This window comes from Vibrio sp. SG41-7 (assembly GCF_014164465.1).
GTDB lineage: Bacteria > Pseudomonadota > Gammaproteobacteria > Enterobacterales > Vibrionaceae > Vibrio > Vibrio splendidus.
Genome location: NZ_JACJFF010000004.1, coordinates 1 through 97,011 on the forward strand (window position 1 = coordinate 1; position 97,011 = coordinate 97,011).

Genomic DNA, 97,011 nt, shown 5'->3' on the forward strand with positions numbered 1-97,011 from the left:
GAGAGGTTCGAAATCATCGGCGATATCAAATTAATGAATCCCAATATCAATGGGGAATGTTCGAATATCAAAGGCTCACACACAACGCAGGACTAGGGAAATTATGAGGGGATCCGTCAGCGCCCAGTGACCACTGCGAGATTTTTGCATGTGTTGCTGTCGAAGCCAGTAACGCAACACTGATAGCCACTATTTTTAACCCATAATTCTTCACTACATCTACCTATTTATTGAGCAATTTTTGATAACGCTGCGCATTATATGGTACTTCATTCCAATAAATCAATAGAGCTCAGTTATACATCTAATACACATAAATCCAGTGTGAGTATTATTAAGCGACCTAAAATCACAAAACAAACGGCTAGATCCCCTCGAATGTAAAATAATTGGATTCTACACGCCTCAAGTTGCCTATTGCGCTCGCTAGGTTTTTCACACGCAAAATTGTAAATAAATACATAATTGTTAAGCAAAATTGTGCAAGCGGGTCTAACCTTAAAATGTAGGGAGAGCCTATTTTTCAATCGCTCATCAGTTTTGACTGGTTAACAAGGGGAATGTGACTATGAGTATTTTTGACCACTATCAATCACGTTATGAAGCAGCCAAGGAAGAAGAGCTCACATTGCAAGAGTTCTTAGGGCTGTGTAAAGACGATAAAAGTGCTTACGCTAACGCTGCTGAGCGCTTACTACTGGCCATCGGCGAACCGGAGGTTATAGACACCGCTCAAGACCCCCATCTAAGTCGTATTTTCTCGAACCGTGTCATCTCACGCTACAGCGAATTTAAAGATTTCTACGGCATGGAAGATGCGATTGAACAGATTGTTTCTTACCTAAAACACGCTGCACAAGGCTTAGAGGAACGGAAGCAAATCCTTTACCTGCTTGGCCCTGTGGGCGGTGGTAAATCTTCCCTTGCTGAAAAACTCAAAGCACTGATGCAAAAGCTACCAATCTATGTGCTGTCTGCAGATGGTGAACGAAGCCCTGTGAATGATCACCCCTTCTGTCTATTCGACGTAAACGAAGATGGCGACCTTTTGAAACAAGAGTACGGAATAGAGAAACGTTACATACGCTCTATCATGTCTCCTTGGGCAGCGAAACGCCTCCATGATTTCGGTGGTGATATCTCTAGATTCAAAGTCATCAAACTACGCCCTTCGATTCTCGACCAAGTTGCGATCGCGAAGACAGAACCTGGTGATGAAAACAACCAAGATATCTCTTCACTTGTAGGTAAAGTCGATATTCGTAAACTTGAGCACTTTTCTCAAGATGACCCTGATGCCTACAGTTACTCTGGTGCACTGTGTAAAGCAAACCAAGGTGTGATGGAATTCGTAGAGATGTTCAAGGCGCCAATCAAAGTCTTGCACCCACTCCTAACGGCAACACAAGAAGGTAACTTCAACGGTACTGAAGGACTTTCTGCACTGCCATTTGACGGTATGATTCTAGCTCACTCAAACGAATCCGAGTGGCAGACCTTCCGTAACAACAAAAACAACGAAGCCTTCCTCGACCGTGTGTACATTGTAAAAGTCCCTTACTGTCTGCGCGTCTCTGAAGAAGTTAAGATCTACCAAAAACTGCTTGAGCACAGTGAGCTGTCCAAAGCCCCTTGTTCACCAAGCACACTCGATCTGCTATCGCAATTCAGCATCCTATCGAGACTGAAAGAGCCTGAAAACTCTTCTCTGTTCTCAAAAATGCGTGTTTACGATGGTGAAACTCTAAAAGACACCGATCCAAAAGCGAAGAGCTACCAAGAGTACCGAGATTATGCTGGCGTTGACGAAGGCATGTCTGGGCTATCAACGCGTTTCGCCTTTAAGATCCTGTCTCGTGTGTTTAACTTCGACCAAGCCGAAGTGGCTGCGAACCCTGTGCACTTGTTCTACGTTATTGAGCAGCAAATCGAACGTGAGCAATTCCCTCAAGAGACCGCCGAGAAGTATCTAGAGTTTTTGAAAGGATACCTAGTGCCACGCTACGTTGAGTTCATCGGTAAAGAGATTCAAACCGCTTACCTAGAGTCTTACTCTGAGTACGGTCAGAATATCTTCGACCGCTATGTCACCTACGCTGACTTCTGGATTCAAGACCAAGAGTACCGCGATCCAGAGACAGGCCAGCTATTTGACCGTGCTTCTCTGAATGGTGAACTAGAGAAAATAGAGAAAACAGCCGGTATCAGTAATCCTAAGGACTTCCGAAATGAGATTGTGAACTTTGTGCTTCGTGCCAAAGCCAACAATAACGGTCAAAACCCAGTTTGGACAAGCTACGAGAAACTGCGCACTGTAATTGAGAAGAAAATGTTCTCTAACACTGAAGAGCTGCTTCCTGTTATTTCGTTCAATGCTAAGACCTCAACGGATGATCAGAAAAAACACGACGACTTCGTTGCTCGTATGATGGAAAAAGGCTACACCGAGAAACAAGTGAGACTGCTATCCGAGTGGTACCTAAGAGTTCGTAAATCCTCATAACCAAACCGTACTGAGCTGCTCAAGTGAGCAGCTCGTACAAACCAATAACTTTATACCCTAATAAACGAATAGATCTAATAAACCAATAACTCTTACAACCTATAAAAAGTAGGATCGCGACATCAGCTGAGAGGGAGTTCTTATGGCACAATTTATCGATCGGAGGCTCAATGGCAAGAATAAGAGTGCTGTGAATAGACAGCGTTTCTTACGACGCCATAAAGAGCAAATCAAAGAATCTGTGGCCGATGCAGTCAACCGACGCTCAATCACCAATACTGAAACCGGTGAAGACGTCACTATTCCCCATAAAGACATCAAAGAGCCAAGCTTTCACCAAGGTCAAGGCGGCGTAAGAGAACGCGTTCACCCAGGTAATGACCAGTTCATCACGGGCGATAAAATTGAACGTCCTAAAAGTGGCGGTCAAGGTGGTGGCGCAGGCCAGGGTGACGCAAGCCCTGATGGCGAAGGCCAAGATGAATTTACATTCCAAATTTCAAAAGATGAATATCTTGATATTCTCTTTGAAGATTTAGCTCTTCCTAATCTAGAGAAGAATCAGGTCAACAAAATTACCGAATGGAAGACACATCGCTCTGGTTATCAAAGCGCGGGGATCCCTTCCAACATCGCGATCGTTCGTTCACTGCAGCAATCTCTGGCTCGTCGAACCGCGATGACAGCAGGTAAAAAGCGCGAGCTTAACCTACTGATGGAGCAGCTTGACCAAGTTAAAATGACGGAACCAGCACAACCCTTTGAAGAAAGTCGTTTAAAAGAAGAGATTGCCGAGTTACGTAAAAAAATTGAAAGCGTGCCATTTATTGACACCTTCGACCTGCGTTTTAAAAACTACGAGAAGCGCCCTATTCCATCTAGCCAAGCCGTCATGTTCTGCCTAATGGATGTATCTGGCTCAATGGATCAAGCCACGAAAGACATTGCGAAGCGCTTTTATGTCCTTCTGTATCTGTTCCTAAATCGCACCTACGAAAACGTCGATGTTGTGTTTATTCGTCACCATACTCAGGCTAAAGAAGTCGACGAACACGAGTTTTTCTATTCACAAGAAACCGGTGGCACCATCGTTTCCAGTGCACTGAAACTGATGAAGGAAATTGTCGCAGATCGCTATCCTGCAAATGAGTGGAACATCTATGCAGCACAAGCCTCTGATGGCGATAACTGGGCTGATGACTCGCCTCGTTGTAAAGAGCTATTAGTCAATACACTTCTGCCAACTTGCCAATATTACTCTTACATCGAAATAACACGCCGCTCTCATCAAACACTTTGGCACGAATACGAAAAACTCGAGAGTAGCTTTGACAACTTCGCCATGAAAAATATTAAAACGGTGGATGATATTTTTCCTGTGTTTAGAGAACTGTTCCAGAAAGAGACAGCGTAAGGGGGCTTGCCATGACAGCGAAATCAAACATTGCAGATAGAGATAAAGCGACACAGAAGAGAAACGACAAGATGCTGCCTGATGGTCCAGATTGGACATTCAACCTCTTGGAACAATATCACGTAGAAATCAAACGTGTGGCGCAGCATTACCGTTTAGATACTTACCAGAACCAAATTGAAGTGATCACTTCTGAGCAGATGATGGATGCTTACTCGAGCATCGGTATGCCGATCAATTACAATCATTGGTCATTTGGCAAAAAATTCATTCAAACCGAGCAAAACTACAAGCATGGTCAGATGGGATTAGCGTACGAAATCGTGATCAATTCAGATCCTTGTATCGCATATCTGATGGAAGAGAACACGGTCACGATGCAGGCGCTCGTAATGGCTCATGCTTGTTACGGCCATAACTCTTTCTTTAAGGGCAACTACCTATTCCAAACCTGGACCGATGCCAGTTCCATCATCGACTACCTATTATTCGCTAAAAAATACATTACCGATTGTGAAGAAAAATACGGTGTTGCCGAAGTCGAACAACTTCTCGATTCTTGTCATGCCCTCATGAATTACGGCGTAGACAGATACAAACGCCCTGAGAAGATTTCCATAGCTGAAGAGACAGCAAGGCAAGAAGAACGTGAAGCGTATCTGCAATCTCAAGTCAATGAGCTGTGGAGAACTGTGCCTAAAAATCAAGACAAGGAAAAAGAGACAAAAATCCGCTTTCCTAGCGAACCTCAAGAAAACATTCTCTACTTTATCGAGAAGAACGCACCACTACTTGAACCTTGGCAGCGTGAGTGTGTTCGCATTGTTCGAAAGGTGAGCCAATACTTCTACCCTCAAAAGCAAACTCAAGTAATGAACGAAGGCTGGGCAACTTTCTGGCATTACACCATTCTTAACCACCTTTACGACGAAGGCTTGGTGAGTGACAAGTTCATATTAGAATTCCTACACAGCCACACCAGCGTGGTCGCACAACCCGCCTACAATAGCCCTTATTTCAGCGGGATAAACCCTTATGCGCTTGGCTTTGCGATGTTTAGAGACATCCGACGCATCTGTGAAGAACCAACCGATGAAGACAAAGAGTGGTTCCCTGAGTTAGCCGGAAGTGATTGGTTAGAAGCGGTGCACTTTGCCATGCACAATTTCAAAGATGAAAGCTTCATCAGCCAATACCTCTCACCAAAGATCATTCGAGACTTTAAACTATTTTCTGTGCTCGACGACGACCGAAAAAACACCATTGAGATAAGTGCTATTCACGATGACCCAGGCTATCGCTTGATTCGTGAAAAGCTTGCGGCGCAATACAACCTAAGTAACCTTGAGCCGAATATTCAGGTGTTTAACGTCGATGTTCGTGGTGATCGCTCGATGACACTGCAGTATGTGCCTCACGGCCGTATACCGCTTGATAAAGGCTACGACGAAGTGATGAAACATCTCTATCGCTTATGGGGCTTTGATGTGATTTTGGAAGAGCTCAAAGATACGGGCCATAGAGAGATTCTGACTACTTGTCCAAAACGTAATGATTATGGAGCCAAGATTTAATATCAATCACAGTAAGTAAGTGCTTGGTATAAAACTCCGCTCCCCCTACAACATAGTGGTCACCCACTCGGAAGTGGAGCAATAAAAAAGCGCATAAGTCTGATGACTTATGCGCTTTCTTTTTAAGGCTCAAACGTCTTCAATAGACGCAAGGCACTAAACCTAGATACTAGAGCTAAAGCTAAATAAGCTTAAACAATCGGCTTTTGGCCGCGTTCAATCAGCTTCATCAGCACGCTGTCTGCAGATTTACCTGCCACGCCCGCTAGTTTGTCTGACAGCTTTTTCTTCTGTACGTAGTGAATCGCTAGAACCGTTTTGTCCTTACATGCCGCTACGACTAAATCATCAGAAGTGCTGATCTCATCCACCAGCCCAAGCTCATGTGCTTGTGTACCAAACCAGTGCTCACCCGTTGCTACTTTTTCAAGATCGAGAGCTGGACGATGGTCACGGATGAAGTCTTTGAATAGGCCATGTGTCTCTTCGAGCTCTTCTTTAAACTTCTCGCGTGCTTTATCGCTGTTCTCACCAAACATAGTAAGTGTGCGTTTGTACTCACCCGCCGTTAGCTGTTCGAACTCAATGTCATGCTTTTTAAGTAATTTATTGAAGTTTGGCAGTTGAGCAATAACACCAATAGAGCCAACAATAGCAAAAGGTGCAGATACAATTTTGTCCGCGATACATGCCATCATGTAACCACCACTCGCGGCTACTTTGTCTACCGAGATAGTCAGAGGCAGGCCTGCTGCTTTGATACGGTCGAGTTGAGAAGACGCCAAACCATAGCCGTGAACCATGCCACCGCCAGACTCAAGCTTAAGCAAGACTTCATCACCTTCACGAGCCACAGCTAGAACCGCCGTTACCTCTTCACGTAGCGAAGCCACTTCTTTCGCATCAATGCTGCCGTTAAAATCGAGAACGAATAGATGTGGTTCACGCTTGCTATCAAGCTCACCCTCTTTCGCTGCTTTTTTCACTTCTTTGCCACGTGATTTTACTTTTTCTTTTTCCGCTTTCTTTTCTGCTTTATCACGGGCTTTGATGAAAGCATCATCGTGTAGATGGTGCTCTAATTGTTCAATCGTCTGTTTATGGTGCTCAGATAGGTTCGTGATTTCCAGCTCACCTTTAATCGCGCTTGATTTTCCACCCACCGATTTAGCAATCACTAAAATTGCAATGATGGCGATTACAACGGTCGCAATCTTGGCTAAAAACAAGCCGTAGTCCAACAAAAATTCCAATGTCATATCCCCTAATGTATGAATTAGTGTATTGTAACCATCTTGTCACGATTACCAAGAATTTCTCATCATTCCTGCGTTTATCTGTGTGATTAAACACCAATGGAATGACGAACATAATAAAAGAAAGAAGGATAAGCACAGTGGATTACCCAATCTCTACAGATGCCCTCAAAGATAAAGTAATTTTGGTTACAGGTGCCGGTGCTGGCATTGGTCGCCAAGCCGCACTAAGCTTCGCTCAACATGGTGCAACTGTCATTCTGTTAGGCCGCAATGTTAAAAACCTTGAATTCATTTACGATGAAATCGAAAGTGCTGGTTACCCTCAGGCTGCGATCATTCCGCTAGACCTCAAAGGAGCAACAAAGCAGAACTACATTGATATGGCTGAAACCATTGAATCACAATTCGGTCGTTTAGACGGCCTACTGCATAACGCAGGTGTGCTTGGCACGTTAAGTCCATTTGATCAAATCGATGAAGAGACGTTTGATGGCGTTATGCAAATCAACGTTAAAGCTGAATTTCTAATGACTCAAGCATTGCTGCCTGTCATTAAAAAAGCTGAAGCAGGCCGTATCGTATTCACCTCTTCTACAGTTGGTCACTCTGGCCGTGCATTCTGGGGCACTTATGCGATTTCTAAGTTTGCTACCGAAGGCATGATGCAAATCCTAGCGGACGAACTTGAAGACACCAACATCCGTGTAAACGCGATCAACCCTGGCGGCACTCAAACACGCATGCGTGCAAAAGCGTACCCAGGTGAAGATGCGAACAAGCTGAAAACGCCACTCGACATCATCCCGCTTTACCTACACTTAATGAACCCAAGTGTGACAGATATTAATGGCCAATGTATCGATGCTCAACCTAAGTAACTGATATCATTAACCAATAGTAAAAAGTCGCTTCCATAGCGGCTTTTTTTGTATCTAAATCAATCAACTAACACTTACTTCCGCTAATTTTCATCATTTCTCTTTGCATCTTTTTCATTGTTAAATATACTGTATAAATATACAGGTATTTAATTATGCATGAACTAATAAAAAACTTACAAGACCGCCAGCTAATCTGGACAGGGTTACAACCAACAGCGCAAGGAAGTACTACTTCAACAGGCTATCCTCAACTGGATAAACAGCTTGATGGTGGCTTTCCGACGCATGGTGTTATTGAGGTTGAATCGCAACAAGGGATCGGTGAACTTCGCCTGCTTACACCTTATTTAGCTCAACAAAACTCACAAAAATTGGCCATCTTCATTAACCCACCGGGGAAGATCTGTGCCGAGTTTTTTAGCAGCCAAGGTATTGAACTAGAGAACATCCTCGTTATCCAACCTCAGCGCGATCTCGATGCATTGTGGGCAGCAGAGCAGTGCCTTAAAAGCGGCGCCTGTCACTCGGTATTGCTATGGGGAGCCGATCTAGAAATACATCAAACCAAGCGCCTGCAAGCAGCAAGCGAAACCGGTAAGTGTCTGCAATTTCACTTTAAGGCCACCAGCCATAATCAGTTATCTCTACCCGTTTCTCTAAGCATGAAGCTATCTTCTCACGCCCAAGGGTTAAAGGTTGAGGTAACAAAAAGGAAAGGCAGTTGGTCATATGGCAGCTTTATTCTAGACATGAGCCAAAATTGGCCGTTACTCACTGAAAAAATTACCCTTCAAGACAGTTCACATAGTGCTTTATCAAATAACACCGTGCTGGCTTTTCCTATTGCGAAACAAGGCTAGCGTATGTTGTGGCTTTATCTGCACTTTCCATCTCTGCAGTTGGATACCTTGTTCAATTCTGAGCTATCTAACTCCGAGAAAGTTCACTCTAATGAAGAGTCACACGAGCAACCTATTATCATCGTGGATGAAAAAGATCACCGTGTGCTGCAAGCTAACCAAGCTGCGCTGCAATCGGGAATTTCACTTGGTATGGGGCTAGGGTCTGCGGCGGCGCTTTGCCATAACTTACACGTCCACCCTTACAGTATTGAGCTAGAAAAAAGTAAGCTCAAAGAGATCGCTCAATGGGCGTATTTGGTCACTTCTGACATGGCTTTACTACCACCGAATGGTTTGTTGATTAAAGCATCTAATATGCTGTCACTTTACGATGGGCTAGATAACTACTGGCATGAGCTCAAAAGCCACTTAGAAACGCTCAATATCCAGTTCAGCTTCGCGACGGGTTACTCGCCACTTTCTGCGATCCTTTTGGGCAAGCAATCCATCAACCAAGTCACTAATAATGTTGAGCAAATGAAAGCATGGGTCAATCAACAAGCATTAAGTTCCAGCGAGCTGCCAACTAAGCAAGTGGAGCGTCTGAACCGTGTCGGCATTAACTTAGTGGATGACCTATTGAAACTGCCTTTGCAAGATGTCGCACGTCGCTTTGATATCGATTTGGTGAACTATGTGGGTCGCCTTAACGGCCAATTCAAGCACCCGATCGATTTCTACCATCCACCGGAGAATTTTCAGCAATATCTCGAGCTATTGTTTGATATTGAAAACATCCTGTTTATCGAAAAGCCGTTACTGAAATTATTAAATCAACTCGAGTGTTTTTTGAAGCTACGCGACCGAGTTGCTTTCGAGTTAACGCTGACTTTGCATCTGAGAGATAAAGACGACCACCCTGTCTCTTTCTATTCAGCACAAGGCGATTACCTTGCTGCAAAGTGGGCGAACCTGACTCATCTAACCTTAGAATCACTGAAAACCACGGCACCGATTCAGGGGCTGACCCTTTCCGTAATTCGTCATGGAGAACCGCAAATGGCCTACCGTGATCTTTTTGATGGCAATACAGGAACACTTGCCGCGTTAGATTTGCTCTCATTACTGCAAGCTAAGTTAGGGCAAGCCTGCATTCAAACACCGAAAATACAGCACGATCCAAGGCCAGAAAAAGCCAATCAGTACTCGCTTCCAACACTGAGTAAGTCTGTGGCAAAGAAGCAAACACCCCCAGAGTTCGAACAACAAACCACTGCTTTCAATATCAACCAACAGCGACTCAGGCCCAGTATTTTACTGCCAGAGCCCGAAGCCTTAACCGAAAGCGTCACCCTGTCTCAAGGTCCTGAGCGCATTGTTTCTGGCTGGTGGGATGGCGAGAAAATCATTCGTGACTACTTTATTGCTCACAGCGAAAACGGTCGGTGGCTATGGATCTTTAGAACGCCAGATAAACAGTGGTTTTTGCACGGCTTATTTAGCTAGCTTGTAGGAAAGTAAGTCAGTAAGAAACTTCGTTAGCTCGTCCGTTCCACTTACTCAATTTCAACATCCCTTTTCAATCATGTTCACTCGCAATGGTTAAGTGATATTACGTTATGTCTCAGCAATACTCAGAGCTATTTTGCCAAAGTAATTACTCCTTCCTTGAGGGAGCTTCACACGCAGAAGAGCTTGTTTTACAGGCCGACTTCTTACGTTACAGAGCACTCGCTGTCACTGATGAGTGCTCAGTGGCGGGCATCGTTAAGGTTCACTCTGCAATCAAGCAACATAAACTGTCGCTCAAGCAAATTGTCGGAAGTATGTTTTGGTTAAATGAAGAGTGCCAAGTGATCTTGATATGCCCAAACAGACAAGCCTACGCCGAACTGTGCCGTATTATTACCAACGCGAGACGCCGTAGCAGTAAAGGACATTATCAACTCTCTGAGTGGGATATCATGTCGGCTAAGCACTGCTTCATTCTTTGGCTTCCTCAACAGAAAAATGAAGACGCACACTGGGGGCAATGGCTCTCCCAGCATCATTCAGGCCGGTTGTGGATCGGCTTACAACGACACCTAAAACAAACCGACCAGCAGTACATCGATTACTGTGTCGAGCTGTCACAACATCATCACCTGCCGATAACGGCTTGCGGCGGTGTATTGATGCACAATGCTAACCGCTTACCCTTGCAGCACTCACTCACTGCGATCAAGTACCAAAAACCCATTACTGAAGTGGGTAGTCACTTACTGGCCAATGCCGAGCGCTGTTTACGAAGCATCAATAAGCTCTCACGTATTTTCAAAACTGAGTGGCTAGAAGAGAGCAACCGCATCGCTGAGCTGTGTGAATTTGATTTGGATAGCTTGCGCTACGAATATCCCAGTGAACTGATTCCTCAAGGTGAGACGCCCATGAGTTATCTACGCATGTTGGTCGAGAGAGGGAAACAAGCTCGCTTCCCACAAGGTGTGCCTAGCAATATTCAACAAATCATAGATAAAGAACTCGGATTGATTGGTGAGCTCAACTACCCTTTCTTTTTCCTCACCATTCATGACATCGTCATGTTTGCCAAAAGCCAAGGGATTCTTTACCAAGGTCGAGGTTCTGCGGCCAATTCCGTGGTCTGTTACTGCCTAGAAATCACCTCTGTCGATCCAAGACAGATCTCAGTGCTGTTTGAACGTTTCATCAGTAAAGAGCGCGATGAGCCGCCTGATATTGATGTCGATTTTGAGCACGAACGACGTGAAGATGTCATCCAATACATCTATCAAAAATACGGTAGAGAACGCGCTGCGCTTGCCGCAACTGTGATTTCATATCGCTTCAAAAGTGCAGTAAGAGATGTCGGTAAGGCGTTAGGACTACAAGAAACCCAGCTCGACTACTTCATCAAGAACACCAACCGTAGGGACAAAAGCCTAGGTTGGCAGGCTCAGTTAACTCAATTGGGGCTGCAACCTGATTCTTTGAAGGGGCAACAATTTATCCACTTGGTGAATGAGATCATCGGCTTTCCACGTCACCTATCTCAACACGTTGGTGGCTTTGTCATATCTTCAGGGCCTTTGTATGAACTGGCTCCTGTCGAGAATGCCGCAATGCACGAACGAACCATAATTCAATGGGATAAGGATGATCTAGAAACCTTGGGACTGCTTAAAGTCGATGTGCTTGCTCTGGGTATGCTCTCTGCGATTCGTAAATGTTTCGACCTAATCAAACGCATTCATGGTCGCTCGCTAACGATCGCAGAGATCACACGCCTCAAGGACGATCCTCAGGTTTACAGTATGATTCAGCGAGCAGACACGGTCGGGATATTCCAAATTGAGTCACGAGCGCAAATGAGCATGCTGCCAAGGCTTAAACCGAGGACTTATTACGACTTGGTGATTCAAATCGCTATCGTACGTCCAGGGCCTATTCAGGGTGATATGGTACATCCGTTTCTAAAACGTCGAGATGGTATTGAGCCCATTAGTTATCCATCTAAAGATGTGGAATCGGTACTGTCACGCACCTTGGGTGTACCTATCTTTCAAGAGCAAGTGATTAAGCTCGCGATGGTCGCGGCAGGGTTTACGGGGGGAGAAGCAGATCAGCTCAGACGCGCGATGGCCGCTTGGAAAAAAAATGGCAACGTCTTTAAGTTTAAAAACAAGCTCATCGAGGGGATGCAAAAGCGTGGCTATGAGACAGAGTTTGCCGAACAGATCTTTAAACAGATATGCGGCTTTGGTGAGTACGGCTTTCCTGAAAGCCACTCGGCTTCGTTTGCGGTGTTAGCGTATTGCTCCGCTTGGTTGAAATGCTACTACCCAGAGTGCTTCTACGCTTCTTTACTGAACAGCCAACCCATGGGCTTTTACAGCCCTTCACAGTTGGTACAAGACGCACAACGACACAATGTGGCGATTCTTCCAGTATGTGTGAACGCCTCACAAGACAACCACATAGTCGTTGAACATCAGAACGGCTTAGCGATTCGCTTAGGGCTGCGACAAATCAAAGGATTCAGCGAGCATGGGATTCAAAGCGTGCTCGCCAATCGCCCGCAATCCGGTTATCGCCACCCTAGTCAGGTTAAACAGTTATCGATGAATAAGAAAGATATCGAACTACTGGCCTCCGCAAATGCACTGAATAATGTCTCCGGAGATCGTTTTCAGACGCGTTGGGCAATGATGGACTTAGCCTCTGATCTACCTTTGTTTAACCAAGTCGATGACTATACAGAAGATGATAATGGCGAGCTCTCATTGCACCAACCCAGTGAGATGCAAGATCTACTCGAAGACTTCACCAGTGTCGGAATTTCATTGAACAAACACCCAATCACTTTGCTCGAAGAAGCGGGACGATTAGGTCGATTCACACACATGAAAGATTTAATACAACAGAGACACAAATCCATGGTCACCGTTGTCGGATTGGTCACTGGTAAGCAATCACCTGGCACCGCAGCTGGGGTCACCTTTGTCACTTTGGAAGATAACACAGGTAATATTAATGTTGTGGTCTGGGGAGCAACCGCGCGCGCGCAACAGCAAGCTTATCTCACAGCCAAGGCTTTAAAGGTACAAGGGATATTAGAAAAAGAAGGGGAAGTCGTGCATGTTATCGCGGGTAAGCTCATCGATATTACCGAGGAGATTGTTGGCTTGAACACCAAGTCTCGGGATTTTCATTAGCGATGTACCAACTGTTTTTCTATCGTTCATTGACTAAGAAACGATAGACAGAGAAACGAAAAAGGGAAGCATCAGCTTCCCTTCAATTCAATTTGTTGAGTTATGACTCAACTTCAGCTTCCGTACGTCTTTTCTTAAATTCCCTATACAGTAATAAGCTCAAAGTCATTACGACCTTAGAAGTCAACCATATCATTAAGAAGAACTACCTTAGATTGTGTGTGAAAAGTTACGCTAGTAGTTGAGCATATTTCGTTAAGAAAAATATGCTGCATGAATATTAGCAAACGTTTTCCATAAGATCACTCAAAATAACCGTACAGCAGTCTTAATTATAAAATCTGACGCATTCGCTCTTGAGTCACTTCAACCAGAAGGTCCGGTTGGAACTTAGAAATAAAGCGATTACACCCTACTTTCTCAACCATAGCTTCATTAAAACTTCCACTTAATGAAGTATTTAGCGTGATGAACAGGTCATGCATTCTTGGATCCGTACGCACTTCATGCGTCAGTTTATAGCCGTCCATTTCAGGCATTTCGGCATCAGTGATCATCAACAATATTTCTTGATTGATGTCTTTGCCTTCATCACACCAGCCCTTAAGTAAGGTCAGTGCTTCTAAACCATCACAACATTCAATAATGTTCAAACCCAGTTGCGATAAGGTACCTTTAATCTGGTTACGCGCGGTTGAAGAGTCATCAACGATAAGTACATTGCGTCCAACCATTTCATTGGCAAGTTGCTCATCTAATACACCGTCAGAAATCGAAACATCATAATCGATGATTTCAGCGAGTACCTTTTCAACATCAATAATCTCAACGATCTTGTGCTGCTCTTCTTCTTGAATATGCGTGATAGCCGTCAGGTAATTGGCACGACCCGTTGTCTTTGGCGGTGGCTGAATTTCAGTCCACGTCGTATTCACGATATTACGCACTTGCCCAACCAAGAAACCTTGTACAGTTCGGTTGTATTCCGTGATGATCAAGTTATTTTCTTGAGTCTCATCTCGTGACGGTGGGAAGCCAATCGCGCTGCGCAAATCGATAACAGGCACCGATTCACCACGTAGAGACGCAACACCCGTAATATGATGGTGAGAGCCCGGCAAGCGAGTGAGTACTGGCACTTTTAGGACTTCTTTCACTTTAAATACGTTAATCGCAAAAAGTTGACGACTATTTAAGCTGAATAACAAGAGCTCCAGACGGTTTTCACCGACCAGTTTGGTTCTCTGATCAACCGAATTTAAAACGCCAGACATACAACACCTTAGTGACAAATAATAACTGTGGCTACAATAGCCTACTTCAATAGGTTAAAGCAAAGCGCCAATGCACAGAATGCTTAAACTAAGTACAACAAATGATGTTATACAAAGCTTAAGTACATGGAAAGGTTTCGGGTGAGGCTAAAAGACGAGTATAAGGAGTTAACCTTCAACAACTTTCATTAACAGTTGGCCATCATATAAGGCTTGTTTAACAAGCGCAGCACCAGGCATGGTTGCTTGTTTATAGAATCGAGATTCCACCAGCTCTAAATCTTGATGGTAAACCGATAAACTCTGCTCTTCGATACACTTTTGAATCGCAGGGTACAACACGCTTTTAGCCTGGTTGATAACACCACCCACCAAGATTTTCTCAGGGTTGAAAAGGTTAATCACAATCGCTATCGCGGCACCTAAGTAACGACCTAGCTGTTCAATAACTTCAACAGCCAATGGATCGCCATCAGCAGCGGCAGCACAGATCTGTTCAATAGTGACATCTTCAAACACAGTTAATGACGATGCTTCACCATTAGCCAGTCGCTCTTTTACTTGATCACGGATCGCCTGAGAACTCGCGACTGTTTCTAAGCAGCCTCGGTTACCACAATGACAAAGTTTGCCCTGCTTATCGATCTTAATATGCCCAAGTTCACCGATATTACCGTGGCGACCTTGCAACACTCGGCCGTCAAGGATGATCCCAGCACCGACACCATGGTGAATCGAGATGAGAACTGAATTATCGTTGTCTTGTGAGTGACCAAACAGCTTCTCTGCTAATGCCCAAGCTCGGGTATCATTGGCAATAAAGACAGGCAGACCTGTTTCTTTGTAAATCTCAGGACCCAACGCTAAATTTTTAACGTTGTAGTGCGGCATCTGCAACACAATACCTTGCTCAGAATTCACAAGACCCGGTAGCGTAACCGCAATGCTTGTTACCCTATCGAGTTGCTCAGCATAGGTTTGGAAAAATTCATCAATTTCATGTAGAAGACGCGCAAGCACATCATCTTGGTCACGTTCATGAATATCAATCTTGGTATCGATAAGCACGTCGCCGCCCAATTCATGGAGCGCGATCGTCAAATATCCGCGACCAAGACGCATCGACAGAAACTGCCAACCTTCGTTATTGGTTTGCAGACCGACAGCAGGACGCCCACGAGTCGTGGCTTCTTGAACCGTCGTTTCGTGAATAAGGTGAGCTTCAATGAGTTCACGGGTAATTTTAGTAATACTCGCCGGAGCCAACTCACTTTGCTTGGACAGATCGATACGAGAAATAGGACCTTTAAGGTCAATTAGTTTATATACACGACCAGCATTGACCTGTTTGATATGATCAATATGGCCCGGTTGAGCCATGTACATTTTACGCTCCAGAAATCATCAACGAGTTAATTTTTTTACTTTGCGAAGTAATTGTGAAGTCACTTGGTATATCGCCGTGACCAGTATCACGTATATACATGAATCTTTGTGTATCGAGTCAAATAGTTCGAGGAAAATTAACACCAAAATCGATAAATTGAGACTTAATTTTCATAATAAAACATCGTTATTGAGCCCTGAATTCAATAATTAGAGACAAATAATGAAATATCTCCCTAGCTCCCAATAAATAATCAATTAATGCATATACTTAATTCAGTCTTTTAAAAGATTACTTGGCCTCACTCTAGGAGTATTCATGACAGCCGAATTAAGAAAAACGAAAATCGTCACAACGCTAGGCCCTTCTACTGATAAAGGTAACGTGCTTGAAGAGATCATCAAAGCCGGTGCCAATGTCGTCCGTATGAACTTCTCTCACGGCACCAGCGACGACCATATACAACGCGCAGAAAACGTCAGAGCAATTGCAAAAAGACTTGGCACTCAAATCGCTATTCTCGGTGACTTACAAGGCCCCAAGATTCGAGTATCGACATTCAAAGATGGCAAAATCCAACTTGCTGTGGGTGACAAATTCACTCTCGACAGTAGCCTAGGTTTAGGTGTAGGCAACCAACAAGCAGTCGGTCTTGATTATAAAGAATTACCTAACGACGTTTCAGCTAACGACATCCTGTTACTCGACGATGGTCGTGTTCAGCTGAAAGTGACCGAAGTGGAAGGCTGTCGCGTTCATACAGAAGTCATCATTGGCGGCCCACTGTCAAATAACAAAGGCATCAATAAAAAAGGCGGTGGTCTTTCCGCAGAAGCGCTGACAGAAAAAGATAAGCGCGACATCGTCACCGCAGCCCAAATCAAAGTGGATTACCTCGCAGTGTCTTTCCCACGCAACGGCGCAGACATGCACTACGCTCGTCAGCTTGCACGAGAAGCAGGCTTAGAAGCTCACCTTGTAGCAAAAGTAGAGCGAGCAGAGACGGTAGCCACTGTTGAGAACATGGATGACATCATAATGGCCTCAGATGTGGTCATGGTAGCTCGTGGTGACCTCGGAGTAGAGATTGGCGACCCTGAATTGGTCGGAGTACAAAAACAGCTTATACGCCGTGCTAGAGCGCTTAACAGAACCGTCATCACCGCAACTCAGATGATGGAATCAATGATCTCAGCACCAATGCCAACCCGTGCCGAAGTGATGGACGTTGCCAATGCGGTACTTGATGGAACAGATGCTGTCATGCTTTCAGGTGAAACCGCTGCCGGTGATTACCCGGTTGAAACCGTAAAATCGATGGCAGAAGTCTGCATTGGCGCAGAGAAAATGGCGGGCATTAATAACCAATCTAATTACCGTATTGACCGTACTTTTGTCACCGCCGAAGAAACTGTCTCAATGGCAACCATCTATTCTGCAAACCATATGGAAGGCATTAAGGGCGTAGTCACTCTCACCGAGTCAGGCCGTACTGCACTGATGATGTCTCGTCTAAGTGCTGATATGCCTATCTACGCGCTGTCTCGTAACGAAGGAACACTTAATCGCTGCACCTTATACCGCGGTGTGACACCTATCTACTTCGAGACAGAAGCCGAAGATAGCTTTGACATTGCCCTATCTACGCTCACTTGCCTAAAAGAGAAAGAGCATCTTAAGTTTGGCGATCTCGTGATCGTCACTCAAGGCGACATTATGGATGTAGCGGGCTCAACCAACTGCATGAGAATCTTACCTGTCACTTAATCAGTTGGTGTTTTAGGTCAGTTCGTTGATCAGCGACCCAGCCAAGAGCAAAAAAGGGTTATTGAACTAAGTTCAGTAACCCTTTTTCACTTCAGAACCTTGTTAGCTCATTGCGTACTAACTTTCAAATTCGAGTATTACTTATCAATTTCGAATATTATTTAGCAATTTCGAATATTATTTATCAGCAGCGCAAGTCGCCAACTGTGGCATATGTGAGCTGCGAGCGTTTTCCGTTGAAGTATAGGTTTCTACAAATCGGTAACCCGCCTCTAAACCTAAGTCGTAATCGTACAGCAAATCTTCCTTGTCACTCATCAAAGAGCTCGACTTAAGCGGTTTGCTGGGTGCAATTTGAACAACAAACGCATCGTCCGGTGGAGAGTTCAAAAAGTTCTGAGTTAATGAGTAGGTCTGATAATGAACCATCAACATGTCAGCTAAGCCAGAATCAAACTTATCGCCAATCAAATGACTTAAACGATAAATATCATCAGCACCAAATAGCCATCGTCCACCATTGAGCAGATCAAGGTGCCCTCTATCGCGCTTTTGCTCCTTTGAACGGAGAATTTGCTGCTGAAAGAATGACGTCCAATCGGTTTTCCATTGTTCTACTTTTTGTTGCCAATGATCTTGCACACTATCAAACGACTCACGGAACCATTCCAACTCCTCAGCCGATATAGGCTTAGGTGCTTTCATTAAGGCATGTTTACCTTGAATCTCCTTGGATAGCTCGGCTCCCTCTTCCAATACAGGCTCAGTACGTATCACGACTATCGATCGAGCTTGCCTACGCCATGCTTCTTGCACAGGAATAGACGCAGACACGCCACCGTCAACATAAGCACTGTCACCAATGAAGATTTCATCATTGTACAGGCGAGGGATGGCACAGGTCGCAATCATCACTTTGTACCAGTCTTCTCCCATCAGAGGAAAATAATGGTCTCGTAAGTCTTTAGAATCGGTTACTGCCGCCGAGAAATGTCGATCACCTAAGGTTTGTCGTCCCAAATCAAGATCTAGCTTGTATGGGTAAGCCATGATTTGTTCTAAGGCCCACTCTAAACCTAAGTTCTGACGGTTTCGTATATAAGAGAACAGATTGAAGAATTCAGGAGCCGTCGTTAGATCAAGAACAAAAGAACGACCCAACCCTTTATCACGGCACAGATAGGCACATAAATTAAGCGCACCCGCGGAGGTGCCAAAGAATTCGTCGAAAGGGTCAAAATTAGAAAGAAGAAAGGCATCCAGCACACCAGCCGTAAAAATACTTCGCTGTCCGCCGCCTTGGGCAACCAGTGCTGTTTTTCCAGCAATAAACTTAGCGTAGTAATCTAAGTCTATTGCCGAATCAATATTGGTTATAATCCCACTATTCATTATTCCCTGAGTATAAAAACTCAGCCTCGCAATAGATGGTATTAGCTACCAATCGCAATAAAGCCAAACGAAAGAATGATGGTGTAGATTACTACTGTTATTTGTAGCGCATTTTTCAGATTATGGTCCATAAACACCTCTGGCTTATTATTAATTTGTCGAGTCTCTATTTAAGTATTATCAGGTGTGTGAAGTATCTTCAAGAATCGTCGAAATTAGTCGCACAATATTGATGTAACCATCACAATTAGTAAGTGTATGGATAAGGGTATACTCATGAATAACAAAGCAAATATGATTGCGCTTGTTGCGCTCATTTCCGCTTCAAACTTGTATGCAGCACCGGAAATTATTATCACTCCGATGATTGGTTATACAGGTGGTGGTAGCGTCGAAGACCAGGATGGTAATACTTATGATATGGAAGGTTCAGAAAACTTCACCTTCGCCATTGAAACTCCGCTTGAGAAAGGCCGTATCGGCTTTTTCTATTCCAATCAGAGCTCTGAGTTAGAAACGCTCAATCTAAGCTCCTCAATTCAATACCTGCACTTTCAAAGCAGTATCTACTACCCTGCTTCATCTGCGTTGTCAGGCTATCTAGGGTTAGGTCTTGGTGCTTCTTACGTTGATGTAGATTGGGCGAAAGATAAATATGGATTCTCAACTTCTATCTTTGGTGGCTTAGAGTACAAATTCAGTGACCGCTTAGCGTTAAATACACAATTACGTTGGCTAGGTACTGTGGTCGACAACGACACCTCTGGTGTTTGTAACATACCGAGCAATGGCCAAGACTGTATCATCCGCTTTGATACTGACTGGATGAACCAATTCCAAGCCAATGTCGGATTGAGTTTTACCTTCTAGGTTGAGTCCCCATATTGGATCAATCAGTCTTTAGACTAGAAGTATTCTAAGGAAATGAAAAAACCAGCTTGATGCTGGCTTTTTCATTATAAAAACGGTTTTCAGTTCAACTTAGAACTTGTAGGTCACACCTAGTGCGCCGCCTACTTGTAACTCAACACCTTTGTACATGTCGAGCTCAGGGTGAACTTGTGCGTAAGTATTCCAACCTTCATAGAAATTCACTTTCACGCCTAACGGCAAACGCAAACCAAAGTCGTCATTCCATTCAGCCCAAGCACCTGCACCAACATACCAAGTTAAAGGCGCTTCAGTTTCAAACTGACCACGCTTAAAAATATAGTCAAATGCAGCGCCGTCATTGCCAATCGTAGCACGGTATTTCTGATCAAATTCCACAACGACACTCAGGTCTTGGTCGATGGCGAGTCCAACTTCCAAAGCTGGAGCTTCAGAAGCGTGAGCAAACGAGGCTCCGCTGCAGCACATAAGGCCGATCAAGTAACGATGTTTTATAATATTCTCAGACTGTTTTGAAAAAACGGTAGGTTACTTGAATCATAGCTAAAGATGTCATCACTTGGTTAAAGATCGCAGCCATTGAACGATCAAGAACGAGTAACAACACATCGAGTTAAGTGGTAATTCACTGATTTAGAAAAGATGAAACGTAGAAAGGTCTTTATGTTGCAGAAAACAAAAAAGGAGGCCTTTCGGCCTCCTTTCAATTTATTGAATCAGTGAATTAACCGTTGTTACGAATCCACTCATCCATGTCTGTCTTAAGGTTGTCAGACTTAGTACCGAAGATAGCTTGTACGCCACCAGCAACTACAACAACACCTGCAGCACCTAGTTTCTTCAGTTTGTCTTGGTCAACAGCTTCTGTATCAGCTACTGCAACACGTAGACGAGTAATACAAGCGTCAAGACCAGTGATGTTCGCTTTGCCACCGAATGCAGCAACTAACTCACCAGCAAGCTCAGTACCAGTTGCAACGATGTCGTCTTCTGACTCGTCTTCGCGACCTGGAGTTTTAAGGTCAAGTGCTTTAATCACAGTGCGGAATACAATGTAGTAAATTGCAGCATAACCAATACCACATACAACCATTAGGCCCATCTTAGACGCGTTGCCAGATAGAACTAGGAAGTCGATTAGACCGTGTGAGAAAGATGTACCGTGTACAAAACCTAGAGTGTTCGCAAGAACGTATGCAGAACCAGCTAGTAGAGCGTGGATTGCGTACAATACTGGAGCAACGAATAGGAATGAGAATTCGATTGGTTCAGTGATACCCGTTAGGAATGAAGTCAACGCAGCAGAAGCCATGATGCCCATTACTTTAGCGCGGTTTTCAGGCTTAGCTGAGTGTGCAATTGCGATTGCAGCAGCAGGTAGACCGAACATCTTGAACATGTAACCACCAGCTAGCTGACCGAAGCCATTGCCCGCTGCACGAGATGCGTCATCAGCAACTAGGTAACAAGTAAGAACACCGTTTTGAGTTTCGCCAGCAGCGTTTACACAAGTACCAGCTTCAAAGAAGAAAGGTACGTTCCAAACGTGGTGAAGACCAAATGGAATTAGAGAACGCTCAACGATACCGTAGATACCAAACGCCACTTGTGGGTTTTGGTGAGCAGCCCAATCAGAGAACGCAGAGATAGCGCCGCCAACTGGTGGCCATACTACAGATAGTAGGATTGCTAGACCAATCGCAGAGAAACCTGTGATGATTGGCACGGCACGCTTACCAGCGAAGAAGCCTAGGTACTCTGGTAGTTGAATACGGAAGAAACGGTTGAATGCCCAAGCAGCAACACCACCGACTAGGATACCACCTAGTACACCAGTATCGATTTTATCAACGCCCATTACACCAGCCATTACGCCAAGTGTAGCAGTCATGATGCCGTAACCAACGATAGCAGCTAGACCAGCTACACCGTCGTTATTAGTAAAGCCAAGTGCTACACCTACTGCGAACAGTAGTGCCATTTGACCGAATACTGAACCACCCGCTTGTTCCATTAAGTTTGAAACAATTTCTGGAATGAAAGGAAGGTCTGCTGCACCGACACCTAGCAAAATACCCGCAACTGGTAAAACTGATACTGGTAGCATCAGAGACTTACCAACTTTCTGCAGGTTAGCAAAAAGGTTCTTAAACATGTTTATGCTCCTGATAAAGATAAAATAATTATATGGGTTCTAACGGCACACCCCCGTAGCCTATATGTTAGCACCCAGTGAAAATGTAACCATGTATTGCATTATATTTTCTGCCGCTAAATATATATTGATGCGGAACTAACTTTCTAGTCACTTACGAAATTTAGTTTCAAAACACGTCTTGGATCACATGTCAAATCTAGAAATGCAATGCTTTACAAGTAATTAAATCATTGAAATATATCTATATTTTTTGTTAGGTGTATTATTTTACTGGGTAAATAAAATAGGAGCTAATGTTATTTTTAGTAACAAAATTACAAATGATGTAAATAGTGCTCTCAAGTTCAACATAATTAGTAAACATTAAAAAAAAACGTACTTTTGGTGATCAAAAACACAAAAAGGGAGCTTTCGCTCCCTTTTATTTGTTTAGTTAGTTTTTTATCGCAAAAAAAGTTTTCGGTAATTTTTGGTTGTTTGTTCAGCAACCTCTTTCATTGACAGCCCTTTCAGCTGCGCGATATAAGCCGCTACTTCCACCACATATGCAGGCTGATTCTGGTTACCACGATATGGAACTGGGGCAAGATATGGAGAATCCGTCTCGATCAACAGTCGATCAAGCGGCAAATTCTTTACGACTTCTTTAAGTTCCGTCGCTTGCCTAAAAGTAACGATCCCTGAGATCGAGATATAAAAACCTAACTCCATTGCCGCTTCGGCGAACGCTTGATCTTCAGTAAAGCAATGAATCACACCACCGCACTTCTCTGCTCCACCATCGCGTAAAATAGCTAACGTATCTTCACGCGCGTTACGCGTGTGGATGATCAAAGGTTTATTAAGCTCAACAGCCAACTCAACGTGCTGCTTGAACCTGAGCTGTTGTAGTTCTGCCGTCTCTGGTTGGTAGTGATAATCTAAGCCTGTCTCACCTATCGCCACAACCTTTGGATTGCTCGCATACTCACGCATTCTTTCTAGACAGAAATCGCTCTCTACATCGAGAGGATGAACACCACAAGAAGCTTTAACGTTATCGAACGGCAAGATCATCTCAAGCATGTTTTCAAACGAGTCTAATGTCACACCGACAGAAAGCAGTTGGTCTACGTTTGCTGCCTTCGCCTTATTAACCACGTCTTCTACACTAGTGTGTAAATCTTGGTAATCCAGTTTGTCTAAGTGACAGTGGGAATCTACGAACATGTTTCCTCGCAAGTGGCAATCAGCCAGTTCATTATGAGTAGCTCCGTATTGAGCCCGGGGTGTTGCTTTAACTGCTCAATCAATATCAAGAGTTTATTCGATGCTGCGTAAGCACTTTGATAAGACATTACCTCAAACAAAGCTTTCGCACTCGGAGTCATCGCCTGATTCGCCAAACCAAAATGCAGCTTTTGCACGTCAGACATTAAGTGCCATAGCCAACCTAGTTGAACCAAAGGATCTTTACTAAGCTCAGTGGAGAACTTCAGCATGTCAGGTTGAGTGCCTTTGATAACATTGACAAAACCATCGAGCACTTTTGTTGAGGCTTCAACGCCGCCTTGCTCAAACATGGCTTTCGCTTTCAAAGGCGCGTTGTCATTGAGCGCTAGAATATACTGCGGAACCGCTTTACCTACTTCCCCATCTAGCCAAGTCGATCCAGTATCCAACTGTGGGCTAACCACATTGAATTGCTGACAGCGGCTAATAATAGTCGGCATTAAGCGATTACTGTTACGAGTAGAAAGAATGAAGATGCACTTACTTGATGGCTCTTCTAGAGTTTTCAGCAATGCGTTCGACGCCGATTCGTTCATCGCCTCGGCAGGGTTAAGCAAGATAACGCGCAAACCACCTAACTGGGACGATTGCTGAGCCCAGCGGTTACTCGCACGTACTTGGTCAACGGTAATCGATTTACCTTCTTTCTCAGGTTCAATCACATGGAAATCAGGATGACTCCCCGACTTCATCAATTCACAACTGTGGCAAAATCCACACGACTCGCTTTCGTAATTAGTACACATCAATGCATCGGTAAGTTGGCTAATCAGCGCATCAACGCCGAGCCCTTCCGGTGCATTAACAATAACAGAGTTAGGAAAACGTTCTGCATCGAGACTTTTTTTCCACTCACTCCATACCGGTGTGAGCCAAGAATACACTTCAGCCATGACTACCTACTGTTTATTGAGCCAAGCACTTAGCGCGACTTTAATATCAGCGGCTACTTGCTCAATTTCTTGCTGCGCATTAATCACGAGTACAGAATCGTCTTGCCCTGCGATTTCTAGATAGCGCTCACGCGTTCGGTCAAAAAATGAGATATCCATCTTTTCAATTCTATCAAGCTCACCACGGCCTCTGGCACGCTCTAGTCCTACTCTAGGGTCTAGGTCCAAATATAGCGTTAGATCTGGCTTAAAGCCGCCTAGCGTGGTTGCTTTCAGTGATTCCATCGTAGTGCGTGCTATCTGACGACCACCACCTTGATAAGCTTGAGATGACATATCATGGCGATCACCCAACACCCATTTACCGCTGTCTAATGCGGGTTTGATGACGTTCTCGACTAATTGAACACGTGCCGCGTACATCAGCAATAGTTCCGTCATATCTTGAAGCTTCTCACCTTCGTGCTCTTCTTTAACCAATGAACGCATCTTTTCAGCTAAGACAGTGCCACCCGGCTCACGAGTATTGACGATATCTTCAACACCCGATGCTTTTAATGTCTCAACGATGGCATTGATTGCTGTACTTTTGCCAGCGCCTTCAAGGCCTTCAACTACGATAAATTTCGACTGATTCATAATTATTTCTTTATTTGTTTTTTCTTAATTGCTTTAAGTAAGCTCGTACTGCACGGTTATGCTCAGTCAAACTCTTTGAAAATACGTGACCGCCCGTTCCACTCGCAACAAAATACAGGTAGTTGCTCTTTTCTGGATTCAGCGCAGCATTGATAGACGCTTTACCCGCCATTGCAATCGGCGTCGGTGGTAAACCACTCATTGTATAGGTGTTGTATGGCGTTGGAGTACGTAAGTCTTTCTTACGTATATTGCCTTTGTAACTGTCGCCCATGCCGTAGATAACCGTTGGGTCAGTTTGCAGACGCATACGCTTGTTCAAGCGATTAACGAACACAGAAGATACACGTTCACGCTCTGACGCTACTGCAGTCTCTTTCTCAATGATAGACGCAAGAATTAGCGCTTCATATGGCGATTTAAGAGGCAGTTTATCGGCTCTATTTTCCCACTCATCATTGACCACGTTCATCAGATCTCGGTGGGCACGTTTCAACAAATCTAAATCCGTTGTGCCATAGGTGTAGTGGTATGTTTCCGCTAAGAAAAGGCCTTCTAGCTTTTCATTTTCGATACCAAGCTTTTGTGCGATCTCTTTTTCAGAGACATCATTCAACGTCTGCTGAATGAATTCGTTGTCTTTTAACTGAACAAGCCACTCGTCAAAACGACTGCCTTCTACGAAGGTAATGGTAAATTGGTGCTCTTTCCCTTCGACAAGCACTTGTAGCGCCTGCTCTAGGGTTAAACCGGGTTCAAGCAGGAATGTACCCGCTTTTACGTCTACAAGCTCAGGATGTAACTTACGGATTAATTTCTCGTAAGGAGAAGCCTCAAAAAGCCCCTCGTTAATCAACTGTGCTAGAACACGGTTAAAGCTGCTACCTGAAGCAACGGTAACCACCTGCGGTTTTTCTAATTGAATAACTTGTTTCAGGTTATCTTGCGCTTGGTTGTAAACATAAAAACCAGCAGCAGCGGCTGCAATTAAGCACAAGGTAATAAAAATAAATAACTTTTTGATCACGAGTTTAGTTGTCCTTGAAGGCTACGAGTAACGGTTCCAATGTTGAATTGGGTATCACTAATACGGGTAACTGGGGCAACCCCTAAGATGGAGTTGGTCATGAAAATCTCATCAGCTTGCATGAGTTGAGATAAGCAGTAGTCACTAATTGTAACGGAAAGTTCAGCTTGATTCAGCGCGGTTAACACTTGCTTACGCATAACCCCCGCCACACCACTTTGCGTGAGTTGAGGTGTATATATCATCTGACCTTTGCGCCAAAACAGATTAGCCATGGTGGTTTCAATCACATTGCCCGAGATATCAAGAACTACACCATCAGCTTCATCGGCCTGATCCATTTCATCTTTCATCAAGATCTGCTCAAGACGATTATTGTGCTTATGACCTGCGAGCAATGGGCTCAAACCTAGTGCTTGTTGGCAGATACCGAGTTCTACACCAGAATCTTGCCACGCTGAATAATGACTAGGGAAATCAAATGTACTGATGGTTATCGTTGGCTTGGCGATATTCTTGGTACTGTAGCCACGACCGCCGGCCCCACGGCTAACGTGTAGCTTTATCCCAGCTTTTTGATTATGAGGCTTGTTTGTATCATGGAGGATCTTTGAACCATAAAGGCTCTTTGTTCCATGAAGATCGTTATCTTGGATATGTTGAAGTGCATTATCGATCCAAAGGCTAACAACATCCCAATCAAGTGTTGGAATACGTAACGCTTTAAGGCATTCGTCGACACGACATTGATGATCATAAAAATGCTGAACCTGACCCTCTTGGACAAGCATGGTGGTAAAACAACCATCCCCGTACTGGAACGAACGATCCAAGATATCGACAGTTTGCTGGCTTTCTCCATCAACCCAAAACATGTTTTTCCCCATAAAAAGAAACGGCTCAATGCTAAAGCATCAAGCCGTTTAAAAACAAGTCTAATTATGACTATCTACGAATGTTTACATCTTTAATAAGATGATTAAATCTTTTTGAAGATCAAACAGCCGTTTGTACCACCGAAACCGAATGAGTTACATGCAGCATATTCCATACCGCTAACTTTACGCGCAGTGTGGGGTACTAAGTCAATATCTAAGCCTTCTTCAGGATCATCTAAATTGATTGTTGGTGGAACAATTTGATCAATTAGAGACATCGCTGTGATGATCGCTTCAGCAGAACCTGCAGCACCTAGAAGGTGGCCTGTCATTGATTTCGTAGAAGAAACCAAGACTTGCTTGCTGCCTGCTTCGCCAAGAGCACGCTTGATGCCCTTAACTTCCGCTACGTCACCTGCAGGAGTCGAGGTACCGTGCGCGTTAACATAACCGATTTGTTCACCAGTAATGCCAGCATCACGCATAGCCGCTTCCATTGCTAGTGCACCACCAGAGCCATCTTCACTTGGAGATGTCATGTGGTAAGCGTCACCCGACATACCGAAGCCAACTAGCTCACAGTAAATCTTAGCGCCACGAGCTTTAGCATGCTCATACTCTTCAAGAACCATCATGCCTGCACCGTCACCAAGAACGAAGCCGTCACGGCCTTTGTCCCATGGACGAGAAGCTTTTTGAGGCTCATCGTTACGAGTAGACAATGCTTTAGCCGCACCAAAACCGCCCATACCTAGTGGTGTAGATGCTTTTTCAGCACCACCCGCTAGCATTGCGTCAGCATCGCCGTATGCAATCATACGAGCCGCGTGGCCAATGTTATGTAGGCCAGTCGTACATGCTGTAGAGATCGCGATGTTTGGACCGCGTAGGCCACGCATGATAGACATGTGACCCGCAATCATATTCACGATCGTCGACGGTACGAAGAACGGGCTGATTTTACGAGGGCCTTTTTCAGTTAGAGCCTTGTGACCGGCTTCGATCAAACCAAGACCACCAATACCAGAACCGATAGCAACGCCTACACGAGGAGCGTTTTCTTCAGTAATAGTTAGGGCTGAATCATCTAAAGCTTGAATACCTGCTGCGACGCCGTACTGGATGAACAAGTCCATCTTACGAGCATCTTTTTTAGTCATATACTCTTCGCAGTTAAAGTCTTTAACTAGACCTGCAAAACGAGTTGAGAAATTGGTTGCATCAAAATGGTCGATATTAACGATACCACTTTGACCAGCTAGCAGGGCTTTCCAAGAAGATTCTACAGTGTTGCCTACCGGCGACAACATACCCATGCCAGTGACAACTACACGACGCTTGGACACGATATTACACTCCGGGGATTGAGGTGATTTAAGATGAGGATAGATGAGTTAGATAAAACACAGGCGGTCAAGGTGACCGCCTGGGAGAGATTATTACTGAGCGCTAGTTACGTAATCGATAGCAGCTTGAACAGTAGTAATTTTCTCAGCTTCGTCATCTGGGATTTCAGTGTCGAATTCTTCTTCTAGAGCCATTACTAGCTCAACTGTGTCTAGAGAATCTGCACCTAGGTCATCAACGAAAGAAGCTTCGTTTTTAACTTCAGCTTCGTCTACACCTAGCTGTTCAACAATGATTTTCTTTACGCGTTCTTCGAGGTTGCTCATTTTTTCTTTTCCTTTACAGAGTTCGCTTTATGCGATGTTTTCCGTAGTTTATTCAATCTATTGAAAGTTGCAAGGTCAACTTTTCTGGTCAAACCACAATTTTCACGATTTTAACCGAAATTACGTATGATCTTGACTTAAATCATGCACAAATGTTGCACATAATTTACACCATGTACATACCGCCATTGACGTGAAGTGTTTCACCTGTGATATAAGCTGCCGCAGGTGACGCCAAAAATACCACAGCTTCAGCGATTTCGCGAGGGTCACCTAGTCGACCTGCTGGTACATTCGCCAAAGTTGCTGCACGTTGGTCATCATTTAGCGCTTTAGTCATGTCTGTTTCGATGAAACCTGGCGCTACAGTGTTCACTGTAATACCACGAGACGCAACTTCACGAGCCATTGATTTAGTGAAACCAATCACACCAGCTTTTGCTGCTGCGTAGTTAGCTTGACCAGCGTTACCCATAGTACCTACTACAGAACCAACGTTTACGATACGGCCTTGACGCTTCTTCATCATGCCACGCAATACAGCTTTAGACATGCGGAAGATAGGCGTTAGGTTAGTATCAATGATGTCATTCCATTCATCGTCTTTCATACGCATGAGAAGGTTATCACGAGTGATACCTGCGTTGTTAACCAGAATGTCAATCGCACCGAATTCATCGTTGATGGTTTTCAGTGTAGCAGCAATTGAGTCAACATCAGTGACATTAAGAGCAAGACCCTTACCGTTCTCACCAAGGTACTCGCTGATTGCAGCAGCGCCGCCTTCAGACGTAGCAGTACCGATAACTTTAGCACCACGCTCAACTAAAAGCTCAGCGATTGCACGACCGATGCCACGGCTTGCGCCTGTAACTAGTGCAACTTTGCCTTCTAAATTCATCATAACTTCTCTATTAATTGGTTATTTACTTAGCAGCGTCTAGTGATGCAGTGTCATTAACTGCAGCAGCTGTCATAGTTTTAACAATACGTTTTGTTAGACCAGTAAGAACCTTACCTGGGCCTAATTCTAGTAGCTTTTCAACGCCTTGCTCATTCATCGCTTGTACACCTTCAGTCCAACGAACTGGGCTGTATAGCTGACGAACAAGTGCACTTTTGATTTTTGCAGGGTCTGTTTCAGCAATAACATCGACGTTATTGATAACAGGCAGTGCCGGTGTGTTGAACTCTAGAGCTTCTAGAGCAACCGCTAGCTTGTCTGCTGCAGGCTTCATAAGGGCACAGTGAGACGGCACAGATACAGGTAAAGGAAGGGCACGTTTAGCGCCTGCTTCTTTACATAGTGCACCAGCGCGCTCTACTGCCGCTTTGTTACCCGCGATAACAACTTGGCCAGGTGAATTGAAGTTAACTGGAGACACAACTTCGTCTTGTGCCGCTTCTTCACACGCTTTAGCAATCGCTTCATCATCTAGACCGATGATTGCGTACATTGCACCAACGCCAGCAGGAACCGCTTCTTGCATCAGTTGACCACGTAGCTCAACCAGCTTGATCGCTTCTTTAAAGTCGATAACACCCGCACACACGAGTGCAGAGTATTCACCTAGGCTGTGGCCTGCTAGGTTTGCAGGTTGCTCTAGACCAAGCTCTTGCCATACACGCCAGATTGCAACAGACGCAGTGAGTAGAGCTGGTTGAGTACGGAAAGTTTCATTTAGATTTTCTACTGGACCATCTTGAACCAATGCCCATAGATCGTAACCAAGTGCTTCTGAAGCTTCAGCAAATGTCTTTTTAACAACATCATACTGTTCGCCTAGGTCAGCAAGCATACCGATAGCTTGAGAGCCTTGGCCTGGGAATACGATAGCAAATTTGCTCATTGTAATTTTCCTTTAAGCAAAGCAAAAAATTGAATAAGGCACATAAGTTATGTGCCTTGTTTGTTGATTATCGCTTGGGGTTAGAATTTAACTAACGCAGAACCCCAAGTGAAGCCGCCGCCAAATGCTTCAAGTAGAAGCGTTTGACCACGTTTAATTCGCCCGTCGCGAACAGCCTCATCAAGGGCCGTTGGTACGGTTGCTGCCGACGTATTGCCGTGCTTATCAAGAGTAATCACAACTTGATCAAGCGACATAGTCAGCTTTTTAGCGGTTGCCGAGATAATACGGTAGTTCGCTTGGTGTGGGACTAACCAATCAAGCTCTGACTTATCCATATTGTTCGCAGCTAATGTGTCTTTAACTAGCTTAGAAAGCTGAGTTACCGCCACTTTAAATACTTCGTTGCCCGCCATGTGCAGCCATTTGTCTGCATCACCGCCACGCTCTGGAACTTCTAGGCTTAGAAGCTCACCATATTTACCATCAGAGTAAATGTGGGTAGACAAAATACCTGGCTCTTCGCTTGCGCCTACAACCACCGCGCCTGCAGCATCACCAAATAAGATGATAGTAGAGCGGTCAGTCGGATCACAGGTTTTTGACAGTGCATCCGCACCGATTACCAAAACGTTTTTACACATACCAGTCTTGATATGTTGATCAGCAACAGACAGTGCATAGACAAAGCCAGAACACGCCGCAGCTAAATCAAACGCAGGGCAGCCTTTGATACCAAGCTTACCTTGTACCTGACATGCCGAAGACGGGAATGTATGGCTACTGCTGGTTGTCGCAACGATGATTAAATCAATATCTTCTTTGTCGATACCTGCCATCTCAATGGCATTCTCAGCAGCGTAAAACGCCATATCCGCAACGGTTTCGTTTTCCGCTGAAATACGACGCTCTTTAATACCTGTTCTAGCAACGATCCACTCATCGCTAGTCTCTACCATTTTCTCTAAGTCTGCGTTAGTACGCACCTGAGATGGCAAGTAGCTGCCAGTACCTAAAATTTTGCTATACATGAAGACTAATAATGCCTCTCGAGTAAAACCGCTTCCAAACGATCGCTAATGCGGCTGGGGACTTGTCGTTTGACCTCGTGTACTGCTTCACCAATCGCGTTGACGACTGCAGACACATCAGCACTTCCATGACTTTTAATGACAATGCCGCGCAATCCTAACAAACTTGCGCCGTTATACTGGTCGGGGTTCAAGGTTTTTAATTCAGTAAATAGCTCAGAAAACAACATTCTGGCGATCCAACCCTTTATTGTTGAAGCCATCATGCGCGTTTTTAGCTTATCAATAAAGAGCTGAGCTGTACCTTCGCACGTTTTTAAGCAGACATTGCCCACAAAACCATCACATACGACGACATCAGCGGCATCTTGAAGTAATTGATTACCTTCAATATAGCCTATGAAGTTCACAGACTGAGTATTAGACAACATTTCCGCGCATCGTTTCACAAGGTCATTGCCTTTGATTTCTTCTGCACCGATATTCAAGATAGCGACACGTGGAGCGCGACCTAAATGTTGTTCCGCTAATGCACTGCCCATTACAGCAAACTGAAACAGTGAATCTGCGTCACTAGAAACGTTCGCTCCTAAATCAAGCATCCATGTACGGTTGCCAGAAGCAGTAGGCAAAGCTGAAACCAATGCAGGCCTATCAATACCGGGAAGGAGTTTGAGTCTGAAACGAGATAACGCCATCAGTGCGCCAGTGTTACCACCACTCACACAAGCATCAGCCTGTGATTCGGCAACCAAATCGATAGCAGCACGCATAGAACTACCCTGACTATTACGTAAAGCTAGTGAAGGTTTTTCAGAATTGGAAATGACTCGATCACAATGCTGGATACTCAAACGAGAATCAGGCATTCGACCTAATGAAGATAATTGAGATGTGATCGCATTTCGATCACCTATGAGAATGACTTTTAGCTCTGGGAAATACGACAGTGCCTGCACGGCGGCAGGCACTGTTACACGAGGACCGAAGTCCCCGCCCATTGCATCAAGCGCAACGGTTAGATTTTGCAAAGGTCAACCTTACTTGTTGATAACCTTTTTGCCGCGGTAGAAACCTTCGGCAGTCACGTTGTGACGTAGGTGAGTTTCACCTGAAGTTGCGTCTACAGAAAGTGCAGCTGTAGTTAGCGCATCGTGTGAACGACGCATGCCACGCATTGAACGTGATTTCTTGCTCTTTTGTACGGCCATTGACCCTACTCCTATGTAAATTCTTAAAGATACTTACTAATAAGTTACTTCTTTAAGTTTTTTAAAACATCAAATGGATTCGGCTTTTTATCTTCCTCAATTTCTTCAGGAAGTTCACCAAACACCAAGTTATTTGAGTTAACGCTACATTTCGCATCGTCGTGCATTGCTATTTGTGGCAATCCAAGGATGAACTCGTCTTCAACTAATTGAATCAGGTCTAACTCACCGTACTCGTTCAGATCTACCAAATCGTACTCTTCCGGTGCTTCCTCTTCACTTTTCTCGCTGTAAACAGGAGTATAAGTAAATTGGACATCGCACTCATGTGCGAAAACCTCATTACAACGTTGACACTCTAAATCGACTTCGACGTTAGCTTTACCAGAGATAACGACTAATCGTTGTTCATCAAGCCCAAATGACATTGAGACTTGCGCGTCACGTTTTACGCCTTCAGTTGTTTCGGTTAAACGCTTTAAAAGACTGACTTGAATGATACCATCCATATCGAGTCGTTTTTGAGCCGTTCTTGCCGGATCAACTGTACGCGGTATTTTTTCCTTTTGCATAGGGCGCGAATCTTATCTTCCAAATCGTGTTTAGTCAAAGGAAATGGCAAAAAAAATGTACTTTCCTACCTTTCCTGTTCAGAGCATTATGAATAGCAGGATAAGTTACGTTATCCTGAACTAAATGCTTACACGAATTGTAAATTAAAATGAGAAATTACCAACTAGTTTTAGCTTCTACATCTCCATTTAGGCAAGAGATCCTCAAAAAACTACAGTTAGACTTTGTCACAGCGAAGCCTGACTGCGATGAAACGCCACTTCCAGAAGAGACACCTCAACAGTTAGTGATGCGTCTTGCCGAGACAAAAGCCAAGTCTTGTACTATCGAACAACCAAGCCTAGTGATTGGTTCCGATCAAGTGTGTGTGATTGATGGAGAAGTCATTGGTAAACCACACACTCGTGAAAAAGCGATTGAGCAGCTATCTCGCCAAAGCGGCAAAAGCATCACTTTCTATACTGGGGTAACCGTATGGAACAGCGAGACCAATAAAGCCGACACTCGCTTAGATACCTTCATCGTGCATTTCCGTGATTTAACACAGCAGCAAATCATTTCTTATGTTGAGAAAGAACAGCCTTATTACTGCGCGGGCAGTTTTATGTGTGAAGGGTTAGGTATCGCGCTATTTAAACAGATGGAAGGTAAGGACCCGAATACCTTGATCGGTCTACCTCTGATCGATCTGGTTGATATGTTAGAAGCGCAAGGAATGAGCGTACTATAACTGATACCCTCTCTTTGTTAGAGATTCCCTACTCCTTCCTTCGTCAGTCTAGGGAAGGACGAAGATAGCTACATTATCCAATCAGCTCATGATGTAGAACCTGACTTTAAAAAGTCGTCATCCTCATGAGCGAGGAACGAGCGAGTTGGGGATCTTCTACAACAGATGAAAACAAAAAAGGTTGACGAATTTCGTCAACCTTTTTGTTAGTAGATAGGTAAGGCTAGAAACAGCTAACCCTTTCGTATCTCGTATCTCGTATCTTCTTAAAGCTTACGTAGACCAGTGAGTGCTCTCTCTAGCCTTTTTTCCATTGGAGCCGAGATATCCATCTTCTCTTCGCTACCTGGGTGGGTAAACTTAATATTGGCGGCATGTAAGAACAAACGATTCAATCCTACTTTACCCGTGTAAGCATCAAAACGACGATCACCGTAACGGTCATCCCAAGCAATTGGGTGGCCAGTATACTGAGCGTGTACTCGAATTTGGTGCGTACGGCCGGTAATTGGGCTTGCCTGAACTAACGTCGCATCTTGGAATTTTTCCAAAACCTTAAAACGAGTTTCAGAAGCCTTACCATTCGGGTTAACGCGAACAATGCTGTTTACTTCATTTTTCAATAAAGGGGCATTAACCACTTTACAGCTGTTCTTCCATTCGCCCATCACTAAAGCGAAGTAGTATTTTTGAACCGTTTTTTCACGGAACTGTGCTTGAAGGTGTCTTAGCGCAGAGCGCTTCTTAGCAACAAGCAAAATGCCAGACGTATCTCTATCAATACGGTGCACTAATTCAAGAAAACGAGCATCAGGGCGAAGTGCACGCAATGCTTCAATCGCGCCAAACTTTAGCCCACTACCACCATGAACCGCAGTGCCAGACGGTTTATTAAGAATCAGCATGTGATCATCTTCATAAATGATGCACTGTTCTAATTCAGAAACCTTATTGAGTTTCGTGCTTGGCACGTTCTCTTCTGTTTTCTCTTCAATAGTGACTGGCGGGATACGAACTAAATCACCTGCTTTTAGTTTGTATTCAGCCTTGATGCGTTTTTTGTTTACGCGGACTTCGCCTTTACGCACGATTCGGTAAATCATGCTTTTCGGGATGTTTTTTAATTGGTTGCGTAAGAAGTTATCAATACGCTGACCAGCCATATCTTCGTCAATGTCGACAAATTGGACTTGGGTTCTAATTTCGCTCATTGGGCCATTGTATCACTGTCACTTTTGATAATTGAGATTTTCTTAACCCTATTCTGAACTTATTTATCTATAATCCCTGCCGTTCTATCCCTAAAAGGTCATTGAAGTTCTATATTTCTTTGATTCTTCGAACAAAAAAGCACCAAGCTTCCTGCAAATTAAAATATCAATTGATAAATTATTTATAGACAGTGAGTTAGAGCTATCAAAACCCAAACAAAAACTGTTTTTTTTACCGCATTACGACAAAGCAGATTGCTGTGTTTACCGACCACTGCTATAGTTCACAGCTGCTATCAATGGATTGACTAATATTTAAACAGCTAACCATTCATAAGCAAGTAAATGAGTAGATGACTCAGATTAGACAGTGCTGCAATCGGCGTAAGACACGGTCAACTGAGTTCCTTATCGCTCTACTCACGTACACTCATGTTGAGTATTCACCGCCACATCGCGGATCATAGGCTAACTCCCTATGATGACTGACGTGCCCCAGAGCATCCCTACTCCAGCCGGGAGGCTGCACCGATAAAGCCATGGGATCTGGCACCATGAGAAACGAATAAAGCGATAAGACCAATGATGAAAATAAGAAAAGACAATGAGAATTTCTAAATGAAAAGAATGTTAATTAACGCAACTCAAAAAGAAGAGTTGCGTGTCGCTTTGGTTGATGGCCAGCGACTGTTCGATCTAGATATCGAAAGTCCAGGTCACGAGTCAAAGAAAGCGAATATCTACAAAGGACGTATTACCCGTATTGAACCAAGCCTAGAAGCGGCATTTGTTGATTACGGCGCAGAACGTCACGGTTTCCTCCCTCTTAAAGAAATTGCCCGCGAATACTTCCCTGAAGGTTATACATACCAAGGCCGTCCTAGCATTAAAGAAGTGCTAAGAGAAGGACAAGAAGTAATCGTACAAGTTGAGAAAGAAGAACGTGGTAGCAAAGGCGCTGCACTGACAACTTTCATCTCTTTGGCTGGTAGTTACTTAGTTCTTATGCCTAATAACCCTCGTGCTGGCGGTATTTCTCGTCGTATCGAAGGTGATGAACGCACTCAACTGAAAGCAGCATTAAGCACTCTTGAGCTTCCTCAAGGCATGGGCTTAATCGTGCGTACAGCAGGTGTTGGTAAAAGTGCAGAAGAGCTAGAGTGGGACTTGAACGTTCTATTGAATCACTGGGGCGCTATTAAGCAAGCTTCTGATTCAAATGCAGCTCCTTTCCTTATTCACCAAGAAAGTAACGTTATCGTTCGTGCGATTCGTGACTATCTACGTCGTGATATTGGCGAGATTCTAATCGACAGCAATACTATTTTTGAACGTGCACAAGCGCACATTCAATTAATACGCCCAGATTTCATGAATCGCGTTAAGAAATACGATGGTGAAGTGCCACTATTCAGCCATTACCAGATTGAAAGCCAGATCGAATCAGCTTTCCAACGTGAAGTTCGTCTTCCGTCTGGTGGTTCTATCGTGATCGACCCAACAGAAGCTCTAACTTCTATCGATATCAACTCTGCTCGTGCAACAAAGGGCAGCGATATTGAAGAAACAGCGCTAAACACTAACCTAGAAGCAGCCGATGAAATTGCACGTCAATTACGTCTACGTGACCTAGGTGGTCTTGTTGTTATCGACTTCATCGATATGACTCCGGTTCGCCACCAACGCGAAGTTGAAAGCCGTCTACGTGATGCCGTTCGTTTAGATCGTGCACGTGTTCAGATTGGTCGTATTTCTCGCTTTGGTCTTCTAGAGATGTCTCGTCAACGTTTGAGCCCATCACTAGCAGAAGCAAGCCACCACATTTGTCCTCGTTGTACAGGTACTGGTGTTGTTCGTGATAACGAATCTCTAGCACTTTCTGTTCTACGTTTGATTGAAGAAGAAGCTCTGAAAGACAACACAGCACAAGTACTTGCTGTTGTGCCTGTTCCAATCGCCTCTTACCTTCTGAACGAAAAACGTCGCTCAGTAAACCACATCGAGAAGAACCAAGAAGTTAAGATCACTGTTGTTCCTAACTCTGACATGGAAACACCACACTTTGAGGTTATCCGTGTTCGTGAAGGTGAAGAGTTCGATCTACTCTCTTACTTGCTGCCTACCAAGCTAGAAGCTTTAAAAGAAGCAGAAAGCAAAGAACCAGTAGAACAGACTATTCGTCCTAAGAAGATCGAAGAGCCTGCTCTGAAAGGTTTCGCGGCTCCAGCTCAATCAGCACCTACTCCTGCACCAGCTCCTAAAGCTGTTGAAGAGAAGAAAGTTGAACCAGCTGCAACGCAAGAACCTAGCCTAATTGGTCGTTTCTTCAAAGCTATCGGTAGCTTCTTATTTGGCTCTTCAACTCAAGAAGAGAAAAAAGAAGAAGAGAAGCAAGAAGAAAAACCTAAGAACAATCGCAACAACGGTAACCGTCAACGCCGTGATCGTAACGACAACCGCCGTCGTAACCAACGTGGTGACAATCGCAACGAAAACCGTGACAACAAACGCCGTCGTAAACCTGTACGTGATGAGAAAACTGAAGAGCAAAAAGAAGCAGCTCCACAGCAAACTCGTCAGCCTCGTAAGCCTAAGCAAGATCGTCGCAATAAGCCACGTGATGAGCAGAAGCAACAGGAAGAGCAAGTACCATCTAAATTAGCAGAAGAAGGTCTACAGCTAGCGGCAGAAGCTCAAGCTGATAAACCAGAAGCGCCAAAGGCGAAGCCTGAAGCAAAAGCTGTGAAAATTAAAGAGCGTCGTCAACGTCGTAAGCTGAACAAACTGGTTCGAGTTAAAGACCAGCAAGCTCAAGCAGAAGCTGACAACAATGCCGATAACGCTTCAAAAGAGCAAAAGGCACAAACAGCAAATCACGAACAAGCTGTGGCTCAAGAGCAAAAAGTTGTGGAACAAGTAGAAGCAACTCAAGTAAATGCTGAGCAAACAGAACAGGAAGAGCCGAAGCAACGTCGTAACCGTCGTTCTCCACGTCACCTACGTGCAAGTGGTCAACGTCGTCGTCGCGGTCGTGATCGTCGCCCTAACCCATTCCGCCTACGTAAAGGTGGTGTAGCTTCTCCTGAGATGGCTATGGGTAAAGTGATGCCTCGCTTCATTCCAAAACCTCACCACAATCAGACAAAACCTGAAGTGGCTGAAATGGACGTTGCTGTTGAAGCTCAAGTTGCTGTTCAAGCTCCAGAGCAAAATACAGCTCAAGAGAATGCACCTCAAAGCAACGTAGTGATGGCTGGCGGTTTTGCTTGTCCTGAATTAGCTATGGGTAAAGTAATCATCTCTCGTGAAGACGCAGTTGTTGCTAAAGAAACTCGCTCTGAAGCTCAGGTAACTGAAGCTCCTGTTGTCGTTGAAGAAGCACCAGTGGTTGTTGAAACTGAGAAAGTTGAAGCTCCAGTGATTGTTGAAGCGACGAAAGTCGAAGCGCCTGTTGCAGTAGAAGAGACAACACCAGTTGTTGAAGCTGAAGCACCTAAAGCTGAAAGTGCAAAAGTTGAAGAAGCGCCTGTTGTAAAAGCAGAAGCTCCTCAAGCTGCACCAAAAGCAACGGTTGCTAAGAAGCAAGCAGGCTCTCCAATGACTAAAGCTCCTGGTCCACAAGAGATCAAAGAGATTGAAGTTGTTGCAGCTCCGTTCCGCACTGAGCGTTTTGTACCGAAAGGTGCAGGTAGTCAGGCAGCGTCGAACCAAGCTGGCGCAGGTATGACTAAGCCAAACTACTAACGATTACTGATAGATAATCACAAGTAAATAGAATCAAAGGCTGCTTATTAAAGCAGCCTTTTTCATATCTACTAATCGAATAAAAATTAACAGATATATTACTCAAAGTTAGGTTCAACCTTGAACTTAGTCACATTTTTGGGTAGCATTCGCGCACTTATCTTTTCGACACTTCGCTATTGCCGCTCTTTTCCATCACTGTTTGGCTACGCAATACACTCGTGTCGGTAAATCCATTTTTAGCATAGCTGAGCAAACATGTTCGAATTCCCACAATTTTCAAAGCACTCTGTAAAGAATGACGTGCTTTCAGGTCTTACAGTAGCCCTAGCTCTGGTACCTGAAGCCGTAGCATTCGCCTTTGTTGCTGGCGTTGACCCAATGGTTGGTCTTTACGCAGCATTCATCGTAGGTTTAATCACTTCCGTCTTCGGTGGTCGTCCAGGTATGATTTCTGGTGCCACTGGCGCAATGGCCGTTGTAATGGTGAGCCTAGTGGCAACCCATGGCGTTCAATACCTATTCGCAGCCGTTATGCTGGCTGGCCTTCTGCAAATTGCAGCGGGTGTATTCAAGTTAGGTAAATTTATCCGTATCGTTCCACACCCAGTAATGATTGGTTTCGTGAACGGTTTGGCAATTGTGATCTTCCTAGCTCAGCTTGGTCAATTTAAAGCGCCAGACGTAACGGGTGCATTAACTTGGTTACCAAGCGGCCAAATGACACTGATGTTAGGCCTAGTCGCACTCACTATGGGTATCATCCACTTCCTACCTAAGCTAACAACAGCAGTACCATCTTCATTGGTTGCTATTGTAACGGTAACGGCTTTGGTTGTAGGCCTTGATCTTGAAACTCGTACTGTTGTTGACTTCCTACGTACTATGTCTGGTGACGAAGCCGCTACGCTAGCGGGCTCTCTACCAACGTTCTCTATTCCTGCAGTTCCATTTTCTTTCGAGACACTTCAGATCATCCTGCCATACGCAATTATCCTTGCAGCTATCGGCCTGATCGAGTCTCTACTGACACTAACGGTACTAGACGAAATGACAAACACTCGTGGCCAATCTAACCGTGAATGTGTTGGTCAAGGTATGGCTAACGTAACGTGTTCTGTATTCGGTGCGATGGGTGGTTGTGCGATGATCGGTCAATCGATGATCAACGTAAACTCAGGCGGTCGTGGTCGTCTTTCAGGTATCGTAGCGGCAGTTGCACTACTGATGTTCATCCTGTTTGGTTCTGCACTGATTGAAATGATTCCTCTAGCAGCACTTGTGGGCGTAATGTTCATGGTTGTTATCGGTACGTTTGAATGGGCAACCTTCAAGCTTGCGCGTCGCGTTCCTAAGCAAGATTTCTTCGTTATCGTTCTGGTTACCGTGGTAACAGTACTAACGGACCTTGCGGTCGCTGTTGGTGTGGGTGTTGTTGCTTCGGCACTAATGTTCGCATGGCAACATGCTAAACACATCTACGCAGATAAATCAGTTAACGCTGAAGGCTCTAAAGAGTACAAAGTTAACGGCCCAATCTTCTTTGGTTCAACCGCTAACTTCCTTGAGTTGTTTGACGCATACAACGATCCACAAGATGTTATCGTTGATTTCGCCAACTCACGCGTGACTGACCACTCTGCAATTGAAGCGATCGACACGATTGCTGACCGTTACGCGGCGCTAGGTAAAACACTTCACCTTCGCCACCTAAGCCAAGACTGTGTTGCTATGCTGCACAAAGCCGGCAGCTTAGTTGAAGCGAACGTTGCAGAAGACCCAATCTACAAAGTAATGTCTAAGTAAGCTTAGTCATGGCTTAAAGCTAGATTTAGAAAGGCCGACATTCGATGTCGGCCTTTTTTATATCGATGAATCTTGATACTTTATCGCCCAACCAAGAACACAGCCTCTACACTAAATTGAACGCAGTATCGCTTCGCTAGACTCTTCGATTAAATCCAACACCAACTCAAAGCCATTTCCCTCACCATAATAAGGATCCGGTATCTCTTGATATTGTGACTCTCCAAAGCTCAAGAATAGCGCAAGTTTGTATTGAAAGTGGGCTGGACACTGATTCGTTAAATCATCTAGATTCGCCTTATCTGCGGCTAGTATTAAATCAAACTCATCAAAATCATTCATCACTACCTTGCGAGACGTAATACCTTTGAAGCTGTAGCCACGATTTTCACCTGCTGACTTAGAACGTGAATCTGGTGGGTTACCTTGATGAAAGCCAATCGTCCCCGCGGAGTCGACCGTTACATCAATATCCATCTGTTGAGCTTTCTTTCTAAGCACCGCTTCACCTGTTGGCGAACGACAAATATTCCCCATGCAAACAACGAGTATCTTTTTCATCCGTAATCACCTGTTCTTCCGATGGTTTTTGCTATCGTTAAGTTAGGCTATGATAGGCGCAATCACAACTTAAAAGGATTTGTTATGTCGACCGAAGACAACAAAGAACAACGCCATAAAGCAAGACAACAGAAAGTAAAAGAACAAGTTGATGCGCGAGTGGCTGCAGCACAAGAAGTGAAAGGCTTATTGCTGGTTATTACTGGTAACGGTAAAGGAAAATCAACATCCGGTTTTGGTACCATTACACGTGCCGTTGGTCATGGTAAGAAATGTGCCGTTGCACAATTTGTCAAAGGGACTTGGGATAACGGCGAAAAGAACGTTCTTCAAAAGCTGGATGTGGAATTCCAAGTTATGGGAACCGGCTTCACTTGGGAAACCCAAAACAAGGCTCAAGATATCGAAGCCGCGCAGCGCGTGTGGAAAGAGTGTCAGCGCATGCTAGCCGATGAGTCGATTGATGTGATTCTGTTTGATGAGCTGACTTACATGGTGAGCTATGGCTATATCGAGCTGGATGAAGTGGTCGAAGCTCTGAATAACCGTCCTAAAATGCAGTCAGTAATCATTACTGGCCGTGGCGCGCACCGTACTCTTACAGAGATGGCGGATACGGTATCTGAAGTTCGTAACGTGAAACACGCTTTCGAATCGGGTGTGAAAGCGCTTCAAGGCGTTGACTGGTAATCGCATTCAACTAGAGATCCCCGACTCGGTCATTCTTCCCTCTAGAGGATGACGACCCTTCAGTGTTACTCCTCTTAATAAAGGACGAGCACCGATCGTCATTCCCTAGAACGAGGAACGAGTCTCATAGGGAATCTCTTTGCTTACTAAGCCCGGATAATAATCAGCATCCAAAAAAAAGCGCTATTCCTACAGTAGGAATGGCGCTTCTTTTATATGCGAGTTAGGCAAAGATTAGTTAAAGAAACCTTTCAATAAACCATCAACCGCTTCTTTGGTCTTCTCGTCTTTGATCTTATCCGTTAGCTTATTCACGCCACGGTCGATCTCTTTTTGTGCTTTTTGCTTCAACACATCATCAAAAACAAGCGCAAATTTCGGGTCAGCCCATTGGCCTGTTACCTTAATTGGGATGGTCACATCTTTCAGGTCATCAATGTTCTTACCGCCCTGACCTTCAAGCGAACCAACAATCGATGTACGTACAAGGAAGTCGACCGTTTCATTAATGAAGTTTGCTTTACCTTGACCTGTCACGCGTAGCAGTGGTGACTGTGCCGATAAGTCGTTCGTTGAAACCCAACCTTTGTCGACCTTCAGTGTCGCTTTCATTGCACTGAAGTCCGTTTTTTGAGCTTCATTTGTGCTTTCAACTTTTTCGCCTTTGATCTTAGCGTAGTTTTCTCGAATCAGTTGAGCAACGTTGATGCCATTAACAGCACCATCTTCAAAGTTAATCACGATAGTACCGACTAGGTTCTTCTTGATTCCTGTTGGCGTCAGGCTCTTACCTTTAACGTTAACATCGATATTACCCGTGCCTTCCAGCATGTCGTTATTCGCTACATCAACCAGTAACGGTTGAACCTTCACGCCTCTAATTTTCTTCTTAGCCGTGTAAGTCGCTGGTGTTTTACGAGCGTCTAGCTTAGCGGTCGCAGAAATAGAACCTTGGTAAAGATTCGATGTGAATGAGGTTAGCTCTGCGATACCACGGTTAACCGAAAATGCCGTTTTAACATTCTGCATCTTCGCGTTGTTCGCCTTGAACTTATCAATCGTGATGTCACCTTTCACGTCTAACGTTTTCAGAGCCGACAGATCAGGTTCCACTTCTTTAGCAGGAGCTGAACTACCAGAGTTTGACGTTGAGCCACCAGCAGAACCAGAAGGAGCTGTGCTCGCTGTTTCTGTTGTATTGCCTAAGCCTAAGAACTCGTCCAAATCGATATTCGGGCTATGAAGAGAGAAACGAACCTTTGGTATTTCAGATAGGGTTACGTCTGCTTTACCGTCTAAAGCAATAGCGTTAGCTTGTAGCTTCTCTAACACAAAGCTCAGGTGGCTCTTATTAAGATCGAAGCTTAAATCAGACAGCATGTCGACTTTCATTGGAGACTGAGGAAGCGTGTCGCCTTTGAATGTTGAGTCTAACGTTAATTTGTTCAGCGTTACTTTTGAAATCGCGCTATCGACGGTAAGTTCACCGCCACCTTTAAGATCAAGGTCAAGGCCAGCCGCATTACCGATTACAGCGTAAGTCAGTTGGTTTACCTTATCGAACTCAAACGTATTCAAACCAATTTTTGCTGACTCAATCGACGTTGCTGGATCATTAAACTTAGCGTTTAGGTCAATATTACGCAGTGCGTAACTTGCGAAGCCTTCCGCTAATTTGAATTCAGCACTGCCGTTTGCAGAGAACTTCTGTTGATTGTTTTCACCAGAAGCCGCAAACGTCGCGGTTGTCCATGTATCAACGGCAAACTCAGAAAGATTCAAAGACACATCGTATAGCTTAGTGAATGAACCTGCTTGCTTGTCGTCCATCTCAAACAATGCATTTGAAACAGTGACGCCTGCAAGGTTGATCGTCCAACCAGATGCATCTGTAGCACTTTGCTCTTGAGGCGCAGGTGTTGATTCAGAACTTGCGTCGGCTACAGGCTCAGACTCTTGAGGAGCTGATGCTTGCGTTAGCACGTCGATATTCTTACGACCATCTTTAAGCGTTTCTAAATAGAATTCTGCACCATCTAGAGTGATGTTGCCAATCTCTAGTTGGTTGCTAAATAGCGGGGTAACCGAAACATCAACGCCAACGGTATCAACCTTAAACAGGTTTGGTTGGGTGAACCCTTCAGGGTTACGTAATTCAGTTTGACCAAGTTCAAAGCCAATAGATGGGAAGAATTGCCAGCTGATATCGCCCTCGATCACGAGCTCTAGGCCTGTGTGTTTTTGGGCTTGTTCGACAATTAATGGCTTAAATTGGTTAGGGTTCACTAACAGCACTAGTGCCAGAATTGCTGCAACGACAACAAACACTGGTACAGCTATGAAAATGAGTAGTTTCTTCATCCGCATATTCCTTGCTTAGATTCCAAAAGAAAGTGGCACTATAAAAGTGCCACTGATTCGGTAAAAAATAAAGCTAAGTGAGTCACTTAGGCAAAATTTTATTCGATTAAGACTTCAACAACTTCGCAATGTGCGCTTTTAGCACGTCAATCGCAATACGGTTTTTACCACCACGAGGAACGATGATGTCTGCATGTTGTTTTGAAGGCTCGATAAACTGCATAAACATTGGACGTACTGTTTCTTGATATTGCTTAAGAACCGTGTCCATTGTACGACCACGTTCTTCTACATCACGTTTAACACGGCGTAGTAGACAAATATCTAACGGTGTATCCATAAACACGCTTGCGTGCATTAGTTTACGAAGACGCGGGTCTGTTAGAAGCAGAATACCTTCTAAAATGATCACTTTCTTAGGTGTAAGTGTAGTCGTTTCAGAAGTACGTGTGTGTTCTGTGTAGCTGTATTCAGGAACTTCTACCGCATTGCCACTCATTAGCTGCTGTAGGTGTTCACATAATAGATCATGATCCAGTGCATTTGGGTGATCGTAGTTAGTTTTAACACGCTCTTCCATACTCAAGTGGCTTTGGTCGCTGTAGTAGCAATCTTCCGTGATAACACCAATTTGATGGTCGCCTACTTTCTCGCGCAACTCATTATAAATTGTACTAGCAATCAGACTTTTTCCTGATGCTGAAGCGCCAGCGATACCTACGATGACACATTGATTATTATCAGACATTAATTTTGCACCCGATATGGTTTGGTGGTGGGAAGAGATAAACCGCCTGATTATAGGGGCTAAACAACATAGATTCTAGTCGCCATTCTAGCTAATTGCAGTCAAATTGATGTTATCTATACATTAAATGAATACAATCGTTTGCTTTAGAATAACTGGCGTACAACTATTTGCACAAACCCAACGGCTCTTTAGCCAAATACAAAAGCTATTTATCTCACCCAAACATTATTTATACTGCCTTAAGACTTATCTACTCTAATCAACCATAGAAAAGTTGATCGCTTCCGGTCGAGCTTTTCCCGTCCAGAACATTTTCGCAGCCACATTTTCAGCCAATTCTAGGTAAAGACGAGTGTGTTCGCTGTCCGGGCGACGTATAACCGTTGGGCAACCCGCGTCGATGTCTTCTCGTACATCAATATGCAGTGGAATTTGCGCCAAAATATCGAGGAAGAACTCTTCCGACATGGCTTCTGCACCACCAGCACCGAAGATATGCTCTTTTTCGCCACAATGACTACAAATATGGTAGCTCATGTTTTCCACTAAGCCTGCAACTGGCACGCTCACTTTATCGAACATCGCTACACCTTTACGTGCATCGGCTAAAGCCAAGTCTTGAGGAGTCGTCACGACTACCGCGCCCGTTACTGGGATCTGCTGTGAAAGCGTTAGCTGAATATCACCTGTGCCCGGTGGCATGTCGATAACAAGATAATCCAACTCTGGCCATACGGTTTCGTTAACAAGCTGACCTAAAGCCTTCGCTGCCATAGGTCCACGCCAGATTGCAGCATCATCTTTCGACACAAGATAGCCAATAGAATGAGTAAAAATGCCATGCGCCTCGATTGGCATCATCCATTTGTTGTTCTGCACTTCTGGCTTGGCATCCAGTTGACCGAGCATCATAGGCACAGATGGACCATAAATATCCGCATCCAACAAGCCCACTTTTGAACCTGACTTAGATAACGCAAGCGCAAGGTTTACCGAAGTTGTCGATTTACCCACCCCACCCTTTGCCGACGTCACGGCGATAATGTTCTTAACGCCCTTCAAAGGTGTCGCGACTGTAGTTTCTAGCGCAGACGGCTTCACTTTTACTTCAAACTGAAAAGCGCTGACAAGCTGTTGTTCAATCTGGGAGTGGATCCACTGTTCCAATTCAACCGCGAGCTGATTCGCTGCAAAAGGCAAGGTAATGACAAATGACCCACGAGGATCAACCGATACAATATTTTGGTGTAGCGCCCACTCTGGGATGAGGATTGGTGACTCGAACTCATTCAACCATGAACAGAAATCTTGCTTAGAAGTAAAGTTACGCATTGGGGCTCCTTTTTTTATTTATGCTATCACCCACGAGATGAAGACTGAACCCCTAAAAAACTAGGGGAATCCTTTGTCTGATACCTTGGCGTATCACACGTTATAAAGTAGTATTACCTCTCAAAATTTATACCTATCAAAAAAGCGAATTATTAAGTATGGCAACTGATCCAAGACAACTTTTGGTAACTTGTGCGCTTCCGTACGCTAACGGCTCTATTCACCTTGGCCATATGCTTGAGCATATCCAAGCTGATATCTGGGTTCGATACCAGCGTCTGCGTGGCAACACTGTAAACTTCATCTGTGCTGACGATGCTCACGGCACGCCAATTATGCTTAAAGCTCAACAGATGGGTATCACGCCAGAAGAGATGATCGCTGCTGTTAGTGAAGAGCACCAAAAAGACTTCGCTGGCTTTGATATCAGCTTTGATAACTACCACAGCACACATAGCGAAGAGAACCGCGAACTGGCTTCTCACATCTATCTAGAACTTAAAAAGAACGGCTTCATTTCTAGCCGTACTATTTCTCAGCTTTTCGATCCTGAGAAAGAGATGTTCCTACCAGACCGCTTCGTAAAAGGTACTTGCCCTAAGTGTAAGTCAGAAGACCAGTATGGTGATAACTGTGATAACTGTGGTGAGACATACAGCCCAACTGAGCTAATTAACCCTAAATCAGCGGTTTCTGGCGCAACTCCAGTAATGAAAGATTCTGAGCACTTCTTCTTCGACCTACCTCAGTTCGAAAGCATGCTTAAAGAGTGGACTCGTTCTGGCTCTCTACAGAATGAAACTGCAAACAAAATGCAGGAATGGTTCGAGTCTGGTCTGCAACAGTGGGATATCTCACGTGATGCACCTTACTTCGGCTTCGAAATCCCAGGCGAGAAAAACAAATTCTTCTACGTATGGCTAGACGCTCCTGTTGGCTACATGGCTTCTTTCAAGAACCTATGTGACAAGCGTGACGATCTAAACTTTGACGAATACTGGAAGAAAGACAGCACAACTGAGCTTTACCACTTCATCGGTAAAGACATCGTTTACTTCCACAGCCTATTCTGGCCTGCAATGCTAGAAGGCGCTGGTTTCCGTAAGCCAAACAACGTATTCGTACACGGCTACGTAACGGTGAACGGTGCGAAGATGTCTAAGTCGAAAGGCACATTCATCAAAGCAAGCACTTACTTAAACCACCTAGACCCTGAGTGTCTACGCTACTACTACGCTGCGAAACTAAACAGCCGTATTGATGACCTTGACCTTAACCTTGAAGACTTCACTCAACGTGTAAACGCTGACGTCGTAAACAAGATTGTTAACCTAGCGTCTCGTAACGCTGGCTTCATCACGAAACGTTTTGAAGGCAAACTTGCTGCTGAATTTGCAGAACCTGAGCTATACAACGAATTCGTTGCTGCTGCTGAGCGTATCGGTCAGCTATACGAAACTCGTGAGTTCAGCCGCGCTATCCGTGAAATTACTGCACTAGCAGATAAAGCTAACCAGTACATTGACGAAAAAGCACCTTGGGTTCTTGCGAAAGAAGAAGGCAAAGAGAAAGAGCTTCAAGAAGTTTCTTCTGTCGGTATTAACCTATTCCGAGTGCTAATGGCTTACCTGAAACCAGTTATGCCAGAGCTTGCGGCGCGCACTGAGGCTTTCCTAAACGAAGAGCTAACGTGGGAAGCGATTGCTACACCGCTAACTGATCACGAAATCACTAAGTTCAAAGCGCTGTTTAGCCGTATTGATCCGAAGAAAGTGGAAGCAATGATCGAGTCTTCTAAAGAAGATGCAGCCGCAGAAGCAGCTGCGAAAGAAAAAGCAGAAGCTGAAAAAGAGCAAGCAAGCCAAACTGAGCTAGACAAAGAGCCAATCGCAGACGAGATTGAGTTCGATGCCTTTGCAGCAGTCGATATGCGTATTGCTCGTATTATCTCATGTGAAGAAGTACCAAAAGCGAACAAACTACTGAAGTTCCAATTGGACATCGGTGGTGAGACTCGCCAAGTATTCTCTGGTATCAAGTCAGCGTACAAACCTGAAGAGCTAGAAGGCAAGCTAACTGTCATGGTAGCAAACCTTAAACCTCGCAAGATGAAGTTTGGTATGTCTGAAGGCATGATCCTAGCTGCTGGCCCTGGTGGCAGCGACCTGTGGATCCTTGAGCCACACGAAGGTGCTCAACCTGGTATGCGTGTGATGTAATTCTGGTTTCCGTCAGATAACAAGCACTCATAGCGAGATCCCTAATGCACTTTTAACTTGAATGAGTTAATAAGCATTGGGGATTTTTTATATCTACCGAAAATAAGCGTTCTCTGTTAGAGTCGCCGTCAACTATGCTATGTAGAGTAGAAATTGGTTTGTCGACGATAACGGGCTAACCAACACCTCTTTACTCTCCAAACCCTTTTTAGGAATCCCCAGTGACTAACAACGAAATCTTGCGTCGTATTCAACACGCGCTAAACCTTAAAAATGCACAGATCATTAAAGCTATCGAGCAAGCTGATGTGACCGTTGCTCATGACCAAGTGATCAACTGGCTAAAAGACGACAACGACAAGTCATGCTCTACGATGAAAGATAAAGAGTTAGCGGTATTCCTAAATGGTTTTATCAACCTTAAGCGTGGCAAAAAAGAGGGTGTTCAGCCTAAACCTGAAGTTGCTCTGACTAACAACATGATTTTCATGAAGCTGCGTATTGCGTTGAACATGAAAGCAGAAGATGTTTTAGATGTATTAGAAGTGGTAGGCATCAGCCTAAGTAAGTACGAAATTGGTGCCTACTTCCGTAAACCAGAGAACAAGAACTACAAAGTATGTGAAGACCAACTACTTTGCGATTTTCTAAATGGCGTGCAATTTACTAACCGTCCAGACTCAGAAGAGTTTGCAGGGTAAGTTACTGCCTATTGATAAGTTTTCACCAACTATCGATAAATAAAAAGCGGCGAGATAATTTGATTATCTCGCCGCTTTTTCGTTTTCTTTACGTCGTTTACTTAATAAGTAAACCAACCTAACAAGACTTTAATGAAAAGACCTAGCTGTCGTCTTCAGTAAAGTTTGTTGGTAACGTTGTTTTCATCTCGTTCCAAATCTGTGCGCTTGCGATACCGTAGTTACGAATCACAAGTGGCAAGTTTTCACGCTCACCACTTTCACAAATAACAAACAAGTCTTTGTAGAACTCCATGGCTAAACGACGAGCTTCTGGGTTAGAGAAGTAGTAGCTGCCAACACGGTCGTACAATTTACGAACACCGTTGAAGATCAGACCATAAATTTGGTTACCTGAATGGAATGCTAAACGTTGGAAAAGCATGTAATCGTAGAAGTTAAAAGTTTTAGCAACTAAGATCGTTTGACGCTTCGTTTCATCTTTTTCTGCGTCTTCTTTCACTGATTGTTTGATCTTGTCAGCGTACGGAGAAGACTCTAGGAATTCATCCCATGTCGGTGCCGCAAGTAAAGCTTCACAAGATTCAATCACGTTAGTAATCGTACGCTCAGAAGCTTCTTTATTTGCTTTAAATGCATAACGCATAAAAATAGGGCTGATATTGGTGCGTGCAGCAAGTAAGTCTTCTACCATTTTGCTTGCGTTATCAACATCCAACGTCATTAATGTATCAAGAATATGAAGACCTGACGTTTCCATAAACTGGTTAACTTTAGTTGGTTTACCGTGTTGGATTGTCAACCAACCATCACGAGCAAGACGCTGAAGTACTTCACGAAGCGTAGTACGTGTAACACCAATCAGCTCAGAAAGCTCACGCTCTGCGGGCAAGATAGAACCTGGAGCGAAACGGCCATTCCAAATACTTTCAATGATATACTTTTCTGCAAATCCTGCCGGGCTTTTAGCCTTAATGACCATCTACACTTCAATCCAATTTAATTATTCTGTTCTAATTTACTCATCATACCACTAGTTCACACCCAGCGGAAACACCCTCAAAAATTTTACTCACCCAAAACACCAATAGAGTTAAAACTCTAAAGTTCAGCACACGTTTGCACCCTAGGTTTGAAAAGCAAGCAACGATAAACCACCATTTCAACAAACTATTAACACAACAAATTTTCTTTAAAATCAATGAGATTAGTCATAATTTCAAAGTTATTAATTTGCAATATTAAGTTGTAATAATCATATATAAACCGTCGTTATTCTGTTAATTTCAATCATTTCGCTGAAATATTGATTCTAGTCGGTTTTTATCACATTTTAAGTGGTATGCTTGCGCTACTTTGATCGCGTTTCTCAACAAAAAAGAGGTATTTTTAGGGCTACAGGGGTTTTCCTGTTGACTAAATGTTATCTAAGAGTAGAGTTGCGCTCAAAAATTAGCAGTGCTTGAGTTTCTAAGGGAGTGACTTGGCAAGACCACAGAACATTACATGGAATGTAGTTTTTCTAAGTCACTGTTAGTTATAGTTTTTAACAACCTCTATAGCTCGATTCTCAAATGTTGTATTGCTTATCTATTCATAATCAACATAAAAGAGTATTAACATGCCGATGTCTCTCGGAAACGCTTTTATCAAGAACTTCCTTGGTAAGGCTCCTGATTGGTATAAACTTGCCATCATTTCCTTTTTAATCATCAACCCGTTTGTTTTCTTCCTAGTTGACCCATTTGTTGCGGGCTGGCTATTAGTGGTTGAGTTTATTTTCACTCTAGCTATGGCTCTAAAATGCTACCCTCTTCAACCGGGTGGTTTATTGGCAATTCAAGCGGTCGCCATTGGCATGACCAAACCCGAAATGGTTTATCATGAGCTACAAGCAAACCTTCCAGTTTTACTCTTATTAGTATTCATGGTTGCCGGCATCTATTTCATGAAAGAACTTCTTTTGTTCATTTTCACGAAGATCCTGCTTGGCATTCAATCCAAAGTCCTACTCTCTGTCGCTTTCTGTATCGCAGCTGCTTTCTTGTCAGCATTCTTAGATGCTCTAACAGTAATCGCCGTTGTTATTAGCGTTGCGGTTGGCTTCTACTCTATCTATCACAAAGTTGCATCAGGTAAAGGCACAACGTCAGCGCACGATCATACTCATGATGAAGAGATCTCTGAGCTTACACGTGACGATTTAGAAAACTACCGTGCTTTCCTACGTTCACTACTTATGCACGCTGGTGTGGGTACTGCACTCGGTGGTGTAATGACCATGGTAGGCGAACCGCAAAACTTAGTGATTGCTAAGCAAGCAGGCTGGGAATTCGGTGAATTTATCATCCGTATGTTGCCAGTAACATTACCTGTATTCATCTGCGGCATTATCACTTGTGCACTTGTAGAGAAATTTAAAGTATTTGGCTACGGTGCAGAACTGCCAAATAACGTTCGCCAAATCTTAGTTGAATTTGACAACAAAGAACGCGCAAACCGTACAAAACAAGACGTAGCAAAACTATGGGTTCAAAGTGCAATCGCAGTTTGGCTTATCGTAGGCCTTGCGCTTCACGTCGCTGAAGTCGGTTTGATTGGCCTTTCAGTTATCATCTTAGCAACGGCGTTTACGGGTGTAATTGAAGAGCACTCGATGGGTAAAGCCTTTGAAGAAGCGCTACCATTTACTGCACTTCTTGCTGTCTTTTTCGCTGTCGTTGCTGTAATCATTGACCAGGGACTGTTTAAGCCAGTAATCGATGCAGTACTTCACGTTGAAGATAAAGGCGCACAGCTCGCACTATTCTATGTGGCCAACGGTATCTTATCGATGGTGTCAGATAACGTGTTCGTAGGTACGGTTTACATCAACGAAGTGAAAACTGCACTGGTTGAAGGCATCATCACTCGTGACCAATTTGACCTACTTGCTGTTGCTATCAACACAGGTACTAACCTACCTTCTGTTGCTACGCCAAACGGTCAAGCTGCATTCCTATTCTTATTAACATCGGCACTTGCCCCGTTAATTAGACTGTCTTACGGCCGCATGGTTATCATGGCTTTGCCATATACTATCGTACTAGCTCTTGTTGGCCTTGCTGGTATCGTGTTCTTTGTTGAGCCTATGACCGCTTGGTTCTACGATGCAGGTTGGATCATTCAGCGTACTGGTGAGGTTGTCGCTCCAGTTATCTCTGGTGGTCACTAATCCGATTTTGTTTGGCAAGGCACAATAAGTGTGTCTAACTAATCAAAAATATTAGTTGATTAGGAAACTTATCCAAGATAAAAAGCTCTGAGTATTCAGAGCTTTTTTATTTTATAGACGGGATTAAATTCGTGAACTTTTTTGCAATGCTCAAAGACTTCTCTAAGGGACGTTTATCTTGGCTTTTACTGCTGGCTTTTATTGTCTTTTTTGAGGCATGCGCTCTCTTCTTTCAACACGTGATGATGCTTGGTCCTTGTGTTATGTGTATCTATGAGCGCGTTGCTATGCTTGCTATCGGTGTCGCTGCAATGATTGGTGCTATTGCTCCAAATAACCCGATATCACGTTGGTTAGGCCTTGCTGGTTGGGGATTTGGCGCCTACAAAGGTTTGACGTTGGCTTTAGAGCACGTCGATTACCAGTTTAATCCGTCTCCTTTCGCAACCTGTGATTTATTCGTTACTTTCCCTAGCTGGGCACCTTTAAACCAATGGGCTCCGTGGATGTTTGAGGCTTACGGTGACTGTAGCAAGGTGGTATGGCAGTTCTTAGAGCTTTCAATGCCTCAATGGCTAGTGATTATCTTTGCGGGTAACTTGGTTGCTTTCGGTTTTGTGGTTATATCTCAATTTGTAAAATCGAAAAACGATTAACACTAGATCATCCAAATTAGAACAACAAAAAAGTCGACCACAAGGTCGACTTTTTTATCGCTTAAGATTTTTATCACTTAAAGAAAGTCTGTTACTCAAGCTGATTTACTCAACAAGCCGTGATTAGCTGTTTTTGCCACAGCATTGTTTAAACTTTTTGCCGCTTTCACAAGGGCAAGGGTCGTTTCGACCGATATCTTTAAATGGGTTCACACTCTGTGACTTATTACCCAGCATCGCCTCATCAGCCGCCATTGCAACCTCTGAAATCATCAGATCTATCTGATCGATTAAATCGGCAAGCGCTGGTGGATTTTCGAGCCCGGCCGCAACCATTTGTTGCTGAGTTTGTTCTTCATCAATCCCAAGCATCAAGGTTGTTAGGAGTGCTTGCAGCATACGCAGAGTACCATCCGCGACAGTCACACTTTGCCACTGCTTTTCCACTGTTGGCCAAACCATCATGAAGCCTTCAGCGAAATCCGCGAATTGTTCGTTAAAGTCACCATCAACAAGTACGTCTGTCAGTAAGTATTCACTACGCTGAATCAGGTTGTGCTGGCGATTAATCTGTTCCGTCACGATTGTTACAAGCTCTTTACCTGTTTCAGGTGCAACGATAGCTAGCCATTCTTCTGGATCGAGTGGTTTGGTCGCTAAGTTGGAAGCAAGGATTGAACCTTCAATGAACTGTGGAGTAATGTCAGTGATTGATTCCGGTAGGCTTAATAATTGATATGTCATGAAAGCTCTGAATATTGGGGCATTTTCGATATTATAACGCCATACTCCCCAAGATGTCGCCAACCACTTTCCTCTGTTTTCCCGCCAATAACCATACGCAAACCATTGCTATTCAAATATCGTCGATATTTCACTTATTTCGCTTTGATAATCAGAATATTGGGTGTAAAACGCTCACTGAAACATTCAGTTACATATAGGCGTATTCATCATGAAATCAAGGTCCCAAGGTTTTACATTACTCGAGCTTATCGTGGTGGTCGTTATTTTAGGTGTATTAGCGGTAACCGCGGCGCCTCGTTTTCTTGGTGTTCAGCGAGACGCTCATGAAGCGTTAGCGCAAGGTGCGTTTTCAGCATTTAGAAACAGCATAGATATGTACCACTCGAAATGGCTTGTCGATGGTGAGCCTGCTTTTGATCAAGTGGTGAATTATGGTGAAGGTGATGTATATCCGTCGGAAACTGGTTTTCCAATTTCGGTTAGAGAACAACCGCCTACAGGAGATCCGCAAGTAGAAGGTGACCAATGTGTGGCACTTTGGAACTCTTTAATTGATTCTGATTTAGTCGCTCGTTCTCAATATGACACTGGCTTTATCCTTCCTTCTGAAGAAGCGATTGTTAGTTGGTATACAGGAACACCCGAGTGCTATTACTACTACACTCCGAGCTTTACAACTTCTGAACGTTTACCCATTCTCTATTATTCACCGATTACCGGAGAAGTGAGAGTAACCCGAGAAATGGCGAACACCGCTCCTTAGTGACAATCTAACTAACAAACCGTACAATCACGCCTCGAATTTTTCGGTTCACTTAGTTTCGGTAAAGCAGCATGCGAGTAATACTTGGCCCTATGGAGGGCGTACTAGACCACCTAATGCGTGAGATTCTTACAGAGATCAATGATTACGATCTCTGTGTGACAGAGTTTGTGCGCGTCGTTGATCAACTTCTTCCTCCGCATGTGTTCCACCGTATTTGCCCAGAGCTGCATCAAGGCTCTCAAACCATGGCTGGTGTGCCAATCCATCTGCAACTTCTAGGGCAACACCCGAACTGGATGGCCGAAAATGCTTTTCAAGCGGCAAACTTAGGCGCTAAAGGCATTGATCTTAATTTTGGGTGCCCAGCAAAAGCGGTAAACAAAAGTAATGGTGGGGCTTCACTGCTAAAAGAGCCAGAGCTCATCTATCAAGTGGTGAACGCCTGTCGAGAAGCAGTCCCTGCGCACATTCCCGTGTCCGCAAAAATCCGATTGGGTTGGGAGCACCCGGAAGAGTGCTTTGAAATTGTCGACGCTATCGAGCAAGCAAAAGCTGACGAACTCACTGTGCATGCAAGAACCAAAGTTGGCGGCTATAAAGCCAGTGAAATCAAATGGGATTACATCAATCAAATAAGAGAGAAAACCTCTCTGCCGTTGATTGCTAATGGGGAAATCTGGAACTACCAAGATGGTCAAGATTGCATAGAAGCCACAGGTGTTGATTCATTGATGGTCTGCCGCGGCGCTTTTAATATTCCCAATCTTGGCAACGTTGTTAAGCACAACCACCAGAAAATGCCATGGGACAAAGTAATCGCACTTTTACTCCGCTATTCCGAGTTTCAAATTAAAGGGGATAAAGGCATGTACTACCCCAATAGAGTGAAACAATGGTTTGTCTATTTAAGTAAAGGCTACCCTGAAGCGAACGAACTGTTTAAAGAAATTCGTACTTTCAAAAAAGCGCCACCCATTGTAGAGCGCCTTCAACGTTATCAAGAAGAATACCACCAACCCGTTTGAGTTAGTTCCCCCTTATCGCGATATTGAACCTCATAGCGTGGCTAAAATACGATCCGGTCTTTACCCGTCGTCTTAGCCACGTACAGTTTTTCATCGGCGTATTTAAATATCTCTTCAAAGTTAAGCTTGTTTTGCTCTGTTTCAACAATACAAACACCGCCAGATACCGTAAATCCATTAGGAACAATGTCGGCCGAGTTCGCGCAGACCGCATTTTTTACACGTTCTAGTGTCCTTATCAGCGTCTCACGATCATCGCCTTTCATATAAACGACAAACTCTTCTCCGCCAAACCGTGCTGCCACATCACTACTTCGAACACTGTTACTAATTTGACGTGACATATAACGAATCACATCATCACCTTTATCGTGACCATGAGTATCGTTAATTGACTTAAAATCGTCTATATCAAATACCGTTAAGGCAAACAGTTGATCGTGCTCTACGCTGCGCCAGAATGCTTCTAAGCCTCGTCGATTCAACAACCCGGTCATTGGGTCTTTAGCTGCTAGTTCTTTGAAGTAACCACGTTCAATATTGGAGTTAACATAAAAGAAAATCGTAACCGAGAACAGATACACGATAATAGCGACGATTAGGCTGTCTTTTTCATAAACGAAAAAGTGCTCCACTTCCTTAGCAAAATCCAACTCGTAGTACATCGCATGATGAGACGCGACCCCTTCTAGCTTAATCTCGTGATAGAACGTGGCCGTATCAATCGGGTTAGCTAAAGTCGTATCAATAATATCGATCCGACCCGCTAGGTGCTCATTAGAGCTCGCGAGTAACCTGTCAGCATCAATATCTACTGAGAGCATCCCTTGGTGCACTCCTTGATGGAACACGGGAATCGTCATACTAATAATTCGATCAAGGGAGTCAAACCGATATGCAGGGCCAGATAAAGTCAGTAGATCTGGGTTGTTAGCGGTTCTTTGCCAATATGGACGGCTTTTGATGGTCGAAAGTAATTCCTTTCCTAACTCTTTAGCAAAATCTTCCGGTGACGAAATAACGTATCCGCGTTTATCAATAAAATGCACACCATTGTGGAATTCATCAAGTTGTGAGAGAAATGAAAGAATAGGTGCTAGAGCTATTTTCTCGGAAGCACTTTTATAGGTACCGCTGGTTTCTGTACACAAAGATTCTTCACCGACCAGCATATAATCAATATCAACGGAAGGAATGTCGGTAGTTTTGCCATCGGCAAGAAGCAGGCTATCGATAGGCCAAATACGGCAAAGACCATCAACCACTTGCTTGTTGTGGTCGAGGAAAAGAGGATTACCGGATTTGTAGTAATTTGAGAAACTGTAGTCTAAGGCGGTGACAACTTTAGTGGTTCCTTTGAACACATCTTCAATACGGTTGAATTCGCTGCTGATGTCTTTTTCTACCGCGTCAAAGTGGTTCTTTCCTATTAGGCCAAGTAGCATCGCGGCGATCACTGCGGGAAACCCGAAGACAAAGGTAAGGCTAAAGTGCCTGTTTACTTTCATATAATGTGCTCTTAGCGATCAGCTGTTTTCATTTACTTCATTAATATTATTACATTAATGGACATTTTCCTCGAGGTAAAAGAGTGTAAGTTGATATGAATCAGGCCGTATCATTGAACAATCGACTCCTTTGAAAAACTAACCCTGCATTAAGCAGGGTTAGCGGATACTGTCTTAGTCAGTTTAAATTCAACGATTTACCACGTCATAAATCTTAGCTTTCATCGCTGTGACCACAAGATCAACGACACCATTAACAATTGGCTCGCCCTTCACTTTACCTTGTAAGTCAATCAACTCACCTTGTAATTCAATCAACCTCCCTTGTTCTTGCCCAAGCATCCACACAGGTAAAGACAACACTTTTTCATCTTGAGATAGGTTGAGCACAACCAGTGTCTTTTCACCCCTAAGGCAACGAGTAAACACTAACGTCTCTGCATCACAATATAACTCTAGGTAAGCACCACTTTGTAAGCTGCGGCGTTCTGTTCTTAGTTTTATCAACGCTTGATGGAAAGGGAACCAATGCGAAGTATCTTCTTTATCCCACGGGAAGCACCTGCGATTGTCTGGGTCTTGACCACCTTCTAATCCCACTTCTGTCCCATAGTACAAACATGGAGTTCCGACATAAGTAAACAGTAGCGTCAGCGCCAGTTTTTGCTTAGCTTGGTCACCATTTAGAAGCGTTAGCAGTCGAGCAGTATCATGACTGTCCAGTTGATTTAGCTGCGATAATTGATTCAACCAAGGAACTTTAGCTCTCGCTTCAGCTAACCAATCAGAAAAAGCCAACATATCAATATCAATCGGCTCATACGCGATGTCTTGCTTTGCCAATAGCGCACGAACTGGGTGAGCAAATCCATAATAGTTCATCGACCCGTCTTCTTGCTCTCCCTGTAACCATGATGTGGCCTCGAAGAAGTGCTCTCCCAAGATGTAGGCTTCGGGGTTCTCGGCTTTTGCTGCGTCACGGAATGCTTTCACATAATGTGCGTTGTTATAGGCTCCCTCCCCTTCACCTAACATATGAATCACATCGAAGCGCCAGCCATCGATGTTATAAGGTGCTTTTAACCAGTGCTTAATCACAGAGTCTTGTGACTGGTATATATGTTCTCGCACGGAAACATTGGAGAAGTTTAAGACTGGAAGTGAGCTAATATTTTTCCAACTAACATATTGCTGAGTGTTTTCGGGGTCGAAAAAATAATAGTCATGAAATGCCGAACCTGGGTTGTCATATGCACCGGAGTCAGTGGCTTTCAGTTTATCAAACCAAGGGTGCTCAACCGAAGTGTGATTAAATACCGCATCCAGAACGATTCTCATATCACGCGTGTGAATGTCTTTTGAAAGTGCAGAGAACTCATCATTGGTCCCGAAATGGGTGTCGACATTGTAGTAATCGGTTGTGTCGTATTTATGGTTGCTCGGCGACTGAAAAATGGGGTTGAGATACAACGCGGTGATGCCTAGATCTTGCAGGTAATCTAACTTGCTATGAATACCCGCTAGGTCACCACCAAAGAACTCTGCGGCGCCCGTTCCATTGTGTCCTTCGACAGGCTCGCCCCATTCTTTCACTACGACATCTAAGGTATCTTCTTTTAAGCGATACTCGCCCGCTTTGACACTGATACTCGGATTTCCGTTGCAAAATCGCTCAGGGAAGATTTGATAAAATACCTGCTCCGACACCCATGATGGTGGGCGATGTTGGGTATTAAACTTAAAGTGAAACTCACGACTCGCAACGCGGCTATGGACGCCCTTAGCATCAAGCCAATACTGTCCTTTTGAATCGACAAGCTTGAACGCATAGTGCGTAACGTTTCTGTCTGTATTCGCAGGGAAAGAGGCTTGCCACAGCGTCAACCGCCCTTCAGTGCCAACTTGCACCATGTCGAGTAGATACTCTTCGTTATCTGGCTCATGCCTCAACTGAACCTTATTCCAGTCAGTGCGTTCAGACACTAATGTTACGGTTAGCACACCCTCTTTTTCGCGGAAGTAATCGGAGGTTTGAGCATGAAAGATAAAAGGTTTCATAGCGGTTCTCGAGCAATATTTAATTTGCTTAAGATATGAAAAATTTCTTTGACCACAACGAGAAAAATAACATCAGTCAAAGTAGATCACGCTTTGTAGATCCACTTTGTTTACAGTAAGTCGATTTCTCTCAAAATGATCAAATGAATCGACCATTTTTCAAGAGGAGACCCAATTTTCAATTACTCCATGAACGGCTAACTATCGCACGATCAATCACAGACTGAGGCAATGTGACACCAAGCTCACGAGCAGCATCCAAATTCACAACCAGTTGCGAACTCTGTGCAGTTTTAACACTCAGCTTCCCCGGTTTTTGTCCGTTCAGAATAGCAGCCACATAATCGGCGGTTTGCACCCCAACATCATAGTAGTCTAGACCTAAGCCAGCTATCGCCCCCTTACCCACGTAAGACGTCGCTCCGGCAACCACTGGCGTTCCAGCCCGGTTCGCAGCTTCTATAAGCCCTTCGATACCACTTGCAACAGTGTTATCTGTCAATGCGTAAATAACATCCGACTTCTTAGCAATGGATTCGGTTTTTGATTCTACATCATCGATGGTTAGCGCTTTTTCAGTGTGCAGAGTAAAACCAAAATCTCGTGCCGACTTCTTTAATAGCCCAACTAACGCGACGGCATTCGCCTCGGCGGGGTTATAAACCACCCCGATTGAATCCGCATTAGGGAGTAATTCTTTAATAAGAGATACGTGCTGGGAAATAGGTGATAAGTCAGAAAGGCCCGTGACATTTCGTCCCGGTTTATCCAATTGTTTAACAAGCCTTGCACCGATAGGGTCAGTAACCGCGGTAAATACAATCGGTATTGAGCGAGTCGCAGAAACCAAAGCTTGCGAAGTCGGTGTCGCGATGCCAACTAAGACATGAGGGTTTTCGCTGACTAGTTCTCTGGCAATTTTTGCTGCCTGAGCAGGGTTACCATCAGCCATTTCATAGGAGAATTCTAAATTTTTTCCCGGTTCGTAACCTTTGGCTCTTAACCCTTCAAGAAGCCCTAGACGCGTCGCATTCAGATCTGGATGGTCGACAACTTGTGAAACCGACACTTTGGCGACGTTCGCCATTACATTGCCAGTCCATAGCAACAACAGACAGCTTAAAACTGCTACCAATACCTTTCTTACAGAACTCATTATCGCTCCCTAAATCAAGCTCTACTCGTTATTACTCGCTCGAAGAGAACAACATCAAAAATCACTATTGACATTATTACCAGTAACCATTGATAACTTGAAGTGATATTTAACAAAAATACAACAAGGTTCGAATTATGCGGGGATAAGCGGGCTTGTTTGATTTAAAGGTAAGAAACTCAATGAATACAAGATAGGCACGGTAGATAAAGGCAAGGCTATGTGGATAAAAGACAAGTGAATAAAAGGCAAGTGAAGCGATTAGAAGAGAGGAGCAAATCTGAGAACGAGTTATCGATGATGTATGACTGTTCTCAGACTAGAGGGAGAGATAAGACGACCTGCTAGAACCAACGTTCCATTGAAGATTTGTCTAGCTGACGAAATGCGCGATTCAAAATAATCGCCAACTCTTTGTAACGAGGGCGTGGTTTCATTGGTTCCAATGCAAAACCTGTTTCGCTGATCTTCTCGTGCAACTCTCGATACCAAGAAACCAACGCTGGCGGTAATTGAGTGTTCGAACGGTTACCTAGCCACCACATGCCTTGAAGCGGCAAGCTGATCGCAAACAACGCCATAACCACAGCTTGCGGCATCGCATGATAATTGTTGAAGACCATTTGTGTCAGAATACTAATAGCAGCTATCGCTGGCATCACTTTCACACCAAAACGCGTGGCTTTAATGATGCGCTGTTCAGGGAAGATAGCGTTTAACTCTTTTCGAACAGGCCAGAGATCCATGTACTTTTGGCCATCTTTTAAACTGCTCGCTAAACCAACTCTATTACTCATATGAGTCTCCCATTAAAAAAAAGTTGAAATCATCAACTAAAAACACAAAAATTTGACGAAAAATAATATTCTTTCAAATTTTTTTGTTATATTTGCACAATATCGCTATTATTTGCAGACCTCAATCTCATTGTTGCCCTTATTTACAATTTAAGCAACTTTGGGACGACTTCTGCAAGGAATGCAAAAGCCTCTTTTTCTGAAAAAGTGCGCTTTCACTTTAATACGGAAATTAACGTTTTTTTGACCAAGGTTAGTACGCAAGCCTATGTGCTTCGACTATTCTTGAGATTAATTTTCATCCTTAACTGATTTCGATCAGAAAAATAAACAGGTAGTCATTAATGTCTAAGCTAGTTTTAGTTTTAAACTGTGGTAGTTCTTCTCTTAAATTTGCTGTTGTTGATGCAGAAACAGGTGCTGAGCACCTAACTGGTCTTGCTGAGTGTCTTGGTCTTCCAGAAGCTCGTATGAAGTGGAAACTTGACGGCAAGCATGAAGCACAACTAGGCGCGGGCGCAGCTCACGTAGAAGCACTATCTTTCATGGTAGAAACTATTCTTGCTTCTAAGCCGGAGCTTAAAGCTAACCTTGGCGCTATCGGTCACCGTATCGTACACGGTGGCGAGCAGTTCACATCTTCTGCACTTATCACTGATGAAGTTCTTAAGGGTATTCAAGACGCTGCGACTTTCGCACCTCTTCATAACCCAGCTCACCTTATCGGTATCGAAGCGGCTCAACAGAACTTCCCTGGTCTACAAAACGTTGCTGTATTTGACACTGCGTTCCACCAAACAATGCCTTCTGAGTCTTACCTATACGCTCTACCGTACAACCTGTACAAAGAGCACGGCATCCGTCGTTACGGCATGCACGGTACTTCTCACTTGTTCATTACTCGTGAAGTTGCAGGTCTACTAAACAAGCCAGTTGAAGAAGTTAACATCATCAACTGTCACCTAGGTAACGGCGCATCTGTATGTGCTATCAAGAACGGTCAATCTGTAGATACTTCTATGGGTCTTACTCCTCTTGAAGGTCTAGTAATGGGTACTCGTTGTGGTGACCTAGATCCTGCGATCATCTTCCACCTACACGACGCTCTTGGTTACTCTGTTGAAGAAATCAACAACATGCTAACTAAAGAATCAGGTCTTGCTGGTCTAACTGAAGTGACTTCTGACTGTCGTTTCGTTGAAGACAACTACGGTGAGAAAGAAGAAGCAACTCGTGCAATGGACGTGTTCTGTCACCGTCTAGCTAAGTACGTTGCTGGTTACACTGCAACTCTAGAAGGTCGTCTAGACGCAATCACTTTCACTGGCGGCATCGGCGAGAACTCTGGCCCAATCCGTGAAATGGTTCTTAACCGCCTAGGCATCTTCGGCATCGAAGTTGACAGCGAAGCTAACCTTAAAGCACGTTTCGGCGGCGAAGGTACTATCACTACAGCTAACAGCCGTATCCCTGCAATGGTTATCTCTACTAATGAAGAGCTAGTAATTGCTGAAGACACTGCGAAACTAGCAGGTCTTTAATTGATTTTCCTGACTAGCTTCACTCGAAGCTAGTCAGTTTTTCATATCAAGAAAATGGGGCTCAACTTCTATTCCTACCCCAATTTAAATATCGGTGGGAATAGCAGTTGAGCTTTTTTTATTTCCAATAGTCAAAGGTGTTCGTCAATGTCCCGTACTATTATGCTTATCCCTACAAGCGCTGGTGTTGGTCTTACTAGTGTTAGCATGGGTGTTCTTCGCGCTATGGAGCGTAAGGGCGTAAGTGTTTCTTTCTACAAGCCAATCGCTCAACCTCGTAGCGGTGGTAACCAACCTGATTTAACGTCTACTATCATCAGCGCAAACAGCGACATTAAGATTGGTGAGCCAATCGCAATGACTAAAGCTGAAGCTTTGATCGGTAGCGAAAAAATGGACGAGCTTCTAGAGTCTGTTGTTGAGCAATACAACAAGATCAACAAAGATGCAGAAGTAACGCTTATCGAAGGTCTAGTACCTACTCGTAAGCACCCATTTGCTAACCAAGTGAACGCGGAAATCGCTAAAACACTAGGCGCAGAGATCGTATTCGTTGCGACTCCGGGTACATACAACCCTATTCAGCTTAAAGAGCACATCGAAGTAGCATGTTCTAACTTCGGCGGCACTAAAAACAAGAACATTTCAGGCGTTATTATTAACAAACTGAATGCACCTGTTGATGAAGCTGGTCGTACTCGCCCTGACCTTTCTGAAATCTTCGATGATGCAGATAGCGCTCAACAAGCGAACCTTGAAGTAATGCAAATCTTCAACTCTAGCCCTATCCGTGTTCTTGGCTGTGTGCCATGGAGCATCGACCTAATCGCTACTCGTGCGGTTGATATGGCTAAGCACCTTAACGCTGAAATCGTTAACGAAGGTGAAATCTCAACTCGTCGTATTAAGAGCATCACTTTCTGTGCACGTTCTCTACCGCACATGATTGAGCACTTCAAACCAGGTTCACTGCTAGTAACTTCTGCAGACCGTCCTGACGTTATCGTTGCTGCGGCTCTTGCTGCGAAAAACGGTGTTGAGATTGGCGCAATCCTACTGACTGGCGGTTACGACATTCCAGAAAGCATTGCTAACCTTTGTGCACCAGCATTCGCGTCAGGTCTACCGATCTTCAAGGCTCAAGGTAACACTTGGCAGACGTCTCTAAACCTACAGAGCTTCAACCTAGAAGTGCCTGCAGACGATAAAGAGCGTATCGAGTTCGTTAACGATCACGTTGCAAGCCACATTGATGGCCCTTGGATTGATTCTCTATCTGAAGGTACTCAAGGCATTCGTCGTCTAAGCCCACCAGCATTCCGTTACCAGTTAACTGAATTTGCTCGTAAAGCGGCTAAGCGTATCGTTCTTCCTGAAGGTGATGAGCCACGTACTGTTAAAGCAGCTTCTATCTGTGCTGAACGCGGTATCGCAACTTGTGTGCTTCTTGGTAACCCAGACGAAATCCGTCGCGTTGCTGCACAACAAGGTGTTGAACTAGGCGCTGGCGTTGAGATCATCGATTCTGCATCTGTTCGCGAAAACTACGTAGCTCGTCTAGTAGAACTTCGTGGCGCTAAAGGTATGACTGAAGTTGTTGCTCGTGAGAAGCTAGAAGATTCAGTATTCCTAGGCACTATGATGCTTGAAGCTGGCGAAGTTGACGGCCTAGTTTCTGGTGCTGTTCACACAACGGCGAACACAATCGTTCCTCCGTTCCAGATCATCAAGACTGCACCTGATGCTTCTATCGTATCTTCAATCTTCTTCATGCTTCTGCCTGATCAAGTACTTGTATACGGTGACTGTGCGATCAACCCTGATCCAACAGCTGAGCAACTTGCTGAAATCGCTATCCAATCTGCTGACTCTGCAGCGGCATTCGGTATCGACCCACGCGTTGCTATGATCTCTTACTCTACTGGTGAATCTGGTAAAGGTGCAGACGTAGATAAAGTACGTGAAGCAACGAAACTTGCTCAAGCGAAACGTCCTGATCTAGTGATCGACGGTCCTCTTCAGTACGACGCTGCTATCATGGAAAACGTTGCTGCTTCTAAAGCACCAAACTCTCCAGTAGCTGGTAAAGCGACAGTATTCGTATTCCCAGACCTAAATACTGGTAACACGACTTACAAAGCGGTACAGCGTTCAGCAGATCTAGTATCTATCGGTCCAATGCTTCAAGGTATGCGCAAGCCAGTAAATGACTTGTCTCGTGGCGCTCTAGTAGACGATATCGTTTACACTGTAGCTCTAACGGCTATCCAAGCAGACCAAGCAGCTCAAGCTGAAGAAAAAGTAATTAACTAATTTTTCTTTTGTAGAAGCAAAAAACCCTAGATTCTTATCTAGGGTTTTTTTATGTCTACCGCTTAAGGTTATTTGATGCTCTTAAGATGAATCTAGCCTCGCCCATGGGCTGATTCTAAATCTAGCACAGGTCCTTTCGGTACAACTTGGGTTGGGTTGATACCTGTGTGGCTGTAATAGTAGTGACGTTTGATGTGGTAAAAATCGGTCGTCTCTTTAATGCCTTCAATCTGGTAGAGCTCTTTTAAGTAGCCCTGAATATGGACGTAGTCTGAAATTCGCTGCTTGTTACACTTAAAATGACCAACATACACTGCATCGAATCGAACCAGAGTGGTAAACAACCTCCAGTCTGCTTCTGTGATGTCATTACCCGCTAGATAACGATGTTCACTAAGATGTACATCTACTTTGTCTAACGCCTCAAATAACGCGTCATACGCTTCTTCATAAGCTTCTTGTGTAGTTGCAAAGCCAGTACGATAAACACCGTTGTTGATGCTTGGATAGATATAGTCGTTCCACTCATCAATCTTCTTGGCTAGCTCCCACGGATAATAATCATCGGTGTTGCCTGTTAACTCATTAAATTCTGAGTTGAACATGCGGATAATTTCAGAGGACTCGTTACTCACGATGGTATTGGTTTTCTTGTCCCATAGCACTGGAACCGTTACTCGTCCTGAGTAATCAGGCTTGGCTTGAGTGTAAATTTGGTGCATACGAGTATGGCCGAATAGAGGTTCAGGTAGCCCCATTTGCCACCCTTCACTCATCATGTCTGGGCAGACGACCGTCACGTCAATATGATCGGTTAACTCTTTAAGTTCACGGAAGATTAAAGTTCGGTGCGCCCAAGGGCAAGCCAATGATACGTATAAGTGATAACGGCCGCTTTCCGGCTGAAATTGTGCACCGGCTTTGTTCTCTATCCAGTGACGAAAGCCTGCATCTTCGCGAACAAACTTGCCACCGCTTTCTTTGGTGTCATACCAAACGTCATGCCAAACACCTTCAACTAACTTACCCATATCCAAACCTCTGTCATCCAAAATTTTTTATACCAATCACAGTAAGTAAATGTTCAGAAATAGCGCAGAGAAAAGGCTTGAGAACAAGGAAGAATTTTTCTGTTAGTAGTTATTCTACAATCAAAAATTCTAACGCCGTTATCGAGCGTTTTAACAAGCTAGGATGAGCAGTTATTTACTACGATTGGTATTAGTATAAAAAAAGCCCACTTTTTCAAAACTAGAAGAAGTTGGCTTAGTTGTTCGAATTATTTGAAGGAGGTTGTTTTAGAGGAACCTTGGACACAAAAAAAGCGCAACTCATAAAAAAGTTGCGCTTAAGCCTGTCACAGGCTGAACCGTTTTAAATTGGTTCTAGACTTGTACGTGCAAGCAAGATACTGCGTGTACGTCATCGCCTTGAATGGTTGGCTTGGTTTGCGCGCAGGCCTCGGTTGCTTCAGGGCAACGAGTGCGGAACACACAACCTGATGGTGGATTAATTGGTGATGGGAGATCACCCTCCAGCATCTGAATCGTTTTGCTGCGCTCTAAGCGTGGGTCTGGAATCGGAACTGCAGACATCAATGCTTTGGTATATGGGTGTTTAGGGTCTGAGAACAAGGCATCTGATTCCCCTAGCTCAACAGCATTACCTAAGTACATCACTAATACACGGTCAGAGATGTGTTTAACCACTGACAAATCATGCGCGATGAATACCAAAGACAAACCTAACTCTTTCTGTAGTTCCATAAGAAGGTTAACTACTTGAGCTTGGATAGATACATCCAGAGCAGAAACCGGCTCATCACAGATAATCATCTTAGGCTTCAAGATAAGTGCACGTGCGATACCGATACGTTGACACTGACCACCAGAGAATTCATGTGGGTAACGGTTGATTACGTTAGGTAGTAGACCAACCTTTGCCATCATCTCTTTAACTCTGTCTTTCACTTCCTGTTTAGAAAGCTCTGGATAGAAAGTTTGTAGAGGCTCAGCAATGATGTCCCCTACTGACATACGTGGGTTAAGCGATGCTAGCGGGTCTTGGAAGATCATCTGAATCTCTTTACGAGTCTCACGACGCTTCACTTCCTGCATTTTAGTCAGGTCTTGACCTAACCACATCACTTCGCCTTCAGTAGCCTCAACTAAGCCAATAATTGCGCGCGCAAATGTTGATTTACCACAGCCAGACTCACCTACTACACCCAGAGTCTCACCTTCATAAAGGTGAACATCCACACCATCAACCGCTTTAAGATTTGATGGTTTAGCCCAAGGCCACGCAGACTTAGCCGCAATGCTAAAATGAACCTTCAGGTTTTTAATATCTAATAGTAATTCTTTACTCATTTTGTCCAAGTCTCCCAATCAGAAAAACAAGCACGCTGACGATCTTTTGCAAATGGTTGCAAAATTGGTGCTTCTTGCTTACAACGGTCCATTACACGGTGACAACGGTCTTGATAAGGACAACCGGTTGGTAGACGAAGTAAGTTAGGTGGGTTACCTGGAATCGTTGGCAGAATTTCACCTTCGGTATCCAAACGAGGAATCGCTTTAAGCAGGCCTTCCGCATAAGGGTGGCTAGGCTCATAGAAGATTTCATCTACTGTGCCATATTCCATGGTACGGCCAGCGTACATCACTAGAACTTTGTCACAAGAACCAGCAACCACACCCAAATCATGGGTGATCATGATGATTGCCGTATTGAACTCATCTTTAAGTTCGTTCAGCAATTCCATGATTTGCGCTTGAATGGTTACATCCAATGCCGTTGTTGGTTCATCAGCAATCAGTAGTTTTGGACGACATAGCAAAGCCATTGCAATCATCACACGCTGACGCATACCGCCAGAAAATTCGTGTGGATACATGGTAATACGTTTACGTGCCTCAGGGATTTTAACCGCTTCCAGCATACGCACTGATTCTTCAAACGCTTCTGCTTTGCCCATGCCTTTATGCAGCATAAGTACTTCCATCAACTGATCACTTACTTTCATGTAAGGATTCAGTGACGTCATTGGATCTTGGAAGATCATCGCGATCTGTTCAGCGCGAACTTTGTTCAGTGCTTTCTCAGGTAGATTGAGAATCTCATTACCTTCAAACTTTGCACTGCCTGAGATGATGCCGTTCTTAGCCAGCAGTCCCATCAGTGCAAATACCGTTTGAGATTTACCCGAACCCGACTCACCAACAATACCCAGCGTTTCGCCTTGGTTGAGTGAGAAGTTCAGGTCGTTTACTGCGGTTACGGTACCATCTTGCGTGGTAAATTCGACGCGCAGATCTTTGACATCTAATAAGCTCATTATTGCTTCCTTAATCTTTTATAGCTTTTAATTGCTATTTCTTTATCTGTCTTTTGGATCAAGCGCGTCGCGCAGACCATCACCTACGTAGTTAAAGCAGAACAGCGTAACTACCATGAATGCCGCTGGGAATGCCAGTTGCCAAATAGCAACTTCCATTGTTTGCGAGCCTTCTTGTAACAGCGCGCCCCAACTTGTCATAGGCTCTTGAACACCAAGACCAAGGAAAGATAAGAATGATTCAGTAAGGATCATGCTTGGAATAAGGAGCGTTGAGTAAACCGCAACAATACCCAATACGTTCGGTACGATATGACGTGTAATGATTTTCCATTTACTGACACCACATACGTGCGCAGCCTCAATGAATTCTTTACTACGTAAACTCAACGTTTGGCCACGTACAATACGCGCCATATCGAGCCAAGCAATCGCACCGATAGCAACGAAGATAAGTACGATATTACGACCAAAGAATGTCACCAGTACGATAACTAGGAACATGAATGGCACGGCGTATAGGATCTCTAGGATACGCATCATCACTCGGTCAGTGCGACCGCCAATGAAGCCTGAAGCCGCACCGTAAAGCGTACCTATCAGTACCGCTACGAATGCACCCATCACACCAACCATAAGAGAAATACGGCCACCAATCATCGTACGAACGTATAGGTCACGGCCTAAACTGTCGGTACCAAACCAGTGATCAGCATTTGGGCCTACGTGCATTGCGTACCAGTCAGTATCATCGTAAGCATACTGTGCCAACATAGGTAAGAAGATTACCGATAGCACCATAACAATTAGAATGAACAGACTGATCATTGCGGCTTTGTTGCGCATAAAACGAATACGCGCATCCTGCCACAAGCTACGACCTTCAATTTCCAAACTCTCAGAGAATTTTTCGATCGCTTCTAAGTTTTCTTTTTTCTTCAACATAACCATGCGTCCCTGCTAGTAGCGAATTTTCGGGTCAATAAGCGCTAGTAAAATATCAACGATTGCGTTGAACAAGATGAATAGGAAACCAATCAAAATGGTTACACCCATTACTAACGAATAATCACGGTTAAACGCGGCATTAACAAACAGCTTACCAATACCCGGTAGGCCGAAGATGGTTTCAACAACAACTGAACCTGTAATGATACCTACAAACGCAGGCCCCATGTATGAAACAACAGGTAGCATTGCTGGCTTAAGTGCATGTTTAAGAACGATATAACGGTAACTTAGACCTTTAGCTCGAGCTGTACGGATAAAGTTACTGTTTAGGGTTTCAATCATGCTACCGCGAGTGATACGAGCAAAGGTTGCTACGTATAAAAGAGACATCGCGATAACGGGTAGGACGATGTACATGTACGTACCACCGTGCCAACCACCTGCTGGAAATATATGCCAGTGTAGAGAGAATAGGTAGATAAGCGCTGGAGCCAACACGAAGGATGGCATCACCACCCCGAGCATGGCGGTCGACATTATGGTGTAGTCGATCCAGGTGTTGTGCTTCAAGGCGGCAATGGTTCCGACCGTTACCCCCATCAATAATGTGAAGATAAAGGCAACAAAACCTACCTTCGCAGATACTGGAAGCGCAACCGCGATCAGCTCATTTACTGTGTAATCTTGGTATTTAAAAGATGGACCAAAATCACCCTGAAGGATGTTGGTCAAGTACGTGGTGTACTGTTCAAATACAGGTTTATCTAAGCCATATTTAGCTTCGATGTTAGCCATAACTTCTGGCGGTAATGGACGCTCGCTTGAAAACGGGTTACCCGGTGCGAAACGCATGAGAAAGAAAGATATAGTGATCAACACCAACATGGTTGGAATCGCTTCAAATATCCTTTTCATAATGAATTTAAGCATAAACTCACTCTTTCAGTCTGTGACAATTAAAATTAGAAAGACGCTACATGCGCGCCCTGCGCATGTAGTGTCTGTATCGTTATAGTTATAGTAACTTTTTAGAATCTAAGCTCTTATTATTGAGCTTTGATGTATAAGTCTTTCGAGAAGATCTTATCTTCCGCGTTGTTAGTAGGGAAGCCACCAACGTGCGGATTTAGTAGACGTGATTTCACGTATTGGTAGATAGGTGCGATAGGCATGTCTTTAGCCATTAACGCCTCAGCTTCTAGGTAAAGTGCTTCACGCTCTTCTGCTGATGTAGAGTTAAGTGCTTTATCAATGATTTGGTCGTACTCAGCGCTATCGTAGTGAACACCACCGGTAGTGTTGTTACTCTTCATTAGCGTTAGGAATGACGACGCTTCGTTGTAGTCACCACACCAACCAGCACGTGCTACTTCAAAATCACCTGAATCTTTAGAAGATAGGTAAGTTTTCCACTCTTGGTTTTCAAGCGTTACTTTAAGACCCAGTGTTTTCTTCCACATAGAACCTAGCGCAACAGCAATCTTCTTGTGGTTTTCAGAAGTGTTGTAAAGTAGGTTGAAGTTTAGTGGGTTGTCTTTGCCGTAACCCGCTTCTTCAAGAAGGCGTGCAGCTTCTTCATTACGTTCTTTTTGAGACATCTTGCCGTAAGCAGGAAGTTCAGGGTTAAAGCCAGCTGTGATTTCAGGCGTTAGGAAGTAAGCTGGTTTTTGACCTTGTGCTAGGATTGCGTCACTTACGATATTACGGTCAATTGCGTAAGAAATTGCTTTACGTACACGAACATCATCAAATGGTGCTTTCTTAGTGTTAAAGATGTAGTAGTAAGTACATAGGTTACCCGCTACAGATACATCTTCCGCATACTCTTTCTTAAGGCGCTTGAAGTGCTCAGTTGGAAGTTCATTTGTAAAGTCGATTTCACCAGATAGGAAACGGTTCATTTCCGCAACTTGGTTTTCGATTGGTAGGAACGTTACTTTATTAAGAACAGTTTTATCATTGTTCCAGTATTGATCGTTACGCTTTAGTACTAGGCGTTCATTAACAACCCATTTATCGACAGCAAATGCACCGTTACCTACAAAGTTACCCGGCTTAGTCCATTGGTCACCGAATTTTTCAACAGTCGCCTGATGTACCGGCTTCATTGTTGTGTGGCCCATCATCATTACGAAATATGGTACCGCTGTATCTAGTTCAACAACAAGCGTGTTTGCATCGACAGCTTTAACACCTAGCTCACTCTTGTCTTTCTTACCCGCTACGATGTCTTTCGCGTTCACCATCTTGGTATATTCCATGTACCAAGCATATGGAGAAGCAGTGGCAGGATCGACTGCACGTTGCCAGCTGTAAACGAAATCTTCAGCTGTTACAGGATCGCCGTTAGACCATTTTGCATCTTTACGTAGGTGGAAAGTGAATGTTTTGTTGTCCGTCGTTTCCCAGCTTTCGGCTACACCTGGGATTGTATTACCTTCGCCATCTTGGTTCACTAGACCTTCTAGAAGATCACGAATTACGTGAGATTCTGGTACACCTTGAGATTTGTGTGGGTCGATAGTCGCAACTTCAGTACCGTTACCGCGAACAAGTTCCTGAACTTTTGCTAGTTCTGTGCCTGCTGGAACTTCAGCAGCGATAGAAAGAGTAGAAGTGGCAGCCACTGCCAAACCAGCACCTAGAAGAAGGGCCTGAGTGATTTTATTCTTGTACATTTAATAAACTCCAAGTTTTACGTATTGCATCCATGACTTCTTTGCTAAGTTCACTGAACGGCAGTGATTTAGATTTATTTAGCTCAAAATTTAAGCATAAAAATCTAAAACCTTACAAAGATTGAGGCACACACTATCAACCATTGAAGTAATTTGCCATAAACAAGTCGCAAAAAATCGGATAATTCTCCGAATTACTCAAGGTAACAGTGTAAATCTCTAATAAAAACCTAATGAATAGTTAATTACACATAAGGATTTATTAAAAAACAGCCTTTAGTGTTGATGTATCTGAATTGATACTTTTATTTAGCATCTTATGCTAGAACACTGTCGGCAAATTAACATTAATGCCACATGAAATCTAATTGCACATCACATATCCCCTAAATAGACTGCACTATTTGTGAGGATTATCACTTTATACAAAACAGCATAAAGCACTGCACCAAAACAGATTTGGAAATGCACCAAGACAGACTAAATCACGCGTTGAATTCATATGCAACTTGACTGCTTAACCATTTATTAAAGAACCTTTTATTTATAAATCACTTTGTAGCACGCACAAAAAAACCGACGTCAAACGTCGGCTTTCTTACTATCTACGTCCCAATCTGAAATACGCTTTCACGTTAAGATCGAAACACGCTATGGAGTGGATTACTTCTTCCAACGCTCCGCTGCTTTCGCGTCGGAGTCTCGAGAGTCAACCCAACGAGTCGCCTCAGTAGTACGTTCTTTTTTCCAAAACGGCGCTTTGGTTTTCAGAAAGTCCATAACAAACTCACACGCATCGAAGGCAGCGCCACGATGTGCACTGGATACACCAACGTAAACAATCTGGTCACCGATATCTAGGTCACCAACGCGGTGAATCACTCGCATCTTTTGAATAGGCCAGCGTGCTTCAGCTTGATCACAGATCTCGCTCAGCGACTTCTCTGTCATACCCGGATAGTGCTCTAGAGACAAACCAATCACGTTGTCACCAAGGTTCATGTCGCGAACTTTACCAACAAACGTCACAACCGCTCCCGCAGCCGTACCTTGAGCTAGATAATCGTATTCGCCACCCACAGAAAAGTCTTCAGCAGTCACTAATACTCTTGGATCAATAACTCGAGAGTCATTCATGGTTAACCTCCAGTAACTGGTGGGAAGAAAGCCACTTCGTCGCCGTCTTTCACTTCAGTCGTCAAAGGTACAATTGATTGGTTGAGTGCTGCCAGCAGCTTGCCCTCTTCCAATGCGATATCCCATTTGCCTTCTTGTGTTACAAGGTGGCTGCGAATCGCTTCAATAGTATTGTATTGCGCATCGATCTCTAGGCTATCAACACCGACAAGTTCACGAGTTTGTGCAAAGAAAAGTACCGTAATCATGATTCCACCTTAAAGTGTCCTGATTTACCACCCGTCTTCTCTAGCAGACGTACGTTCTCGATAACAATGTCTTTCTGAACAGCTTTACACATATCGTAAATCGTCAGTGCAGCAACAGAAGCAGCCGTTAGCGCTTCCATTTCTACGCCTGTCTTACCTGCAAGCTTACATACCGATTCGATACGAACCTTGTTTTCAGACTCAATGGCTTCAAGTTGTACTTCTACTTTAGTCAGTAGCAAAGGGTGACACAGTGGAATCAAGTCCCACGTCTTCTTCGCTGCTTGGATACCAGCAATACGTGCCGTTGCGAAAACATCACCTTTATGGTGGCTGCCAGAAACAATCAGCTCTAGCGTTTCTGCTGACATTTGAACGAAAGCTTCTGCTCTCGCCTCACGTACTGTCTCTGCTTTAGCCGATACATCGACCATGTTCGCTTCGCCAGACGCGTTAATATGTGTAAATTGGCTCATGCTCAATCCACCTTATACAGAAAGATGTGGCATGAAGTTACAAGGACGGTGACTCGCATCCATCTGTTGCTTGATGATCTTAGTCCAACCTGTGCGGCATGCACCTGTAGAACCAGGCATCGCAAAGATAACCGTGTGGTTGGCAAAACCCGCAATCGCACGAGATTGAATCGTCGATGTACCAATCTCTTCATAAGACACTTGACGGAATAGTTCACCAAAGCCTTCTACTTCTTTGTCGAATAGTGGCTTAAGTGCTTCAGGCGTGCTGTCACGAGATGTGAAGCCCGTACCGCCAGTGATCATAATCGCTTGAACGCTTTCGTCAGCAATCCACTGAGATACGATCGCACGGATCTTGTACATATCATCGATAACGATTTGCTTATCAACCACGTTGTGGCCAGCTTCTTTAGCATGCTCAGCTAGGTAACCACCTGACGTGTCATTTTCTTCTGTACGAGTATCTGAAACGGTTAGTACTGCGATGTTTGCTGCTTGAAATTTGCTTTCTGCGTGACCCATTTGTTCACCTATATAAATTTTTCAATTATGAGGGCGTGTTGACCTTTCGTGATTAAATTTTGTTCGAGATAAAAGCGTTTTAATCGCGGCGAGGGGGAAGTAGCCTAGTCATTCTAAGCAAATCTCCCTCAACAAAGAGTAAAACGCTTTTAGCCGAACCCTTCGGGCAGCGTTTGCTGGTCATTTCGACTACGTTATCGGCTTCTCATGTAGGCTAGCTACACATCAAAGCCTCTGCCTTATATAAATACCCAGCAACTCGCTGCAAAAATCAGCTCGAAAGAGCAACACGCCCTAGACTGATTCGCCCAGCTTAAAGAAGCTGAGCGATAAAATGCTTTAGAGTATATAGCGGGTTAACCGCCGATTGACGCCAAGTTTGGAGTCATGCCGCTGTTGCCATCGTGTAAGAAGTGGCTAACGGACTTGGTTTGAAGCTGAGCCTGAATTCGATCAATGAGCTCTTGCTCTTGTTGATCTTCTTGAATCAGATCTCTCAGTTCAACACCGTGGTCGCCAAACAGACATAGGTGAAGTTTACCGGTCGCAGAAACACGCAGTCGGTTACAACTCTCACAAAAGTCTTTCTCGTAAGGCATGATCAAACCGATTTCACCCTTGTAGTCTGGGTGGACAAACACTTGCGCGGGGCCATCATTAACGGCTTTGACTTTTAACAGCCAACCATTAGCAATAAGCTGGTTGCGGATCGCAACGCCAGACACATGGTGTTTATCGAACAACTCGTCCATCTCACCGGTTTTCATCAGCTCGATAAAACGTAATTGAATAGGTTTGTCTTTGATCCAATTAAGGAAGGCTGGTAATTCCTGACTATTGAGGTCTTTCATCAATACGACGTTGACTTTGACTTGTTCAAAGCCAACCTCAAACGCTTTATCAATGCCTCGCATAACCTCTGTAAACTTATTCTCACCAGTGATCTGATGGAACATGCGCGAATCTAAGCTATCCACGCTCACGTTTATATGGGTTAAACCAGCATCACGCCATTGCCCTACTTGTTTCTCCATGCGGTAGCCATTCGTTGTGGTGGCTACTTTTTCGATGCCTGGAGTAGAAGCAACAGTATGTATGATTTCAGGAAAGTCTTTACGCAGGCTCGGCTCTCCGCCAGTAATGCGGATCTTAGAGGTGCCACAATCTGCAAACGCTTTAACAATACGTTTGATCTCGGGAACACTTAAAAAAGACGAGTTTTTTTGCCCTGACGGTTTATAACCATCTGGCAAGCAGTAAGTACATTTAAAGTTACAGACGTCTGTAACCGACAAGCGCAAGTAATAAAACTTGCGATGGAATCTATCTTCGAATTGTTGCGCCACGGAACACCTTTCCAAACACGGGAGGCATAATCATTTCCAATTAAGCCCTTGTGACAACATGTCACTGGCTCTTGATGCGTATCGGTACAGCAAATACCACTGTGCGACTTAGCATGCGAGAGCTCGGAGTTATGGCAACTGCACGTTATATTCACACGCGCAGTAGCTGAGTAATAAAATACTTAATATTTGTACGTGAATCTAGCTCTGATGACAAAAAACGGGTCACATCGGCAAAAAAAACGTATCAAACCCTCAAAATAACTCTTGTTGAGTATCTGACGAGAAGCATTTAACCTAAATTATAGTTGGTAATAATCTAACAAGAACAAAAAATGAATATTTACTCTTCAAAGAAAGTCGTAGCAATCGGTGGGGGCCATGGCTTAGGTCGCATGCTAGCTGCATTAAAAGACTTTGGTAGCAATGCGACTGGCATTGTTGCAACAACAGATAATGGTGGTTCCACCGGGAGAATTCGAGACTGCCAAGGTGGTATTGCTTGGGGAGATACTCGTAACTGTATCAACCAATTAATCACAGAACCTTCGATCAGTTCGATGATGTTTGAATATCGCTTTCGCGGTCAAGGTGAACTCGATGGTCACAACTTAGGTAACTTAATGCTAACGGCGTTAGACAACCTTTCCGTTCGCCCATTGGAAGCAATTAACCTAATTCGAAATATGCTCAAAGTCGATGTCAATATCGTCCCAATGACCGAGCACCCTTCTGATCTCACGGCTTTATCAATGGACGGTCGTTGGGTAACTGGCGAAACTAACGTTGATGACATGACAGAAAAGCTGCGCATGATGGACTTATCTCCAGAAGTACCGGCAACCAAAGAAGCTGTTGCTGCAGTTGAGCAAGCAGACTGCATTGTCCTTGGACCAGGAAGCTTTTTAACCAGTGTGATGCCCCCGCTGCTACTGCCAGAAATTGGCAAAGCAATCGCGGAAAATACCAAGGCAAAAGTTATCTTCGTTGAAAACCTTTCGCCAGAGCACGGCCCTGCAGGAAAAATGACGCTTCAAGAACAATTGGAGTGGTGTGAACGTACCTGTAAGGCAAGAAAAATAGACATTGTACTGGGCAATGAACCACACCCTGAATTAGAAGGGCAATGGAATTGTGTGACCACTGATCTTGCCTCTCCTAACCGAGATTGGCGACACGACCGTTTAAAACTCCAACAAGCGATTAGGGATCAACTAGCTTAATGCTTGTCGCTTAGGCTAAACGACAGAGACCAGTAAAAACAAAAAAGGAGCATCATGCTCCTTTTTTAGTCTCTTTAATAACTAGCCGCTTTAGAGATCCGTCATCAACTGCTGATATTCAGTGTACGTTGATAACAGTAGCTCTTGCATATCTTGGAAATCAATCTCGGTTACAGGCAATGCTTGCTTCACTTTTGCGTCTAAGCTAATCGCAAAACTACACAAAGAATCCGCACCAAAACTTGCTGCGCTGCTCTTAAGTGCATGGCTTATATCAGCCAAGTACTTAGATGTATCCGACGCTTTATTTATCTCTAGATGTTCGTAGTAGCCTTTCAACTCACCTAAGAAGATTTCCAGCAAAACTGGCACATTCTCTTGCCCTATTTCGCCAGCGAGCTCATCAACTTTTTGCTGATTTAATACTTTCGTCATTATGATTTTCTTATTGTTTGGTGATTACTGCTTCGCATTCCACGTTTGCAACTTACGGTATATCGTCGATGGACTGACATCTAAGAAACCGGCCGCGCGGGGAATGTTGCCGTCACACGCTTTTATGGCCTGTTCGATAGCCGTCTTCTCAGTGATCCACAATGGGAAAATATCTTTTACCGTGATGTCTTCGTTCTGCTTCTCTTTCAAGCGCAAGCTGTTTTCAATCGGTTGGTTCAATGGTGGTGGAAGCATGTTGAGAGTAATCTCTTTGCCGTTATTCAATACCACCACGTTCCGTAATACGTTTTGTAGCTGACGAACGTTACCCGGCCACTCATATTGATTAAAGCGATCAAGTACTTCCTGAGCAAAACGTACAAACGCCTTCCCCTCCTCGACCGACATATAGCCTAGCAGAGAATACGCAATCTCGATGACATCTTCACCACGCTCGCGCAATGGCGGCAAGTGCAGTGGAATCACGTATAAACGATAGTATAAATCTTCTCTAAAGCGACCTTCTTGTACTTCTTTCCAAGGGTCACGGTTGGTCGCACACACAAAACGAACATCGACACTCTTCATCTTCGAAGAGCCGACTTTTTGGAAAGTACCGGTTTGGATAAAGCGCAGCAGCTTAGTTTGCAGCTCTAAGTCCATTTCGCACAGTTCATCAAGGAACAGTGTTCCACCATCAGCAAGCTCAGCAGCACCTTGGCGATCGGTCGCAGCACCGGTAAAGGCACCTTTAACGTGGCCAAACAGTTCACTTTCAATCAGATCTTTAGGAATTGCCGCACAGTTGATTGCGATGAAAGGCTTATCGCCACGCTTGCTCGCCGCATGAATGGCTTCTGCACATACCTCTTTACCTGTACCACTCTCACCAGTAATGAAAATGCTCGCCTTACTCGATGCTGCAGAGTCGATAGTTCGGTAAACCTGCTGCATGGTTTGGCTACTGCCAATGAAACCTTGATAGTTTTGGTTTCCCGGATGTTCCGAGCTGTTTTTAAGTTTGGTGGCTTTGCGGATCGCGTTGTTCACCGTAATACGGAGTCGGTCGGCTTCACACGGTTTGATAAGGAAATCTTGAGAGCCATGACGCATAGCTTCTACGGCGGTATCGATAGAGCCGTGAGCCGTCATGAAGATAACCGGAACTTCAGGGTATTTTTGTTTTACAGCAAATAGCACGTCCATACCGGTCATGTCAGGCAGACGTAGATCTAATAAAATAAGGTCTGGGATTCGATGATTCAAACTCTCGATTGCATCGCGGCCAGTGCCGACAATATTGATATCAATTTCGAGCGGTGTAAGATACGAGCGATATAAAGCTGCTACCGAAGCGGTATCCTCTACCATCAACAAATACTTCGATTTGTTATCTAGCGTTTTTGATTGCATATCCTAGCCATTTATAATTTGCATTTCTTATTATAGTCGCATTCCGCTTTGCATTATGCAAATTAGCCACAATATTTGTAGTGTGTTTTTTTACTTACTTCAAACAATCAATGTTTTATCTATCTGGCACGAACGATGCAACGGTATAAATGACCTTCGGGTCACCTAGCCAACTGACGTTGTTAGTGGACCGAGTGTTCACAAACGTAAGCCAGTAGAACATTTACTACTGGCTGTTTTTTTGCCTGAAACACTCTCAATTCTTGTATTGAGGGGAACAATTCTTCGAATGAAAAGTGAGATTAGCTGTTGGTAATAAACTGCTTTCTTAGCTGCTCAATTTCATCACGCTTCTGTGCTGCCAATTCAAATTCTAGGTTCTGAGCATGCTGATACATCGCAGCTTCTAGCTTGCTGATCTCTTTATCAAGCTGTTGCGGTGTAAGTACAGCATAACTTTCAGAAGGCTCTGCAACCTTAGATAGAGGAACTTGCTTCGATTGGCGCTGCTGCTTCGACTTGGTTAGATCACCTAGCTCCATAATGTCTTTGATATTACGTTTCAACGCTTGCGGCGTGATGCCTTGCTCTTCATTGTAGGCTTGCTGCTTCTCACGACGACGATCGGTTTCATCAATCGCTTTTCTCATCGACTTGGTGATTGAATCACCATACAAAATTGCTCGACCTTCCAAGTTACGAGCTGCACGACCAATGGTTTGAATCAGAGAACGCTCAGAACGTAAGAAACCCTCTTTATCAGCATCAAGAATCGCCACCAGCGATACTTCCGGCATATCCAGACCTTCTCGAAGTAAGTTAATGCCCACTAACACGTCGAACTCGCCCAAACGTAGGTCTCGAATGATCTCTACACGCTCAACGGTATCGATATCTGAGTGCAAGTAACGAACCTTAACACCATGCTCACTAAGGTATTCGGTTAAGTCTTCTGCCATTCGTTTAGTCAACGTAGTGACCAATACGCGCTCTTCTTTCACTGAACGGATTCTGATTTCAGACAGCAAGTCATCAACCTGAGTCAAAACCGGACGTACTTCTATGATCGGGTCAAGTAAGCCAGTAGGACGCACCACTTGATCAGCAATCTCACCATCTGATTTCTCAATCTCATAATTACCCGGCGTGGCCGACACAAAAATGGTTTGTGGCGCGATCGATTCGAACTCTTCAAATTTCATCGGACGGTTATCCAACGCAGAAGGCAACCTAAAGCCAAACTCAACCAAAGTCTCTTTACGAGAGCGGTCACCTTTATACATGGCGCCAATTTGCGGCACAGTTACGTGTGACTCATCGATGATCAGCAAACCATCATCAGGCAGGTAATCAAATAAGGTTGGAGGCGCTTCTCCTTCTGCACGGCCGCTCAAGTATCGTGAATAGTTTTCGATACCGGAACAGAAACCCAACTCCGTCATCATCTCGATATCAAACTGAGTTCTTTGAGAAATACGCTGTTCTTCGAGAAGCTTGTTGTTGTCTTTTAAATATTGAGCCCTATCGCGCAACTCATCCTTAATCTTCTCAATCGCCTCAAGGATCTTCTCTCTTGGGGTTACATAGTGAGTTTTTGGATAAACTGTAAAACGCGGTAAGTCTCTTTGTTTCACCGCACCAGTCAGAGGATCAAAAATACTAATGCAGTCCACTTCGTCATCGAACATTTCAATTCGAACCGCATCTTGGTCAGATTCTGCTGGGAAGATATCAATCACCTCACCACGAACACGGAACTGACCACGTTCAAATGCGACATCGTTTCTTGAATATTGCAGCTCAGCCAAGCGGCGTAGGATGTCTCGCTGATCCATCACCTCACCACGACTCAAGTGCAGCATCATCTTCAAATAAGACTTAGGATCACCAAGACCGTAGATAGCCGATACAGACGCAACAATAATGGCATCTTTTCTTTCTAACAAAGCTTTGGTAGCTGAAAGTCTCATTTGCTCAATATGAGCATTTATCGACGCATCTTTCTCGATAAAGGTATCCGTGGTTGGAACGTAGGCTTCCGGCTGGTAATAATCGTAGTAAGAAACAAAGTACTCAACGGAGTTATTCGGAAAGAAAGATTTCATCTCGCCATAAAGTTGAGCTGCCAACGTTTTGTTAGGCGCTAACAAGATTGCTGGTCTTTGAGATTGAGAAATGACGTTGGCAAGAGTAAAGGTTTTACCAGAGCCCGTTACCCCTAATAGAGTTTGATGTGCCAAACCAGAATCTAATCCATCTAGTAATCTGGTTATCGCTGTCGGCTGGTCACCGGACGGGCTATAGTCCGATACCAAGTCAAAGAGTTTACTCATAGGTCGCCATTTCCATACTGTGTATTTAATCAGGTCATTGTCACTCTAGGAGCTATGTCGTTGCAACTATTATCTAGAGAAATGCTTCTTAAGATTAGATATCAGTGATAGCTTTTACTTTTAGAACTTGGTATTATCCGTGCCCTTGCAAGATCTCTTCAGCTAAATCACTCAATTTTTAATCCACTACTTTTCCCCAAAAAATCTAAAAATAGCACTTGTTTTACTGTATATTTTATAATCGTCAAAAGTTATACAATAGTGATATTTTGATACAAATCTTTTAAATACATTACCTTACCTCAGATTTTTAGTTTCTCAGATTTATCCCAATTATTGTTGTTAAAGTTTCACGCACACACTTATCCACAATTTTGGTGGATAACTAAAGAAAGGCTAAATCCGGTAAGGCGTCCAAGAAAGTAAAGTTTTTTATATTATTTTTTTCTGCTATTTTTTATTGACAGAAATTCGGACTATTATTAGAATTCGCGTCGCTAACAAGCAATTCCCCTTTAGTTCAGTTGGTAGAACGGCGGACTGTTAATCCGTATGTCGCAAGTTCAAGTCTTGCAAGGGGAGCCAGATTTAAAGAAGCCGCATCACTCGATGCGGCTTTTTGCGTTTTAGTCGAAACAAAAGCTCTACAGGCACAGCTTTGATTAACTAACATCCATAAAAAAACGCCTCACAAAGAGGCGTTTGGGCTTAGTGACTAAACTGAGCGTTATTCTAGATTAGACGTCGTTTTAGCGGTTACGCTTCTGCAGTAACAACATTCACTGGAGTCTCTTTGTTTGCTTGGTCTTTATCAAACCCTTCGTGCAGGTGGTAGTAACGCTTATAAACAAGAGCACTTACCGTCATTAGAATCGCGGGTAAACCTACCATCATAAACTGCAGCCCCATGATAGTGCTGTCAGACTGTTCCACGTTTGGTACATAACCCACAACAGACAAGCCCATACCAACAATAAAACCACCAGCCGCGCCTGCAAACTTAACAAGCATTGTTTGAACAGAGAAGATAACACTCTCACTGCGACGACCTGTTTTGTGTTCACCGTAATCAACAACATCGGCGAGCATTACGGTTTGCAGTGCGTTAGCGATACCCACACCAAACTTGATTGCTGCACCTGCAATACCGATTAGAATCGCGTTACCCGGAGCGATAAAGCCCATGATAAGTAGAGTAATACAAGACAGCACTGGGAAGCCACAAGCCATAACCCATAGGTGCTTGCGTGGTAACACTGACGCAATGCGAGGGAACAAGAATACGCCTGCAACTTCAGCGATACCTGCCACCATCATATAAACGGGGAACAAGTCAGCGTTGCCTAAAGCGTAAGAGAAGTAGTAAATCGCAAAACCACCAACCAGCAAGTTTGCTATTTGGAACGACAATACGGTACCAATCAGTGCTTTTAGTTGGTCATTCTTACCGATGATAACCAGTACATCTTTAAAGCTGAAACGCTCAGCTGGTTTAGCATTTGCTGGTGCAGATTTTTCTTTTACGTTGCGAGCAATCAAGAATGCACTCATCACGAACAAAACAGCAATCAACATAGCAACGTTGAAGAAACCTTGTCCTTGGTCACCATCACCCAGTTTACCGACAATATGTAGCCCGTAAGTACCCGTAATAAACCAAGCCAAGCTAGCAAACAATCGTGGCCAAACAACCAGCTTTTCACGTTCTTGACGAGAGCTCGATAGTGCAGGAATCAAAGACCAGTATGGAATATCCATAATAGTGTACGTAAGGCCCCACAGAATATAAGCAGCCGCTGCATAAATGTATAACGTAGTGCCTTCAAACATATGCGTACTAAAAAGGCCAACAAGCACTACAGCATTTAACAGGGTTCCAATCACTATCCATGGACGGAATTTACCAAACTTAGAGCGCGTGTTATCAACGATAACGCCCATCATTGGGTCGGTCACCGCGTCGACAATGCGCGCGGCCAAAAAGATAGTACCCACAAATGCCGCTGACAGCCCAGCAACATCAGTGAAGTAAAACATTAAAAAGATGTAGATCGGAGCACAGGCAAAGTCTTTACCTAAAGCCCCAAGTCCATACGATAATTTGGTTTGTAGAGTAATTTGATCAGACATAGTATTTCCTTCAGGCGCGTAACTTCATCTCCTAACAGACGTTGAAACGCTTACCTTTTATTTATAATAATTTATCCACTCAAGTTCTGTTTTAGAGCCACTCTGTGGTCGCTTCTTAAAACACTCAAGTATCAAGTCCGACGCTAATGTAACCATTCCAACGAACAGATACTGTGATCAACAACCACTCAATGGAAACGTTTTCAGTCAAATATCTAAAGTGAGAGATCGAACAATAAAACACTCGAATTGATAGAGAATATCGCTAATTAAAGTGCTCAAAACAGTTCGTAGTGTGAAGTAACGCATGAGAACGATTACATAAATGCAGTATCACGGTGGGAATACATACAGAACTCCAATCTATAAGGGCACATCAAACCTATTAGACAGTTCATGACGGCTTATTAAAGGCAATAAAAAACCGCGTAATTTCACCTACGCGGTTCGTCAAATATAAGGCCTATGCTAAAACTTACTCGATACGTTCAAACTTAATCAGCATCGCTGTTTCTGTATCGAGTATCGGCATCGTCAGCCCCACCTCGGCGCACCAAGCACCTGATAATTCACAGCCAGATTCTGTCCATGGCGGTTGATAATTCACAATATCATCGTAGTTTGAAGGTTTATCAATCACAGAGACCTTGTATAGGCTTTGTGGATCTAACCCAGGTATACGCAAATGACCACTCAACGAATTGGTTGGCATCGCCAGCTGTGCAATCATCACCACAGCTTCTGACACATCTTCGGAGACGACCGCATGGATTTGATGGGCGCTATCGTCCGTTGGAACTCGCCAAGTTCTCCCGCTATGCAGTAACGGACGCAGCATCTTATGTAGCTTAATGTAGTATTCAAAGCCCTGCTTCTCTTCTTGAACTTCTTTTACAGGGTCTAATTCAATCCCCATATGACCAAACAGCGCTGTTAGGCCACGAAACTCAATACTATGACGGCGACGAGTGCTGTGGCAGTGGCTCGCGCCAATATGACTTCCCATTACCTCAGGGGGGAAGAAGTAACTCATCCCGCGCTGAATAGTTTGTCTTTCTAAGGCATCGTTATTATCTGAAGCCCAAAAACGTTGCGTACGCTTAAGAACCTCAAAATCGATACGACCACCGCCAGCCGCACAAGATTCAATATCAACCATAGGGTGCTTCTCTCGGACTTTATCGACCAACTCATAATAACGAGCGGTTTGTTGATGGGCCGCAGCCCTGCCTAGATGCGCAGGTTGTACAACTTCTCGGTTCATATCCCACTTAATGTAAGCAATGTTGTACTTACTTAAGAAGTGATCAAGACGCTCAAACAGAAAGTCGAATGCTTGTTGATTCTGAAGATCGATAACATATTGATTGCGACCCGTTGGTTGTTCATAGCCATCTACGGCGAGCAACCATTCTGGGTGAGCTCGGTATAAGTCAGAATCCTTATTGATCATCTCAGGTTCGAACCACAATCCAAACTCCATACCCAACTGATTAACGTGTTCAACTATCGGCTCTAAACCATTTGGATACTTTTCTTCATCTAAGAACCAATCCCCTAGTGCTGCCTTGTCACCGCAGCGCCCTTTAAACCAACCATCATCAATGATAAAGCGCTCTACTCCCATATCCGCGGCTTGGCTAGCCATCGACATAATATAATCAGGATCATGGTCAAAATAGATGCCTTCCCATGTATTAAGATGGATAGGTCGAGGCTTTTGTGCGAAAGACTCCGGCAAGATGGATCCACGCACATGTGAGTGGAACTGGTGGCTCATTCCATTTAGTCCTTCCGAACTGAAACTTGCATATAACCAAGGTGTCGTTAAGCTTTCACCTTCATCCAATGCAATCTCGCCCGGTAGATAAATAACTTCCGCTTGCACGTAGCGACGACCGTCTGCTTTTACATCCGCGCGCAATCTATGGTTACCACTCCAAGCGAAGTGAATCCCCCACACATCACCTGCCATTTCATTGAAATTAGCCGTACCGACAACCATCGCTGGATAATGTTCGTGAGACGTTCGTCCGCGACGATTTTCTTGTTGATAGCCCCCCTGCTGTAAGGGTTGACGCACCGTTTGGAACTCATGTACCCAGCGGCCGTAGTACGTCATCAACTCCTTAGCTCTTGCTGGTAATGGTAAAGTATTGGCGAGACGACTCACCTGATAAAGGCCGGCTTTAACGTTGGTTAAGGTGTGACGAGATTTCACAACATCATGTTTATCAAGGCATAACTCGGTTGTTAAACGTAAGCCTGCACGCACATCTTCACTCTCAATGATTAAGCTAGATGGTGTTTGTTGAATATCCGTAATAGAGAAAACAGGCGCCCAGTCCAACCCATCTCGGTGTCCTTCTAATGCCGGACTGCTGAAAACACCGCGCCCGAGTTCAGGGCTCAGTGACATAGCGACATCATCATCAAGGCGACCGTAAGGAACTGGTCTTTGAAGAGAAACACGAAAGTTCGCTAGATCGCCACGAACTGGAACTCCCCAATGCAGAATTTCGGCGAAATCACCAAGTTCAACGATCAGTTGCGAGTCTTTACCCGAAATTTCTATTAGGGATTTATTCGTCATTTTATTTAACCTTAACGCGTTTAATTACCCCGTATCATAATTATTGAGCTGAGAGTTTCTGTGATCAAACCCAAAATCATGAAAACGTTTCCATTAAATATTTTAAGATTAATAGATTCAAATAATGCTCCATAATTCAAAGATTTATGCTGGTCACCATCTCAACGCATATGCTCCTAATCCCAAAGAGTAGGGATATTCCACATTAAATAAAGCGCTATAACGTTAAAATAAACAAGAGTTTAAAAACAATTAAACACTTAAAATTCATCACGTTATAATTAATCTATTATTTGAAAATTGGCTCAAACACATTTCCTCTTGAACTCACCACACCACACTCGTATTCTTAACCTTTAGAGTACAACTATGAAGTGTCTCCCTGGGTCCTAACTTTTACATTCCAGCTTGACGGTATAGAACACAATGCTTGTAGCCTAGCTTCGACATTGAATTTGATACTTGCTTCCTTGTCTCACATGCCCAGTTATCATTGACTGGGCTTCTTTTCCCCTCAAAAACAGCCCCAACCCCTTGCTAACTCTAGCCTTACATCACTGTTACCTATGTTCGAACACAACGAGCGACTTCAGCTCTAGCGCACGATCAACCCCCTCAACACCTCTGAAATAGAAAACGATTCCATTAAAAACCCACAGAAATCTCTATAAAACCGCCAATACAAGCTCAATAACCAGATCAAAATCACACAAAACAATCACAAACCCATCAATAGCGTAAAAATGCCAACCTCATCATGAAAACGTTTCCATTGTTTATTTACACTCTCGCTAGAGTTAGGACTCAAACATAAAAATATCCATAAATAAAAAATAATGGAGACACTTCATGAAACAAAAAATGCTAGTTAAAGCATTAGGATTCACTCTGGCCCTCACCCCATTAATCAGCTTCGCTGCAGTGGAAAACGTGACGTATTTTGGTTATGCAAAATGGGGCAACATCTACACCGACAATGACCAACATAACGATGGCAAAGGAGAGCGCAACGACGTTATTCGAGCTGGTCAAGGTTACGGTAACTACCGTTTAGGTAATGAACTGAATTGGTGGGAAGCGGGTGTGAAAGCCGATGTATAGCGTGACAATGACGCTTATTTTGATACCACGATTTATCTAGGCAGCGGTGATAGCTGGGGAGACGTAAGTACGATTCAGCTTTGGTCAGCAGGCCATGGCCTTATAGATGGACAACCTAACGCGAAAGTATGGGCCGGAGAACGTTTCTACCGACGCCATGAAGTCCACATGATTGACGTGAAGTACTGGGACACATCCAGTACGGGTTTAGGTATTGAAGATTGGGATCTAGGGTTTGCGGATGCACATTTGGCCTGGATGGCGCCAAATTCTTCAAGTGAAGATGGGCGTAGTCTTCACAATATTGATGCTCGCTTAAGCGGTATTGAATTGAGTGGCACAGCGGATCTTACTCTTGGTTTGAACTACGTGACCACGCAAAACTCGAGCTACGACGATAAAGACATTACTACTTCTGGCGCAATGTTCTCTGCTCTTTACCGTCAAGCTTGGAACTACGGCTCAAACACCTTGGCCTTCCAATACGGTACTGATGCCTTAGCTGGCGGATTAATGAGTGCTGAAGGTGGTTCAGACAAAAAGTACAGCACTGGCGTCGAACATGATGGCTACAGCTGGCGTCTATTTAACCACGGTGACTTAAATATCAGTGAAGATGTTCAAGTCATGTACTCCATCGCTTATCAAGATAACAACCTAGATAACAACGATGGTGAGAAATGGTTCAGTGTCGGTGCTCGTCCTCAATATGCTTGGACAGATTATATATCGACAGCACTTGAAGTCGGTTACGAAACGGTAGAAGCACAAAACGGCTCAGGCACCAATGATATGTACAAAGTGACTGTTGCTCAAATGTTCCAAGCTGGCAAAGGCGTATGGGCTCGCCCATCTATCCGTATCTTTGCAACTTACTCTGAATCTAATAACGAGTGGGATCGTGGTAATGAGGTTTATGGTACGGCAACAAGCATCAACGCCGAAACTGTTGACGAGATTACCTTTGGTTTCAACGTAGAAACTTGGTGGTAAACCACCACACCCGAGCGTCTGTTCAATCAACGAATTGACGCTCAACACTGGAATAGCAATTTAACGGGGAAAGCCGATGTTTTCCCCTTTACTAAGGTAGCAATCAGATGAAATTAAGATCATTGATGACCATTGTCGCGGCACTCACCGTTAGCGCATGCAGCGGAATACCTGAAAAGGAACTTAAGACTGATTTCAATGACAGTTCATGCTGTTCTCAGCTAAGTGCGCTGCCAATGACACAATTGTCTGTTCCATTCCACCAACAAGTGATTATGGACGGTCATTTACCGACCCTTTCCTCTTCATTGTTAAATTACAATACACAAGCGGATAGCCAACGCTTTCCGACCATCGCGTACAAAATCCGTGACAAGACAGAATCGCTGTCCTTACTCATTCGTTCATACATTAAAAATGATGCGCTTTTCGCTCCGTCTATTTATGTCTTCGACAAACGATGGCGACTGCTTGGTCAATACAGCACTAACGACTTCACTTACTACCCGACAGCGATGCAAGGGTTAGAAAGAATTGAAGCATCAATTGCACTCGAACCTCAACGAGACAACGCGCAATTTATTGTGGTCAGCGCCGATAGCACTAAGTTAGATAGCGCCATCAATCGAATTCATCCTGAAGATCTGTATTCAGAATCTCAGCAGATTATTGGCAATAAGCAACTGCCGTTGACTGCGACGTTGAGCAGCGTAGGTATCATTGATGTTACGGCGAGCAAATCAACAAACAGTGCGGTTTTGACCCTATTGGCTGAGCTTGGCGTTTCATCCAACAATGAACCCGAAACCTTAGGTTCAACGCAAGTTTCTCAACCATCAACTCAGACAGTTGAAACCAATCAAAAGGCGCAATGGCTGAATATCCAAAAGGACATAGACCAAGCCCTAAACAACAATGACATCAAACAAGCTGCATTTATTGCTAATCAAGCGGCCGCACAGGGCATGCCCGAAGCAAAAGATTATTTATTAAAACAGCTCGCTGAATAGCTCAATAGCTCAATAAGCCAACAGAACAATACGCAGAACAATACGCAAAACCAACGATTTGATAACGGTCATCACGGCTTAAAAGACCGATGACTTAATAGAATTATTACCAATATTGAACACTTTAAGAGTAGGAATACCATGAAGGCATTTTCAAACATCATCCAAAGACGCGATTGGGAAAACCCACAGTCTGTGAATATCCACTGCCTTAATGCGCACAGCCCATTATCAAGCTACCGCAACCTTAAGCACGCTCGAGACGGCATTGAGTCACAACGTAAATCTCTTAATGGACAATGGAAGTTCAAATACTTTGATGCACCTGAACAAGTTGACGGTGAATTTATCGAAACAAGTTTCAATGACTCACAATGGGACGAGATTACCGTACCATCAAACTGGCAAATGCAAGGCTACGATAAACCTATCTACGCCAACGTAAAATACCCATTTGAAGTGAACCCACCGTTTGTACCGGCAGAAAACCCAACCGGTTGTTACCGCACTCAAATTACGTTGACTAAAAATGACCTAAAGAACACCCAACGTATTATCTTTGATGGCGTCAATTCCGCTTTTCATCTTTGGTGTAATGGCAATTGGGTTGGGTACAGCCAAGATAGCCGCTTACCTGCCGAGTTCGACTTAACTCAGTACCTAACTGTTGGCGATAATACGCTGTCTGTTATGGTGATACGTTGGTGTGATGGTAGCTATTTAGAAGACCAAGATATGTGGTGGCTAAGCGGTATTTTCCGTGATGTGACCTTACTAGCCAAACCAAAGCAGTGCATTGAAGATGTGTTCGTTACGCCTGATTTAGACGCATGCTATCGCGATGGTTCACTGTCTATTGTCACCAAAATTACGGCACCAGACACTTACCAAGTTCAGGTTCAACTGTTTGACGGTGAAAACGCAGTGACTGAGCCGCATATCGATCGCCCTCATAATCGACGAATTGACGAGCGTGGCACCTATGACGATGTGGTATTCCAAACTCTTCATGTTCGAGATCCGAAGAAATGGAGCGCAGAAGTTCCTAACCTTTACCGAATTGTCGTGTCATTGCTTGATAGGCAAGGTAACCACATAGAAAGTGAAGCTTATCAAGTTGGATTCCGTAAAGTCGAAATGACAGACGGTCAGCTAAAGCTAAACGGCAAACCGCTATTGATTCGCGGCGTCAACCGTCATGAGCATCACCCAGAGTTGGGGCATGTGATGACAGAAGAAGACATGATCCGCGATATCTGTCTAATGAAGCAGTACAACTTCAATGCTGTGCGCACCGCTCACTACCCAAATCATCCACGATGGTACGAGCTATGTGATGAATATGGTTTGTATGTGTGTGATGAAGCAAACATCGAGACCCATGGCATGCAGCCTATGAATCGCTTGTCTGCGGATCCGCAATGGGCACACGCTTATATGAGTCGTTACACTCAAATGGTCATGCGTGATAAGAACCATCCTTCTATCATCATTTGGTCTTTGGGTAACGAGTCGGGGCACGGCAGCAGCCACAATGCGATGTATGCTTGGTCGAAACAGTACGACCCTTCTCGCCCGGTACAATATGAAGGCGGAGGTTCAAATACCACAGCTACCGATATCATTGCGCCAATGTACGCACGCGTTAACAGCACAATCGAAGACGATGCTGTTCCAAAATGGTCTATCAAGAAATGGGTTTCTCTGCCTAACGAGCAACGCCCGCTTATTCTTTGTGAATACGCACACGCAATGGGCAACAGTTTAGGTAGCTTTAATGATTACTGGGATGCATTCCGAGAATACCCTCGCCTACAAGGCGGTTTCATCTGGGATTGGGTTGACCAAGGATTAAGTCAGTGGGATGAAAACGGTGAACACTTCTGGGCCTACGGTGGAGATTTTGGCGACATAATCAACGACCGTCAGTTCTGTATCAACGGGTTGATATTCCCAGATCGCAGCGTACACCCGACCTTGGAAGAGGCGAAATACTGCCAGAGAATGATCAATGTGACGTTAGCAGAGCAAACTGAAGATCAATGCCGCCTAACGGTAACCAATGAAAACCTGTTCCGAGCGACTGACAATGAAATCTTACGCTGGCAATTACTCGAAAATGGCGTCGTGATTCAATCGGGGCAACAAGTCTTATCCGTTGCTGAAGATAGTAAACAAGAGCTGGTAATTGACCTCGCTTTCACACCAAAAGCACAAGCCGAATATCATCTCAACACCGATATTACTCTGACTCATTCAACCAAGTGGGCAGAAGAAGGCCATGTTTGTGCAACAGAGCAATTTGCTTTACGTAACCATGCTGGCTTGCAACTCCCTAGCACGGCAAATGCTTTGGCTCCCCAGTTAAATCAGCAAGACACTAAAGTCGTCGTGTCTAGCCTAGATGAAACACATCAATGGCAATGGGATACAGAGAGTGGATTGTTGACCCACTGGATCGTTGATGGGCAACCGCAAGTTATCAAGGCACTTGTCGATAACTTCTATCGCGCGCCACTTGATAACGATATTGGTATTAGTGAGATAGACAACATCGACCCAAATGCATGGGCTTGTCGCTGGGAACTTGCAGGCATTGGTCAATGGGAGCGTCAGTGTACAAGTTGTGTCGTGCAAGCACTCGCAGACTCAGTACAAGTGACGTCAGTATTCGCCTACCAATTTAATGGCCAAATCCAAGCGATTACAAAATGGCAATACACCTTAAATAACTTAGGTGAAATGAATATCGCGGTTGATGTCACTTTAGCCGATCACTTACCACCGATGCCGCGCATTGGCCTTGAAATGGAGCTGCCTTTACCCATCGAAACAGCCAATGAAACTCCGGTTTCGTGGCAGGGATTAGGTCCTTTTGAAAACTATCCAGACCGTTTGGCTGCTGCTCGATTCGGTTTACACAGTCAGACACTGGATCAGATGCACACGCCGTATATATTCCCAACCGATAGCGGTTTACGTTGCGGAACCAAAAACTTGAATGTTGGAAATATCGGGATCGAAGGCGATTTTTCATTCAGTGTGAGTCAGTACAGCCAGCAACAATTAACGGATGCTAAGCATACCAATGACCTGACTCGTGAAGAGAAAATCTATGTACGCGTAGATAACCAACATATGGGCGTTGGTGGTGATGATTCTTGGAGTCCAAGTGTTCACCAAGAGTTTCAACTCACCGACAATCAATATCGTTATCAGGTTACGCTAACAAGCGCATCGTAAGTAGATTCGGGCCAAGTGGTTTGCTCTAAAGCCACTTGGTTCCCTATTACTTTGGGTTACCTGTGATTACCTTACTTCACGCGACAACAGCTCACACGCCAATATGACTCAAAAGCCAAGCTCAAATCTAGAGCTTGGCTTTTTATTTTCAAACTAATCAGCCAACCAAAAATAAACCATCAAACCTCGTCATATTTGATGTTTAGTATTTGAATTGGCTAACTATCCGTTGTTAAATGTCCAACCACCAGCACACAGCATTATATTCAGAATAAGAGAGCGGAATGGCTACCATTAAAGATGTTGCGAAGGAAGCAGGCGTATCAATCGCGACCACCTCTCGAGTAATCAACAATGCACCTCACACCAGTGAAACCGCAATTGCGGCGGTAAAAGCCGCTATGGAAAAACTCGGTTATCGCCCAAATGCCAACGCCCGTGCATTGGTCAGCAAATCTTCAAACGCGATTGGTGTACTGGTTAATGATGTTTCTGCCCCGTTCTTCGGCTCGATGATCAAAGCTATTGATACCGTGGCAAGTGAGCAAGAAAAACAGTTACTGATTGGCAGTGGGTATCATGACGCAACCAAAGAGCGCAATGCGATTAACTTGCTGATCAACAGCCGCTGCGAATCACTTGTGGTTCATAGCAAAGGCATTAGCGACGAAGAATTGGTTAAGCTAGCGAATGAAGTGCCCGGCTTGGTGCTGATCAATCGCATTGTTCCCGATATCGAAAACCGCTGTATTGCTCTCGACAACCGCCGCGGCTCTTACATCGCGACTGAGTATGTGATTAAAAACGGCCACAAACACATTGGCTACATCTGCTCGAGTCACGATATTGAAGATGCTCACGACCGCTTAGGCGGCTATTTGGATGCATTAAAAGATCACGGTATTGAATCGAACGATGAGTACATCGAATATGGTGAACCTGACGAACTAGGCGGTGAGCAAGCCATGGTTAACCTAATGGCAAAAAACACAGATATCACTGCCATTGCCACGTACAACGACTACATGGCAGCAGGCTGTTTGGCGTTATTACAAGAAAATGGCGTTCGTATTCCAGAAGATATGTCAGTTATTGGTTTCGATGACGGCCACATTGCTCGCTTCATTTACCCTCGATTGACCACCATTCGTTATCCAATCCAAGTCATGGCTAACCAAGCGGTTAAGCTCTCTCTGCAACTCGCAAGTGACGAGCCAAAAGAGCACCCGGAACATAAGCTATTTATGCCAATTTTGGTGCGCAGAGCCTCTGTTCGAAACATTAATTGAGAAAGCTCAGGTTTTTAAAAGCAGAGTAATTTGGTTCCCCGATACTTTTTACAACAAAGAAAATAGGATTGATTCGATGAGTTATCATTGAGTTAATCTTATTTTTCATTCCCCGCAAATACCCACCTATACTTAACCTGATCCATCTTAATCAAACGGTTACCCGTTGATTTTTTCACCAAGTGTCTAAATCCCTAGTGATCCTTGGTTGTTATTAGGTGAGCAAAGCAGGATAATATCGGGATCGGAATCTCAAGAATTAATCCATTATGACCGAATACCTTTTGTTGTTGGTTGGCACAGTGCTGGTCAATAACTTTGTGCTAGTGAAGTTTTTAGGGCTATGTCCTTTCATGGGAGTCTCCAAGAAACTGGAGACTGCGATTGGCATGGGCCTCGCGACGACTTTCGTTCTGACGTTAGCGTCGGTATCTGCATACCTAGTAGAAACCTACATCCTTACCCCTCTGGGTATTGAATACCTGCGTACCATGAGCTTTATCTTGGTTATCGCGGTGGTTGTTCAATTTACGGAAATGGTCGTTCACAAAACCAGCCCAACACTATATCGCCTATTGGGGATCTTTCTGCCGCTTATCACCACCAACTGTGCGGTATTAGGTGTTGCACTTCTGAACATCAATGAAAACCACAACTTCATTCAGTCAATCATCTATGGTTTCGGTGCTGCGGTTGGTTTCTCGCTTGTATTGATCCTATTTGCTGCAATGCGTGAGCGTATTGCGGTTGCTGATGTTCCAATGCCCTTCAAAGGCGCATCGATTGCGATGATCACAGCTGGCCTAATGTCTCTGGCATTTATGGGCTTTACTGGGTTGGTGAAATAAGCATGAGTACCATTTTAATTGCGATCATTGCGCTAGCCGTTTTAGCCGCTGTTTTTGGCGCTATTTTGGGCTTTGCTTCTATCCGCTTTAAAGTGGAAGCCGATCCTATCGTTGATCAAATCGACACCATTTTACCGCAAACTCAATGTGGTCAGTGTGGCTACCCTGGCTGTCGCCCATACGCAGAGGCGATCGCTAACGGAGATAAGATCAACAAATGTCCTCCGGGCGGCCAAGCAACCATTGAGAAGCTAGCAGATTTAATGGGCGTAGAAGTTGAAGACTCCGCTCATGACTTAGATAACAAAGTAAAAACCGTTGCCTTCATTCATGAAGATATGTGTATCGGCTGTACCAAATGCATTCAAGCCTGCCCTGTTGACGCCATTGTTGGTGGTACCAAGGCACTGCACACAGTAATCAAAGATGAATGTACAGGTTGTGATCTATGTGTCGCACCGTGCCCTACTGACTGTATCGAAATGATTCCAGTGGCAACAACGACTGAAAATTGGAAATGGCAGATGAACATCATTCCTGTTACTGATATCACTAACCAAGCAACTGATGCGACCGCGTCAGAGCCTAAAGCATAGGGTTAGTATGATCTCTTTAATTGAACAAATTCGCACGGGCTCTATTTGGAACTTCCCAGGCGGTGTGCACCCTGCTGAAAACAAGAAACAGTCGAATACTACTGATATCGTGCATGCAAGGCTTCCTGAAGAAATCGTTCTTCCGGTGAAACAGCACATCGGTAAGCCCGGTAACTTGTTGGTTGCTGTCGGTGATGCCGTACTAAAAGGTCAACAACTGACGGCCTTAGAGACTGGTTTCACTTTGCCAGTACATGCACCAACATCGGGTGTGATTACCGCTATTGAACCACGAACCACCGCTCACCCTTCAGGCTTGAGTGATGTGTGCGTGGTGATTAAACCTGATGGCCTAGACTCTTGGATTGAAAAAAATCCAGTTGAAGATTTTTCGACAAAGACTTATGACGAACTGCTTGATGTGATTCGCCAAGCTGGCATTTCAGGCATGGGCGGCGCAGGCTTCCCTACGGCTAAGAAGCTTCAATCCGGCTTAGGTCGTACCGACATTTTGATCGTCAATGCTGCGGAATGTGAACCTTACATCACCTCTGATGACAAGTTGCTTCAAGAACATGCCGACGAAGTATTAAAAGGCATCGAAGTGGTTGAACACATTCTTCAACCAAAGCTGACGGTTATCGGCATTGAAGACAACAAACCAGACGCGATAAAAGCACTTGAGATTGCAGCAAAAGACAAAGATATCGTCATTCGTGTTATCCCAACTAAATACCCTTCTGGTGGTGAGAAGCAACTTATCAAGATCCTCACCAACAAAGAGGTTCCAGCTGGCGGCATTCCTGCAGACATTGGTGTTTTGGTTCAGAACGTCGGCTCTCTTTACTCGATTAAGCGAGCGGTAATTGACGGCGAACCCGTGGTTAACCGCGTGGTGACTTTAACCGGTAAAACCTTTAAGCAACCTCGTAACGTTTGGGCGCTATTAGGCACACCAGTACATGAGTTACTTGAAGAGTTTGGCTACAAAGCAGATAAAAAACTGCCGCGTTTAATTTTGGGCGGCCCGATGATGGGCTTTACCTTGCCGCATGCCAATGTGCCAATCACCAAAACGTCGAACTGTATTTTAGCGCCAACGCGTCGTGAGATCTCACCAAGCACTTACGAAATGGAATGTATTCGTTGCAGCGCATGTGCTGAAGCTTGTCCTGCATCTCTACTTCCTCAACAACTGCAATGGCATGCGAAAGCCAACGAGTTGGATAAGTGTGAAGAGCTGAATATTAAAGACTGTATTGAATGTGGTGCTTGTGCGTTTGTCTGCCCAAGTGAAATCCCTCTTGTTCAGTACTATCGCCAAGCGAAAGCCGAAATCAAAACAAGAAAAGATGAAGCGACAGCTGCAGAGCGCGCCAAGATTCGTTTCGAAGAGAAAAACGCTCGTATGAAGCGTGACAAAGCAGAACGTGAAAACCGCTTCAAGAAAGCTGCTGACAACCGTCGTAAAGATATGAAATCAGCCGATGGTGATGATGCGATTGCAGCTGCGATTGCTCGCGTTAAAGCTCAAAAAACAACAGTAGACCAAACACCTAATGCAGAACCAGCAGTGAAACCTGCGGTAGCCGCTGCGATTGCTAAGGCAAAAGCGAAACAAGCTGCAGCTCAAAAAGCAAACGACGCCGGACCTGATAACTCTGAAATGTCTAAGTTACGAGAAGAGCGTAAGAGACAAGCTAGAGAACGTAAGGCACAACAAGCTGCAACGGATAATCCAGCAGAGAACTCTGGCGATACTAAGAAAGATGCTGTCGCTGCGGCTATTGCTCGCGCTAAAGCAAAGAAAGCTCAACAAGCGGAATCAGCGTCTGAAGCTCCAGCTGAAAGTACTGGCGACGCTAAGAAAGATGCTGTTGCTGCAGCTATCGCTCGCGCTAAAGCGAAGAAAGCACAACAAGCAGAATCAGCTGCTCAAACCGAAAGTGAAGCTCCAGCTAAAAGCTCTGGCGATGCCAAGAAAGACGCCGTCGCTGCGGCTATTGCTCGTGCTAAAGCCAAGAAAGCTCAACAAGCAGAATCAGCTACTCAAACCGAAAGTGAAGTACCGGTTAAAAGTTCTGGCGATGCTAAGAAAGATGCTGTCGCTGCGGC

75 protein-coding genes, 1 tRNA gene, 2 pseudogenes and 1 riboswitch are annotated in these 97,011 nt (G+C 44.2%); of the genes and pseudogenes, 30 read left to right on the forward strand and 48 right to left on the reverse strand.

Annotated elements, in window-relative coordinates:
• Positions 1-109: 109 nt before the first annotated feature.
• Positions 110-214 (reverse strand): annotated as a pseudogene (locus H5300_RS28305) (MipA/OmpV family protein); the annotation flags it as partial.
• 354 nt (positions 215-568) lie between these two features.
• On the opposite strand from H5300_RS28305, the gene H5300_RS01655 reads away from it, so the two are divergent.
• The 3 genes from H5300_RS01655 (at position 569) to H5300_RS01665 (ending at position 5,491) form a co-directional block, all read left to right on the forward strand.
• Positions 569-2,503 carry a PrkA family serine protein kinase gene (locus tag H5300_RS01655; RefSeq protein WP_004736581.1) on the forward strand — a complete coding sequence of 645 codons (1,935 nt, stop codon included), beginning with the start codon at positions 569-571 and terminating at the stop codon, positions 2,501-2,503.
• Between the two features lie 142 nt (positions 2,504-2,645).
• Positions 2,646-3,917, forward strand: coding sequence for a YeaH/YhbH family protein (locus H5300_RS01660; protein WP_108122206.1), 1,272 nt, complete (start codon positions 2,646-2,648; stop codon positions 3,915-3,917).
• An 11-nt stretch (positions 3,918-3,928) separates the two neighbouring features.
• On the forward strand, positions 3,929-5,491 hold the full coding sequence (locus H5300_RS01665; RefSeq protein ID WP_108192467.1) for a SpoVR family protein: 1,563 nt from the start codon (positions 3,929-3,931) through the stop codon (positions 5,489-5,491).
• Between the two features lie 191 nt (positions 5,492-5,682).
• Here the strand turns inward: H5300_RS01665 and sohB are convergent, their stop codons facing one another.
• A complete protein-coding gene (gene sohB / locus H5300_RS01670; protein ID WP_009849001.1) occupies positions 5,683-6,744 on the reverse strand; it encodes a protease SohB in 1,062 nt (353 codons plus the stop codon).
• A gap of 143 nt (positions 6,745-6,887) precedes the next feature.
• Here sohB and H5300_RS01675 point away from each other — a divergent pair, with 143 nt between their 5' ends.
• The 4 genes from H5300_RS01675 (at position 6,888) to H5300_RS01690 (ending at position 13,185) form a co-directional block, all read left to right on the forward strand.
• Positions 6,888-7,628, forward strand: coding sequence for a YciK family oxidoreductase (locus H5300_RS01675; protein ID WP_004736577.1), 741 nt, complete (start codon positions 6,888-6,890; stop codon positions 7,626-7,628).
• A gap of 155 nt (positions 7,629-7,783) precedes the next feature.
• The gene (gene imuA / locus H5300_RS01680) at positions 7,784-8,491 is read left to right on the forward strand and encodes a translesion DNA synthesis-associated protein ImuA (protein ID WP_102487820.1); all 708 of its coding nucleotides are present in this window, start codon (positions 7,784-7,786) and stop codon (positions 8,489-8,491) included.
• 3 nt (positions 8,492-8,494) lie between these two features.
• Positions 8,495-9,979 (forward strand): DNA polymerase Y family protein, encoded by a 1,485-nt coding sequence (locus tag H5300_RS01685; protein WP_061021853.1) that lies wholly within the window; start codon positions 8,495-8,497, stop codon positions 9,977-9,979.
• A 113-nt stretch (positions 9,980-10,092) separates the two neighbouring features.
• Positions 10,093-13,185: an error-prone DNA polymerase gene (locus H5300_RS01690; protein ID WP_182795296.1), complete on the forward strand. Its 3,093-nt coding sequence runs from the start codon at positions 10,093-10,095 to the stop codon at positions 13,183-13,185.
• A gap of 332 nt (positions 13,186-13,517) precedes the next feature.
• Here the strand turns inward: H5300_RS01690 and H5300_RS01695 are convergent, their stop codons facing one another.
• On the reverse strand, positions 13,518-14,459 hold the full coding sequence (locus H5300_RS01695; RefSeq protein ID WP_004736572.1) for a chemotaxis protein CheV: 942 nt from the start codon (positions 14,457-14,459) through the stop codon (positions 13,518-13,520).
• 168 nt (positions 14,460-14,627) lie between these two features.
• Positions 14,628-15,845, reverse strand: a complete 1,218-nt coding sequence (locus H5300_RS01700; RefSeq protein WP_182795297.1) for an ROK family protein — start codon at positions 15,843-15,845, stop codon at positions 14,628-14,630.
• Positions 15,846-16,164: 319 nt separating this feature from the next.
• Here H5300_RS01700 and pyk point away from each other — a divergent pair, with 319 nt between their 5' ends.
• Positions 16,165-17,613 (forward strand): pyruvate kinase, encoded by a 1,449-nt coding sequence (gene pyk / locus H5300_RS01705; protein WP_017085832.1) that lies wholly within the window; start codon positions 16,165-16,167, stop codon positions 17,611-17,613.
• A gap of 177 nt (positions 17,614-17,790) precedes the next feature.
• On the opposite strand, the gene H5300_RS01710 is transcribed toward pyk, so the two are convergent.
• Positions 17,791-19,005, reverse strand: a complete 1,215-nt coding sequence (locus tag H5300_RS01710; RefSeq protein WP_102487817.1) for a patatin family protein — start codon at positions 19,003-19,005, stop codon at positions 17,791-17,793.
• A gap of 41 nt (positions 19,006-19,046) precedes the next feature.
• The gene (locus H5300_RS01715; protein WP_099165371.1) at positions 19,047-19,136 is read right to left on the reverse strand and encodes a YnhF family membrane protein; all 90 of its coding nucleotides are present in this window, start codon (positions 19,134-19,136) and stop codon (positions 19,047-19,049) included.
• Between the two features lie 145 nt (positions 19,137-19,281).
• Here H5300_RS01715 and H5300_RS01720 point away from each other — a divergent pair, with 145 nt between their 5' ends.
• Entirely contained in the window at positions 19,282-19,875 is a 594-nt protein-coding gene (locus H5300_RS01720; protein WP_182795298.1) for a porin family protein, read from the forward strand.
• A gap of 111 nt (positions 19,876-19,986) precedes the next feature.
• On the opposite strand, the gene H5300_RS01725 is transcribed toward H5300_RS01720, so the two are convergent.
• The 15 genes from H5300_RS01725 to yceD all read right to left on the reverse strand — a co-directional run bounded on the left by H5300_RS01725 (position 19,987) and on the right by yceD (position 33,100).
• Positions 19,987-20,391: a hypothetical protein gene (locus H5300_RS01725; protein ID WP_182795317.1), complete on the reverse strand. Its 405-nt coding sequence runs from the start codon at positions 20,389-20,391 to the stop codon at positions 19,987-19,989.
• A 229-nt stretch (positions 20,392-20,620) separates the two neighbouring features.
• The gene (gene ptsG, locus H5300_RS01730; RefSeq protein ID WP_004736562.1) at positions 20,621-22,051 is read right to left on the reverse strand and encodes a PTS glucose transporter subunit IIBC; all 1,431 of its coding nucleotides are present in this window, start codon (positions 22,049-22,051) and stop codon (positions 20,621-20,623) included.
• A gap of 444 nt (positions 22,052-22,495) precedes the next feature.
• Positions 22,496-23,263: a TatD family hydrolase gene (locus H5300_RS01735; protein WP_182795299.1), complete on the reverse strand. Its 768-nt coding sequence runs from the start codon at positions 23,261-23,263 to the stop codon at positions 22,496-22,498.
• Entirely contained in the window at positions 23,254-24,219 is a 966-nt protein-coding gene (locus tag H5300_RS01740) for a DNA polymerase III subunit delta' (protein WP_182795300.1), read from the reverse strand. The genes H5300_RS01735 and H5300_RS01740 overlap by 10 nt, the downstream gene beginning before the upstream one ends.
• A 6-nt stretch (positions 24,220-24,225) precedes the next feature.
• Positions 24,226-24,858 (reverse strand): dTMP kinase, encoded by a 633-nt coding sequence (gene tmk / locus H5300_RS01745; protein WP_065605493.1) that lies wholly within the window; start codon positions 24,856-24,858, stop codon positions 24,226-24,228.
• Positions 24,859-24,868: 10 nt separating this feature from the next.
• A complete protein-coding gene (gene mltG, locus H5300_RS01750; RefSeq protein WP_017078128.1) occupies positions 24,869-25,885 on the reverse strand; it encodes an endolytic transglycosylase MltG in 1,017 nt (338 codons plus the stop codon).
• Positions 25,882-26,760, reverse strand: a complete 879-nt coding sequence (pabC, locus tag H5300_RS01755; protein ID WP_004736555.1) for an aminodeoxychorismate lyase — start codon at positions 26,758-26,760, stop codon at positions 25,882-25,884. Before pabC ends, mltG begins: the two co-directional genes overlap by 4 nt.
• 104 nt (positions 26,761-26,864) lie before the next feature.
• Positions 26,865-28,109: a beta-ketoacyl-ACP synthase II gene (fabF, locus tag H5300_RS01760; RefSeq protein WP_004736554.1), complete on the reverse strand. Its 1,245-nt coding sequence runs from the start codon at positions 28,107-28,109 to the stop codon at positions 26,865-26,867.
• A gap of 93 nt (positions 28,110-28,202) precedes the next feature.
• Entirely contained in the window at positions 28,203-28,436 is a 234-nt protein-coding gene (acpP, locus tag H5300_RS01765; RefSeq protein ID WP_012603569.1) for an acyl carrier protein, read from the reverse strand.
• 166 nt (positions 28,437-28,602) lie between these two features.
• On the reverse strand, positions 28,603-29,337 hold the full coding sequence (gene fabG, locus H5300_RS01770) for a 3-oxoacyl-ACP reductase FabG (RefSeq protein WP_010437280.1): 735 nt from the start codon (positions 29,335-29,337) through the stop codon (positions 28,603-28,605).
• A 25-nt stretch (positions 29,338-29,362) separates the two neighbouring features.
• Complete coding sequence (gene fabD, locus H5300_RS01775; RefSeq protein ID WP_017078125.1) at positions 29,363-30,286, reverse strand: ACP S-malonyltransferase; 924 nt, start codon at positions 30,284-30,286, stop codon at positions 29,363-29,365.
• 80 nt (positions 30,287-30,366) lie between these two features.
• Positions 30,367-31,317 carry a beta-ketoacyl-ACP synthase III gene (locus H5300_RS01780; protein ID WP_010437276.1) on the reverse strand — a complete coding sequence of 317 codons (951 nt, stop codon included), beginning with the start codon at positions 31,315-31,317 and terminating at the stop codon, positions 30,367-30,369.
• A 5-nt stretch (positions 31,318-31,322) separates the two neighbouring features.
• Positions 31,323-32,348, reverse strand: coding sequence for a phosphate acyltransferase PlsX (plsX, locus tag H5300_RS01785; RefSeq protein ID WP_017062152.1), 1,026 nt, complete (start codon positions 32,346-32,348; stop codon positions 31,323-31,325).
• A 9-nt stretch (positions 32,349-32,357) separates the two neighbouring features.
• A complete protein-coding gene (gene rpmF / locus H5300_RS01790; protein ID WP_004737376.1) occupies positions 32,358-32,528 on the reverse strand; it encodes a 50S ribosomal protein L32 in 171 nt (56 codons plus the stop codon).
• Between the two features lie 44 nt (positions 32,529-32,572).
• The gene (gene yceD / locus H5300_RS01795) at positions 32,573-33,100 is read right to left on the reverse strand and encodes a 23S rRNA accumulation protein YceD (RefSeq protein ID WP_004733994.1); all 528 of its coding nucleotides are present in this window, start codon (positions 33,098-33,100) and stop codon (positions 32,573-32,575) included.
• A gap of 149 nt (positions 33,101-33,249) precedes the next feature.
• On the opposite strand from yceD, the gene H5300_RS01800 reads away from it, so the two are divergent.
• Positions 33,250-33,831, forward strand: a complete 582-nt coding sequence (locus tag H5300_RS01800; protein WP_017084017.1) for a nucleoside triphosphate pyrophosphatase — start codon at positions 33,250-33,252, stop codon at positions 33,829-33,831.
• 266 nt (positions 33,832-34,097) lie between these two features.
• On the opposite strand, the gene rluC is transcribed toward H5300_RS01800, so the two are convergent.
• Positions 34,098-35,042 carry a 23S rRNA pseudouridine(955/2504/2580) synthase RluC gene (gene rluC / locus H5300_RS01805; RefSeq protein ID WP_017078123.1) on the reverse strand — a complete coding sequence of 315 codons (945 nt, stop codon included), beginning with the start codon at positions 35,040-35,042 and terminating at the stop codon, positions 34,098-34,100.
• A 618-nt stretch (positions 35,043-35,660) separates the two neighbouring features.
• On the opposite strand from rluC, the gene rne reads away from it, so the two are divergent.
• Together rne and H5300_RS01815 are read left to right on the forward strand one after the other, a co-directional pair.
• Positions 35,661-38,786, forward strand: coding sequence for a ribonuclease E (gene rne, locus H5300_RS01810; protein ID WP_182795301.1), 3,126 nt, complete (start codon positions 35,661-35,663; stop codon positions 38,784-38,786).
• Positions 38,787-39,044: 258 nt separating this feature from the next.
• Positions 39,045-40,592: a SulP family inorganic anion transporter gene (locus tag H5300_RS01815; protein WP_004733998.1), complete on the forward strand. Its 1,548-nt coding sequence runs from the start codon at positions 39,045-39,047 to the stop codon at positions 40,590-40,592.
• 111 nt (positions 40,593-40,703) lie between these two features.
• Here H5300_RS01815 and H5300_RS01820 read toward each other — a convergent pair whose 3' ends face one another.
• Positions 40,704-41,153, reverse strand: coding sequence for a low molecular weight protein-tyrosine-phosphatase (locus H5300_RS01820; RefSeq protein ID WP_017078121.1), 450 nt, complete (start codon positions 41,151-41,153; stop codon positions 40,704-40,706).
• A gap of 84 nt (positions 41,154-41,237) precedes the next feature.
• Between H5300_RS01820 and cobO the strand changes: the two genes are divergently transcribed.
• A complete protein-coding gene (cobO, locus tag H5300_RS01825; RefSeq protein WP_017054977.1) occupies positions 41,238-41,843 on the forward strand; it encodes a cob(I)yrinic acid a,c-diamide adenosyltransferase in 606 nt (201 codons plus the stop codon).
• Between the two features lie 234 nt (positions 41,844-42,077).
• Here the strand turns inward: cobO and H5300_RS01830 are convergent, their stop codons facing one another.
• The 3 genes from H5300_RS01830 to apbC all read right to left on the reverse strand — a co-directional run bounded on the left by H5300_RS01830 (position 42,078) and on the right by apbC (position 46,287).
• Positions 42,078-44,204: an AsmA family protein gene (locus H5300_RS01830; RefSeq protein ID WP_102442259.1), complete on the reverse strand. Its 2,127-nt coding sequence runs from the start codon at positions 44,202-44,204 to the stop codon at positions 42,078-42,080.
• 106 nt (positions 44,205-44,310) lie between these two features.
• Entirely contained in the window at positions 44,311-44,952 is a 642-nt protein-coding gene (gene udk, locus H5300_RS01835) for a uridine kinase (protein WP_004734002.1), read from the reverse strand.
• 258 nt (positions 44,953-45,210) lie between these two features.
• Positions 45,211-46,287, reverse strand: coding sequence for an iron-sulfur cluster carrier protein ApbC (gene apbC, locus H5300_RS01840; RefSeq protein ID WP_017084022.1), 1,077 nt, complete (start codon positions 46,285-46,287; stop codon positions 45,211-45,213).
• A 158-nt stretch (positions 46,288-46,445) separates the two neighbouring features.
• Here apbC and metG point away from each other — a divergent pair, with 158 nt between their 5' ends.
• Together metG and H5300_RS01850 are read left to right on the forward strand one after the other, a co-directional pair.
• A complete protein-coding gene (gene metG / locus H5300_RS01845) occupies positions 46,446-48,506 on the forward strand; it encodes a methionine--tRNA ligase (RefSeq protein ID WP_017084023.1) in 2,061 nt (686 codons plus the stop codon).
• A 221-nt stretch (positions 48,507-48,727) separates the two neighbouring features.
• On the forward strand, positions 48,728-49,207 hold the full coding sequence (locus H5300_RS01850) for a DUF1456 family protein (protein WP_012603556.1): 480 nt from the start codon (positions 48,728-48,730) through the stop codon (positions 49,205-49,207).
• Between the two features lie 142 nt (positions 49,208-49,349).
• Here the strand turns inward: H5300_RS01850 and fadR are convergent, their stop codons facing one another.
• The gene (fadR, locus tag H5300_RS01855; RefSeq protein WP_017084025.1) at positions 49,350-50,189 is read right to left on the reverse strand and encodes a fatty acid metabolism transcriptional regulator FadR; all 840 of its coding nucleotides are present in this window, start codon (positions 50,187-50,189) and stop codon (positions 49,350-49,352) included.
• A 639-nt stretch (positions 50,190-50,828) separates the two neighbouring features.
• Between fadR and nhaB the strand changes: the two genes are divergently transcribed.
• Complete coding sequence (nhaB, locus tag H5300_RS01860) at positions 50,829-52,421, forward strand: Na(+)/H(+) antiporter NhaB (protein ID WP_004734008.1); 1,593 nt, start codon at positions 50,829-50,831, stop codon at positions 52,419-52,421.
• 146 nt (positions 52,422-52,567) lie between these two features.
• Positions 52,568-53,077 (forward strand): disulfide bond formation protein DsbB, encoded by a 510-nt coding sequence (dsbB, locus tag H5300_RS01865; RefSeq protein WP_032545975.1) that lies wholly within the window; start codon positions 52,568-52,570, stop codon positions 53,075-53,077.
• Positions 53,078-53,200: 123 nt separating this feature from the next.
• On the opposite strand, the gene H5300_RS01870 is transcribed toward dsbB, so the two are convergent.
• Complete coding sequence (locus tag H5300_RS01870) at positions 53,201-53,821, reverse strand: YecA family protein (protein ID WP_017078113.1); 621 nt, start codon at positions 53,819-53,821, stop codon at positions 53,201-53,203.
• A gap of 211 nt (positions 53,822-54,032) precedes the next feature.
• Here H5300_RS01870 and H5300_RS01875 point away from each other — a divergent pair, with 211 nt between their 5' ends.
• Both H5300_RS01875 and dusC read left to right on the forward strand, forming a co-directional pair.
• The gene (locus H5300_RS01875) at positions 54,033-54,587 is read left to right on the forward strand and encodes a prepilin-type N-terminal cleavage/methylation domain-containing protein (protein WP_182795302.1); all 555 of its coding nucleotides are present in this window, start codon (positions 54,033-54,035) and stop codon (positions 54,585-54,587) included.
• Positions 54,588-54,658: 71 nt separating this feature from the next.
• A complete protein-coding gene (gene dusC / locus H5300_RS01880) occupies positions 54,659-55,615 on the forward strand; it encodes a tRNA dihydrouridine(16) synthase DusC (protein ID WP_017084026.1) in 957 nt (318 codons plus the stop codon).
• A gap of 41 nt (positions 55,616-55,656) precedes the next feature.
• Here dusC and H5300_RS01885 read toward each other — a convergent pair whose 3' ends face one another.
• The 4 genes from H5300_RS01885 to yfbV all read right to left on the reverse strand — a co-directional run bounded on the left by H5300_RS01885 (position 55,657) and on the right by yfbV (position 61,134).
• Positions 55,657-57,123 (reverse strand): GGDEF domain-containing protein, encoded by a 1,467-nt coding sequence (locus H5300_RS01885; protein ID WP_108194233.1) that lies wholly within the window; start codon positions 57,121-57,123, stop codon positions 55,657-55,659.
• Positions 57,124-57,312: 189 nt separating this feature from the next.
• On the reverse strand, positions 57,313-59,181 hold the full coding sequence (malZ, locus tag H5300_RS01890) for a maltodextrin glucosidase (RefSeq protein WP_182795303.1): 1,869 nt from the start codon (positions 59,179-59,181) through the stop codon (positions 57,313-57,315).
• A 178-nt stretch (positions 59,182-59,359) separates the two neighbouring features.
• Complete coding sequence (locus tag H5300_RS01895) at positions 59,360-60,337, reverse strand: ABC transporter substrate binding protein (RefSeq protein WP_182795304.1); 978 nt, start codon at positions 60,335-60,337, stop codon at positions 59,360-59,362.
• A gap of 344 nt (positions 60,338-60,681) precedes the next feature.
• A complete protein-coding gene (yfbV, locus tag H5300_RS01900; protein WP_017084030.1) occupies positions 60,682-61,134 on the reverse strand; it encodes a terminus macrodomain insulation protein YfbV in 453 nt (150 codons plus the stop codon).
• A gap of 344 nt (positions 61,135-61,478) precedes the next feature.
• Between yfbV and H5300_RS01905 the strand changes: the two genes are divergently transcribed.
• Both H5300_RS01905 and pta read left to right on the forward strand, forming a co-directional pair.
• Positions 61,479-62,675 carry an acetate kinase gene (locus tag H5300_RS01905; protein ID WP_004734016.1) on the forward strand — a complete coding sequence of 399 codons (1,197 nt, stop codon included), beginning with the start codon at positions 61,479-61,481 and terminating at the stop codon, positions 62,673-62,675.
• 147 nt (positions 62,676-62,822) lie between these two features.
• The gene (pta, locus tag H5300_RS01910; protein ID WP_017088569.1) at positions 62,823-64,988 is read left to right on the forward strand and encodes a phosphate acetyltransferase; all 2,166 of its coding nucleotides are present in this window, start codon (positions 62,823-62,825) and stop codon (positions 64,986-64,988) included.
• Positions 64,989-65,080: 92 nt separating this feature from the next.
• Here the strand turns inward: pta and H5300_RS01915 are convergent, their stop codons facing one another.
• The 11 genes from H5300_RS01915 to moaA form a co-directional block, all read right to left on the reverse strand.
• Positions 65,081-66,019, reverse strand: coding sequence for a glutathione S-transferase family protein (locus tag H5300_RS01915; protein WP_182795305.1), 939 nt, complete (start codon positions 66,017-66,019; stop codon positions 65,081-65,083).
• 354 nt (positions 66,020-66,373) lie between these two features.
• Positions 66,374-67,360, reverse strand: a complete 987-nt coding sequence (gene oppF, locus H5300_RS01920) for a murein tripeptide/oligopeptide ABC transporter ATP binding protein OppF (RefSeq protein ID WP_004734019.1) — start codon at positions 67,358-67,360, stop codon at positions 66,374-66,376.
• Entirely contained in the window at positions 67,357-68,328 is a 972-nt protein-coding gene (locus H5300_RS01925; RefSeq protein ID WP_004734020.1) for an ABC transporter ATP-binding protein, read from the reverse strand. The genes oppF and H5300_RS01925 overlap by 4 nt, the downstream gene beginning before the upstream one ends.
• Positions 68,329-68,370: 42 nt before the next feature.
• Complete coding sequence (oppC, locus tag H5300_RS01930) at positions 68,371-69,273, reverse strand: oligopeptide ABC transporter permease OppC (RefSeq protein ID WP_182795306.1); 903 nt, start codon at positions 69,271-69,273, stop codon at positions 68,371-68,373.
• Between the two features lie 15 nt (positions 69,274-69,288).
• The gene (oppB, locus tag H5300_RS01935; protein WP_004734022.1) at positions 69,289-70,209 is read right to left on the reverse strand and encodes an oligopeptide ABC transporter permease OppB; all 921 of its coding nucleotides are present in this window, start codon (positions 70,207-70,209) and stop codon (positions 69,289-69,291) included.
• A gap of 116 nt (positions 70,210-70,325) precedes the next feature.
• Positions 70,326-71,957, reverse strand: a complete 1,632-nt coding sequence (locus H5300_RS01940; RefSeq protein WP_004734023.1) for an ABC transporter substrate-binding protein — start codon at positions 71,955-71,957, stop codon at positions 70,326-70,328.
• Between the two features lie 663 nt (positions 71,958-72,620).
• A complete protein-coding gene (moaE, locus tag H5300_RS01945; protein ID WP_017084033.1) occupies positions 72,621-73,094 on the reverse strand; it encodes a molybdopterin synthase catalytic subunit MoaE in 474 nt (157 codons plus the stop codon).
• Between the two features lie 2 nt (positions 73,095-73,096).
• Positions 73,097-73,342 carry a molybdopterin synthase sulfur carrier subunit gene (gene moaD, locus H5300_RS01950; RefSeq protein ID WP_004734025.1) on the reverse strand — a complete coding sequence of 82 codons (246 nt, stop codon included), beginning with the start codon at positions 73,340-73,342 and terminating at the stop codon, positions 73,097-73,099.
• Positions 73,339-73,818: a cyclic pyranopterin monophosphate synthase MoaC gene (gene moaC / locus H5300_RS01955; RefSeq protein WP_004734026.1), complete on the reverse strand. Its 480-nt coding sequence runs from the start codon at positions 73,816-73,818 to the stop codon at positions 73,339-73,341. Before moaC ends, moaD begins: the two co-directional genes overlap by 4 nt.
• A 12-nt stretch (positions 73,819-73,830) precedes the next feature.
• The gene (moaB, locus tag H5300_RS01960) at positions 73,831-74,343 is read right to left on the reverse strand and encodes a molybdenum cofactor biosynthesis protein B (protein WP_017084034.1); all 513 of its coding nucleotides are present in this window, start codon (positions 74,341-74,343) and stop codon (positions 73,831-73,833) included.
• 356 nt (positions 74,344-74,699) lie between these two features.
• Entirely contained in the window at positions 74,700-75,689 is a 990-nt protein-coding gene (moaA, locus tag H5300_RS01965; RefSeq protein ID WP_026012219.1) for a GTP 3',8-cyclase MoaA, read from the reverse strand.
• Positions 75,678-75,830, reverse strand: a riboswitch (molybdenum cofactor riboswitch). Its footprint overlaps the gene before it by 12 nt.
• 194 nt (positions 75,831-76,024) lie before the next feature.
• Between moaA and H5300_RS01970 the strand changes: the two genes are divergently transcribed.
• Positions 76,025-76,912, forward strand: a complete 888-nt coding sequence (locus H5300_RS01970; RefSeq protein WP_017092489.1) for a YvcK family protein — start codon at positions 76,025-76,027, stop codon at positions 76,910-76,912.
• Positions 76,913-77,002: 90 nt separating this feature from the next.
• On the opposite strand, the gene luxU is transcribed toward H5300_RS01970, so the two are convergent.
• From luxU to uvrB, 3 genes are all read right to left on the reverse strand, one after another.
• Entirely contained in the window at positions 77,003-77,347 is a 345-nt protein-coding gene (gene luxU, locus H5300_RS01975; RefSeq protein WP_017063462.1) for a quorum-sensing phosphorelay protein LuxU, read from the reverse strand.
• A gap of 24 nt (positions 77,348-77,371) precedes the next feature.
• Entirely contained in the window at positions 77,372-78,760 is a 1,389-nt protein-coding gene (luxO, locus tag H5300_RS01980; protein WP_004734031.1) for a quorum-sensing sigma-54 dependent transcriptional regulator LuxO, read from the reverse strand.
• A 302-nt stretch (positions 78,761-79,062) separates the two neighbouring features.
• Positions 79,063-81,093, reverse strand: coding sequence for an excinuclease ABC subunit UvrB (gene uvrB / locus H5300_RS01985; protein WP_182795307.1), 2,031 nt, complete (start codon positions 81,091-81,093; stop codon positions 79,063-79,065).
• A 509-nt stretch (positions 81,094-81,602) separates the two neighbouring features.
• On the opposite strand from uvrB, the gene H5300_RS01990 reads away from it, so the two are divergent.
• Positions 81,603-81,678, forward strand: a tRNA-Asn gene (locus H5300_RS01990).
• A 171-nt stretch (positions 81,679-81,849) separates the two neighbouring features.
• Here the strand turns inward: H5300_RS01990 and melB are convergent.
• Positions 81,850-83,223 carry a melibiose:sodium transporter MelB gene (gene melB, locus H5300_RS01995; RefSeq protein WP_182795308.1) on the reverse strand — a complete coding sequence of 458 codons (1,374 nt, stop codon included), beginning with the start codon at positions 83,221-83,223 and terminating at the stop codon, positions 81,850-81,852.
• Between the two features lie 475 nt (positions 83,224-83,698).
• Positions 83,699-85,816: an alpha-galactosidase gene (locus H5300_RS02000; protein ID WP_182795309.1), complete on the reverse strand. Its 2,118-nt coding sequence runs from the start codon at positions 85,814-85,816 to the stop codon at positions 83,699-83,701.
• Between the two features lie 849 nt (positions 85,817-86,665).
• Here H5300_RS02000 and H5300_RS02005 point away from each other — a divergent pair.
• The 7 genes and pseudogenes from H5300_RS02005 to rsxC form a co-directional block, all read left to right on the forward strand.
• Positions 86,666-87,910 (forward strand): annotated as a pseudogene (locus H5300_RS02005) (carbohydrate porin).
• 107 nt (positions 87,911-88,017) lie between these two features.
• Positions 88,018-88,920: a MalM family protein gene (locus H5300_RS02010; RefSeq protein WP_182795310.1), complete on the forward strand. Its 903-nt coding sequence runs from the start codon at positions 88,018-88,020 to the stop codon at positions 88,918-88,920.
• Positions 88,921-89,061: 141 nt separating this feature from the next.
• Positions 89,062-92,163, forward strand: coding sequence for a beta-galactosidase (locus H5300_RS02015; RefSeq protein WP_182795311.1), 3,102 nt, complete (start codon positions 89,062-89,064; stop codon positions 92,161-92,163).
• Positions 92,164-92,447: 284 nt separating this feature from the next.
• Positions 92,448-93,452: a substrate-binding domain-containing protein gene (locus H5300_RS02020; protein WP_182795312.1), complete on the forward strand. Its 1,005-nt coding sequence runs from the start codon at positions 92,448-92,450 to the stop codon at positions 93,450-93,452.
• Positions 93,453-93,721: 269 nt separating this feature from the next.
• Positions 93,722-94,300 (forward strand): electron transport complex subunit RsxA, encoded by a 579-nt coding sequence (rsxA, locus tag H5300_RS02025; RefSeq protein WP_004734039.1) that lies wholly within the window; start codon positions 93,722-93,724, stop codon positions 94,298-94,300.
• Between the two features lie 2 nt (positions 94,301-94,302).
• Complete coding sequence (gene rsxB / locus H5300_RS02030; RefSeq protein WP_004734040.1) at positions 94,303-94,896, forward strand: electron transport complex subunit RsxB; 594 nt, start codon at positions 94,303-94,305, stop codon at positions 94,894-94,896.
• A gap of 7 nt (positions 94,897-94,903) precedes the next feature.
• A partial coding sequence (gene rsxC / locus H5300_RS02035; protein WP_259397521.1) for an electron transport complex subunit RsxC occupies positions 94,904-97,011 on the forward strand: 2,108 nt, incomplete at its 3' end.

Coding starts and splice junctions, on each gene's coding strand:
- H5300_RS01740 (WP_182795300.1), bottom strand. CDS start 24,219: ATGGCTGAAGTGTATTCTTGGCTCACACCGGTATGGAGTGAGTGGAAA.
- H5300_RS01970 (WP_017092489.1), top strand. CDS start 76,025: ATGAATATTTACTCTTCAAAGAAAGTCGTAGCAATCGGTGGGGGCCAT.
- uvrB (WP_182795307.1), bottom strand. CDS start 81,093: ATGAGTAAACTCTTTGACTTGGTATCGGACTATAGCCCGTCCGGTGAC.
- H5300_RS01710 (WP_102487817.1), bottom strand. CDS start 19,005: ATGAATAGTGGGATTATAACCAATATTGATTCGGCAATAGACTTAGAT.
- rne (WP_182795301.1), top strand. CDS start 35,661: ATGAAAAGAATGTTAATTAACGCAACTCAAAAAGAAGAGTTGCGTGTC.
- oppB (WP_004734022.1), bottom strand. CDS start 70,209: ATGCTTAAATTCATTATGAAAAGGATATTTGAAGCGATTCCAACCATG.
- H5300_RS02010 (WP_182795310.1), top strand. CDS start 88,018: ATGAAATTAAGATCATTGATGACCATTGTCGCGGCACTCACCGTTAGC.
- ptsG (WP_004736562.1), bottom strand. CDS start 22,051: ATGTTTAAGAACCTTTTTGCTAACCTGCAGAAAGTTGGTAAGTCTCTG.
- H5300_RS01905 (WP_004734016.1), top strand. CDS start 61,479: ATGTCTAAGCTAGTTTTAGTTTTAAACTGTGGTAGTTCTTCTCTTAAA.
- H5300_RS01925 (WP_004734020.1), bottom strand. CDS start 68,328: ATGAGCTTATTAGATGTCAAAGATCTGCGCGTCGAATTTACCACGCAA.
- H5300_RS01695 (WP_004736572.1), bottom strand. CDS start 14,459: ATGTCTGGCGTTTTAAATTCGGTTGATCAGAGAACCAAACTGGTCGGT.
- H5300_RS02020 (WP_182795312.1), top strand. CDS start 92,448: ATGGCTACCATTAAAGATGTTGCGAAGGAAGCAGGCGTATCAATCGCG.
- H5300_RS01665 (WP_108192467.1), top strand. CDS start 3,929: ATGACAGCGAAATCAAACATTGCAGATAGAGATAAAGCGACACAGAAG.
- H5300_RS01690 (WP_182795296.1), top strand. CDS start 10,093: ATGTCTCAGCAATACTCAGAGCTATTTTGCCAAAGTAATTACTCCTTC.
- apbC (WP_017084022.1), bottom strand. CDS start 46,287: ATGCGTAACTTTACTTCTAAGCAAGATTTCTGTTCATGGTTGAATGAG.
- yfbV (WP_017084030.1), bottom strand. CDS start 61,134: ATGAGTAATAGAGTTGGTTTAGCGAGCAGTTTAAAAGATGGCCAAAAG.
- dsbB (WP_032545975.1), top strand. CDS start 52,568: ATGCTCAAAGACTTCTCTAAGGGACGTTTATCTTGGCTTTTACTGCTG.
- H5300_RS01895 (WP_182795304.1), bottom strand. CDS start 60,337: ATGAGTTCTGTAAGAAAGGTATTGGTAGCAGTTTTAAGCTGTCTGTTG.
- H5300_RS01780 (WP_010437276.1), bottom strand. CDS start 31,317: ATGTATAGCAAAATTTTAGGTACTGGCAGCTACTTGCCATCTCAGGTG.
- luxO (WP_004734031.1), bottom strand. CDS start 78,760: ATGCAATCAAAAACGCTAGATAACAAATCGAAGTATTTGTTGATGGTA.
- H5300_RS01720 (WP_182795298.1), top strand. CDS start 19,282: ATGAATAACAAAGCAAATATGATTGCGCTTGTTGCGCTCATTTCCGCT.
- tmk (WP_065605493.1), bottom strand. CDS start 24,858: ATGAATCAGTCGAAATTTATCGTAGTTGAAGGCCTTGAAGGCGCTGGC.
- oppF (WP_004734019.1), bottom strand. CDS start 67,360: ATGAGTAAAGAATTACTATTAGATATTAAAAACCTGAAGGTTCATTTT.
- melB (WP_182795308.1), bottom strand. CDS start 83,223: ATGTCTGATCAAATTACTCTACAAACCAAATTATCGTATGGACTTGGG.
- H5300_RS01870 (WP_017078113.1), bottom strand. CDS start 53,821: ATGACATATCAATTATTAAGCCTACCGGAATCAATCACTGACATTACT.
- moaB (WP_017084034.1), bottom strand. CDS start 74,343: ATGGGTCACGCAGAAAGCAAATTTCAAGCAGCAAACATCGCAGTACTA.
- udk (WP_004734002.1), bottom strand. CDS start 44,952: ATGTCTGATAATAATCAATGTGTCATCGTAGGTATCGCTGGCGCTTCA.
- acpP (WP_012603569.1), bottom strand. CDS start 28,436: ATGAGCAACCTCGAAGAACGCGTAAAGAAAATCATTGTTGAACAGCTA.
- fabD (WP_017078125.1), bottom strand. CDS start 30,286: ATGAGCAAATTTGCTATCGTATTCCCAGGCCAAGGCTCTCAAGCTATC.
- oppC (WP_182795306.1), bottom strand. CDS start 69,273: ATGTTGAAGAAAAAAGAAAACTTAGAAGCGATCGAAAAATTCTCTGAG.
- fabG (WP_010437280.1), bottom strand. CDS start 29,337: ATGAATTTAGAAGGCAAAGTTGCACTAGTTACAGGCGCAAGCCGTGGC.
- moaD (WP_004734025.1), bottom strand. CDS start 73,342: ATGATTACGGTACTTTTCTTTGCACAAACTCGTGAACTTGTCGGTGTT.
- malZ (WP_182795303.1), bottom strand. CDS start 59,181: ATGAAACCTTTTATCTTTCATGCTCAAACCTCCGATTACTTCCGCGAA.
- H5300_RS01830 (WP_102442259.1), bottom strand. CDS start 44,204: ATGAAGAAACTACTCATTTTCATAGCTGTACCAGTGTTTGTTGTCGTT.
- H5300_RS01875 (WP_182795302.1), top strand. CDS start 54,033: ATGAAATCAAGGTCCCAAGGTTTTACATTACTCGAGCTTATCGTGGTG.
- rsxA (WP_004734039.1), top strand. CDS start 93,722: ATGACCGAATACCTTTTGTTGTTGGTTGGCACAGTGCTGGTCAATAAC.
- yceD (WP_004733994.1), bottom strand. CDS start 33,100: ATGCAAAAGGAAAAAATACCGCGTACAGTTGATCCGGCAAGAACGGCT.
- H5300_RS02000 (WP_182795309.1), bottom strand. CDS start 85,816: ATGACGAATAAATCCCTAATAGAAATTTCGGGTAAAGACTCGCAACTG.
- rluC (WP_017078123.1), bottom strand. CDS start 35,042: ATGAGCGAAATTAGAACCCAAGTCCAATTTGTCGACATTGACGAAGAT.
- H5300_RS01815 (WP_004733998.1), top strand. CDS start 39,045: ATGTTCGAATTCCCACAATTTTCAAAGCACTCTGTAAAGAATGACGTG.
- cobO (WP_017054977.1), top strand. CDS start 41,238: ATGTCGACCGAAGACAACAAAGAACAACGCCATAAAGCAAGACAACAG.
- moaE (WP_017084033.1), bottom strand. CDS start 73,094: ATGAATGACTCTCGAGTTATTGATCCAAGAGTATTAGTGACTGCTGAA.
- H5300_RS01700 (WP_182795297.1), bottom strand. CDS start 15,845: ATGTACATGGCTCAACCGGGCCATATTGATCATATCAAACAGGTCAAT.
- H5300_RS01885 (WP_108194233.1), bottom strand. CDS start 57,123: ATGAAAGTAAACAGGCACTTTAGCCTTACCTTTGTCTTCGGGTTTCCC.
- H5300_RS01940 (WP_004734023.1), bottom strand. CDS start 71,957: ATGTACAAGAATAAAATCACTCAGGCCCTTCTTCTAGGTGCTGGTTTG.
- fadR (WP_017084025.1), bottom strand. CDS start 50,189: ATGGTCATTAAGGCTAAAAGCCCGGCAGGATTTGCAGAAAAGTATATC.
- H5300_RS01685 (WP_061021853.1), top strand. CDS start 8,495: ATGTTGTGGCTTTATCTGCACTTTCCATCTCTGCAGTTGGATACCTTG.
- H5300_RS01735 (WP_182795299.1), bottom strand. CDS start 23,263: ATGTTCGTAGATTCCCACTGTCACTTAGACAAACTGGATTACCAAGAT.
- H5300_RS01715 (WP_099165371.1), bottom strand. CDS start 19,136: ATGGACCATAATCTGAAAAATGCGCTACAAATAACAGTAGTAATCTAC.
- H5300_RS01655 (WP_004736581.1), top strand. CDS start 569: ATGAGTATTTTTGACCACTATCAATCACGTTATGAAGCAGCCAAGGAA.
- H5300_RS02015 (WP_182795311.1), top strand. CDS start 89,062: ATGAAGGCATTTTCAAACATCATCCAAAGACGCGATTGGGAAAACCCA.
- pyk (WP_017085832.1), top strand. CDS start 16,165: ATGACAGCCGAATTAAGAAAAACGAAAATCGTCACAACGCTAGGCCCT.
- imuA (WP_102487820.1), top strand. CDS start 7,784: ATGCATGAACTAATAAAAAACTTACAAGACCGCCAGCTAATCTGGACA.
- metG (WP_017084023.1), top strand. CDS start 46,446: ATGGCAACTGATCCAAGACAACTTTTGGTAACTTGTGCGCTTCCGTAC.
- H5300_RS01820 (WP_017078121.1), bottom strand. CDS start 41,153: ATGAAAAAGATACTCGTTGTTTGCATGGGGAATATTTGTCGTTCGCCA.
- moaC (WP_004734026.1), bottom strand. CDS start 73,818: ATGAGCCAATTTACACATATTAACGCGTCTGGCGAAGCGAACATGGTC.
- luxU (WP_017063462.1), bottom strand. CDS start 77,347: ATGACGAAAGTATTAAATCAGCAAAAAGTTGATGAGCTCGCTGGCGAA.
- H5300_RS01800 (WP_017084017.1), top strand. CDS start 33,250: ATGAGAAATTACCAACTAGTTTTAGCTTCTACATCTCCATTTAGGCAA.
- pta (WP_017088569.1), top strand. CDS start 62,823: ATGTCCCGTACTATTATGCTTATCCCTACAAGCGCTGGTGTTGGTCTT.
- rsxB (WP_004734040.1), top strand. CDS start 94,303: ATGAGTACCATTTTAATTGCGATCATTGCGCTAGCCGTTTTAGCCGCT.
- H5300_RS01915 (WP_182795305.1), bottom strand. CDS start 66,019: ATGGGTAAGTTAGTTGAAGGTGTTTGGCATGACGTTTGGTATGACACC.
- nhaB (WP_004734008.1), top strand. CDS start 50,829: ATGCCGATGTCTCTCGGAAACGCTTTTATCAAGAACTTCCTTGGTAAG.
- pabC (WP_004736555.1), bottom strand. CDS start 26,760: ATGTTTTGGGTTGATGGAGAAAGCCAGCAAACTGTCGATATCTTGGAT.
- rpmF (WP_004737376.1), bottom strand. CDS start 32,528: ATGGCCGTACAAAAGAGCAAGAAATCACGTTCAATGCGTGGCATGCGT.
- H5300_RS01660 (WP_108122206.1), top strand. CDS start 2,646: ATGGCACAATTTATCGATCGGAGGCTCAATGGCAAGAATAAGAGTGCT.
- dusC (WP_017084026.1), top strand. CDS start 54,659: ATGCGAGTAATACTTGGCCCTATGGAGGGCGTACTAGACCACCTAATG.